This window comes from Pseudomonas sp. FP2335, from assembly GCF_030687535.1.
GTDB lineage: Bacteria > Pseudomonadota > Gammaproteobacteria > Pseudomonadales > Pseudomonadaceae > Aquipseudomonas.
Genome location: NZ_CP117437.1, coordinates 518,413 through 633,755, shown reverse-complemented (window position 1 = coordinate 633,755; position 115,343 = coordinate 518,413). Strand labels below are relative to the sequence as shown.

89 protein-coding genes, 2 tRNA genes, 1 pseudogene and 1 riboswitch (2 of these 93 only partly in view) are annotated in these 115,343 nt (G+C 62.1%); of the genes and pseudogenes, 32 read left to right on the top strand and 60 right to left on the bottom strand.

What is annotated here, in order from left to right; genetic code table 11:
• From rplI to rnr, 6 genes are all read right to left on the bottom strand, one after another.
• Window positions 1-120, bottom strand: partial view of a 50S ribosomal protein L9 gene (rplI, locus tag PSH81_RS02690; RefSeq protein WP_003171376.1) — the 5' portion only. The gene continues 327 nt to the left of window position 1, outside the view; 120 of the gene's 447 nt are visible here — the first part of the coding sequence; the start codon lies at window positions 118-120; the stop codon falls past the left edge of the window.
• Window positions 121-138: 18 nt separating this feature from the next.
• A complete protein-coding gene (locus tag PSH81_RS02685) occupies window positions 139-1,032 on the bottom strand; it encodes a hypothetical protein (protein WP_192300267.1) in 894 nt (297 codons plus the stop codon).
• Between the two features lie 36 nt (window positions 1,033-1,068).
• The gene (gene rpsR / locus PSH81_RS02680; protein ID WP_003171373.1) at window positions 1,069-1,299 is read right to left on the bottom strand and encodes a 30S ribosomal protein S18; all 231 of its coding nucleotides are present in this window, start codon (window positions 1,297-1,299) and stop codon (window positions 1,069-1,071) included.
• Window positions 1,300-1,327: 28 nt separating this feature from the next.
• Window positions 1,328-1,750 carry a 30S ribosomal protein S6 gene (gene rpsF, locus PSH81_RS02675; RefSeq protein WP_003217491.1) on the bottom strand — a complete coding sequence of 141 codons (423 nt, stop codon included), beginning with the start codon at window positions 1,748-1,750 and terminating at the stop codon, window positions 1,328-1,330.
• Window positions 1,751-2,061: 311 nt separating this feature from the next.
• On the bottom strand, window positions 2,062-2,817 hold the full coding sequence (gene rlmB / locus PSH81_RS02670) for a 23S rRNA (guanosine(2251)-2'-O)-methyltransferase RlmB (RefSeq protein WP_226455607.1): 756 nt from the start codon (window positions 2,815-2,817) through the stop codon (window positions 2,062-2,064).
• Complete coding sequence (gene rnr / locus PSH81_RS02665; RefSeq protein WP_305391959.1) at window positions 2,814-5,447, bottom strand: ribonuclease R; 2,634 nt, start codon at window positions 5,445-5,447, stop codon at window positions 2,814-2,816. Before rnr ends, rlmB begins: the two co-directional genes overlap by 4 nt.
• Before the next feature lie 224 nt (window positions 5,448-5,671).
• Between rnr and PSH81_RS02660 the strand changes: the two genes are divergently transcribed.
• From PSH81_RS02660 to PSH81_RS02645, 4 genes are all read left to right on the top strand, one after another.
• Window positions 5,672-5,758: transfer RNA gene (locus PSH81_RS02660), tRNA-Leu, on the top strand.
• Window positions 5,759-5,911: 153 nt separating this feature from the next.
• A tRNA-Leu gene (locus PSH81_RS02655) sits at window positions 5,912-5,998 on the top strand.
• Between the two features lie 158 nt (window positions 5,999-6,156).
• Window positions 6,157-7,182 carry an extracellular solute-binding protein gene (locus PSH81_RS02650; protein ID WP_192300270.1) on the top strand — a complete coding sequence of 342 codons (1,026 nt, stop codon included), beginning with the start codon at window positions 6,157-6,159 and terminating at the stop codon, window positions 7,180-7,182.
• Complete coding sequence (locus tag PSH81_RS02645) at window positions 7,182-8,747, top strand: iron ABC transporter permease (protein ID WP_226455605.1); 1,566 nt, start codon at window positions 7,182-7,184, stop codon at window positions 8,745-8,747. Before PSH81_RS02650 ends, PSH81_RS02645 begins: the two co-directional genes overlap by 1 nt.
• A 99-nt stretch (window positions 8,748-8,846) precedes the next feature.
• Here the strand turns inward: PSH81_RS02645 and PSH81_RS02640 are convergent, their stop codons facing one another.
• The 12 genes from PSH81_RS02640 to PSH81_RS02585 all read right to left on the bottom strand — a co-directional run bounded on the left by PSH81_RS02640 (window position 8,847) and on the right by PSH81_RS02585 (window position 23,193).
• Complete coding sequence (locus PSH81_RS02640) at window positions 8,847-10,781, bottom strand: methyl-accepting chemotaxis protein (RefSeq protein ID WP_305391958.1); 1,935 nt, start codon at window positions 10,779-10,781, stop codon at window positions 8,847-8,849.
• 139 nt (window positions 10,782-10,920) lie between these two features.
• Window positions 10,921-12,210: an adenylosuccinate synthase gene (locus tag PSH81_RS02635; RefSeq protein ID WP_192300273.1), complete on the bottom strand. Its 1,290-nt coding sequence runs from the start codon at window positions 12,208-12,210 to the stop codon at window positions 10,921-10,923.
• Window positions 12,211-12,264: 54 nt separating this feature from the next.
• Entirely contained in the window at window positions 12,265-13,452 is a 1,188-nt protein-coding gene (locus PSH81_RS02630; protein ID WP_226455603.1) for an ATP phosphoribosyltransferase regulatory subunit, read from the bottom strand.
• A gap of 293 nt (window positions 13,453-13,745) precedes the next feature.
• Complete coding sequence (gene hflC, locus PSH81_RS02625) at window positions 13,746-14,612, bottom strand: protease modulator HflC (protein ID WP_192300275.1); 867 nt, start codon at window positions 14,610-14,612, stop codon at window positions 13,746-13,748.
• Entirely contained in the window at window positions 14,612-15,787 is a 1,176-nt protein-coding gene (gene hflK / locus PSH81_RS02620; RefSeq protein ID WP_192300276.1) for an FtsH protease activity modulator HflK, read from the bottom strand. Before hflK ends, hflC begins: the two co-directional genes overlap by 1 nt.
• 96 nt (window positions 15,788-15,883) lie before the next feature.
• Window positions 15,884-17,185: a ribosome rescue GTPase HflX gene (gene hflX / locus PSH81_RS02615; protein ID WP_017734959.1), complete on the bottom strand. Its 1,302-nt coding sequence runs from the start codon at window positions 17,183-17,185 to the stop codon at window positions 15,884-15,886.
• Window positions 17,186-17,197: 12 nt separating this feature from the next.
• Complete coding sequence (gene hfq, locus PSH81_RS02610) at window positions 17,198-17,458, bottom strand: RNA chaperone Hfq (RefSeq protein WP_176997135.1); 261 nt, start codon at window positions 17,456-17,458, stop codon at window positions 17,198-17,200.
• A 95-nt stretch (window positions 17,459-17,553) separates the two neighbouring features.
• Entirely contained in the window at window positions 17,554-18,525 is a 972-nt protein-coding gene (gene miaA / locus PSH81_RS02605; protein ID WP_226455602.1) for a tRNA (adenosine(37)-N6)-dimethylallyltransferase MiaA, read from the bottom strand.
• Window positions 18,525-20,438 carry a DNA mismatch repair endonuclease MutL gene (gene mutL, locus PSH81_RS02600; RefSeq protein WP_370694879.1) on the bottom strand — a complete coding sequence of 638 codons (1,914 nt, stop codon included), beginning with the start codon at window positions 20,436-20,438 and terminating at the stop codon, window positions 18,525-18,527. The genes miaA and mutL overlap by 1 nt, the downstream gene beginning before the upstream one ends.
• Window positions 20,438-21,859 (bottom strand): N-acetylmuramoyl-L-alanine amidase, encoded by a 1,422-nt coding sequence (locus PSH81_RS02595; RefSeq protein ID WP_192300278.1) that lies wholly within the window; start codon window positions 21,857-21,859, stop codon window positions 20,438-20,440. The genes mutL and PSH81_RS02595 overlap by 1 nt, the downstream gene beginning before the upstream one ends.
• A gap of 15 nt (window positions 21,860-21,874) precedes the next feature.
• Window positions 21,875-22,345, bottom strand: a complete 471-nt coding sequence (gene tsaE / locus PSH81_RS02590) for a tRNA (adenosine(37)-N6)-threonylcarbamoyltransferase complex ATPase subunit type 1 TsaE (protein ID WP_305391957.1) — start codon at window positions 22,343-22,345, stop codon at window positions 21,875-21,877.
• Window positions 22,333-23,193 (bottom strand): NAD(P)H-hydrate dehydratase, encoded by an 861-nt coding sequence (locus tag PSH81_RS02585; protein WP_226455600.1) that lies wholly within the window; start codon window positions 23,191-23,193, stop codon window positions 22,333-22,335. The genes tsaE and PSH81_RS02585 overlap by 13 nt, the downstream gene beginning before the upstream one ends.
• 63 nt (window positions 23,194-23,256) lie before the next feature.
• On the opposite strand from PSH81_RS02585, the gene queG reads away from it, so the two are divergent.
• Window positions 23,257-24,324 carry a tRNA epoxyqueuosine(34) reductase QueG gene (gene queG, locus PSH81_RS02580; RefSeq protein ID WP_305391956.1) on the top strand — a complete coding sequence of 356 codons (1,068 nt, stop codon included), beginning with the start codon at window positions 23,257-23,259 and terminating at the stop codon, window positions 24,322-24,324.
• Here queG and PSH81_RS02575 read toward each other — a convergent pair.
• Together PSH81_RS02575 and orn are read right to left on the bottom strand one after the other, a co-directional pair.
• The gene (locus PSH81_RS02575; RefSeq protein ID WP_172681530.1) at window positions 24,321-24,938 is read right to left on the bottom strand and encodes a trimeric intracellular cation channel family protein; all 618 of its coding nucleotides are present in this window, start codon (window positions 24,936-24,938) and stop codon (window positions 24,321-24,323) included. The two genes, queG and PSH81_RS02575, sit on opposite strands and share 4 nt — an antisense overlap.
• Window positions 24,939-25,120: 182 nt before the next feature.
• The gene (gene orn / locus PSH81_RS02570; protein ID WP_003171343.1) at window positions 25,121-25,663 is read right to left on the bottom strand and encodes an oligoribonuclease; all 543 of its coding nucleotides are present in this window, start codon (window positions 25,661-25,663) and stop codon (window positions 25,121-25,123) included.
• Window positions 25,664-25,771: 108 nt separating this feature from the next.
• Here orn and rsgA point away from each other — a divergent pair, with 108 nt between their 5' ends.
• Window positions 25,772-26,803, top strand: a complete 1,032-nt coding sequence (gene rsgA / locus PSH81_RS02565) for a small ribosomal subunit biogenesis GTPase RsgA (protein ID WP_192298253.1) — start codon at window positions 25,772-25,774, stop codon at window positions 26,801-26,803.
• A 125-nt stretch (window positions 26,804-26,928) separates the two neighbouring features.
• Here the strand turns inward: rsgA and motB are convergent, their stop codons facing one another.
• Both motB and motA read right to left on the bottom strand, forming a co-directional pair.
• A complete protein-coding gene (gene motB, locus PSH81_RS02560) occupies window positions 26,929-27,945 on the bottom strand; it encodes a flagellar motor protein MotB (RefSeq protein WP_305391955.1) in 1,017 nt (338 codons plus the stop codon).
• 3 nt (window positions 27,946-27,948) lie between these two features.
• A complete protein-coding gene (motA, locus tag PSH81_RS02555) occupies window positions 27,949-28,800 on the bottom strand; it encodes a flagellar motor stator protein MotA (protein WP_122308461.1) in 852 nt (283 codons plus the stop codon).
• Window positions 28,801-28,967: 167 nt separating this feature from the next.
• Between motA and PSH81_RS02550 the strand changes: the two genes are divergently transcribed.
• The 3 genes from PSH81_RS02550 to asd are packed head-to-tail and all read left to right on the top strand — an operon-like array spanning window position 28,968 to window position 32,253.
• Window positions 28,968-30,503, top strand: coding sequence for an HDOD domain-containing protein (locus tag PSH81_RS02550; RefSeq protein ID WP_192298255.1), 1,536 nt, complete (start codon window positions 28,968-28,970; stop codon window positions 30,501-30,503).
• Window positions 30,504-30,560: 57 nt separating this feature from the next.
• A complete protein-coding gene (locus tag PSH81_RS02545; protein ID WP_305391954.1) occupies window positions 30,561-31,376 on the top strand; it encodes a rhodanese-like domain-containing protein in 816 nt (271 codons plus the stop codon).
• Window positions 31,377-31,392: 16 nt separating this feature from the next.
• Complete coding sequence (gene asd, locus PSH81_RS02540; protein ID WP_226455596.1) at window positions 31,393-32,253, top strand: archaetidylserine decarboxylase; 861 nt, start codon at window positions 31,393-31,395, stop codon at window positions 32,251-32,253.
• 123 nt (window positions 32,254-32,376) lie between these two features.
• On the opposite strand, the gene serB is transcribed toward asd, so the two are convergent.
• Entirely contained in the window at window positions 32,377-33,591 is a 1,215-nt protein-coding gene (serB, locus tag PSH81_RS02535; RefSeq protein WP_038850738.1) for a phosphoserine phosphatase SerB, read from the bottom strand.
• A 133-nt stretch (window positions 33,592-33,724) separates the two neighbouring features.
• Here serB and PSH81_RS02530 point away from each other — a divergent pair, with 133 nt between their 5' ends.
• Window positions 33,725-35,230, top strand: coding sequence for an AhpA/YtjB family protein (locus PSH81_RS02530; RefSeq protein ID WP_192298258.1), 1,506 nt, complete (start codon window positions 33,725-33,727; stop codon window positions 35,228-35,230).
• 207 nt (window positions 35,231-35,437) lie between these two features.
• Here PSH81_RS02530 and PSH81_RS02525 read toward each other — a convergent pair whose 3' ends face one another.
• The 8 genes from PSH81_RS02525 to PSH81_RS02490 form a co-directional block, all read right to left on the bottom strand.
• The gene (locus tag PSH81_RS02525; protein ID WP_305391953.1) at window positions 35,438-36,148 is read right to left on the bottom strand and encodes a membrane integrity-associated transporter subunit PqiC; all 711 of its coding nucleotides are present in this window, start codon (window positions 36,146-36,148) and stop codon (window positions 35,438-35,440) included.
• Between the two features lie 175 nt (window positions 36,149-36,323).
• Window positions 36,324-38,588 (bottom strand): DNA topoisomerase IV subunit A, encoded by a 2,265-nt coding sequence (gene parC, locus PSH81_RS02520; RefSeq protein ID WP_305391952.1) that lies wholly within the window; start codon window positions 38,586-38,588, stop codon window positions 36,324-36,326.
• Between the two features lie 70 nt (window positions 38,589-38,658).
• Complete coding sequence (locus PSH81_RS02515) at window positions 38,659-39,654, bottom strand: esterase-like activity of phytase family protein (protein ID WP_192298261.1); 996 nt, start codon at window positions 39,652-39,654, stop codon at window positions 38,659-38,661.
• Window positions 39,654-41,561 (bottom strand): DNA topoisomerase IV subunit B, encoded by a 1,908-nt coding sequence (parE, locus tag PSH81_RS02510; protein WP_192298262.1) that lies wholly within the window; start codon window positions 41,559-41,561, stop codon window positions 39,654-39,656. The genes PSH81_RS02515 and parE overlap by 1 nt, the downstream gene beginning before the upstream one ends.
• Window positions 41,562-41,606: 45 nt before the next feature.
• Complete coding sequence (locus tag PSH81_RS02505) at window positions 41,607-42,215, bottom strand: YqiA/YcfP family alpha/beta fold hydrolase (RefSeq protein ID WP_305391951.1); 609 nt, start codon at window positions 42,213-42,215, stop codon at window positions 41,607-41,609.
• 192 nt (window positions 42,216-42,407) lie between these two features.
• Window positions 42,408-43,223: a 3',5'-cyclic-AMP phosphodiesterase gene (gene cpdA, locus PSH81_RS02500; RefSeq protein ID WP_192298264.1), complete on the bottom strand. Its 816-nt coding sequence runs from the start codon at window positions 43,221-43,223 to the stop codon at window positions 42,408-42,410.
• 97 nt (window positions 43,224-43,320) lie between these two features.
• Window positions 43,321-43,770: a DUF1249 domain-containing protein gene (locus PSH81_RS02495; protein ID WP_017734937.1), complete on the bottom strand. Its 450-nt coding sequence runs from the start codon at window positions 43,768-43,770 to the stop codon at window positions 43,321-43,323.
• Window positions 43,761-44,378: an NUDIX domain-containing protein gene (locus PSH81_RS02490; RefSeq protein WP_305391950.1), complete on the bottom strand. Its 618-nt coding sequence runs from the start codon at window positions 44,376-44,378 to the stop codon at window positions 43,761-43,763. The genes PSH81_RS02495 and PSH81_RS02490 overlap by 10 nt, the downstream gene beginning before the upstream one ends.
• Before the next feature lie 191 nt (window positions 44,379-44,569).
• Between PSH81_RS02490 and PSH81_RS02485 the strand changes: the two genes are divergently transcribed.
• Window positions 44,570-45,316 carry an RsiV family protein gene (locus PSH81_RS02485; RefSeq protein ID WP_192298266.1) on the top strand — a complete coding sequence of 249 codons (747 nt, stop codon included), beginning with the start codon at window positions 44,570-44,572 and terminating at the stop codon, window positions 45,314-45,316.
• Here PSH81_RS02485 and cytX read toward each other — a convergent pair.
• Together cytX and thiC are read right to left on the bottom strand one after the other, a co-directional pair.
• Complete coding sequence (gene cytX / locus PSH81_RS02480; RefSeq protein ID WP_226455591.1) at window positions 45,285-46,574, bottom strand: putative hydroxymethylpyrimidine transporter CytX; 1,290 nt, start codon at window positions 46,572-46,574, stop codon at window positions 45,285-45,287. The genes PSH81_RS02485 and cytX overlap by 32 nt on opposite strands.
• A 145-nt stretch (window positions 46,575-46,719) precedes the next feature.
• Window positions 46,720-48,609: a phosphomethylpyrimidine synthase ThiC gene (gene thiC / locus PSH81_RS02475; RefSeq protein ID WP_192298267.1), complete on the bottom strand. Its 1,890-nt coding sequence runs from the start codon at window positions 48,607-48,609 to the stop codon at window positions 46,720-46,722.
• A 152-nt stretch (window positions 48,610-48,761) separates the two neighbouring features.
• Window positions 48,762-48,867, bottom strand: a riboswitch (TPP riboswitch).
• Window positions 48,868-49,061: 194 nt separating this feature from the next.
• Between thiC and PSH81_RS02470 the strand changes: the two genes are divergently transcribed.
• Window positions 49,062-50,501: a TolC family outer membrane protein gene (locus tag PSH81_RS02470; RefSeq protein WP_192298268.1), complete on the top strand. Its 1,440-nt coding sequence runs from the start codon at window positions 49,062-49,064 to the stop codon at window positions 50,499-50,501.
• Between the two features lie 137 nt (window positions 50,502-50,638).
• On the opposite strand, the gene waaA is transcribed toward PSH81_RS02470, so the two are convergent.
• Window positions 50,639-51,916 carry a lipid IV(A) 3-deoxy-D-manno-octulosonic acid transferase gene (gene waaA / locus PSH81_RS02465; protein ID WP_305391949.1) on the bottom strand — a complete coding sequence of 426 codons (1,278 nt, stop codon included), beginning with the start codon at window positions 51,914-51,916 and terminating at the stop codon, window positions 50,639-50,641.
• Between the two features lie 23 nt (window positions 51,917-51,939).
• The gene (locus PSH81_RS02460; RefSeq protein ID WP_305391948.1) at window positions 51,940-52,830 is read right to left on the bottom strand and encodes a LysR family transcriptional regulator; all 891 of its coding nucleotides are present in this window, start codon (window positions 52,828-52,830) and stop codon (window positions 51,940-51,942) included.
• A gap of 102 nt (window positions 52,831-52,932) precedes the next feature.
• Here PSH81_RS02460 and PSH81_RS02455 point away from each other — a divergent pair, with 102 nt between their 5' ends.
• Genes PSH81_RS02455 through PSH81_RS02440 form a run of 4 tightly spaced genes read left to right on the top strand, consistent with a single transcriptional unit; the run spans window position 52,933 to window position 56,309 of the window.
• Window positions 52,933-53,268 carry a multidrug efflux SMR transporter gene (locus PSH81_RS02455; RefSeq protein ID WP_192298271.1) on the top strand — a complete coding sequence of 112 codons (336 nt, stop codon included), beginning with the start codon at window positions 52,933-52,935 and terminating at the stop codon, window positions 53,266-53,268.
• A 55-nt stretch (window positions 53,269-53,323) separates the two neighbouring features.
• A complete protein-coding gene (locus tag PSH81_RS02450) occupies window positions 53,324-54,499 on the top strand; it encodes an FAD-binding oxidoreductase (RefSeq protein ID WP_192298272.1) in 1,176 nt (391 codons plus the stop codon).
• Window positions 54,496-55,308, top strand: a complete 813-nt coding sequence (locus tag PSH81_RS02445; RefSeq protein WP_192298273.1) for an aldo/keto reductase — start codon at window positions 54,496-54,498, stop codon at window positions 55,306-55,308. The genes PSH81_RS02450 and PSH81_RS02445 overlap by 4 nt, the downstream gene beginning before the upstream one ends.
• A gap of 41 nt (window positions 55,309-55,349) precedes the next feature.
• Window positions 55,350-56,309 (top strand): metal ABC transporter ATPase, encoded by a 960-nt coding sequence (locus tag PSH81_RS02440; RefSeq protein WP_192298274.1) that lies wholly within the window; start codon window positions 55,350-55,352, stop codon window positions 56,307-56,309.
• Between the two features lie 140 nt (window positions 56,310-56,449).
• Here the strand turns inward: PSH81_RS02440 and PSH81_RS02435 are convergent, their stop codons facing one another.
• The 4 genes from PSH81_RS02435 to PSH81_RS02420 all read right to left on the bottom strand — a co-directional run bounded on the left by PSH81_RS02435 (window position 56,450) and on the right by PSH81_RS02420 (window position 61,936).
• Window positions 56,450-57,376: an NAD-dependent epimerase/dehydratase family protein gene (locus PSH81_RS02435; protein WP_305391947.1), complete on the bottom strand. Its 927-nt coding sequence runs from the start codon at window positions 57,374-57,376 to the stop codon at window positions 56,450-56,452.
• Window positions 57,369-58,793 carry a bifunctional D-glycero-beta-D-manno-heptose-7-phosphate kinase/D-glycero-beta-D-manno-heptose 1-phosphate adenylyltransferase HldE gene (hldE, locus tag PSH81_RS02430; protein WP_192298276.1) on the bottom strand — a complete coding sequence of 475 codons (1,425 nt, stop codon included), beginning with the start codon at window positions 58,791-58,793 and terminating at the stop codon, window positions 57,369-57,371. The genes PSH81_RS02435 and hldE overlap by 8 nt, the downstream gene beginning before the upstream one ends.
• Before the next feature lie 147 nt (window positions 58,794-58,940).
• Window positions 58,941-60,749, bottom strand: coding sequence for a lipid A export permease/ATP-binding protein MsbA (gene msbA, locus PSH81_RS02425; protein WP_192298277.1), 1,809 nt, complete (start codon window positions 60,747-60,749; stop codon window positions 58,941-58,943).
• Between the two features lie 8 nt (window positions 60,750-60,757).
• Window positions 60,758-61,936: an O-antigen ligase gene (locus PSH81_RS02420; protein WP_226455586.1), complete on the bottom strand. Its 1,179-nt coding sequence runs from the start codon at window positions 61,934-61,936 to the stop codon at window positions 60,758-60,760.
• Window positions 61,937-62,086: 150 nt separating this feature from the next.
• Here PSH81_RS02420 and PSH81_RS02415 point away from each other — a divergent pair, with 150 nt between their 5' ends.
• A complete protein-coding gene (locus tag PSH81_RS02415) occupies window positions 62,087-62,653 on the top strand; it encodes a toluene tolerance protein (RefSeq protein WP_192298279.1) in 567 nt (188 codons plus the stop codon).
• On the opposite strand, the gene PSH81_RS02410 is transcribed toward PSH81_RS02415, so the two are convergent.
• Genes PSH81_RS02410 through PSH81_RS02380 form a run of 7 tightly spaced genes read right to left on the bottom strand, consistent with a single transcriptional unit; the run spans window position 62,642 to window position 70,693 of the window.
• Window positions 62,642-63,727, bottom strand: a complete 1,086-nt coding sequence (locus PSH81_RS02410) for a glycosyltransferase (RefSeq protein ID WP_305391946.1) — start codon at window positions 63,725-63,727, stop codon at window positions 62,642-62,644. The two genes, PSH81_RS02415 and PSH81_RS02410, sit on opposite strands and share 12 nt — an antisense overlap.
• Before the next feature lie 46 nt (window positions 63,728-63,773).
• On the bottom strand, window positions 63,774-64,535 hold the full coding sequence (locus PSH81_RS02405) for a glycosyltransferase family 2 protein (RefSeq protein ID WP_226455584.1): 762 nt from the start codon (window positions 64,533-64,535) through the stop codon (window positions 63,774-63,776).
• A 46-nt stretch (window positions 64,536-64,581) separates the two neighbouring features.
• The gene (locus PSH81_RS02400; protein WP_226455583.1) at window positions 64,582-65,538 is read right to left on the bottom strand and encodes a glycosyltransferase; all 957 of its coding nucleotides are present in this window, start codon (window positions 65,536-65,538) and stop codon (window positions 64,582-64,584) included.
• Window positions 65,535-66,929, bottom strand: a complete 1,395-nt coding sequence (locus PSH81_RS02395) for a PIG-L family deacetylase (RefSeq protein WP_305391945.1) — start codon at window positions 66,927-66,929, stop codon at window positions 65,535-65,537. Before PSH81_RS02395 ends, PSH81_RS02400 begins: the two co-directional genes overlap by 4 nt.
• Window positions 66,926-67,822 carry an antimicrobial resistance protein Mig-14 gene (locus tag PSH81_RS02390; protein WP_305391944.1) on the bottom strand — a complete coding sequence of 299 codons (897 nt, stop codon included), beginning with the start codon at window positions 67,820-67,822 and terminating at the stop codon, window positions 66,926-66,928. Before PSH81_RS02390 ends, PSH81_RS02395 begins: the two co-directional genes overlap by 4 nt.
• Window positions 67,822-68,952 carry a glycosyltransferase gene (locus PSH81_RS02385; RefSeq protein WP_305391943.1) on the bottom strand — a complete coding sequence of 377 codons (1,131 nt, stop codon included), beginning with the start codon at window positions 68,950-68,952 and terminating at the stop codon, window positions 67,822-67,824. Before PSH81_RS02385 ends, PSH81_RS02390 begins: the two co-directional genes overlap by 1 nt.
• The gene (locus PSH81_RS02380; RefSeq protein WP_192298286.1) at window positions 68,936-70,693 is read right to left on the bottom strand and encodes a carbamoyltransferase; all 1,758 of its coding nucleotides are present in this window, start codon (window positions 70,691-70,693) and stop codon (window positions 68,936-68,938) included. The genes PSH81_RS02385 and PSH81_RS02380 overlap by 17 nt, the downstream gene beginning before the upstream one ends.
• Window positions 70,694-70,961: 268 nt before the next feature.
• Between PSH81_RS02380 and PSH81_RS02375 the strand changes: the two genes are divergently transcribed.
• Window positions 70,962-73,067, top strand: a complete 2,106-nt coding sequence (locus PSH81_RS02375; RefSeq protein ID WP_370694878.1) for a TonB-dependent receptor family protein — start codon at window positions 70,962-70,964, stop codon at window positions 73,065-73,067.
• Between the two features lie 150 nt (window positions 73,068-73,217).
• Here PSH81_RS02375 and PSH81_RS02370 read toward each other — a convergent pair whose 3' ends face one another.
• The 8 genes from PSH81_RS02370 to glnE are packed head-to-tail and all read right to left on the bottom strand — an operon-like array spanning window position 73,218 to window position 83,158.
• Window positions 73,218-74,657, bottom strand: coding sequence for a lipopolysaccharide kinase InaA family protein (locus PSH81_RS02370; protein WP_305391941.1), 1,440 nt, complete (start codon window positions 74,655-74,657; stop codon window positions 73,218-73,220).
• Window positions 74,657-75,409 carry a lipopolysaccharide kinase InaA family protein gene (locus PSH81_RS02365; protein WP_192298289.1) on the bottom strand — a complete coding sequence of 251 codons (753 nt, stop codon included), beginning with the start codon at window positions 75,407-75,409 and terminating at the stop codon, window positions 74,657-74,659. Before PSH81_RS02365 ends, PSH81_RS02370 begins: the two co-directional genes overlap by 1 nt.
• Window positions 75,406-76,140, bottom strand: coding sequence for a lipopolysaccharide kinase InaA family protein (locus tag PSH81_RS02360; RefSeq protein ID WP_192298290.1), 735 nt, complete (start codon window positions 76,138-76,140; stop codon window positions 75,406-75,408). Before PSH81_RS02360 ends, PSH81_RS02365 begins: the two co-directional genes overlap by 4 nt.
• Entirely contained in the window at window positions 76,140-76,946 is an 807-nt protein-coding gene (gene rfaP, locus PSH81_RS02355; protein WP_192298291.1) for a lipopolysaccharide core heptose(I) kinase RfaP, read from the bottom strand. Before rfaP ends, PSH81_RS02360 begins: the two co-directional genes overlap by 1 nt.
• The gene (locus PSH81_RS02350) at window positions 76,943-78,067 is read right to left on the bottom strand and encodes a glycosyltransferase family 4 protein (RefSeq protein WP_305391940.1); all 1,125 of its coding nucleotides are present in this window, start codon (window positions 78,065-78,067) and stop codon (window positions 76,943-76,945) included. Before PSH81_RS02350 ends, rfaP begins: the two co-directional genes overlap by 4 nt.
• A complete protein-coding gene (waaC, locus tag PSH81_RS02345) occupies window positions 78,067-79,128 on the bottom strand; it encodes a lipopolysaccharide heptosyltransferase I (RefSeq protein ID WP_192298293.1) in 1,062 nt (353 codons plus the stop codon). Before waaC ends, PSH81_RS02350 begins: the two co-directional genes overlap by 1 nt.
• 1 nt (window position 79,129) lies before the next feature.
• Window positions 79,130-80,164 (bottom strand): lipopolysaccharide heptosyltransferase II, encoded by a 1,035-nt coding sequence (waaF, locus tag PSH81_RS02340; RefSeq protein ID WP_305391939.1) that lies wholly within the window; start codon window positions 80,162-80,164, stop codon window positions 79,130-79,132.
• A gap of 54 nt (window positions 80,165-80,218) precedes the next feature.
• Window positions 80,219-83,158 carry a bifunctional [glutamate--ammonia ligase]-adenylyl-L-tyrosine phosphorylase/[glutamate--ammonia-ligase] adenylyltransferase gene (gene glnE / locus PSH81_RS02335; RefSeq protein ID WP_305391938.1) on the bottom strand — a complete coding sequence of 980 codons (2,940 nt, stop codon included), beginning with the start codon at window positions 83,156-83,158 and terminating at the stop codon, window positions 80,219-80,221.
• A 383-nt stretch (window positions 83,159-83,541) separates the two neighbouring features.
• Here glnE and aceE point away from each other — a divergent pair, with 383 nt between their 5' ends.
• The 4 genes from aceE to msrA all read left to right on the top strand — a co-directional run bounded on the left by aceE (window position 83,542) and on the right by msrA (window position 91,577).
• Entirely contained in the window at window positions 83,542-86,187 is a 2,646-nt protein-coding gene (aceE, locus tag PSH81_RS02330) for a pyruvate dehydrogenase (acetyl-transferring), homodimeric type (protein ID WP_226455573.1), read from the top strand.
• A gap of 11 nt (window positions 86,188-86,198) precedes the next feature.
• A complete protein-coding gene (gene aceF / locus PSH81_RS02325; protein ID WP_305391937.1) occupies window positions 86,199-87,845 on the top strand; it encodes a dihydrolipoyllysine-residue acetyltransferase in 1,647 nt (548 codons plus the stop codon).
• Between the two features lie 317 nt (window positions 87,846-88,162).
• Complete coding sequence (locus PSH81_RS02320; RefSeq protein ID WP_305391936.1) at window positions 88,163-90,856, top strand: bifunctional diguanylate cyclase/phosphodiesterase; 2,694 nt, start codon at window positions 88,163-88,165, stop codon at window positions 90,854-90,856.
• Window positions 90,857-90,929: 73 nt separating this feature from the next.
• Window positions 90,930-91,577: a peptide-methionine (S)-S-oxide reductase MsrA gene (gene msrA, locus PSH81_RS02315; RefSeq protein ID WP_305391935.1), complete on the top strand. Its 648-nt coding sequence runs from the start codon at window positions 90,930-90,932 to the stop codon at window positions 91,575-91,577.
• A 152-nt stretch (window positions 91,578-91,729) separates the two neighbouring features.
• On the opposite strand, the gene PSH81_RS02305 is transcribed toward msrA, so the two are convergent.
• Complete coding sequence (locus PSH81_RS02305) at window positions 91,730-92,566, bottom strand: 23S rRNA (adenine(2030)-N(6))-methyltransferase RlmJ (protein WP_192298300.1); 837 nt, start codon at window positions 92,564-92,566, stop codon at window positions 91,730-91,732.
• Window positions 92,567-92,786: 220 nt separating this feature from the next.
• Between PSH81_RS02305 and PSH81_RS02300 the strand changes: the two genes are divergently transcribed.
• On the top strand, window positions 92,787-94,064 hold the full coding sequence (locus PSH81_RS02300; protein ID WP_192298301.1) for an O-acetylhomoserine aminocarboxypropyltransferase/cysteine synthase family protein: 1,278 nt from the start codon (window positions 92,787-92,789) through the stop codon (window positions 94,062-94,064).
• On the opposite strand, the gene PSH81_RS02295 is transcribed toward PSH81_RS02300, so the two are convergent.
• The gene (locus PSH81_RS02295; RefSeq protein ID WP_305392748.1) at window positions 94,050-94,733 is read right to left on the bottom strand and encodes a DUF4123 domain-containing protein; all 684 of its coding nucleotides are present in this window, start codon (window positions 94,731-94,733) and stop codon (window positions 94,050-94,052) included. The genes PSH81_RS02300 and PSH81_RS02295 overlap by 15 nt on opposite strands.
• A 16-nt stretch (window positions 94,734-94,749) precedes the next feature.
• A complete protein-coding gene (locus PSH81_RS02290) occupies window positions 94,750-96,744 on the bottom strand; it encodes a type VI secretion system tip protein VgrG (protein WP_305391934.1) in 1,995 nt (664 codons plus the stop codon).
• Window positions 96,745-97,078: 334 nt separating this feature from the next.
• Between PSH81_RS02290 and PSH81_RS02285 the strand changes: the two genes are divergently transcribed.
• A complete protein-coding gene (locus tag PSH81_RS02285; protein ID WP_305391933.1) occupies window positions 97,079-98,026 on the top strand; it encodes a hypothetical protein in 948 nt (315 codons plus the stop codon).
• Window positions 98,016-98,405, top strand: a complete 390-nt coding sequence (locus tag PSH81_RS02280; protein WP_226455566.1) for a hypothetical protein — start codon at window positions 98,016-98,018, stop codon at window positions 98,403-98,405. Before PSH81_RS02285 ends, PSH81_RS02280 begins: the two co-directional genes overlap by 11 nt.
• 101 nt (window positions 98,406-98,506) lie before the next feature.
• Here the strand turns inward: PSH81_RS02280 and putP are convergent, their stop codons facing one another.
• Window positions 98,507-99,991: a sodium/proline symporter PutP gene (putP, locus tag PSH81_RS02275; RefSeq protein WP_226455565.1), complete on the bottom strand. Its 1,485-nt coding sequence runs from the start codon at window positions 99,989-99,991 to the stop codon at window positions 98,507-98,509.
• Between the two features lie 459 nt (window positions 99,992-100,450).
• Between putP and putA the strand changes: the two genes are divergently transcribed.
• Both putA and PSH81_RS02265 read left to right on the top strand, forming a co-directional pair.
• On the top strand, window positions 100,451-104,404 hold the full coding sequence (putA, locus tag PSH81_RS02270; RefSeq protein WP_305391932.1) for a trifunctional transcriptional regulator/proline dehydrogenase/L-glutamate gamma-semialdehyde dehydrogenase: 3,954 nt from the start codon (window positions 100,451-100,453) through the stop codon (window positions 104,402-104,404).
• Window positions 104,405-104,617: 213 nt separating this feature from the next.
• Window positions 104,618-106,420, top strand: a complete 1,803-nt coding sequence (locus PSH81_RS02265) for an acyl-CoA dehydrogenase (protein WP_305391931.1) — start codon at window positions 104,618-104,620, stop codon at window positions 106,418-106,420.
• Here the strand turns inward: PSH81_RS02265 and PSH81_RS02260 are convergent.
• Both PSH81_RS02260 and PSH81_RS02255 read right to left on the bottom strand, forming a co-directional pair.
• A complete protein-coding gene (locus PSH81_RS02260) occupies window positions 106,417-106,710 on the bottom strand; it encodes a cell division protein ZapA (RefSeq protein ID WP_226455562.1) in 294 nt (97 codons plus the stop codon). The genes PSH81_RS02265 and PSH81_RS02260 overlap by 4 nt on opposite strands.
• On the bottom strand, window positions 106,707-106,937 hold the full coding sequence (locus PSH81_RS02255) for a hypothetical protein (RefSeq protein ID WP_124525484.1): 231 nt from the start codon (window positions 106,935-106,937) through the stop codon (window positions 106,707-106,709). The genes PSH81_RS02260 and PSH81_RS02255 overlap by 4 nt, the downstream gene beginning before the upstream one ends.
• A 267-nt stretch (window positions 106,938-107,204) precedes the next feature.
• Between PSH81_RS02255 and PSH81_RS27430 the strand changes: the two are divergent.
• From PSH81_RS27430 to selO, 5 genes and pseudogenes are all read left to right on the top strand, one after another.
• A pseudogene (locus PSH81_RS27430) lies at window positions 107,205-107,927 on the top strand (MCP four helix bundle domain-containing protein); the annotation flags it as partial.
• Window positions 107,928-107,957: 30 nt separating this feature from the next.
• The gene (locus PSH81_RS27425) at window positions 107,958-108,830 is read left to right on the top strand and encodes a methyl-accepting chemotaxis protein (RefSeq protein WP_370694905.1); all 873 of its coding nucleotides are present in this window, start codon (window positions 107,958-107,960) and stop codon (window positions 108,828-108,830) included.
• Window positions 108,831-109,064: 234 nt separating this feature from the next.
• Window positions 109,065-110,807: a potassium/proton antiporter gene (locus PSH81_RS02245; RefSeq protein WP_192298311.1), complete on the top strand. Its 1,743-nt coding sequence runs from the start codon at window positions 109,065-109,067 to the stop codon at window positions 110,805-110,807.
• A 50-nt stretch (window positions 110,808-110,857) separates the two neighbouring features.
• A complete protein-coding gene (gene mscK, locus PSH81_RS02240) occupies window positions 110,858-114,196 on the top strand; it encodes a mechanosensitive channel MscK (RefSeq protein ID WP_305391930.1) in 3,339 nt (1,112 codons plus the stop codon).
• 48 nt (window positions 114,197-114,244) lie between these two features.
• Window positions 114,245-115,343, top strand: the 5' portion of a protein-coding gene (selO, locus tag PSH81_RS02235) for a protein adenylyltransferase SelO (RefSeq protein WP_226455560.1). The gene runs 365 nt beyond the window's last position; the window shows 1,099 of its 1,464 coding nt (coding positions 1-1,099); the start codon lies at window positions 114,245-114,247; its stop codon lies beyond the right edge, outside the window.

Sequence of the window (115,343 nt, the reverse complement as noted above, 5' to 3'; positions counted from 1 at the left end):
GGTTGCAGCGGTGGCTTTGCCGTATGGCAGCAGGTAGTTACGACCGTAGCCGGCCTTAACGTTCACTTTGTCGCCCAGGTTGCCCAGGTTGGCGACTTTTTCCAGAAGGATCAGTTGCATGTGAAAATCCTCTAACTTTTAACCTTCACCGTTCGCGTTGTCGGCGTCTTTCGGCGCCAGACGACCGCGAAAATCAATCAGGCCGTCGACAATGGCCAAGACCACGAGTAACGGATAGATCAGCTGCATGAACAGCAACAGCGTGACGTACAACCCCACCAGCCAGAATTTGGCCAGGCGCTTTCGCGCAACCAGCCCATGAATCAGGGCCAATCCGGCAAACACCAGCGGTACGCTGCAAATCGGCGCCAACACGGCCATCTGTGGGCCGAAATTCGGCCCGACAACCATGCACGCCAGCAGCAACATCGCCGGCCCCGCTGGGATTCTGATACTGCGAAATTCGCGACCAAAACCACCCGGGTTGTACAACAACGCCTGCCAATAGCGCCCAACAATCAGGCTCAGCACGCTGACGACCTGCAACAATGCCGCAATCAGGCCGGTCAGGACCGGGGCAATCAGTGACGCAAACCGCGCTCGCTCATCTACCGACAATTGCTGGTAGAGATCCCCGAGGGCCATCGGCAGGATCTTGACGATCTCTTGCGACAGCGCTTCGATTTGCGGGCGGAAAGCCGCGCCAAGCATCACTGAGTACACCAACCCCAATGCCACGCTGACCAGCAGCGTGCGGACCCAGGACTCACTTGCGCGCAGAACCAACGCAAGGCTCGATGACCCCAGCAGTACCAGAAGTACCCGTGGATCACCCAATTGCACCCACCAGATCAAGGCAGGCAACAATCCCAGGGCAAGAACGCCAAGGGCGTCCTTCAAACCGCGCCGCAGCAGCACAAGGCAACCAGCGGCAGCACCCAACCAATAAAGCAACGGCAATGCCGCACATCCAGCCACTACCAGAGTGGCCTGCACACGACCGCGCATGATGAACTCAGCTAAGGCGCGCATGCATTCAATCCCTTACTACTTGTCGACTGCCCGGTCTCAGCGGCCGTGGCTGTCGGTGTAGGCCAGCAGGGCCAGGAAGCGGGCGCGCTTGATAGCGGTGGCCAGCTGACGCTGATAACGAGCTTTGGTACCGGTGATACGGCTTGGAACGATTTTGCCGGTCTCGGATACGTAGGCTTTCAGAGTGTTGAGATCTTTGTAATCGATCTCCTTCACTTCTTCAGCGGTGAAGCGGCAGAATTTACGACGACGGAAGAAACGTGCCATTTGATAGGCTCCTTAAAAGGTCCGTGGATTACTCGTCAGCGTTGTCGCTGTTGTCGCTGTCATCACTATCAGCGCTTTCAGCGCCTTCGTGCTCAGGACGGTCGCGACGCTCACGGCGCTCACTGCGGTTTTCTTCAGCCTTGAGCATCTCGGATTGGCCGGTAACGGCTTCTTCGCGACGGATGACCAGGTTACGGATCACTGCATCGTTGTAGCGGAAGTTGTCTTCCAGCTCGGCCAGGGCCTTGCCAGTGCACTCAACGTTCAGCATCACGTAGTGAGCCTTGTGAACATTGTTGATTGCGTAGGCCAGTTGACGACGGCCCCAATCTTCCAGACGGTGGATTTTGCCGCCGTCTTCTTCGATCAGCTTGGTGTAACGCTCAACCATGCCGCCGACTTGCTCGCTTTGATCCGGGTGGACCAAAAAGATGATTTCGTAATGACGCATGAATGCTCCTTACGGGTTGTAGCCTGCCGCTCAAAAACGGTCAGACAAGGAGTGAATGACACTTATGGATCTTGCCGAAGGGGGACACATCGGTGCCCGCCAGGAAGGCAAGGGGCGCAATTGTAGAGAAGGGGGAGGAAGCGTGCAAGGTGATTGGTGATTATTTGAACAATCACCTTCTCAGGCCAAACACAAAACCAATGTGGGAGCGGGCTTGCTCGCGAATACGGTGTATCAGCCCCAATTGCAGTGACTGACATACCGTATTCGCGAGCAAGCCCGCTCCCACATTTGGCCTGCGACAGACCTAGTTACTTCTTCGGCTTGGCCTTCGCGCCACGCTGACGCTGCGCTTCGAACAAGCACACGCCGGTGGCAACCGACACGTTCAAGCTGCTGACGCTACCGGCCATCGGCAGGTGCACCAGATAATCGCAGTGCTCACGGGTCAGGCGACGCATGCCCTTGCCTTCGGCGCCCATGATCAGGATGGTCGGGCCGGTGAGGTCCTGGTCATAAATGCTGACCTCCGCCTCCCCTGCCGTGCCCACGACCCACAAGCCGCGCTGCTGGAGTTTCTCCAGGGTGCGCGCCAGGTTGGTCACGGCCACCAGCGGAATCACTTCCGCTGCACCGCAGGCAACCTTGCGCACAACCGGCGTCAGGGTGGCCGACTTGTCTTTGGGCACGATCACCGCCAGTGCGCCGGCAGCATCTGCCGAACGCAGGCAGGCGCCGAGGTTGTGCGGGTCGGTCACGCCGTCCAGCACCAGCAACAGCGGCGCACCCTCGGTACGGTCGAGCAGCTCGTCGAGCATCGCCTCGCCCCAGACCTGGCTCGGGCTTACGTCCGCAACCACGCCCTGGTGAACGCCTTCGACCCAAACGTCCATTTCACGACGCTCGGCTTGACCGATGGCAACCTTGTTTTGGTTCGCCAGCTCAACCAGCGCCTGAACGCGCGGCTCGCTGCGACCTTCTGCCAACCACACTTGTTTGACGCGCTTCGGGTGGTGACGCAGCAGTGCTTCCACGGCGTGTACGCCGTAGATTTTTTCCAGACTCATGACTTGGCCTTAGGTTTGCGCGACCCGCCGCTTTTGGCAGGGGCCGAGCCCGCTTTCGGCGGGCCTTTACGGTGTTTACTCGGCTTGCTCGACGGTTTTTCCGCCCCGTGGGACTTTCCCCCAGACGCCGCTTTACCACCGCTTTTGGCTTCGTTGAGCAACTGCTGCTTCAACTCACGACTCTTGCGCAGCTCGGCATTTTTCGCCGCGGCGTCGCTCGGGCGGTAGGCCTCGGGGGCTTTTTCCTTGGCCGCAGAGCGACGAGCAACCTTGGCCGGCTCAGGCTCAGGCGCTGCTTTGGCAGGGGCACCCTTGCCTTTGCTTGCCGGAGCAGTGGGTGTACTGCCACGCTTTTTACGGCTACCCGGCGACTCGGCCGGCTTGTCGGACATACCAAAATCGATCTTGCGCTCGTCGAGATCGACGCGCATGACCTGCACTTCCACGGTGTCGCCCAGACGGAAGCTGCGACCGGTGCGCTCGCCCGCCAGGCGGTGATGCACAGGATCGAAGTGGTAGTAGTCACCCGGCAAGGCGGTAACGTGTACCAGGCCTTCGACGTAGATGTCGGTCAGTTCCACAAACAGGCCAAAGCCGGTGACGGCGGTGATCACACCTGGGAACGACTCGCCTACGCGATCCTTCATGAACTCGCACTTGAGCCAGTTCACCACGTCGCGGGTAGCTTCGTCGGCGCGGCGCTCGCTCATGGAGCACTGCTCGCCCAACTGTTCCAGGGCCGCTTCGTCGTACGGATAGATCCGTGCCTTCGGAATGGTCATGGCACCGGCGCGCTTGACGTGCGGGGTGTTCTGCTTGGAATGGATCACGCTGCGGATCGCGCGGTGCGTGAGCAGGTCCGGGTAACGACGGATCGGCGAAGTGAAGTGCGTGTACGCTTCGTAATTCAGGCCGAAGTGGCCCTGGTTATCGGCGCTGTACACCGCCTGGCTCAGGGAGCGCAGCATTACGGTCTGGATCACGTGGTAATCCGGACGATCCTTGATGCTCGCCAGCAGTGCCTGGTAGTCCTTCGGCGTCGGGCCGTCCTTGCCTTTGTGCAGGGACAGGCCGAGCTCGCCGAGGAACGCGCGCAGCTTCTCCAGACGCTCCGGCGGCGGGCCGTCGTGCACGCGATACAGCGCAGGAATTTCGTGCTTCTGCAGGAATTCGGCAGTGGCCACGTTGGCCGCCAGCATGCATTCCTCGATCAGCTTGTGGGCATCGTTACGCGTGGTCGGGGTAATCGCGGCGATCTTGCGCTCGGAACCGAAGACAATCCGGGTTTCCTGGGTTTCAAAATCGATCGCGCCACGGGTATGACGGGCGCCCAGCAACACTTTGTACAGCGAATAAAGCTGCTTGAGGTGCGGCACTACGCCAGCGTATTCAGTACGCAGGGCCTTGGCTTCGCTGGTCTTCGGCGTTTCCAGAATGGTGCTGACCTTGTTGTAGGTCAGGCGCGCCTGGGAGTGGATCACCGCTTCATAGAACTGGTAGTCGGTCATTTCGCCGGTTTTCGAGATGGTCATCTCGCACACCATGGCCAAACGATCGACTTTCGGGTTCAGGGAGCACAGGCCGTTGGACAGCTGCTCAGGCAGCATCGGAATCACGCGCTCGGGGAAATACACCGAGTTGCCGCGCACCTGGGCTTCGTTGTCCAGGGCCGAACCGATCTTCACATAGCTGGACACGTCGGCAATCGCAACGAACAACTTCCAGCCGCCGGAAAACAGACGCAGCTTGCCCGGCTTGGCTTCGCAGTAGACCGCATCGTCGAAGTCGCGGGCATCTTCGCCGTCGATGGTGACGAACGGCAGATGGCGCAGGTCGATGCGTTTTTCTTTGTCTTTTTCTTCCACTTCCGGCTTGAGCTTGGCGGCTTCTTTCAGCACAGCCTCAGGCCAGACGTGAGGAATATCGTAGGTGCGCAGCGCAACGTCGATTTCCATGCCCGGCGCCATGTAGTTGCCGACCACTTCAACAATATCGCCCTGTGGCTGGAACCGTGCGGTTGGCCAGTGGGTGATCTTCACCTCGACGAACTGACCGACCTTGGCGGCGCCATTGCGACCCGGGGTGATCAGCACTTCCTGCTGGACCTTCGGGTTATCCGGCACTACAAAGCCGATGCCGCCTTCTTCGAAGTAACGGCCAACGATGGACTCGTGGGCACGGGACACCACTTCGACGATCACGCCTTCACGGCGACCACGACGGTCGAGGCCAGACACGCGCGCCAGCGCACGGTCGCCATCGAACACCAGACGCATTTGCGCCGGGCTCATGAACAGGTCGTCGCTGCCGTCGTCTGGGATCAGGAAGCCGAAGCCGTCACGGTGGCCGGCGATGCGGCCCAGGATCAGGTCAAGCTTATCCACAGGTGCATAAGTGCCACGGCGGGTGTAGATCAGTTGTGCGTCGCGCTCCATGGCACGCAAGCGGCGGCGCAGGGCTTCGAGCTGGTCTTCGGTGGTCAGACCGAATTCTTCAACCAACTGCTCGCGGCTAGCAGGCGAACCCCGATCGGCGAGATGCGCCAGGATCAGTTCGCGGCTAGGAATAGGGTTTTCATATTTTTCCGCTTCACGAGCGGCCTCGGGATCGAGGGACTGCCAATCGGCCATTAGAGAGTTTTCACCTTGTCTATATGCGGGTTAGTTTGGCATACGCGTATTGAAACGGGAAATTTCAGGCATCAACAAGCGTTTAAAAGCCCTTTGGTGCCCTTTCCAGGCACCTTGCACGACCACTGGAGAAATATTCCAGGTTTTTTTCATGGCAGGGGTTTACAGCTCTAAAGCCCCTCCGTATAGTGCGCGCCATCGACGACGGCAACGTTGTTGATGTTGCCCAGGTGGTGAAATTGGTAGACACGCCAGCTTCAGGTGCTGGTGACCTTACGGTCGTGGAAGTTCGAGTCTTCTCCTGGGCACCAAATTCAGATCAAACCCGCGAAAGCGGGTTTTTTCGTTTCAGGCCTTTGATTTTTAACGCAAATCCCGATTTATTTTTTTGAATCAGGGGTTTACAGATCTAAAAGCCCGCCGTATAGTTCGCCCCATCAACAGCGGCAACGTTGCTTGATAATGCCCAGGTGGTGAAATTGGTAGACACGCCAGCTTCAGGTGCTGGTGATCGCAAGGTCGTGGAAGTTCGAGTCTTCTCCTGGGCACCAAATTCAGATCAAACCCGCGAAAGCGGGTTTTTTCGTTTCCGGGGTTTGAAAACGCCAGCCTCAAAAGTTGCATACCTATTCCCCCCTCGCCCGCACTTGAGAAGGTTTATCGTTTATCCTTGCAATGATTTGTTGCACTCAAGCGAGGAAACCTCCGGATGATGATCCGCGATACCCGTCTCAAGACATCCCTTCTGCGTGGCCTGACCATCACTCTGCTCGGCCTGACCCTGCTCTCGCCCGCCGCTTATTCTGCCGACAAGGTCTCCCTGACCCTGTACAACGGTCAGCACAAGGAAGTCGGCGATGAACTCGCCAAGGCCTTCGAAGCCAAGACCGGCATTCACGTCAACGTGCGCAAAGGCAGCAGCAACCAGCTGGCCAGCCAGGTCGTCGAAGAAGGCGCACGCTCCCCGGCCGATGTGATCTACACCGAAGAGTCGCCGCCGCTGAACAAACTCGGCGAGCAAGGCATGCTAGCCAAGATCGACGCCGCCACCCTCGATGTCTTGCCCAAGGACTATGTCGGCGCCAATGGCGACTGGATGGGCGTGACCGCGCGCACCCGCGTCGTGGCCTTCAACCCGAAACTGATCGCCGAAAAAGACCTGCCCAAGTCGGTGCTGGATTTCGCCGGCCCCGAGTGGCAAGGCAAGGTCGGCTTCGTGCCCACCAGCGGCGCGTTCCAGGAACAGGCCGTGGCGATCATCAAGCTGCACGGACGTGACGCCGCCGAAGAATGGCTGACCGGCCTGCGCGCATTCGGCAAGGTCTACAGCAACAACATGGTCGCCCTCAAAGCCGTGGAGAATGGCGAAGTGGCCACCGTGCTGGTGAACAACTACTACTGGTTTGCCCTGAAAAAGGAAAAAACCAACCTGGATTCGCAACTGCATTACTTCACTGATGGCGACGTTGGCGGGCTGATCACCGTGTCGTCCGCTGCCGCGCTGAAATCCAGCAAGCATCCCAAGGAAGCCCAGCAACTGCTGGCGTTCATGGCCAGTGAAGAAGGCCAGCGCGTGATCACCAACACCTCGGCCGAATACCCGCTGCGCAAGGGCATGGAATCCAGCCGCGGCCTCAAGCCTTTCAGCGAGTTGCAACCGCCGAAAGTCACCCCCGCCGACCTGGGCAACGCCGAAGAAGCCCTGGACCTGGAACGTGACGTTGGCTTGAACTGATGAACCCATCGCTCTGCGCCCCCGCCCTACGCGGGGGGTTCAGCCCGCGGCGCAAGCGGCCGTCGATCTGGCTGCTGTTGCCCGTGCTGTTTCTGGTGGGCTTGAGCCTGCTGCCGCTGGTGTACGTCGGGCTCAAGGCCTGGCAGGCTGGCTGGGCCGAGGCCGTGCACCTGCTGTGGCGCCCGTATGTATTCGGCCTGCTGCGCAACACCCTCGCGCTGATGGTCGGCGTGACGGTGACGTGCGCAGTGGTCGGGCTGTCCCTGGCGTGGCTGCTGGAACGCAGCAACCTGAGCGGTCGGCGTATCTGGGGCGTGATCCTGTGCCTGCCGTTTGCGGTGCCGGCGTTCGTCAGCAGCTTTACCTGGGTGTCGTTGAGTGCCAACTTCGAAGGCCTCGGCGGCGCGATCCTGGTGATGAGCCTGTCGAAATACCCGCTGGTCTTCCTGCCGGTGGCGGCGACCCTGCGAAACCTCGACCCGTCCCTGGAAGAGTCCGCACGCACCCTGGGGCTGAACCGTTGGGGCGTGTTCTGGCGCGTCACCCTGCCCTTGCTGTGGCCGTCGCTGCTGGCCGGGGCGTTGTTGATCGCGCTGCATATGCTGGTGGAATTCGGCGCGCTGTCGATCATCGGCCTGCAAACATTCACCACCGCGATCTACCAGCAATTCGAACTGGAATTCAGTAACGCCAACGCCGCGATGCTCTCGGCGGTATTGCTGGTGATGTGCCTGACATTGCTGTGGCTGGAGCTGCGTGTACGCGGCAAGGGCCGACACGTGCGCATCGGCCAGGGCGCGGCGCGACATGCCGGGCAGGTGCGATTGGGCAAGTGGGCACCGCTGGGGCAACTCTATTGCCTGGCACTGGCGATCATCGGCAGCGGCATTCCGTTGGGCATGCTTGGTTACTGGCTAGCGGTAGGTTCATCGGCAGCGTTTCCGGTGGCCGCGATCAGTGAGGCGCTGCTGTCCTCGCTGGCGCTGTCCCTCGGCGGCGCAGCGTTGTGCCTGGTGCTGGCGGTGCCGGTAGGCTTGCTGGTGGTGCGTTATAAAGGCCAGTTGGCGATCTGGGCCGAGCGCTTGCCCTACCTGCTGCACGCCCTGCCCGGCCTGGTGATTGCGTTGACGCTGGTGTATTTCGCGCTGCATTACGTGCCGGCGCTGTATCAGACGTCGGCGCTGTTGCTGATTGCGTATGCGTTGCTGTTTTTGCCTTTGGCTCAAGCACCGATCCGTACGGCGCTGAACAAGGCTGCTCCGCAATTGGAAGAGGCTGCACGCACCTTGGGCGCGTCGTCGTTCAGCGCGTTTTGCCGGGTGACCTTGCCGATCATCTTTCCTGCATTGGGTGCGGCGTTCGCACTGGTATTTCTGGATGCCATGAAGGAATTGACGGCGACCTTGCTGCTCAGCCCGACCGGGTTGAATACCCTGGCGACGGCAGTGTGGGCGCACACTTCGAATGTGGAATTTGCAGCGGCGGCGCCGTATGCGGCGCTGCTGATTCTGGTGTCGGGGTTGCCGGTTTATCTGCTGACGACTCGGATGTATCTGAGCCGCTGATACCGCTATCGCAGGCAAGCCAGCTCCCACATTTGACGGTATTCACAAATCAAAATGTGGGAGCTGGCTTGCCTGCGATGAGGCCGGAGCTGACGACCTTCAAGCGCGAAACTGCCCCAGGCTGGCCTTCAACTGCGCCGCCAACCCATCCAGCACCTTGCCACTGGCGGTCGTCTCCACCACCGCCTGCGCCGCCCGCTCGGCCTGGGCATGGATCACCTCGACCCGCCCACGCACCGCCTGCGCGCCTTGCGCCTGATGCTCCGCCGCACGCGTCGCCAAACCAATAGCCGCATGCACTTGCTCCACCGAAGCCTGTACGGTCTGCTGCAAGCGCACGCTGTCGCGCAGCACCAGCAAGCCTTCATTGGCCTGACGCCCGGCCTTGCCGATGGTTTCCACCGCTTCACGCGCGCCCTGCTGCAACGCGACGATATGCGCCTGAATGTCGCCGGTAGAGCTCTGGGTCTTGCTGGCCAATGCCCGCACTTCGTCCGCCACCACCGCAAAGCCGCGCCCGGTTTCGCCGGCACGTGCCGCCTCGATGGCGGCGTTGAGCGCCAACAGGTTGGTTTGCTCGGCAATGCCATGGATCACCGTCAACACCACCTCAATCTGCTCACTTTGCTGGGCCAGGCGCTCGATCACCTTGGAACCGGCCTGCACCTGCCCCGCCAGCGCTTCGATCAGGCTGCCGACTTCCGTCGAGGTGCGTGAGTTTTCATCCGTGGCCTGGCGAATATCCACCACCTGCTGCAAGGCGGCCTGCATGGCATGGCTTTCGGCCTGGGCCTCGTCAGCCATTTGTGACAGCGCCCGCAGGCTCTCGGCCACCTCATCGCGCTGCAAACCGGCAGCGGCGTCGGCGCCAGCGTTGCGCAGGGTCATCGCGCCGATTTCCACGCCGGTGCGTTGGGCCACATCGCCGGCTTCACGCACGATGGGTTGCAACTTATCCACAAAGCGATTGACCGCCGAAGCCATGTCGCCGATTTCATCCTTGCTGCTGATTTGCACACGTTTGGTGAGGTCGCCCTCGCCCGCGGCCAGGTCATCCATTGCGGCAATCAACAGCTTCAGGCGATTGACCACACGGCGCCCGAGCACGATGGCGATCAGCAGCAGGACACCCAGACCGACCAGCGCGAGCCCCATGCCGATGCGCCAGCGCAGCGTGCCGGCGGCCTCCTGTACGGCGCTGGTGGTGTTGGCGGTCATCTGGGTGGCGGTGGCTTGTGCCGATTGCAGGCGTGCGCCCATGGCGGCGGCGCTGTCAGCGGCGGCGCCTTTGAGGCTGTCACCAACCAGTTGATCACCGCTGGCGATCAGGGTGGCGAAACGCTTGTCCAGGGCTTGCAGGTCGGCCTCGACCGAAGCCGTCGAAACGCCCATCAGAACCTTGCCGATTTCCACGCCGTTGGGGCTTATGGAGGCCTCGACGTAGTACACCGACGGATCGTTCTTCGCCGCATTCAACACTTTGTCGAGTGCGCGGTCACCCTGGCCTTTTTCCAGCAACGCCTTGTTGATCGGGTTTTCCCGGTTCAAGTAGCGCGTCAGGTGCTCGCCCGCCGCGTCGTCGTAGACCACGAACAGCACGTTGGGATTGCGCTGGGCGCGCCGGGCGAACTCGGACAAGGTCGGCACGTCGCTGTCCCACATGGCGCGTGGCGCCACCGAGGCCAGTAGTTGCGCCATGTCGTTGGCGGAGTCTTTCAGGTCTTTTTCCAGGGTCGCACGCAGTTGCTTCTGTTCTTCCTGCAAGCGCGTCGAAAGTCCGGCGGTCAGACGCTGACGGGTACTGGTCGACAAGCTGTCGAGGCTGGACGTGACTTCCTTGCCGGCTTGCGCCAACTCGCCAGACAGTTTCTGGCTGTCGATACCCAGGCGATTACCCAAATCCGCTTCCAATGCAGTCACCGTGCTCCGCGTCAGAGCGACGGCCACCAGCACTTGCACCAAAAGGGCGATACCTAGGGTAACGAACACGGGCCGCAACAGACGACTTTGTAACAATGAGAGAACGGCAGACATCGGGAATCCCTCCACCACGGGTGCCATTAAATTGATAGCACCGCGAAAGAAGGATTCAAAGCAAGGGTCGTGCCGCTTGATCGCCAGAAACGACAAAGGGCTCCCGAAGGAGCCCTTTGCTTTTTACATCAACAGCTTATTAAGCGAACGGGTGACGCAGAACGATAGTTTCGTTGCGGTCCGGACCCGTCGAAATAATGTCGATCGGTGCGCCGATCAGCGCTTCAACGCGCTTGATGTAGGCACGGGCGTTGGCCGGCAGTTCTTCCAGGGTTTTGGCACCCACGGTCGATTCGGTCCAGCCCGGCACTTCTTCGTACACAGGCAGCAGGCCCACGTAGCTGTCAGCGTCGGTCGGGGCAACATCATTACCGTTTGCGTCTTTGTAGCCGACGCAAATGTTGATGGTTTCCAGGCCGTCGAGTACGTCCAGCTTGGTCAGGCAGATGCCCGAGATGCTGTTCACATCGATAGCGCGACGCAGGATAACGGCGTCGAACCAGCCGCAACGACGGGCACGGCCGGTGGTGGCACCGAACTCGTGGCCTTGCTTGGCCAGGTGAGCGCCGACTTCGTCGAACAGCTCAGTCGGGAACGGACCCGAACCTACACGGGTGGTGTAGGCCTTGGTGATGCCCAGGATGTAGTCCAGGAACATCGGGCCAACACCGGAACCGGTCGCAACGCCACCAGCGGTGGTGTTGGAGCTGGTCACGTACGGGTAGGTGCCGTGGTCGATGTCCAGCAGGGAGCCTTGGGCGCCTTCGAACATGATGTCTTTGCCGGCGCGACGCAGGTCGTGCAGTTCGGCGGTCACGTCCAGCATCAGCGGCTTGAGCAGCTCAGCGTATTCCTTGCACTCAGCCAGGGTCTTGTCGAATTCGATAGCCGGTTCTTTGTAGTAACCGACCAGCATGAAGTTGTGGTAATCCACCAGTTCACGCAGTTTGTCTTCGAAACGCGGCATGTTGAGCAGGTCGCCCACACGCAGGCCACGACGTGCGACCTTGTCTTCGTAGGCCGGGCCGATGCCGCGACCGGTCGTACCGATCTTCAGCTCGCCACGCGCCTTTTCACGGGCCTGGTCCAGCGCGACGTGGAAGGACAGGATCAGCGGGCAGGACGGGCTGATACGCAGGCGCTCGCGCACAGGTACGCCTTTCTCTTCCAGCTTGATGATCTCGCGCAGCAGGGCGTCAGGTGCAACCACCACGCCGTTGCCGATCAGGCACTGCACGCCTTCGCGCAGCACGCCCGACGGGATCAGGTGCAAGACGGTTTTTTCGCCATCGATGACCAGGGTGTGGCCAGCGTTGTGGCCACCTTGGTAGCGCACTACGGCGGCAGCATGTTCGGTCAGCAGATCAACGATCTTGCCTTTGCCCTCATCACCCCATTGGGTGCCCAGGACTACGACATTCTTACCCATAACACTTGTCCTCATTCGCGCAAACTTGGTGCCGGCGATGGCCGGCAGGAAAACTCAAGAAGCCAGTGGCGATACTTGCCAAAGCCCGTTCTGCTGAATCAATTGCCGGTCGCAGTCCGCTTCACGGGCGGCGGCCAATGGCTGCCCAGGCAAAGCCTGAACGACACGCTGACCCTCACTGCGCAACTGGCAAACCTGCTGCCAGAGTGCCGCGTCCGTACTGTCGGGCATCCAGATGCCACCAGACGGCAGCTCGACCTCAGCACGCCCCAGGGTCACCAGGGTTTTCAAATCGGTAGAGAAGCCGGTCGCCGGACGGGCACGACCGAAGTCGGCGCCGATGTCGTCATAACGACCGCCTTGGGCGATGGCCTGGCCAACACCCGGTACAAACACCGCGAACACCACACCAGTGTGGTAGTGGTAACCGCGCAATTCACCCAGGTCAAAGTACAGCGGCAGCTGCGGGAAGCGCGCAGACAGTTGCTCGGCGATAGCCAGCACATCGTCCAGTGCAGCCAGTACCGGCGCCGGCGCCTTGGCCAGACGCTCGCGCGCAGCCACCAGCACTTCACGACCACCGCACAGGTTGACCAGTGCACGCAGCATCTCGGCCAACTCCGCAGGCACACCTTCGGTCAAGGCAATCACTTCATCGATCGCCTTGCGTTGCAGGGCGTCGAACAACTGCTGCTCCACTTCACCGGACAAACCGGCCGCACGGGCCAGGCCGCGGTAGATACCGACGTGGCCCAGGTCCATGTGGACATCAGGTACGTCAGCCAGTTGCAGCATGGCCAGCATCAAGCTGATCACCTCAACGTCGCTGCTCGGGCTGGCATCGCCATACAACTCGGCGCCCAACTGGATCGGGCTACGGGAAGACGACAAGGCACGTGGCTGCGCATGCAGCACACTGCCGGCGTAGCACAGGCGGCTCGGGCCTTCGCGACGCAGGGTGTGCGCGTCAATGCGCGCCACTTGCGGCGTGATGTCGGCACGGAAACCCATTTGCCGGCCCGATTGCGGGTCGATGACCTTGAAGGTGCGCAGATCCAGGTCCTGGCCCGCGCCGGTCAGCAGGGATTCCAGGTACTCGATATGGGGGGTCACGACAAACTCGTAACCCCAGCTCTGGAACAGATCCAACACCTGGCGACGCGCTACTTCAATGCGCGCAGCTTCCGGTGGCAGTACTTCTTCGATGCCATCTGGCAGCAGCCAGCGGTCTACCGTTGCCATTACGCCATTCCCCTTTGATCCGGGCGGCCAGCCCTAGGCCGAGCCTTGAGTGAAGCAGAAAATGCCCGCCGCCTGCATAAACCACGCGCAAGAGCGACGTGACGAATGGCCTGCAATCGGCCTCGTCGGGCACTTTCCTCGAAAAACCTGTCACGCCTGCCGAATCAAACATGCAGACGCAAAAAAGCCGGGAATTTCCCGGCTGCCGCATCATACACCCGTTTTCTGAAAGGATCACCCCGCCAGGCGTTTTAGCCGCCCGACGGAGTGCGTCCTACACAGTGACGAGCTGATTACTTGGCTTTTTCCAGGTAGCGGAAGAAATCGCTACTTGGGTCCAGCACCATGACGTCGGTTTTGTTCGCGAAGCTTTCACGGTAGGCGCGCAGGCTACGGTAGAACGCGTAGAACTCCTGGTCCTGGCCGTAGGCCTTGGCGTAGATCGCTGCGGCTTGAGCATCACCATCACCACGGGCCACTTCGGACTCGCGATAGGCTTCTGCCAGCAGTACACGGCGCTGACGGTCGGCATCCGCACGGATACCTTCAGCCAACTCGTTACCCTTGGCGCGGTGCTCACGAGCCTCACGCTCACGCTCGGTGCTCATACGCTCGAACACGCTGCGGTTCACTTCCTTCGGCAGGTCAATGGCCTTGACCCGGACATCAACCACTTCAATGCCCAGCTCTTTTTCCGCCATCGCGTTCAACGAACGCGTGATGTCAGCCATCAGCGCGTCACGTTCACCGGACACCACCTCGTGCAGGGTGCGTTTACCGAACTGGTCACGCAGGCCCGACTCAAGACGACGCGACAAACGATCGTCGGCGAGTTGCTTGATACCAGAGGTTGCCGTGTAGAAACGCTCGGCATCCTTGACGCGCCACTTGGCGTAGGCGTCAACCATCACGGCTTTCTTTTCCAGGGTCAGGAAGCGCTGCGTCGGTGCATCCAGGGTCATCAGGCGAGCATCGAACTTGCGCACCTGGTTGACGAAGGGGACTTTCACATGCAGGCCTGGCTGGACATCCGCCTGGACCACGCGACCGAATTGCAGCATCACCGCGCGCTCGGTCTGAGACACGATGTAGAAGCAGTTCCAGGCCGCGATGACCACGACGACGCCCACAATCAGGGCGGTCAGCGATTTATTGCTCATCAACGACTCTCCCTGCTACGTGTTTGCTGTTGCAGCAAGTCAGCGGCCGCACGGGCGCTCGCTTCATTGGCAGCGGCTGTCGAACCTGTGGCCGGTGCGCTGGTGCTGCTACGACCACCTTCGATCATCTTGTCCAGCGGCAGGTACAGCAGGTTGTTCTGCCCACCTTTGTTGCCGGTCACGAGAACCTTGCTGGTGTTGCTGAAGACTTCCTGCATGGTGTCCAGGTACAGACGCTCGCGGGTGACTTCCGGCGCCTTGCGGTACTCGGCGACCAGCTTGGTAAAGCGATCCGCCTCACCCTTGGCGCGGGAGACCACTTCGTCACGGTAACCGTTGGCATCCTCAAGGATACGCTGGGCCTGACCACGGGCTTCCGGCACGACGCCGTTGGCATAGGTTTCAGCCTGGTTGCGCGAACGCTGCTCGTCTTCACGGGCGCGGATCACGTCATCGAAGGCTTCCTGAACTTCACGCGGTGCGGCTGCGCTCTGTACGTTCACCTGGGTCACGGTGATACCGGTGCGATAGGTATCGAGGAACCGCTGCAGGCGCTCCTTGATCTCGCTGGCCATCAGTTCACGGCCTTCAGTCAGTACCTGGTCCATGGCGGTGGAACCCACCACGTGGCGCAGGGCACTTTCGGTCGCGTGTTGCAGGCTGATTTCCGGCTGGTCGACGTTCAGCACGAAGTCCTGCAGGTTGCTGATCTTGTACTGCACGGTCAGCGGCACTTCGACGATGTTCTCGTCTTCGGTCAGCATCTGGCCCTGCTTGGTGTAGGCACGCTCACGCGTGACGTTTTCCATGTACTTCTTGTCGATCGGCGGGAAGTAGATGTTCAGGCCCGGGCCGACAGTCTCGTAGTACTTGCCGAAGCGCAGCACCACGGCCTGCTCCTGCTCGTCCACGACGTAGACAGCGCTGTACAGCCAGACGGCCGCCAGCACGACAAGGCCCAGGCCCAGCAGGCCGTAGCCGCCGCCCTTGCTTGTGCGACCACTGTCGTCACCACCACGTTTTTTTCCACCACCGAACAACCCATTCAGGCTTTCCTGCAGCTTTCGGAAGGCCTCGTCGAGATCTGGTGGCCCCTTGCGGTCGCCATTATTGCGGCGTTTACCACCCCAAGGATCCTGATTATTCGAGTTGCCACCCGGCTCATTCCAAGCCATAGCGCTCTCCATCTGATAAAGCAAAGGCGCACCCACGGCGCGCCGACCAATGCTACAGAATGCCTGCTACTGCGGCACAACCGCTTTCGGAGGCTTTTATTGCAAAGTGTGTTGTTCGATGAACTCTGTCGGTACTACGCCTTCACGACTGACCAGCCGATTAAGCTCCGTGCGCGGCAATCGAACAGCCAGCAAGCTGACACCTTCTTCGTCGTATTCTTCTTTCTGTACTGCGCCCAACTCGAAAAACTGTGCACGCAGTCGAGCAAAACGCTGGGGCAAGCGCAAGGTGCCGACGAACAAATCGCTGCCGAGCAATTCGGCAATGGCTTGTTCAAGCAGCTCCAGGCCACTGCCGTCGCGCGCCGACAGCCATACCCGCTGGGGCTTGCCGTTCTCATCGCGCTGGATCTGTGGCTCAACGCCTTCAAGCAAATCGAGTTTGTTATAGACCTCGAGGATCGGCAAGTCCTGGGCGCCAATCTCGCCCAATACCAGCATCACCTGCTCGATCTGCAACATGCGATCCGGTTCGGCCGCATCGATCACGTGCAACAGCAAATCGGAATTGCTCGACTCTTCGAGCGTAGACCGAAATGCCTCGACCAGCTTGTGGGGCAAGTGACGAATGAAGCCCACGGTGTCCGCCAGGACAATCGGCCCCAGGTCGTCGAGATCCAGACGGCGCAAGGTCGGGTCGAGAGTGGCGAACAGTTGGTCGGCCGCGTACACGTCGGATTTGGTCACGTTGTTGAACAGCGTGGACTTGCCGGCGTTTGTGTAGCCCACCAGGGACACGGTAGGTATGTCCGCACGCGAACGCCCACGGCGCGATTGCTCGCGCTGGCTGCGCACTTTTTCCAGCCGGCCCTTGATCTGGCGCAGGCGCACCCGCAGCAGACGCCGGTCGGTTTCCAGTTGGGTTTCCCCCGGGCCACGCATGCCGATACCGCCACCCTGACGTTCAAGGTGAGTCCAGCCGCGAACCAGGCGCGTGCTCATGTGGTCAAGCTGGGCCAGTTCAACCTGGAGCTTGCCTTCATGGGTACGGGCGCGTTGGGCGAAAATATCGAGAATCAGGCCGGTGCGGTCGATCACGCGACACTCGAAGACACGTTCGAGGTTGCGTTCCTGACTGGGCGTGAGGACGTGATTGAAGATCACCAGATCGGCTTCTTCGGCGTGGACCAGGTCGCGCAGTTCCTCGACCTTGCCGCTGCCAATCAGGAATTTGGCGGTTGGCCGATGACGCGGCACGTTAAAAAACGCAACGGTCTCGGCGCCGGCCGAATTTGCCAACTCCTGAAACTCCTGCGGATCTTCGCGCGCCTCAGGGTCCTGTCCATCCAAGTGAACGAGGATTACCCGCTCACCACCACCGTGGCGCTCAAAGAACAAAGGAGACTCCTATCAGGCGTTACCTGGCTCAGCGTCAGCTGCGTCATCACCGGTTGCGCTAGGCAGACGGATTGGACGAACTGGAACCACTGTAGAGATAGCGTGCTTGTAAACCATCTGGCTGACGGTGTTTTTCAGCAGGATGACGAACTGGTCGAACGATTCGATAGTGCCTTGCAGCTTGATACCGTTCACCAGGTAGATGGAAACCCCCACTTTCTCTTTACGTAAAGTATTCAAGTAAGGGTCTTGTAGCGAATGCCCTTTTGACATGTGCCGCACTCCTTTAAGGATCAATAATAAAAAAATCGGAAAATAGATAACTCATGGCCGTCACACCCCCAAGGATAGACGGCAATTGCAAGGACTCAGCTCAATATGGAGACCGTTCCCAAGTATTTCAAGGCGCGTGACAGATTGTCGCTGTCCAGGCTGTCCAGCCAGTGCAAATCGCTCCAGCTGCGCAACCAGGTGAACTGGCGTTTCGCCAATTGGCGCGTGGCGATGATGCCGCGCTCCTGCATTTCGGCTGACGTCAGCTTGCCATCCAGATGATCCCAGACTTGGCGGTAGCCTACAGCACGTATCGAAGGCAACCCTGGATGCAGGTCACCTCTGGAACGCAGTGCTACGACCTCGTCTATAAACCCCTGTTCCAACATAATTGTGAATCTTTGTGCAATTCGTTCATGCAGCACCTGGCGATTTGCCGGAGCGATGGCCAGATTCGCCACAGTATAGGGCAATTGTGACTGTCCAGATGCGCCTGCATCAGCACTTTGCGCAGATTGTCGCTGCCGATGCCAGGTCATGGTCTGGCCGCTGACACGCCAGACTTCCAGGGCGCGACTGAGCCGTTGGGGATCATTGGGGTGAATACGCGCGGCGGACACCGGGTCCACAGCCGCCAACTGGTCGTGCAAGGCTTGCCACCCAAGGCGTGCAGCCTCTTCTTCCAGCTCGGCGCGCACCTGGGGATCGGCCGGTGGCATCTGCGCCAGGCCTTCCTGCAAAGCCTTGTAGTAGAGCATCGTGCCCCCGACCAGCAGCGGAATATTGCCGCGCGCGGTGATCTCGGCCATGGCGGCCAGGGCATCGGTACGGAAATTCGCCGCCGAATAGCTCTCGGACGGGTCAATGATGTCGATCAGCTTGTGCGGATACTGCGCCAGCAGCTCTTTGGAAGGTTTAGCCGTGCCGATGTCCATGTCCCGGTAAACCAGGGCAGAGTCGACGCTGATCAGCTCGCACGGCAGCACCTTGGTCAGCTCGATGGCCAGGTCAGTCTTGCCGGCAGCCGTGGGGCCCATCAGGAAGATCGCGGGGGGCAGGGCACTCATCAGCGACCGCGCAAGAACAGTTTGTCCAGATCGTCCAGGCCCATCTGGGTCCAGGTCGGTCGGCCATGGTTGCACTGCCCGCTGCGCTCGGTGTTTTCCATGTCACGCAGCAGGCCGTTCATTTCCGGCAGCGCCAGGCGGCGGTTGGCGCGGATCGCACCGTGGCAGGCCATGGTGCCGAGCAGTTCGTTGATATGCGCCTGGACGCGGTCGCTGGTGCCGTATTCCATCAGGTCGGCAAGCACGTCGGCGACCAGGCGGTTGGCTTCGGCCTGCTTGAGCAGCGCGGGAATCTGGCGGATGGCCAGGGTTTCCGGGCCCAGGCGCTGCAACTCAAAGCCGAGCTTCTGGAACACCCCGGCATGCTCTTCGGCACAGTCGGCTTCGCGCTGGCTGACCGCCAGGGATTCCGGCACCAGCAGCGGCTGGCCGCTGAGACCCTCGCTGGCCATGGCGATCTTGAGGCGCTCGTACATGATCCGCTCGTGGGCGGCGTGCATGTCCACCAGCACCAGGCCGTGGGCGTTTTCCGCGAGGATATAGATGCCCTTGAGTTGCGCCAACGCGTAACCCAACGGCGGAATATCACCGCCACCTTCCGGCAGAGCCACGGCACCGGGCTCGGCGCCCGGCAGCGGCGCGAAAAACTCGCGATACGCCGCCTGCGCTTCGGCTACCGGCACTGCCGATTGCGGACGCGGAGTGTATTGATACTGATACCCGGCACCTGCGCCGGAACCCGGGGCAGCAAAGGACGGCTGTGGCGGCGTCGATTGCAGCAGGTTGCCCGCCAGGCTCATTTCGCCCTGGGGCCCGAACTCACCGGCCTGCGGACCGCTCGGGCGTACCACCGCGGTCACGATCGGCGCGGACAGCTGATCATCCGGACGTACATCGCCCAAGGTGCGGTGCAAAGTGCCATAAAGGAAGTCGTGCACCATGCGCCCATCACGGAAACGTACTTCGTGCTTGGTCGGGTGCACGTTGACATCCACCACCGACGGGTCGACCTCAAAAAACAGCACAAACGTCGGATGCCGCCCGTTGAACAGCACATCGCGGTAGGCCTGGCGCACCGCGTGGGCCACCAGTTTGTCGCGCACGGCGCGACCGTTCACAAAGAAGTACTGCAAGTCCGCCTGGCTGCGGGAAAAGGTCGGCAAACCGACCCAGCCCCACAGGCGCAAACCGTTGCGTTCGATTTCAATCGGCAGCGCCTGCTCCAAAAAGCCCGCACCACAGATCGCCGAGACACGGCGCGCACGCGCTGCCTCGTCATGGGCCTCGTGCAGGCTGAGGATGGTCTTGCCGTTGTGGCGCAGGTGAAACGCCACGTCGAACCGCGCCAGGGCCAGGCGCTTGATGACTTCTTGCAGGTGATCGAATTCGGTTTTCTCGGCCTTGAGGAATTTGCGCCGCGCCGGGGTATTGAAGAACAGGTCGCGCACTTCCACCGAAGTGCCCACCGGGTGCGCCGCCGGCTGGACCCGGGGCGCCATGTCGCGACCTTCGGTTTCCACTTGCCAGGCCTGTTCGGCGGCGCGGGTGCGCGAGGTCAGGGTCAGGCGCGCCACGGAGCTGATGGACGCCAGCGCCTCACCCCGGAAGCCCAGGCTCATCACCCGCTCAAGGTCTTCCAGGTCGCGGATCTTGCTGGTGGCGTGACGGGCCAGGGCCAGCGGCAGGTCATCGGAGGAGATGCCGCTGCCGTCATCCCGCACCCGCAACAGTTTGACGCCGCCCTGCTCCACGTCCACGTCGATGCGCTTGGCGCCGGAGTCGATGCTGTTTTCCAGCAGCTCCTTGATCACCGATGCCGGGCGCTCAACCACCTCACCGGCGGCAATCTGGTTGGCCAGGCGCGGGCTGAGCAGCTCGATACGCGAGCCATTGTTCAACGCTGATTCACTCATTACTGTGCCGCCAATTCGGTGCCAGGGATGGTCAACACCTGGCCGACTTTCAATTCATCGGTCTTCAGGCTATTGGCGCTGCGCAACGTCGCGGCCGAGACCTGGAAACGCACGGCCAGCATGGCCAGGGTGTCGCCCGGTTGCACGCGATGGTCACGCGGGCCCTGGGCGATTTTGCCGGAGTCGCGCAGCCAGGCGATATAGGTGCCCGGCGGAGGATTCTGCTGGAAAAACTGACGAATACCGGCACTGATCGAACGCGCCAAGGCCTGCTGGTGACTGGCGCTGGCCAGCTTCGAGGCTTCGTTGGCGTTGGAGATAAACCCGGTTTCCACCAGGATCGACGGGATGTCCGGCGACTTCAGCACCATGAACCCGGCCTGCTCCACGCGTTGTTTGTGCAGCGACGTGACCCGGCCGATATTGCTCAGGACTTTCTGGCCGACGTTCAGGCTGGAGGTGAGCGAGGCGGTCATCGACAGGTCGAGCAACACGCCAGCGAGCATTTTGTCCTTGTCATCGAGGGACACGTTGCCGGCCCCACCGATCAAGTCGGAACGGTTTTCGCTGTCGGCCAGCCAACGGGCGGTCTCGGACGTGGCGCCGCGATCCGACAAGGCAAACACCGAAGCACCGAATGCGGCAGTGGACGGCGCGGCGTCGGCGTGGATCGAGACGAACAGGTCGGCGCCTTTCTTGCGCGCGATCTCGGTACGCCCGCGCAACGGGATAAAGTAGTCGCCAGTACGCGTCAGCTCGGCGCGGTAGCCTTTCATGGCATTGACCTGACGCTGCAGTTCGCGGGCAATGGCCAGTACCACGTCTTTTTCATGTTGCCCACGGGAACCCGAGGCACCCGGATCTTCGCCACCGTGACCGGCGTCGATCACCACGATAATGTCGCGCTTGCCCGCCGGGGCCGGTGGCAACGGTGGCAACTTGACCTGCGGTTGCGCCGGGCTGACCGGTACGGCGGGCACGGTCGCCACGCTCGGGGTAGGTGCCGGTGGCGGGTTGGCGTCGGCGGCGTTGTCGAACAGGTCGACCACCAGCCGGTTGCCGTACTGGGCGTTGGGCGCCAGCACAAAGCTCTTCGGGGTCACGGCCTTTTTCAGGTCGATGACCACACGCAGATCGGTCGGCGTGCGCTGGGCCGAACGCATGGACGTAATCGGGGTGTTGGCGGTGGAGACTTTCAGCGGCGCAGCCAGGGTCGCACCGTTGATGTCGATCACCAGGCGATCCGGCGCCGACAAGGTAAAGACGCTGTGCTGGACCGGGCCAGACAGGTCGAACACCAGTCGCGTGTTATCCGGCGCTCGCCACAGGCGCACACTTTTCACCTGTGAAGCAGCCAGAACATTGACAGTCATTGCCGCAAGCAACACCCCTACGACAGCAACCAACGCGCGAAAGCGCATACCTAACCCCACCAATTATTTGAATTCCAATGCCAAAGCGGCGCACCACGACTGGCCGCGCGCGCTCTGGGGCAACAACTTCAACTGACGTCCTGTTTCATGCGGCGTAATGGTAATGGTCAGGTCCGGCTTTGGCAAAAAGCCTGTTCCTTTATCTGGCCACTCGATCAGGCACAACGCATCCTCATCGAAGTAATCCCGGATACCCATGTACTCCAGCTCCTCGGGGTCGACCAAACGGTAGAGGTCGAAGTGAAAGGCGCGCACGGTGCCAATCTCGTAAGGCTCTACCAGGGTGAACGTCGGGCTTTTTACCGCGCCCGCATGCCCCAAGCCGCGAATGATTCCCCGGGACAACGTGGTCTTGCCCGCCCCCAGGTCGCCCTCGAGAAAGATCAGCCCCGCACCGGCCGTGACCTGCGCGATGCGCTGACCGAACGCGACCATGGCGTCTTCATCGGCCAGGAATAGGATTACTTCAGACACGGTGACTGTTCCTCCAGCAATTGACGAATGGCAGGTATCAGGTCACTGGCCGCCAGGCCGCGACCAAAGCTGCCTTGGCGATCCCCCGCCGTGGCGTGCAACCACACAGCCAGGCAGCTGGCGTCATAGGCTGGCATGCCCTGGGCCAGCAATGCTCCGACGAGGCCGGCCAATACATCACCCAAGCCTGCCGTGGCCATTGCCGGATGGCCTTGGTCACAACGCGAAACACGTCCATCCGGGCTGGCAATCAAACTGCCAGCCCCCTTGAGAATAGCCACTGCATTGAATTTCCGGCTCAACGCGCGCGCCACCTTAAGACGATCAGCCTGAACCTCGGCTGTCGACAGGCCCAACAACCGCGCAGCCTCACCCGGATGCGGGGTGATGACACTGTTGGCCGGCAAGTTGACGCTGCCCGTGGCCAGTTGGTTCAAGGCGTCGGCGTCCCAGACCTGTGGCTGTTGCGCATTGGCGGCGACGGACAACAGGCTTTTGCCCCAGGCGGCATCGCCAAGGCCTGGACCAACCACGATGACCGAAACTTTCTCCAGCAAGCCCATCAACTGGTTGGCCGAGCTCACGCCGACCGTCATTACTTCCGGCAAACGGGCCAAGGCGGCAGGCACGTGCTCCGGGCGCGTCGCCAGGGAGACCAGGCCCGCGCCACTGCGCAAGGCACTTTCCGCGCTGAGCAGCGCAGCACCGCCCAAGCCACGGTCACCGCCAATCACCAGCAGGTGGCCGAACCGGCCTTTGTGGGAGTCCGGGGAACGCGCAGCCAGTTGCGGTAAATCGCCAGGCAACAGGGGCTGAACGTCGTTAATTGAGTGTTTTGTCTGCGGCATGCGTCTTCGGGCTCCGATGTCTGGCAGAATTATACGCATCTAACCTGTGGTTTCCCCTGTCTCATGCCCGCGATTACCTCCGATCTGCCCGCCCTCGCCCAATCGATCAAAGACTGGGGTCGCGAACTGGGCTTTCAACAAGTCGGCATCAGCGGCCTGGACCTCGCCGAGCATGAACAGCACCTGCAACGCTGGCTCGACGCCGGCTACCACGGCGAGATGGACTACATGGGCGCCCACGGCAGCAAACGCTCCCATCCCGATGAACTGGTGCCCGGCACGCTGCGCGTGGTCTCGCTGCGCATGGACTACCTGCCTGGCGACACCCAAATGGCGCAACTACTGGCCAAGCCGGAAAAAGCCTACATCTCGCGCTACGCCCTCGGCCGCGACTACCACAAGCTGATCCGCAAGCGCGTGCAACAACTGGCCGACCGCATCCAGGCGCAGATCGGGCCGTTCGGCTTCCGCGCCTTCGTCGACAGCGCGCCGGTGCTGGAAAAAGCCATCGCCGAACAGGCCGGCCTGGGCTGGATCGGCAAGAACACCCTGGTGCTCAATCGCAAGGCCGGCAGTTACTTCTTCCTCAGCGAGCTGTTTGTCGACCTGCCGCTGCCGGTGGACGAGCCCCATGGCACCGAACACTGCGGGCGTTGCACGGCGTGCCTGGACATCTGCCCCACCAATGCCTTCGTCGGCCCCTATGTGCTGGATGCCCGGCGCTGCATTTCCTACCTGACCATCGAACTGAAGAACGCAATCCCGGAAGACTTGCGACCGTTGATCGGCAACCGGGTATTTGGCTGCGATGACTGTCAGATCGTGTGCCCGTGGAATCGTTTCGCCCGCGCCACCGGCGAAAGCGATTTCAAGCCTCGCCACAACCTGGACAATGCCGAGTTGGCCGAACTGTTTATGTGGGACGAGGACAAATTCCTCAGCAGCACCGAAGGTTCGCCCCTGCGCCGCGCCGGGTACGAGCGCTGGTTGCGCAACCTGGCGGTGGGCCTGGGCAATGCGCCATCGAGCATCCCCGTGCTGGAAGCCTTGAAGGCACGGCGGGACGACCCCTCAGAGCTGGTGCGCGAGCATGTGGAATGGGCGCTGAAGCAGCACGCCACGCGCGGCTAGTGGACGTCGTCGTTATAGACGAACTTGGGCATTTCCCAGTGAAAACGGATCGCCAGCAGGCGTAAGAGAAAACCGCTGAACAAAGTCAGCAGAATCGCCTGTTCGCTGGGCAGCTCCAGATACAGACACAGCAGGTAGAACCAGGCGGCGAGGAACGACACGCTGGCGTACAGCTCACGCCGAAAGATCAGCGGGATGTCGTTGCAGAAAATGTCCCGCAGGATGCCGCCGAACACGCCGGTGATCACGCCACTGACCGACGCCACCAGCATGCCATGCCCCATTTCCAGGGCGGTCATGCAACCGATCAAGGTGAACGCCACCAGCCCCACGGCATCCAGCGCCAGGAACAGCGAGCGCAGATGGCGCATCAACGGCGCGATAAAGATCGTCACCAGCGCCGCCACCGAGGTCAGCACCAGGTATTCCGGGTGTTTGACCCAGGTCAGCGGGTAATGCCCCAGCAGCACGTCACGTACCGAACCGCCGCCCAGCGCCGTCACGCAGGCGATCAACACCACACCAAACCAGTCCATACCGCGCCGCCCGGCGGACAGGGCGCCAGTCATGGCTTCGGCGGTGATGGCGATGAGGTAGAGCATCAACAACATGATGGCGATCCTTGCGGTGTTGTAGTGAGCGGGCTTGCCCCGCGCTGGGGCGCGCAGCGGCCCCAAAGCAGGCAATGATACCTGCTTGGACGAGTATGTTGGCTGCATTGGGGGCGCTTCGTGCCCCAGCGCGGGGCAAGCCCGCTCACGACAGAAAGAGATAGGCGCTCATCGCAGGGGTTGGCTCAAGCCTTGATGAAATGCTTGCGGTAATGCTGCAACTCGGCGATCGACTCGCGAATATCATCCAGCGCCAGATGGGTGCTGCCTTTATGGAAGCTGTCTTTGACTTCCGGCGCCCAACGCGCGGCCAGCTCTTTCAAGGTGGACACATCCAGGTTGCGGTAGTGGAAGTAGCTCTCCAGCCCCTTCATGTGGGTATAGAGGAAGCGGCGGTCCTGGCAGATGCTATTGCCGCAGATCGGCGACTTGCCCTTGGGCACCCACTTTTCCAGGAACGCGATGGTCTCGGCTTCGGCTTCGGCCATGCTGATGCGGCTGTCGCGCACGCGCTGGGTCAGGCCGGAGTTGCCGTGGGTGCGGGTGTTCCATTCGTCCATGGTGGCCAGCACGGCGTCGCTGTGATGGATAGCGATCACCGGACCTTCGGCCAGGGTATTGAGGTTGCTGTCGGTGACAATGGTGGCCATCTCGATGATGACGTCGGTGTCGGGGTTCAGACCGGTCATTTCCAGATCGATCCAAATCAGGTTCTGTGGGTTTTGCATGGCTCTATTCTCTTGGCACCTTGGCGTAGCTGCGCAGTTTAGCAGGCGGGGCCGTGCTAGACTCGCGACCGTTTTACCCAACCTTTGCATTATCGACACGGAACACCAATGGCCAAACGCCAGCTCAATCGTCGCCAAAACTGGCGCATCGAAAAGATTCAAGGTGAACGCGCTGCTCGCGCCGCCAAACGTGAATCCTCCGCCGTGGAAGCGCTCGAGGGCGGCGACCTGGGCCCCGAGCAAACGGGCCTGGTGATCGCGCACTTTGGTGTGCAGGTCGAAGTCGAGGCGCTGGAAGGCGAACTCACAGGCCAGGTGTTCCGTTGCCACCTGCGCGCCAACCTGCCTGCGCTGGTCACCGGCGACAAGGTGGTATGGCGTGCCGGCAACCAGGGCATCGGCGTGATCGTCGCCCAGTTGCCGCGCACCACTGAACTGCGCCGCCCGGACAGTCGCGGCCAGCTCAAGCCGGTGGCGGCCAACGTCGACATGATCGTGATCGTGTTTGCGCCGCTGCCCGAGCCCCACGCCAACCTGATCGACCGCTACCTGGTGGCAGCCGAGCACGCCGGCATCCGCCCGCTGCTGCTGCTGAACAAATTCGACCTGATCGACGAGCAGAACGCCCCGGCGCTCAATGCGCTGCTGGCGGTCTACCGCACCCTGGGTTACCCGGTGCTGGAAGTGTCGGCGCACCACGGCAACGGCATGGAGCAACTGCAACAGCAGTTGGATGGACGCATCAGCGTGTTTGTCGGCCAATCGGGCGTGGGTAAATCCTCGCTGGTCAACAGCCTGCTGCCGGAAGTCGAAACCCGTGTAGGCCCGTTGTCGGAACTGTCCGGGCAGGGCACCCACACCACCACCACCGCGCGGTTGTTCCACTTCCCCGGCGGCGGCGAACTGATCGACTCCCCGGGTATCCGCGAATTCGGCCTCGGCCACGTCAGCCGCAGCGATGTGGAAGCGGGCTTCATCGAGTTCAACGACCTCATCGGCACTTGCCGCTTCCGCGATTGCAAACACGACCGCGAGCCGGGCTGTGCGTTGCTCAAGGCGCTGGAAGATGGACGCGTGCAACAGCAGCGGATGAACAGCTATCGGTCGATTATTGCGAGTCTTCCTGAAAGCAGTTACTGACCCTTGCTTGCGCTGGGGTGCGCAGCACCCCTAAAAAGTCGGTGACTGCTGCGCACCACAGAAAGCTGCGCCACAGGGCAGGAACAAAAAGGCCGCGATCATCGCGGCCTTTTTGCGTGTGCAGCTTAAGAACCAGCTTTAGGCACCGTAGGATCTTTCACCCCACCATCGTCAAACAGGTTCAGCTTCTGCCGCAGCTCATGGGCCGGCAACGGCTCCTGCCCTGGCGGGATGGCGTTCGGGTCGGCCGGTACTTCACCGGGCGCACCCGCACCTGAGGTCGGCGCCGGTTTGGGTTGATCACCTTCAATCGCACGCTGGGCCTTTTTGGTCAGCACGACGATGTCGATCCGCCGGTTGATCGGGTTGAACGGGTCTTTGGGATCAAACAGCTGCGAGGAGGCAAAGCCCACCACGCGCGCCACTTGCGGGTCCGGGTAGCTGCCGGCCACCAGCGCGCGGCGGGCGGCGTTGGCGCGGTTGGCGGAGAGTTCCCAGTTGCCGAAGTCGCCTTGGCCCGCGTACGGCTTGGCGTCGGTGTGGCCGCTGATACTGATCTTGTTCGGCACCGCCTTGATGGTGTCGGCCATGGCCAGCAGGATGTCTTCGAAGTAAGGCTTCAGGCGCGCGCTGCCGGAGTCGAACATCGGCCGGTTGGCCGCGTCGGTGATCTGGATGCGCAGGCCGTCCGGGGTGATCTCAAACGAGATCTGATCCTTGAACTTCAGCAGTTGTGGGTTCTCCTCGACCTTGGTCTGCAACTCTTGCAGCAACAGTTCCAGGCGTTCCTGCTCGACCTGCTCGGCCATGGCTTCGACGGTGTCGCGCTCGATCGGGATATGTTCCTGCGGCGCTTCGGTCTTGACCTCCGGGTTGATGGTGCGCTCCGGCGCCAACTGCGGCGAGCCGCCCAGGTCGATCACGAAAGGCGTGCCGCTTTCCGAGAAGCCGATCGGGTCCTTGAAGTAACCGGCGATGGCGATCTTCTGTTCCGGCGTGGCGGTGGACATCAGCCACAGCACCAGGAAGAACGCCATCATCGCCGTGGCAAAGTCGGCGAAGGCGATTTTCCAGGCACCGCCATGGTGCCCCGCAGCGAAGCGCTTGACGCGCTTGATGATTATCGGCTGGTTGTTTTCCATGGCTTAGCGACCGCGAACCGCTTGTTCCAGCTCGGCGAAGCTTGGGCGATGTTTCGGGTACAACACTTTACGACCGAACTCCACCGCCAGCGATGGCGGCATGCCGGAAGCGGACGCTACCAGGCTGGCCTTGATCGATTCGTACAGGTTGATTTCTTCCTTGGCATCGTGGGCCAGGGACGTGGCCAGCGGGCCGAAGAAGCCGTAGGCCGCGAGGATACCGAAGAACGTACCCACCAGCGCCGCACCTACGTGCATGCCGATGGCTGCCTGGTCGCCTTCGCCCAGGGAAGCCATGGTCACCACGATACCGAGTACCGCCGCAACGATACCGAAGCCGGGCATGCCGTCGGCGATGCCGGTCACGGCGTGGGACGGATGCTCCAGTTCTTCCTTGAGGCTGAACAACTCCATGTCGAACAAGCCTTCCAGCTCATGGGGGGCCATGTTGCCGGAGGACATGATGCGCAGGTAATCGCAGATGTAGGCGGTCATGCGCTCGTCTTTGAGCACCGCCGGGTACTTGGCGAAAATCGGGCTGGCGGCAGCGTCTTCGATGTCGGCCTCGATGGCCATCATGCCTTCGCGGCGGCTCTTGTTGAGGATCTCATACACCAGGCCCAGCACTTCAAGATAGAAGGTGTGGGTAAAGCGCGAACCGAACATCGCCAGGGATTTCTTGACCACGTGCATGGTCATGTAGCCGGGGTTCGCCTGCAGGAATGCGCCCAGTGCGGCGCCACCGATAATCATCACCTCGAAGGGTTGGATCAGCGCGGCAATTTTACCGTGGGACAGGACGTACCCACCGAGCACGCTTGCGAAGACGACGATGATGCCGATAATTTTAGCCATAGGGGATGAGTACTTGCGCCGTCGGGTTCATGGACATATTTGGTGGAACTGAAAAACTCTTGTTCTACTTATCGGCAAAACTGCGCCAGACTATAGCCCGTTAAGGCGAAAAGCCAGTTCGGCCCGCTCCGGGCGTGTTGACCGCAAGTGATGATCGCGCCCCAATCATGGCTAATGAAACGACAGTCCCAACTGCAAAACCCAATTCTCTCGCCGCTTGGATCAAGCGCCTGGACGATGTGCTGCTGCCCGTCCCCCAGGCCAGTCACGAGCGCGTGTGCAAAGCCATCCGCGATAACCGCAGTTCGTTGCGCGATATTGCCGAGCTGATGCAAAACAGCCCGGCGCTGGTGCTCAGCGTGATTCGCGAGGCCAACAGCCATACCCATGGCAGCTTCACGGAACCGGCGGAAAACCTCGAAGTGGCGCTCAACCGCCTCGGCCTCAAGCGCGCTGAAGAGCTACTGGCGCGCCTACCGTCGGTGCCGGCCCAGGAAATCCCGGTGGCCTTGCGCCAACTGTTGCTGGTCAGCCAGCACGCCTCGCAGCAGGCCAACGGCTTGTTCGCCAGCCGCCTGGCGCGGTTGTGGCAGGACATCCACTGGGGCAGCCTGTTGTTCCTGTCGCCGCTGTGGCCGATGGCCGTCGCCTACCCCAAGCTCCTTGAAGAATGGGAGCTGCGGGTGATCCACAAAGGCCAGTCCGCGCGCCAGGTCGAACAGGAACTGTTCGGCGTGCGCCTGCTCGACCTGTGCCTGGGCTTGACCGAAACCTGGCACCTGCCGATCTGGGTGTCCCAGGGCTACAACCTGCTGCTCAAAGAGCAGCGCTTGCTGGTCAAGGCCCTGCGCATCGCCCGCGAGGACGACGCGCTGCGCCACCAGCAATTGCTCGACGCCGAACCCAACCTGCGACGCTGGCTGAACCAGCCGGCCAATACCGTGCTGCTGGCCAATGGCCTGGCGATGTCGGCCCAGGAATCCTGGACTTGCCCGCACACCGAGCGCTGGCAATACCTCACCGCCCTGTACCTGCAACAGCCGCTGGGCGATGTGCAGCAACAGGTGCACCAGCAAGCCGTGACCAGCGCCCGCAGCACCTTGATGCCCGATCTCTGGCACCCGGCGCTGTCGCTGATCTGGCCGTGGCATGTGCAAAAAATCCATCGCGGCCTGCTGCCGGCCCCACCGCCCACCGCCGAAGCACTGGCCCTGTGGCGCAGCCGCTGCACCGAGTTGCTGGTGGAACCGAGCCGCTTCGCCAACGCCATGCACCTGACCACCTGCGCCAAAGAGGCACTGGTGGCCAGCGGCATGCAACGGGTCATGCTGCTGATGACCGACCGTGCCCAAAGCACCTTGCGTGTGCACCAGGCCGACGGCCTGCCAAAGGACGCCGCCAACCTGAGCCTTGATGTAACCAACAGCACGTTACTGCAGCGCCTGCTGGAAAAATCCGCCCAGGTGCGCCTCAACCCGGACAACCACGCGCAGTTCTCGGCCTTGTTGCCGCCGATCCTGCGTCGCCTGTTCAACGGCGAGCACCTGCTGCTGCGCTCCCTGAGCTGCAACGGCAAGGTGGTGATGCTGATGGTGGCCGACCAGGGCGGCGGGCCGTTCTCGGAAACCACCGTGCAAGCCTTCGGCAAAACCGCCCAATGCATCGAGAAAGCCCTGCACTGCTTTACCAACCGCAGCGCCTGATGCTTGCGCTACAATCGCGGTCCTTTATCGCCAACATTTGTGCCCAGGAGACCTCACATGCCTGACTTCTCTGGCTTGCCGCTGGTGATCGAATCCAGCGACCTGCAAGGTCGCCTCGATGCCGAACACCTGATACTGGTCGACCTCACCAGTGCCGCCCGCTACGCCCAGGGGCATATCCCCGGCGCGCATTTCGTTGACCCCAAGCGCACCCAACTGGGCCAGGCGCCTGCACCGGGGTTGCTGCCCAACAAGGCAGACCTGGAAAAACTCTTCGGCGAACTGGGTCACACCCCGGACGCGACCTACGTGGTCTACGACGACGAAGGCGGTGGCTGGGCCGGCCGCTTCATCTGGATGCTCGACGTGATCGGCCACCAGAAGTATCACTACCTCGACGGCGGCCTGCTGGCCTGGCTGGAAGGCCAACACCCCGTCTCCACCGAGGTGCCCGCACCCGTGGGCGGCCCGGTCAGCCTGACGCTGCACGACGGCCCCACCGCCACCCGCGAATACCTGCAAAGCCGCCTCGGCGCTGCCGACCTGGGCATCTGGGATGCACGCGGCCCGCTGGAGTATTCCGGCGAGAAAGTCCTCGCCGCCAAAGGTGGGCACATCCCCGGCGCCGTGAACTTCGAATGGACCGCCGGCATGGACCCTGCGCGCAACCTGCGCATCCGCCGCGACATGCCGCAGATCCTCGAAAACCTCGGGCTGACCCGCGACAAAGAAATCATCACCCACTGCCAGACTCACCACCGCTCTAGCTTCACCTATCTGGTGGCCAAGGCGCTCGGTTATCCGCGAGTCAAAGGTTATGCCGGTTCCTGGGGCGAATGGGGCAACCACCCCGACACCCCCGTTGAGATTTAAGGTTTAAGGACAGTAAATGAAAAAGCAGTTGTTTATCCTCAGCCAGTACTTGCTGCCGCACCACTTGCTCTCGCGCTTGGCCGGCTGCATTGCCGAGTGCCGCGTGCGCTGGTTCAAGAACGCGTTCACCAGCTGGTTCGCCAAGCGCTATCAAGTGGACATGTCCCAGGCCCTGGTAGAAGACGTGACCGCCTATGAGCACTTCAACGCCTTCTTCACCCGCGCCCTGAAAGACGGCGCGCGCCCGCTGGATCAAACCCCAGGCGCGGTACTCAGCCCGGCCGATGGCGCCGTCAGCCAGTTGGGCCCGATCGAGCATGGTCGTGTGTTCCAGGCCAAGGGCCACAGCTTCAGCGTGCTGGAGTTGCTGGGGGGTGATTCCGCCGTGGCGGCACCGTTCATGGGCGGCGACTTCGCGACGGTCTATCTGTCGCCGAAGGACTACCACCGCGTGCACATGCCGCTGGCCGGCACCCTGCGCGAGATGATCTACATCCCGGGGCGCATCTTCTCGGTCAACCAGACCACCGCCGAAAACGTACCGGAGCTGTTCGCCCGTAACGAACGCGTTGCCTGCATTTTCGACACCGAACGCGGCCCGATGGCGGTGGTATTGGTGGGCGCGATGATCGTCGCGTCGATTGAAACCGTGTGGGCTGGCTTGGTGACACCGCCCAAGCGCGAGTTGAAAACCTTCCGCTATGACGAAGCCGCACGTGCGCCGATTCATCTGGAGAAAGGTGCCGAGCTGGGCCGCTTCAAACTGGGTTCGACGGCGATCGTGCTGTTCGGGCCGGATCAGGTGAAGTGGGCTGAAGAACTGGCAGCCGGCACCCCGGTGCGGATGGGCCAGGGCATGGCACTGCCGAAAGCCTAACGCAGAACCCAATGTGGGAGCTGGTTTGCCTGCGATGCAGGCACCTCGGTGCATCAGTGATACCGAGGTGATGCTATCGCAGGCAAGCCAGCTCCCACATTTTTTACTGTGTTTCTTCAGTGACTACAGCTGACCGTCGCGGTCGCGGAAACCCAGCAGATACAACACCCCATCCAACCCCAACGTCGAAATCGCCTGCTTCGCCGACTGTTTCACCAACGGCTTCGCCCGGAACGCCACACCCAACCCGGCAATCGCCAGCATCGGCAAGTCATTTGCACCGTCGCCGACCGCAATGGTCTGCTCCAGACGCAAACCTTCCTTATGGGCCAATTCCTTCAGCAAATCCGCCTTGCGCTGTGCGTCGACAATCGGCTCGACCGCCACGCCAGTCACCTTGCCATCCACCACTTCCAGCTCGTTGGCGAATACATAGTCGATGCCCAACTTGGCCTGCAACTGCTTGGCGAAATAGGTGAAGCCGCCGGACAGGATAGCGGTCTTGTAGCCCAGGCGCTTGAGTTCGGCGAACAGGGTTTCGGCACCTTCCGTCAGGCGCAGCGAGGCACCGATGGAGTCCAGCACGCTCACGTCCAGGCCCTTGAGCAGCGCCAGGCGCTCCTTGAAGCTGGCGCGGAAGTCCAGCTCACCGGCCATGGCGCGCTCAGTGATCTCGGAGACCTGCTCACCCACGCCGGCCGCCTTGGCCAGTTCGTCGATGACTTCGGCTTCGATCAGCGTCGAGTCCATGTCGAACACCGCCAGGCGGCGGTTACGGCGGAACAGCGAGTCTTCCTGGAAGGCGATGTCGACATTCAGCTCCTGGGCCACGCTGAGGAACTCGGCGCGCAGGGCTTGCGGGTCGGCCGGCTCACCGCGCACGGAGAATTCGATGCAGCCCTTGCCTTTGTCGGCCGGGGTGTCCAATGGCATGCGCCCCGACAGACGGTCGATATGGTCGATATTCAAGCCATACTGCGCCGTGATCGAGCTGACGCGCTGCAGTTGCTCGGCCGTGACCTTGCGGGTCAGCAGGGTGACGATATGGCGCTTCTTGCCCTGGCCGGCGACCCAGTGCTGGTAGTCCTCTTCCGACACCGGGGTGAAACGCACCTGCTGATCGAGCTTGTACGCGGTAAACAGGATGTCCTTGAGTACCGAAGACGCCTGTTCAGTGCTCGGGATCTCAACCAGGATGCCGAATGACAACGTGTCGTGGATCACCGCCTGGCCGATGTCGAGAATGTTCACACCACCCTGGGCCAGAACACCGGTAATGGCGGCGGTGAGACCCGGGCGATCTTCACCAGTGATGTTAATCAGGACAATTTCGCGCAAGGCGCACCCCCAGGCTGGAAAAAAACCGCATTCTACCCACTTTCAGTGACCATCGGGCACAGCCAGCGCTTTGACGCTCTGGGGCCTGTCGCTATACTGCGCGTCAACTTCACGGACCAAGAGCCGAGCGCAAGTGAACCGGCCCACGCCAGTAAAAACCGACAACTTCTTCCTGCTGATCTTCCGGGCACTGCGCCATCGCCGTGTACCGATCGCATTACGCATCGCCAGCCATAACGTGATCCTGGTCGCCCTGGCCCTGGTGATCTACGCCTGCGTGATGGGTTTGCAGTTCAAGCAGGCCATGCACGAGCAAGCCGACGCCCTGGGCGAGAGCCTGACCACGCAAACCGCCACCTCGGCGACTGAGCTTTTGGTGTCCAACGACATCCTCAGCCTCAACGTGCTGCTCAACAACCTGACCAAGAACCCGCTGGTGGCCCACGCCGCCATCTACAGCGTGGACAACCGGATCATGGCCGAAGCCGGGCAGCGCCCGAAGAATGGCCTGCTGGGTGAGGCCGAAGGCTTGTACCAGAGCAACATCACGTTCCAGGACGTGAAGGCCGGCCAATTGCGCATCAGCCTGGACATGCAGCAATTCCAGCAGCCAATGACCATCAGCCTGCAAAGCATGGGCATCCTCAGCGCGATCCTGCTGGCCTTGGCGTTGGCCCTGAGCCTGCGCCTGGGTCGGCATATCTCCACGCCTCTGATGCAACTGCGCATCTGGCTGCGGGACATCGACGAACACACCCCGGCCACCGACCGCCAGGATGAAATCGGTGACCTTGCCCGCCAACTGCATGCCAGCTTCGCCCCGGAGCCGGTCGTACGCGAACCTGAGCCCGAGCCGGAATACGACGACGAGCCCGAGTTCGACGTGGGCGAGCCAGGCTTTGCCGAAAGCGCACCGGTCGCCGGCCTCAAGCCTGCCACCCGCAAGGCGATCCGGGCCGAAGAAGACGAACTGGACGACGAAGACCCGTTCGCCGACCTGCGCGACACGGCGTCCGACAGCCCGGCCATCGCGCCGAAGCCTGCCCCGGTCAAAAACGCCGAACCCCAGCACAGTGCGGTGCTGGCTGTGCAACTGGGCTCCCAGGATCAACTGCGCCGCCTGCCCCGCACCCGCCTGACGGAACTGCTGGAACGCTACCGCGACTGCCTCGACCAGGCCGCGTCGCTGTACCAGAGCGAACTGCACACCCTGAACGACGGCAGCACGCTGATGCTGTTCCATAGCGAAGACAGCGGCGAAGACTACCTGACCAACGCCATCTGCTGCGGCGAGTTGCTGCGTGCCCTGGGCCATGCCTTGCAGATCGAAGTGGCGGACAGCGGCATCACCTTGCAACTGCAACTGGGCCTGACGGTGGGTGATGATCTGTTCGGCATGAGCCAGATCGACCTGCTGCTCACCGAAATCGCCCAGGACGCCCTGGCCTTGTCGCAGCACAGCCGCAACCTGCTGCTGGTGGAGCGCAAGATCAGCGAAGACACGCTGATCCGCCAGCGCGCACGTATCCGCCCGATTGCCAGCCCTGAAGGCGCGAGCTGTGTAGAGCGGTTGATGGAGCCGTATCCGTCGATGCTGGAGCGCCAGTTGGCCCGGATGCACGAGACCCGCAAGCCCTAGGCAACACTGCAACATCCACTGTGGAGTGGGCTTGTGTGGGAGCGGGCTTGCTCGCGAATGCGGAGTGTCAGTCGATACATCAATGACTGAATCACCGCATTCGCGAGCAAGCCCGCTCCCACAATTGATCTTCAGTGCTCCCCACATCGCGCACAAACAAAAAGGCCCGCTGAATCAGCGGGCCTTTTTTTGTGTCGGTGATTCAGCTCAGAACCTGAACACTTCCATATCCGTACGGATCGGCGTTGCCATCGGCATCTTTGGCTTCTGCGGTTCTGCCGGCTTGGCCGCCTGCACCGGCGCCTGTTTGCGCGGCGCCTCGACAATCGGCGGTTGGTTGGCCAATGGCTTGAGGGCCACCGACAACTGCTCGGCCAAATGCTGCAACAACACGCCCTGGGCCTGGACCTGGGACGCAGTGGTGCCGGCATGTTCTTCCTGCAAGTGCACGATGCGGCTGTCACGCACTTGGCCACGACGGTCGATCAAGCGCCACTGCGCATCGAGGATCGCTGGCTGCGACTTGCCGGAGTCAAGGCGCGTGATGGTCAACAACACCTGTACATCCGGGCTGAAGCCCGTCGGTGCCGGCGACAGCACCACGCGCTGGCTGTCCAGGTGACCCGCCACCTGGCGCAGCATCAGCTGGTTGATGTCGGACGACAAACTGCCCGCCCAACGACCATCGATGGAACCTTGCAGGCTGCCGTCGTTCTGACGTTGCAGCAGGGTTTCGCGTTGCAGGTAGTCAGCCACGACCACAGGGCCGAGCAAAACGGCCATACCGGCAGCCTGGGCGGGCTGCGCCGGACTTCCGCTGTCCAGCTGGTACAGCGACACCGGCTGGTGTGTGCTGCAACCCGCCAGCCCCAAAAGGCCAGCGAGCATCAAAAATAAAGGCACGCGTGGAGCGGTCATCATCCCATCCAGGTGGCTGCCACAAGGCTAACCACAACTAATACTAAAAATACCCTAAACACGCGCGGCCACGCCGGCGCTGGAAAGGCCATATCATCCGTGAATATGCGCTATGACTCCAGCGCCAAAGCGTCGATCTACGCGTTAAATCGTAGATCGAGGGCTCTAATGCGCGTTAAACCGGCGCTTCCACCAGCAAAGCATCCACCCGCTGGAAGCCCCGTGGCAGTTTGTTACCGCGCCGGCCGCGCTCGCCTTTGTAGTGCTCAAGGTCGTCAGGGCGCAGCGACAGCGTGCGCTTGCCGGCTTGCAGCACCAGCGTCGCGCCCTCCGGAATCACCGCGATGTCGGTCACGTACTCTTCGCGACTGGCCACTCGCTCGCCAGGAATCCCGATGATCTTGTTGCCCTTGCCTTTGCCCAGCTGCGGCAGGTCGCTGATCTTGAACACCAACAGGCGGCCTTCGGTGGTCACCGACGCCAGCCAGTTGCTCTCACGATCGTCCACCGATCGCGGCAGGATCACCTTGGCGTTGTTCGGCAGGCTCAACAACGCCTTGCCCGCCTTGTTCTTGGCCTGCAGGTCTTCACCCTTGACCACGAAACCGTAACCCGCGTCGGACGCGATCACGTACAGCGCATCATCCTCCGGCAGCAGCACACACTCGAAATTCGCCCCTGGCGGCGGCGTCAGACGCCCGGTCAGCGGCTCGCCCTGGCCCCGAGCAGACGGCAAGGTGTGGGCCGGCACCGAATAACTGCGCCCGGTCGAGTCGATAAACACCGCAAACTGGTTGGAACGCCCGGCCGCAGCGGTCTTGAAGCCGTCACCGGCTTTGTACGACAGGCCGGTGGCGTCAATATCATGCCCCTTGGCGGAGCGAACCCAACCCTTTTCCGACAGAACGACGGTAATCTTCTCGTTTGGCAGCAGCTCGGTCTCTGTCAGCGCCTTGGCTTCAGCGCGCTGCACGATGGGCGAGCGGCGGTCGTCGCCATAGGTTTCGGCGTCTTTGATCAGCTCGGTGCGCACCAGCTTCTTCAGCTTGGCTTCACTGCCCAGAAGGGCTTGCAGCTTGGCTTGTTCCTTGAGCAGCGCGTCCTGTTCGTCGCGCAGCTTCATTTCTTCCAGGCGTGCCAACTGGCGCAAGCGAGTATCAAGGATGTAATCGGCCTGGATCTCGCTCAGTTGGAACTCGGCGATCAGCTCTGCCTTGGGATGTTCGGCAGTGCGGATGATGTGGATCACCCGATCCAGATTGAGATAGGCAATCAGCAAGCCATCCAACAGGTGCAGGCGGCGCTCGACCTTGTCGAGGCGGAATTGCAGGCGGCGACGCACGGTCTGCACGCGGAACTCCAGCCACTCCACCAGCAGGTTGCGCAGGTTTTTCAGCTGCGGCTTGCCATCCAGGCCGATGATGTTGACGTTGACCCGGTAGCTCGACTCCAGGTCGGTGCTGGCAAACAGATGCTGCATCAGCACTTCATGGTCGACCCGGCTGTTGGTCGGAATGATCACGATACGGCATGGGTTTTCGTGGTCGGACTCGTCACGCAGGTCGGCAACCTGCGGCAGCTTCGACGGTTTGGCCTGCATCAGCGCCGCGATCTGCTCCAGCACCTTGGCGCCGGACACCTGGTGCGGCAACGCGGTGACAATGATGTCGCCATCTTCGACGTGGTACACGGCGCGCATGCGCACCGAGCCCTTGCCGGTTTCGTACATCTTCAGCAGGTCGGCGCGCGGCGTGATGATTTCCGCTTCGGTCGGGTAGTCCGGGCCCTGGATATGCTCGCAGAGCTGCTCGACCGTGGCCTTTGGCTCATCGAGCAGGCGCACGCAGGCCGTGGCGACTTCGCGCAGGTTGTGCGGCGGCACGTCGGTGGCCATGCCCACGGCGATGCCGGTGGTGCCATTGAGGAGGATATTCGGCAAACGTGCCGGCAATACCAGGGGTTCGTCGAGGGTACCGTCAAAGTTCGGGCCCCAGTCGGCGGTGCCCTGCCCCAGTTCGCTGAGCAATACTTCCGAGTAACGCGACAAACGTGCCTCGGTGTATCGCATGGCGGCGAACGACTTCGGATCATCCGGCGCACCCCAGTTACCCTGGCCGTCCACCAGCGTATAGCGGTAGCTGAACGGCTGGGCCATCAGCACCATGGCTTCATAGCAGGCCGAATCGCCGTGGGGGTGGAACTTACCGAGCACGTCACCGACGGTACGCGCCGACTTCTTGTGTTTGGAGTCAGCGTCCAGGCCCAACTCACTCATGGCGTAAATGATGCGCCGCTGTACGGGCTTCAGGCCGTCGCCGATATGCGGCAAGGCACGGTCCATGATCACGTACATGGAGTAGTTGAGGTAGGCATTTTCGGTGAAGTCAGCCAGCGAACGGCGTTCTACGCCATCTAAGCTGTCTGCGAGGATGTCACTCATGCGGGCCTCATCATTGGGTAAGGCACAGCGGAAATGCCGCGGCGCCGGGTCAATTCAAAATAATCAAAAATCATGGCTGGGCACTCCAGCCACCGGCCGGGGCGGCGAAACGATAAACCACCGGGCGTTTTTCACCATCGGCACGCGGGCCGAAGTTGTTGTCGATGCCCAACCAGGCACCGTCGGCATCCACCACCAGGGCTTCGGCCAGGCCATAGGCCTGAGGGTAGCGCCGCGCTGGGGTCAGGGTCTCGTCGGCAAACGACCAGCACAGCTCGACTTTGGCCGTGACCGCATCGCGCCGGCAGATCTGGAACGCATTGCGCTCAAGGGTAAACAGCTTGCCATTGAACAGCGCCAGGTCGGAAAAGTCCTTGGACACCGCCTTGGCATTGGAGAACTGGGCGGGCTGCACTTCCTGGCCGGCCTCGCTCAGCAACACACACGGGCCGTCGCAATCCCACAGGCTTTGCGGACGCTTGATCGAGATTAGGCCGCGCCGCTCGCGCTCGGCCGCGAGCCAAATCTGATTGCCTTCAGGATTTATCGCCAAGCCTTCAAACAACGCATTGAAGTGCAGCAATAGGCCACTGGCCCGCGCCTCGCGCACCATGCCCGGGGCGATCCGCAACCACTCGGGCGCCCCACTGGCCGGCACTTGCAGCACCGCAGCATGGGCTTCGCTGACAATGTAGCGGTTGCCCGCGGCGTCGCAACTGATGCCTTCAAAATCCAGGTCGCCACCGCGAATGAACGACGCGGCCTTGGTGCGCGAACGCAGCCCCCAAGGCAAACCGGACTCCGGCACCGGCGGCACGTCGATCTTCACCGTCTCGGCCTTCCAGGTCGGCGCGCTGATGTCCAGGCGATAGATCTGGTCGTCGTCGCGATCAGAAACGGTCCACAGCTCCTTGCCACACAACGCCAGGCCCGACAGGTTGCCGCCGCGCATGCCGTCTACCGGGTGTTCGGATACCAACTTGAGTTCAGCCACGGGCGCAGCAGCCACCGAGGCAGCCGCCAACCCGCTCAACACCAGGATCGCCAGGGCGAAACCTGTGCGCATCAGCCCAGGACCTCGGCGAGGTTGCCCTTGGATTCCAGCCAGGACTTGCGGTCTGGCGCGCGTTTCTTCGCCAGCAGCATGTCCATCATTTCCGACGTCGCGGCGAAGTCATCGCCCAGGGTCAGCTGCACCAGGCGCCGGGTGTTCGGGTCCATAGTGGTTTCGCGCAGCTGCGGTGGGTTCATCTCACCCAGGCCTTTGAATCGCGTGACCTGCGGCTTGCCGCGCTTCTTCTCGGCCACCAGGCGGTCGAGGATGCCATCGCGCTCGGCTTCGTCGAGGGCGTAGAAAATCTCTTTGCCCAGGTCGATCCGGTACAGCGGCGGCATGGCGACATAGACGTGACCGGCATCCACCAACGGACGGAAGTGCTGCACGAACAGCGCGCACAGCAAGGTGGCGATGTGCAGGCCGTCGGAGTCGGCGTCGGCGAGGATACAGATCTTGCCGTAGCGCAGTTGGCTCATGTCCGCCGCGCCGGGATCGACGCCGATGGCCACGGCGATGTTGTGCACTTCCTGGCTGGCGAGGACTTCGCTGCCATCGACTTCCCAGGTGTTGAGGATCTTGCCGCGCAACGGCAGGATCGCCTGGAACTCTTTATCCCGCGCTTGCTTGGCGGAACCGCCTGCGGAATCACCTTCCACCAGGAACAGTTCGGAGCGCATCGGGTCTTGCCCGGCGCAATCGGCCAGTTTGCCCGGCAGTGCCGGGCCGGCGGTGATGCGCTTGCGCTCGACCTTCTTGCTGGCCTTCAAGCGACGGCCGGCGTTGTTGATCGCCAGTTCGGCCAAGGCCAGGCCGAGTTCCGGGTGTTCGTTGAGCCACAGGCTGAAGGCATCCTTGACCACGCCGGAGACAAACGCGGCCGCCTCGCGGGACGACAGGCGCTCCTTGGTCTGGCCGGAGAACTGTGGCTCCTGCATCTTCATCGACAGCACGAACGCGATGCGCTCCCACACGTCTTCCGGCGCCAGCTTCACGCCGCGCGGCAGCAGGCTGCGGTACTCGCAGAATTCGCGCATGGCATCCAGCAAACCCTGGCGCAAACCGTTGACGTGGGTGCCGCCCTGCGCCGTGGGGATCAGGTTGACATAGCTTTCCTGCACGCTGTCGCCGCCTTCGGGCAGCCACAACAGCGCCCAGTCGACGGCTTCTTTATTACCGGCCAGGCTGCCGCAGAACGGCTCGTTGGGCAGGCGTTCGAAATCGCTGACGGAGTCTTCCAGGTAGGAGCGCAGGCCGTCTTCATAGTGCCACTCGACCTTCTCGCCGGTGCCTTTGTCTTCAAAGGTGACGAGCAGGCCCGGGCACAGTACGGCCTTGGCCTTGAGCACGTGCTTGAGGCGGCTGATGGAGAATTTCGGCGAATCGAAGTATTTCGGGTCCGGCGCGAAGTACACGCTGGTGCCGGTGTTGCGCTTGCCGACGGTGCCGATGACTGCCAGGTCGGTGGCCTTGTAGCCATCGGCGAAGGTCATCTCGTATTCGTTGCCATCGCGCTTGACCCTGACCCGCACCAGCGTGGACAGGGCGTTGACCACCGAAATGCCCACGCCGTGCAGGCCGCCGGAGAACTGGTAGTTCTTGTTGGAGAACTTGCCGCCCGCATGGAGCTTGGTGAGGATCAGCTCGACGCCTGGCACACCCTCTTCCGGGTGAATGTCCACCGGCATGCCGCGGCCGTCGTCGGACACTTCCAGGGAGTGGTCAGCGTGGAGAATGACATGCACCGACTTGGCGTGACCGGCCAGGGCTTCGTCGACGCTGTTGTCGATGACTTCCTGGGCAAGGTGGTTCGGCCGGCTGGTGTCGGTGTACATGCCGGGGCGTTTGCGCACCGGGTCGAGGCCCGAGAGGACTTCGATGGCGTCGGCGTTATAAGAGCTAGCGCTGGGAGTGGCCATGGTGTCTCGTCGTGAGTCGTTCGATTAAAAAATGACCTGCGATTTTTACAATGACGAAAAATCGAAGGATTGATACTGATCTGCGCCAATCCCGGCAAAGCTCAACAACGCCGGCAATTGCCTGGCGAACCCCTGGTAACCATGGTCGCCACCGGCCTGGATGCGCAAGGCGCAGGCACGGTAATACTGTTGGGCGAGGCGGTAGTCCAGCGTTTCATCGCCGGTCTGCAACCACACCTGGTAACGCGCGGCGTCCTGGGGCGCCGCCACTTCCAGCTCGGCCAGGGCCGCGACGTGGTCGTGGGTCAATTCCCAGGTTTCATCGGTGTAGAGGTTCTTCTGGGTGCCCAGGTAACCGTCGAACATCCGATGGGGGCTGATCGCCGGGTTGACCAGCAGCGCCTTGAGGCCATGGCGTTCGGCAAGATGGGTTGCATAGTAGCCGCCGAGTGAGCTGCCGACCAGCAGTGGCCGCCCCAGTTCAGCGATCGCCGCTTCCAGTTGGGGAATTGCCTGACGCGGGTGGTGATGCAGGGCCGGCACACGCAACTGGTCGGCCAGGCCGAGGGCGTCCATCACGGTGATCAACTGGCTGGCCTTGTTGGACGCCGGCGCGCTGTTGAAACCGTGGATATACAGGATCGAAGCGGACATGCCGGGCTCTCCGTGACTTGGGCCAAAGAGGCGCAGTTTACAGGGATCGGGGTGGTATCTACAGGACATAAGAAGAACCAATGTGGGAGCTGGCTTGCCTGCGACAGCGGTGTATCAGCCACACATTGATTGCTGGCAGACCGCTGTCGCAGGCAAGCCAGCTCCCACATTTATGATCAGTGTTTGCAGCTTTTAATAGCCGTTGCTGCCGTAATCCACCGTAAATTCGAAGTCCTGGACCCGCTCCACGCCAGTTTCCAACCGCCCGTCGGCATGCAATCGCAACCAGCGATACCCCGGCGCCTGCTCGCTGACCTGGAAATCCTCGCTGCCCGGCGCGAACTGGATGCAGGTCGACGGCGAGGCCAACAACCGCACGCCGTTGCGCTCGCGGTCGATTTCCTGGTGCACATGCCCCCAGAGCACTGCCTTGACCTGCGGGAAGCGATCCAGCACGGCAAACAGCGCGTCGGGATTGCGCAGGCCGATGGGCTCCATCCAGGCACAGCCAATGGACACCGGGTGATGGTGGAAACACACCAAATGATGGCGATTCGGCGCTTCACTCAACGCCTGGACGAGCAGTTGCAGTTGCTGATCCTGCAAGTAACCGGGCACCGAGCCCGGCACGGCGGAGTCCAGCAGGATGATGCGCCAGTGGCCGACATCGACCACCGGTTCCAACAGATCACTGTGCACGGCAGCGTGGGCCATGATCTGGGGTTCGTCATGGTTGCCGGGAATCCAGCGTGCCGGCGCATCGATCTGCCGGGTCATGTCGCGAAATTGCTGGTACGACGCCAGCGTGCCGTCCTGGGACAGATCGCCAGTGGCCAGCATCAGGTCGATCTGCGGTTGTTGCGTGCGCACCAACGCGATCACCTGTTGCAGGCTTTCACGGGTGTTCATGCCCAGCAGCGTGCCGTCGGCCTCGGCAAACAGGTGGCTGTCGGACAGTTGCACCAGCAGCGCCGGCGCATCGGGGTTCACGGTGGATACGCTCGGCAAGGCGCTCTCCCAAGGCAATCACAGAAATGGACAGTTGGCGTGATTATGCTGGGCAGGACACAAAGAGGAAACCAGGGGAAGCAGACGCAGTTCACATCTACCGCACCGCTTCGAACTCATGGCCCAGGGCCAGGCAGTGACTCAACCATTCACCGAGGAACACATTGAGCTGTGCTTTCTCATCGGGCTGGTGCATGAACACGTTCGGGTAAGGGTAGATGCTGCGAAAGCGCCGCGCATGTTCGGCGCTGATCACTTCGGCCATGCGTGCGTCGTGGTACACCTGCACTTCCAGTTGCGGCACCGGCAGCCACGGCAGGCTGTGCTCCTGGCGCACGCGCAGGGTAGTGGTGTACGGGCAATTGACGATGACTTCCAGGGTCAGCACGCCAAGCATCTGGTCCCCATGGGTCACGCCGATGCGCCTGGCCGCCGGGGCGTGGCGCATGTCGGGGAGCAGACGCATCAACCGCGCATAGTTGGCCTCGCAGGCTGCTTGCAGCCCGATCAGGTCGACGCGATAACGTTCCCGTGCCTTTACTGCCATAACCCCCTCACTTCCGCGCGATTAAGCGCAAGCCATTGCAGGGTGATGATGCTGGCTGCGTTGGAAATCCTGCCGTCGCGCACCGCTTGCAGGGCGTCTTCAAAAGCCCAGACGGTGACGCGGATGTCTTCTGCCTCTTCTTCCAGTCCATGGACGCCACCGGCGCCCGAGCTGTCGCAACGGCCCAGGAACAAGTGGACAAATTCGGTACTGCCGCCAGGCGATGGGAAATATTTGGTGATCGGCCACAGCGCGGAGAATGTCAGCCCAGCTTCCTCCTCGGCTTCGCGGTGTGCAACCTCCTCCGGCTCCTCATCCTTGTCGATCAGGCCAGCGACCATCTCGATCAGCCAGGGGTTGTCGGTACGGCCCAGGGCGCCGACGCGGAACTGTTCGATCAACACCACTTCGTCGCGCTGGGGGTCGTAGGGCAATACACACACGGCGTCATGACGAACGAAAACTTCGCGGTTGATCACACGGCTCATGCCACCGTCGAATTTTTCATGGCGCAATTGCACCCGATCAAGCTTGTAGAAGCCCTGATAGGCATTGTCGCGCTGAACAATCTCGACCGCGCTCGGCGTCGATTTCGCTGTATCCGTCATATCCTGCCTCGTTAAGCCTGTGCAATTCGCGCCATCCTAACGCGCTCGCGCCCGTTGGTGCAGCCCCTTTCCAGTTGCCGGGATAGACGGCGAACGTCAAACTCACTCTATTCAGCTTAGTGGCGAACTGACGGCCATGCCGGTAGTCGAACCTGCACAATTTCGCTCTTATCGATAGACGAAGGACATCCATGTCGCTTTTAAAAATCGCCTCCGTGGCCTGCATCGCACTGACCCTCGGCGCCTGTCAAAGCCTGTTCCAACCCAGCTGGCGCACGCCGCTGGAAGCCACCCGCGACACCACCGAGCAAAGCCAGGCCGGTTGTGCCAGCGCCGATTGCCCACTGGTGAACATCGACACCGTGCACTTCGCCAAGGAGCCCAAGCTGGACGCCCTGATCGAACAGCGCCTGCTGGAAATGACCCGCACCAACGCGAACGACCCGCTGCCGACCAGCCTTGAGACCTATCGCGAGCAATTCCTGCGCACCGCCGCGCCGCGCAACAGCATGTACTTGCAGGCCAAGGTACGTGAGCAGCATGACGGCTTGGTGATCATCGAGCTGTCCAGCTACCTGGACCAGGGCGTTACCCACGGCGAGCCGGGCCGCGGGTTCATCAACTATTCGCGCCAGCAACAAAAGGCCCTGACGTTGACCGACATGCTGCTGCCCGGCAAAGAGGACGCGTTCTGGAAAGCCGCCCAGGTAGCCCACAACAGCTGGCTGATCAGCACCCGCCTGAGCCTGGAACCGGAGTTCGTGAAGACCTACCCCTTCCAGAAAACCCCGAACGTGGCACTGACCTACGGTGGGGTGATCCTCAAGTACCCCACCTCCACCATCGCGCCTTACGCCCTGGGCCACGTCGAGTTGCAAATCCCCTACTCGCGCCTGGACGGTATCCTCAAGCCTGAATGGGTGCCTGCGCGCCGCTGAACACGCGCCCGAGGATGAACTGCAACAGCCCTGCCAGCAGCAGCGCCGGCAGGGTTGCGCCGAGATCCGGATACAGGTTGGCCAGCAGGTGGTAAGTGCCGATGCCCCCCAACCACGCCAGCAGCGCCGGCCAACGCAGAGCGGCGACCAGACCCGGGCCACGACGGCGCAGAATGAAGTGATCCACCAGCACCACGCCGAACAGCGGCGCAAACACCGAACCGATCAGCAGCAGGAAATTCTGGTACTGGGCCAAAGGCGCGAAGCAGGCGATCAGCGTACAGATCACGCCAATCGCCAGGGCCAGGTGCTCGACTTTCAGGCGCAATAGGATGCCGCTGGACACCGCCGCCGAGTGAATATCGGCAAAGGCGTTTTCCGACTCATCCAGCAGGATCAGCAACAGCGGAATCCCCAGGCCCGCACCGGCCAAGGCCAACAGCAGCGCATTCACTTCAGCGCTTGGCGCAAACGCCAGGGTGTAGGCCACGCCCAGGCTCATCAGCCAGAAATTACCGATGAAAAAGCCCAGCGCGGTGCCGCCGAATACGCTTTTGGCGCGCTTGCCGAAGCGTGAGTAATCGGCAATCAGCGGCAGCCACGACAGCGGCATGGCGATGGCAATGTCGAAACCCACCGCAAACGGCATCGAGCCATCGCCGGCCTGGGCCCACAGTGCGCCAAGATCGGCCTTGGCGAACAGGTTCCAGGTCAGCCACAGACATGCGGCGAGCAGCAGCCAGATGCCCCATTTGCGCAGGATCTGGCGCACAAAGGTCAGCGGCCCACTGACGGCCAGCAAGGTCGCCAGGCCACCGAAAAACAGCGTCCACAACAACGGACTGGCCAGCAGGCTGCCTTCGCTGAACGCCCGCGTGCCCAACAGGCTGGCGGCGTCGCGCATCACGATGATTTCGAACGAGCCCCAGCCGATCAGTTGCAGCAGGTTGAGCAACGCCGGCAGGCTCGCGCCCTTGGCGCCGAGGCTGAGTTTCAGCGCGGCCATGGCAGACAGGCCGGTGTCGCTACCGATCACGCCGACGGCGGCCAGCAGCAACACGCCAACCAGGGTGCCGAGGAAGATCGCCAGCAGCGAGCCGGACAGGCCCAGGCCCGGTGCGAGCAAGGCGCCGGTTTGCAGGACCATCAGGCCGATGCCGAGGGAGAACCACAGGGAGAACAGGTCGCGGGCGCCGAAGACTCGTTTGTCGCTCGGCACGGCTATATCAGGGGAGTAGGTACTCGGTTGAATGCTCAAGGGTGTTATCTCTGAGGGGCATTTTTTGTTTGGGAGATTGCTTTCGCGAGCAAGCCCGCTCCCACATTTTGAACTGTGAATACATTCAAAATGTGGGAGCGGGCTTGCTCGCGAAGAGGCCGGTACAGGCACCTCCAATCCCGGATCAGACCTTCTTGTACAACTGGCTACCTTCCTGCTTGAACCGCTCGGCCTGCTCCGCCAAGCCCTTGGCCACCTCCACATCCACCGCGTCAATGCGCTGGTTGGCCGCGTACTCACGCACTTCCTGGGTAATCTTCATCGAGCAGAACTTCGGCCCGCACATCGAGCAGAAATGCGCGACCTTGGCCGAATCCTTCGGCAGCGTTTCATCGTGGTACGAACGCGCGGTGTCCGGGTCCAGGCCGAGGTTGAACTGGTCCTCCCAACGGAATTCGAAGCGCGCCTTGCTCAGGGCGTTATCACGGATCTGCGCGCCCGGATGGCCTTTCGCGAGGTCAGCCGCATGCGCGGCGATCTTGTAGGTGATGATCCCGGTCTTCACGTCATCCTTGTTCGGCAGGCCCAAGTGCTCCTTCGGCGTGACGTAGCAAAGCATCGCGCAGCCGAACCAGCCGATCATCGCCGCACCGATGCCCGAGGTGATGTGGTCGTAACCCGGCGCAATGTCGGTGGTCAGCGGGCCGAGGGTGTAGAACGGCGCTTCGTCGCAGCATTCGAGCTGCTTGTCCATGTTCTCCTTGATCAACTGCATCGGCACGTGGCCAGGGCCTTCGATCATGGTTTGCACGTCGTGCTTCCAGGCGGTCTTGGTCAGCTCGCCAAGGGTTTCCAGCTCGCCGAATTGCGCGGCATCGTTGGCATCGGCAATCGAGCCTGGGCGCAGGCCGTCGCCGAGGGAGAAGCTGACGTCATAGGCCTTCATGATTTCGCAGATTTCGTCGAAATGCGTGTAGGTGAAGTTCTCTTTGTGGTGCGCCAGGCACCACTTGGCCATGATCGAGCCGCCACGGGAGACGATGCCGGTGACACGCTTGGCGGTCAGCGGCACGTAGCGCAGCAACACGCCGGCGTGGATGGTGAAGTAATCGACGCCTTGCTCGGCCTGCTCCACCAGGGTGTCGCGGAACAGCTCCCAGGTCAGGTCCTCGGCGGCACCGCCAACTTTTTCCAGGGCCTGGTAGATCGGCACGGTGCCGATTGGAACTGGCGAGTTGCGGATGATCCACTCGCGGGTTTCGTGGATGTGCTTGCCGGTGGACAAGTCCATCACGGTGTCCGAACCCCAGCGAATGCCCCAGGTCAGTTTCGCCACTTCTTCTTCGATGGACGAACCCAGGGCGCTGTTGCCGATGTTGCCGTTGATCTTCACCAGGAAGTTACGGCCGATGATCATCGGTTCCAGTTCGGTGTGGTTGATGTTGGCCGGGATGATCGCGCGGCCACGGGCGATTTCTTCGCGCACGAACTCAGGCGTGATGATCTTCGGCACGCTGGCGCCGAAACTGTGGCCGGCGTGTTGCTGGTCGAGCAGGCCAGTGGCGCGGGCTTCTTCGAGCTTCATGTTTTCGCGGATGGCAACGTACTCCATCTCGGCGGTGATGATGCCTTTGCGCGCGTAGTGCATCTGCGTGACGTTGGCGCCGGCCTTGGCGCGGCGTGGGTTCTTCACGTGGGCGAAGCGCAGTGCGGTCAGCTCGGCATCGCTGAGGCGCTGTTGGCCGAAGTGCGAGCTGAGGCCCGGCAGGCGTTCGGTGTCGCCACGCACTTCGATCCACGGCGAGCGCACGTCGCCCAGGCCTTTGCGCACATCGATGATCACGTTGGGGTCGGTGTAGGGGCCGGAGGTGTCGTAGACGGTGACCGGCGCGTTGATCTCACCGCCGAAATCGGTGGGGGTCACGTCCAGGCTGATCTCGCGCATCGGCACGCGGATGTCCGGGCGGGAGCCCTGTACGTAGATTTTCTGCGAGCGGGTAAAGGGTTGCACGGAGCCGGAATCAACCTTGGCCGATTCACTCAGGTGCACGGTGTTTTTTGGTTTTGTACTCATCACGGGCTCTCCAACTCTTTATCCAGGCGGTGGATTTTTGTCGGAGCGAACCTGTGACGGATGGACGCACTGGAACCAGTGCTGTGCTTGGCGCACAAGGGCTGTTCGATTGTCGAACAGCATCCCGGACGAAGCACAAGAGGACTCGCCGGGTGACGAGAAATCTTGTTCCCTACGCAGGCGCTAACCTGATCAGGTTCAACGGGATCCGGTATTTACCGATCTCAGCCTTCCAACAAGGCACCCCGACAAGAACGCGGCCAGTCTAGACCATGGCGTAGGCAAATTGCCAATGGCGGTGCATTCAGCATGATGAATGGCGCAATTGCAGGATTGTTGTGCCGTGATCGCGCCACTACACTCGGTACGGCTCCAAGGCTTGACGCTCTGAAGCTGCGGCCGTAGCCTTGGCCGACAAATTATCGCCGTAATATTTGATCAGGGAACGCCTCATGCTGCGCAAACTCTCACTGGCTCTTGCCGTGTCTTGTGCGACCAATGGAATGGTTTGGGCAGCAGAAGCGCCCTTGTCCGCCAACACTGACTTGGTCAGCGTCTACCAGGAAGCGGTAAACAACAACGCTGACCTGGCGGCCGCCCGCGCCCAATACGGCGCGCAAAAAGAAGTGGTGCCACAGGCCCGCGCCGGTTTGCTGCCGAACCTGTCGGCCGGTGCCGACAGCAACAACGTGCGCACCCAGCTCTCGCAGCCATCAGGCACTGCCAATCGCGATGCGCATTCGTGGCGCGCAACCTTGAGCCAGCCGCTGTTCCGCGCCGACCGCTGGTTCCAGCTGCAAGCCGCCGAAGCCGTCAACGAACAGGCCGCGCTGCAACTCTCGGCCACCGAACAGAACCTGATCCTGCAAAGCGCCGAAAACTACTTCGCCGTGCTGCGCGCCCAGGACAACCTGGCCTCCACCAAGGCCGAAGAAAATGCCTTCAAGCGCCAGCTGGACCAGTCCAACGAACGCTTCGACGTCGGCCTGTCGGACAAGACCGACGTGCTGCAATCCCAGGCCAGCTACGACACTGCCCGCGCCAACCGCATCCTCGCCCAGCGCCAGGTAGAAGACGCGTTCGAAGCCCTGATCACCCTGACCAATCGCCAGTACAACTCGATTCAGGGCATCGTCCACACCCTGCCGGTACTGCCGCCGCTGCCGAACGACGCCAAATCCTGGGTCGAAACCGCCGGGCGCCAAAACCTGAACCTGCTGGCCAGCAACTACGCTGTCACCGCCGCCGAAGAAACCCTCAAGCAGCGCAAGGCCGGCCACGCGCCGACCCTCGACGCCGTGGCGCAGTACGAAAAAGGCGATAACGATGCGCTCGGCTTCAGCAACCCCAACCAGTTGCCGGTGCCGTACGGCGGCGATGTGTCCCAACGCACCATCGGCCTGCGCCTGAGCATCCCGCTCTACAGCGGCGGGCTGACCAGCTCGCAAGTGCGCGAATCCTATTCGCGCCTGGACCAGACCGAGCAGCAACGCGAAGGCCTGCGTCGCCAGGTGGTGGAAAACACACGCAACCTGCACCGCGCGGTGAACACCGATGTGGAACAGGTGCAGGCGCGTCGCCAGTCGATCATCTCCAACCAGAGCGCGGTGGAAGCCACGGAGATCGGCTATCAGGTGGGTACGCGCAATATCGTCGATGTGCTGGATTCGCAGCGCCAGCTGTACTCGTCGGTGCGCAACTACAACAACAGCCGCTATGACTACATCCTCGACAACCTGCGCTTGAAGCAGGCGGCGGGGACGTTGAACCCGGGGGATTTGCAGGATCTGGCGCGTTATCTGAAGGCGGACTACAACCCGGACCGCGACTTCCTGCCGCCGGATTTGGCCAAGGCAGCCGCCGAGCAGCTAAAAGCCCGACCGGGATATTGATAACACTGCAAAACCAATGTGGGAGCTGGCTTGTGTGGGAGCGGGCTTGCTCGCGAAGGCGGTGTATCAGTCGCCACATGTGCAGGCTGACCCACCGCTTTCGCGAGCAAGCCCGCTCCCACATTTGACCTCTATTGTCAGTGGGTGATGAGTCTGCTCAAACCATCCAGCAAACGCTTCAAAGCACCTTGGTTCGCCTGCATCACCTTGAGCCCCGCCTGCCCCATCCTGCGCGCATCCTGCGGCAACTCGAACAACTGCCGCACCGCCTCAGCCAACCCTTCGGCATCATCCACCTGCCGCAACGCCCCGCCTTCACGCATCATCGCGGTGATTTCGAGGAAGTTGAATACGTGCGGCCCCATGATCACCGGCTTGGCCAACGCCGCCGGCTCCAGCGGGTTATGCCCACCGGTTGCCACCAGGCTGCCGCCGACAAAGGCACTGTCGGCCAAGGCATACAGAAACAGCAATTCGCCCATGGTATCGCCGAGCAACACCGAGGTTTGCGAGGTGACGGGTTCGCCCGTGGAACGGCGCACCGTGGCGAATCCCTGTTGCCCGCACAACTCGAACATTGACCCGAAACGCTCCTGATGGCGCGGCACCAGGATCAATAACGCATTGGGATAGCTGTCGAGCAACTGGCGATGGGCGGCGAGCACCACTTCATCTTCGCCTTCGTGGGTACTGGCGGCGATCCACACCGGACGCTCACTGGCGCCCCATTGTTCGCGCAAAGCGGCGGCGCGCTGCGGCAGTTCGGGGTCGATGGTCAGGTCGAACTTGATCGAGCCGGTCACTTCAACGGCTTGCGGACGCGCACCGAGGCTTAAAAAGCGCTGGGCTTCGGTTTGCGTCTGAACGGCCAACAGACTCATCTCTGCCAGCATCGGCGCGGTGAGCTTGGCGAAACGCCCGTAACCCTTGGCCGAGCGTGCCGACAGCCGCCCATTGGCCAACGCCACGGGAATACCGCGCAGGGCACAGGCGTGGATGTGGTTGGGCCACAACTCGGTTTCCATGATCACCGCCAGCTTCGGCTGCACGCGATCAAGAAAGCGCTTGGCGGCGCAAGGCAAATCATAGGGCAGGTAGCAGTGTTGGATGCGCGGCTCGTTGGCGAACAGCGCCTGGATGCGCTCGGAACCCGTGGGCGTCATGCAGGTCACGGTGATCGCAAGCGTCGGATAACGCTCCAGCAACCCGCGCACCATGGGCGCGGCGGCGATGCTCTCGCCCACCGACACCGCATGCACCCAGATCCCGCCCGGCTGCAACACCGGCAAGCCATAGGAGAAACGTTCGCTCACCCGCTTGGCATAGGCCGGGGCCTTGCGCGCGCGCAGCCACAGACGTAAAGCCACCAACGGCAGCGCCAGGTAAAACAGACAGCTGTAGAGAGTTCTATTCATGGCGGCGGAGTTTATCGGCTTTTTCAGTCAATCGCCCGTAGACACTCGGCAAAACGTTCCGCCAGAAAACGTGCGGCCGGGCCGAGGGGCTCGTCACGGCGCCAGACCAACTCCACCACCAACGCTGGCGGGGTCCATTCGCTGTCGAGTTCGACCATCTGGTTCTGGTAGGTCGGGTATTGCACCACATGCCGCGGCAGCCAGGCCCAGCCGAGGCCACGGGTCAGCCATTCGGCCAGCACGTAAAAGCTGTCGGCACGCCACACCTGTGGGCTGGCAGCTTCGCTGCCGGGGTAGACGCTGGTCTGGGTCGACATCAGCAGTTGGCGGTATTGCGCGAGGCCCTGGCAGTCCACGGTTTTCTGCCGAGCCAACGGGTGATTGCGCCCGCAGACGGTGACCATTTCCACACTGCCGACCACCCGCCGCTCCAGCGCCTCGGGGATCTGATCGTGATAGAACAACATGCCCAGGTCGGCTTTGCGCTCCACCAGCTTGCGTGCGACATCGCCTTGGGCGGCGCTGGAAATCTGCACTTCCAGGTTGGGAAACTGCCCGGCCAATGCATCCAGGCTGTCCAGCACCGGCTGATACAGCATCGCCTCATCCTGGGCCAGGCGCAGGCAGGCTTCTTCGCCGCGCATCAACGACAGCGCCCGGCCGTTGAGGCGCTCGCATTGGCGCAGCACTTCCCGGGCTTCTTCAAGCAACACCGTGCCGGCCTCGGTCAGGCGCGGTTGGCGGCCGCTACTACGCTCGAACAGGCTGACGCCCAGGTCGGCCTCCAGCAGCGCAACCCCATTACTCACCGCCGACTGCGCCTTGCGCTGCCCGCGCGCCACCGCCGAAAACGAACGCTGCTCGGCGACGCTGACAAACAGGCGCATCTGTTCCAGGTTCCATTGCACGCTCATGCTTCAACCCATCTCCAATTCAGATAGGTAATGACTTTACCCCATCTGGCCAAGCCCTAAAATGGCGACATTATCAAACGCGCTTCACACCGAGGATTACCCATGAACCCTGCCTACTACTACCTGGCCATCGCCATCTGCTCGGAAGTGATCGCCACTGTTTCGATGAAAGCCATCAAGGGCTGGAGCACACCTATCCCACTGCTACTGGTGATCGTCGGCTACGGCGTGGCGTTTTGGATGCTGACCCTGGTGGTGCGCACCGTGCCGGTGGGCGTGGCCTACGCGGTGTGGGCCGGGATGGGCATCGTGATGGTGAGCGTCGCAGCGCTGTTCATCTACGGGCAGAAACTCGACCTGCCGGCGATGCTCGGCATGGGCCTGATTGTGCTGGGTGTGGTGGTGATCCAGTTGTTTTCGAAAACCGCCGGGCACTGACCACCACGCAACAGCCTGTATACTGCGCCTCTTGTCTTGAACACTGAGGTCGCCCATGCCATCCGTTATTTCCACCGACGTCCTGATTGTCGGCGCCGGGGTTGCCGGCCTCTGGCTGAATGCGCGCCTGCGCCGCCAGGGGTTTTCCACGGTATTGGTGGAAAACGCTACCCTGGGTGGCGGGCAAAGCGTGAAGTCCCAAGGGATCATCCACGGCGGCGCGAAATACGCCCTGCACGGCGCCCTCACCGGCGCCTCCGAAGCCATCGCCGACATGCCGCGCCGCTGGCGTGAAGCCTTGGCGGGCAATGGCGAGCTGGACCTGACCGGCGTGCGCGTGCTCTCCCAGGCCCATTACCTGTGGTCCCCCGGCACGCTCGCCGGCAACCTCACCAGCTTCTTCGCCAGCAAGGCCGTGCGCGGCCGTGTCGACCAGGTCAAGGGCGACGACCTGCCCCCAGCCCTGCAAGATCGCCGCTTCAAGGGCAAGGTCTATCGCCTGGCCGAACTCGTGGTGGACGTCCCCAGTGTGATCGAACGCCTGGCCCAATTGGCCGGCGACGGCTTGCTCGCCGGGCAGCACATCGAGCCGCTGCTGGACGGCAACAAGCTGGTGGGCCTGAAGGTGGATGGCCGCGAGATCCGCGCCCAGCGCATCGTGCTGAGCGCCGGTGGCGGCACCGCCGACCTGCTGACCAGCCTGGGCTTGAGCAAGCCGGCGATGCAAAAACGCCCGCTGCACATGATCATCGCCAAAGGCCCCGGCCTGAAGCCGCTGTACGCCCACTGCCTGGGCGGCGGCACCAAGCCGCGCCTCACCGTGACCACCCACCCGGCCGCCGATGGCAACTGGGTCTGGTACATGGGCGGCGACATTGCCGAGGCCGATGGCGTGGCACGTACGCCTGAAGAACAGATCGCAACGGCGCAAAAAGAACTGGCGCAATTGCTGCCGTGGATCGACATGAGCCAGACCCAATGGGCCACCCTGCGCGTCGACCGCGCCGAGCCGCTGCAAACGGGTCTGAGCCGCCCCGACAACGCCTTCGTGTTTGAGGACGGCCGCCTGCTGGTAGGCTGGCCGACCAAACTGGCACTGGCGCCGGACTTCGCCGACCGGGTGATCAACAGCTTCGAACGTGATGGCATCCGTCCAGCCGCCAGCGAGCCGCTGCCCGAGCTGCCAAAGCCCGCTATCGGCGTACCGGCCTGGGAGCAACTGCTGCCATGAGCCTGCCGACCTTGCACGACCTGCATCGCCCCCTGGGCAGCACCGGCCTGCTGGTGTCGCCGCTGGGCCTGGGCACCGTCAAGCTGGGCCGTGACCAGGGGGTGAAATACCCCAACGGCTTCCAGATTCCAGATGACGACGCAGCCCGGATGCTGCTGCGTCAGGCCCAGCAATTGGGCATCAACCTGATCGACACCGCCCCCGCCTACGGCCGCAGCGAAGAGCGCCTGGGCCCGCTGCTGCGCGGCCAGCGCAAGGACTGGGTGATTGTCAGCAAGGTCGGCGAGGAATTCGACAATGGCGTGTCCCGCCACGATTTCAGCGCGGCCCACACTCGACTGTCGATTGAACGCAGCTTGAAACGACTGGAAACGGATTTTATCGACCTGGTGCTGGTGCACTCCGACGGCAACGACCTGCATATCCTCAACGACTGCGAGGTCTACCAGACCCTCGCCGAGCTGAAACAGGAAGGCAAGATCCGCGGTTTCGGTTTTTCCGGGAAAACCGTCGAAGGCGGCGTGAAGGCTCTGGAGCAGGGCGATTGCGCGATGGTCACCTACAATTTGAACGAACAGGCCGAGAAAGCCGTCATTGACTATGCGGCCGCCCACGGCAAAGGCATCCTGGTGAAAAAAGCCCTGGCCAGTGGCCACGTTTGCCTGGAGCCTGGAATGGATCCAATACGTGCCAGTTTCATGCTGTTGTTTGCGCAAACGGGCGTTGCCAGTGCTATTGTCGGGACCATCAATCCGCTGCACCTGGCCCATAACGTGGCGACCGCTGCCCAGGTTATTCGTCAACTCTGATGCCGCCGACGCGGCCGACCCAGTCGCAAGCAGGAGCCGACATGGCGCGCACGCTCATACGAAAAAACCCCAGCAACTTCAAGACACTGCCGCTGCACGTCGAAGCCACCCCCGAAGGACTGAACTACCAGAGCGTCGGCATGCCGCTCAACTTCGCCCAGACCCTGCAACGGCGCAAGCCGGTGGAGGTGGCCGACCCCGAGCGTTTCGTGCTGGAACTGGCGAACCTCGGCGTGTCGGTACGACTGACCCTGCACTGGCAAAACAAGGACTACTGGGTGCTGGTACGCCAGCGACGCCAGGACCGTGGCGACGTGGTACTCAAGCTGATCTCCGGCTACGTCCCCGCCCACGAACTGAACCTGCCGCTGCACACCGCCATCCAGGAAATCGCCGAAGAGTGCCTGCTGGAAACGCCCGAAGGCTGGCTCGGCGGGCGCTTCAACGACACCTGGCTGCCGGCGCCCTACTCCGCCGCGCTGCATTACCGCGAAGCACTGCCGTTTCGCCTCAGCCCGCTGTCCGGCGCAGCTCGCCCGGTGCGTTGCGCGACCACTCAGCTGATCGAACGCCCACGGGCCTATGTGCACCTGCCCACGGCGTCACTGCAATTGATCTACGACTTGCGCCTGGAAGTGCCGAAGGAAGCCAAGTCCCTGAGCCTGTTCCATGTGGACGAGCGCCTGGAAGGCGACCAGTTGGTGGCGCGCCTCGACCGCCAGCGCCCGGACCTGTACCTGATGCCACTCAAGGATGGCCAGCCCGTCGCTGAGCTCTACACCGTGAAGAAAGACCAGTTGTACCCGGCCAGCACCCGGGGTTTATTCCTCGCGGAGAGCTTCGCCCAGCAGGAAGGCTGGCTGGTGCGTGAGGAGCGGATTCGCTGGAAGGATTGGCTGCGCCAGCAAGGCTTGGCGGAGCCGGAGAAAGAATCGAAATTGAAGCGTTTGGCCCAGCGGGTGCTGCGCAAGATTACGCCGAAGAAGAAGGCCAGCAGCTAGCGGCTCCACTCCAATGCCAAGCCCGGCGCAAATCCAAATGTGGGAGCGGGCTTGCTCGCGAAAGCGGTGGATCAGCCCGCACAGGCAGAGACTGGTACACCGCCTTCGCGAGCAAGCCCGCTCCCACATTTATAATCGCGTCAGCCGTTGAGCAAGCGCTCCAGGCCGACTTTCAGAGGCGTAGGCTCGGGCAACTTGAAGCTCGCCAACAAGCGCTGATTATTCGCCCGCGAGTGACGAATATCCCCCGAACGTGCCGGCCCGTAAGTCACCGCTGGCAACTTGCCGACAATCTCTTCCAGCGCCTGCAACACCTGCTTGAGCGTCGTCGTTCGATTCCAGCCCACATTGATCGCGCCCAACGGCGCGTCCGGCGCCTCAATGGCTTGCACCAACACGTCAACCAGATCTTCCACATACATGAAGTCACGGGTCTGCTCGCCATCGCCAAACACGGCAATCGGCACGCCCTGCTGCACGCGCTCGCTGAAGATGCTGATCACTCCGGAGTACGGAGAGGACGGGTCCTGGCGCGGCCCGAAGATATTGAAGAAGCGGAAAATCACCGGCTCCAGACTGTGCTGGCGACGGTAAAAGTCGAAGTAATGCTCGCCGGCCAATTTGTCGGACGCATAGGGCGTCAACGGCGCCTTGGTGGTCTCTTCGTCAATCGAAGCACCCTCGCCATTGTTGCCGTACACCGCCGCGCTGGAGGCGAAGACCACGCGCTTCACCGCCGCTTTGCGCATGGCTTCGCACACGTTCAGCGTACCGACGAAATTGCTCTGGTGCGTGCTGACCGGGTCATCCACCGATGCCTGCACCGAGGCCACCGCCGCCAGGTGCACCACCGCCGCCGTGCCGACCGCGGCACGCGCGACCAGCTCGGCGTCGGCGACATCACCCTCCAGCAACTCGACCCGCGGATTATCCAACGGCAGGTTGCTGCGCTTGCCGGTGGACAGGTTGTCCAACACGCGCACGCCGTAGCCCTTGGCCAACAACGCATCGACCAGGTGCGAGCCGATAAAGCCCGCACCGCCGGTTATCAGGACACACTTACTCATTGTTGCGAATCTTCTCGACGATGGCCGTGGTCGAGCTGTTTTCAACCAGCCCCAGCACTTTGACCGTGCCGCCATAGGCGCTGACGATGTCGGCACCGACCACCTGGTCGACGGAGTAATCGCCGCCCTTGACCAGCACGTCCGGCTTGACCTGGGCCAGCAGGTTTTCCGGGGTACCTTCAGCAAAGCTGATCACCCAGTCCACCGCGCCCAGGCCAGCCAGGACCGCCATACGACGGTCGACACTGTTGATCGGACGGCCCGGGCCTTTGAGGCGGCTGACCGACGCGTCGTCGTTGACCGCGACGATCAGGCGATCGCCTTGGGCGCGCGCCTGTTCCAGATAGGTCACGTGGCCAGCATGCAGGATGTCGAAGCAGCCGTTGGTGAACACAATGCTTTCGTTGTGGGCACGGGCATCGTCGATCGCCAGCAGCAATTGCTCGATCCCCAGCACGCCACGCTCCGAACCTTCGGAACGCTGGATGGCGCGCCGCAGTTCCGGTGCACTGATGGCCGCCGTACCCAACTTGCCGACCACAATGCCCGCCGCCAGGTTGGCCAGGGCCACGGCGTGAGGCAGTTCTTCGCCGGCCGCAATCGAGGCGGCCAGGGTGGAGATCACGGTGTCGCCGGCGCCGGTGACGTCGAACACTTCACGGGCCCGCGCCGGCAGGTGCATCGCCGGATGATCCGGACGCAGCAGGGTCATGCCGTGCTCGCCACGGGTCACCAGCAAGGCGCCAAGGTCGAGGTCGGCCATCAATGCCGCGCCTTTGCTCACCAGCTCGTGCTCATCGGCGCAGCCGCCGACGATGGCTTCGAACTCGCTGAGGTTCGGCGTGATCAGGCTGGCACCGCGATAAATCGAGAAATCCTTGCCCTTGGGGTCGGCCAGCACCGGAATGCCCTTGGCCTTGGCGGCCTGGATCAGTGCCTGGTGGTTCTTCAAGGCGCCTTTGCCGTAATCGGACAACACCAGCACCTTGATGCCTTCGAGCAACGCATCGACCTGACCGCTGAGGGCCAGGGCGTCGGTGGCGAAGGGTTCTTCAAAATCGATCCGCAGCAATTGCTGGTGACGACTCATGACCCGCAGCTTGACGATGGTCGGCTGATGGGCAATGCGCTGGAACAGCGCACGCACGCCGGCACCGCGCAGGCTGTTGGCCAGGCTGTCGGCGGCTTCGTCATCGCCGGTCACGCCGACCAGGGAGGCCGGGGCGCCGAGGGCGGCAATATTGAGGGCAACGTTGGCAGCGCCGCCTGGACGGTCTTCGATTTGCTCGACCTTGACTACCGGTACCGGCGCCTCAGGGGAAATCCGTGAGGTACCACCATGCCAGTAACGGTCGAGCATGACATCGCCGACCACCAAGACAGGGGCTTGATCGAATCGCGGCATGGACAACTTCATGGAGCAACCCACATACAAAATGAACAGGGGCGCGATATTAGCACAGGGTGGGCGCTGCCTAGTTCGAGAGCTTTATCTGTAAGACATCCGACCGCGCAACTGCTCACTTTTTGAACAAAAACGGGGCGCATTGCGCGCCCCGGTCGGTCAGACGATGTTGGCCGTTGCCGGCTCGTCCAGCCCCATGGCGTGCAAACGCGAGTAGTAGCCACCCAGGGCCAACAAATCGGCATGGGTGCCACGCTCGACGATTTCACCGTGATCCATCACCAGGATCAGGTCAGCCTTCTCGATGGTGGACAAGCGGTGCGCAATCACCAGGGTCGTACGGCCCTTCATGACCTTGTCCAGGGCGGCCTGGATATGCCGCTCGGACTCGGTGTCCAGCGCCGAGGTCGCCTCATCGAGGATCAGCAGCGGTGCGTTTTTCAGCAAGGCACGGGCAATCGCCAGACGCTGACGCTGACCGCCGGAGAGCAGCACGCCGTTTTCGCCGACTTCGGTGTCCAAGCCCTTGGGCAGCTCGGCGATGAAGTCCATGGCGTAGGCATCACGGGCAGCTTTTTCGACGTCTTCACGCGGCGCGCCGGCCAGGTCGCCGTAGGCGATGTTGTTGGCCACGGTGTCGTTGAACAGCGTCACGTGCTGGGTCACCTGGGCCACGTGGCGGCGCAGGTTGCGCAGGCGGTAGTCCTCGATTTCCACTTCATCGAGCAGGATCTCGCCGACTTCATGATGATAGAAACGCGGAATCAGCGCGGCCAGGGTGGACTTGCCACTGCCCGAACGCCCGACCAGCGCGACCATCTGGCCTGGCGCTGCGATGAAGCTGATGTTCTTGAGCACTTCGCGCTCGGTGCCGGGGTAGGTGAAGCTCAGGTTGCGCACCTCAAGGTGGCCGCTGACCCGCTCTTTTTCCACAGTGCCGGTGTCGACTTCAGGCACCACGTCCAGCTGTTCGAAGATGCTCTCGGCACCGGCGACGCCCTTCTGGATCGTCGAGCTGACTTCCGACAACTGGCGGATCGGCTTGGGCAGCAGGCCCGCAGCCGTGATATAGGCCACCAGGTCGCCGGCGGTCGCGTCACCCCGCAGGAACAGCACCAGGAACATCAGCGCCGCCATCGCGGTGTAGATCACCAATTGCAGCATGGGCGTGTAGACCGCACCGGTCTTGGTCATGCGCATCTGCTTTTCGGTGTTGCTCATGCTCGCCTTGGCGAAACGCTGCTCTTCGTAGGTCTCCCCACCGAAGCTGCGCACCACGCGATAACCCTGGATGGTTTCCGAGGCCACGTGGGTCACGTCGCCCATCGCCACCTGGATTTTCTTGCTCTGCTTGCGGAATTTCTTGCTGGTGCTGCCGACCATCATGGCAATGATCGGCAGGATCGCCAGCATCACCAGGGTCAGCTTCCAGTTCATCCACAACAGGTAACCGAACAGGAACACCACCGTCAGGCCTTCGCGAATCACGACCTTGATCGCATCCGTGGCGGCGCCGGTGACCATGGTCACGTTGAAGGTGATGCGGGAAATCAGGTGCCCGGAGCTGTGGGTATCGAAATAGCGGTTGGGCAGGACCAGCAGTTTGTTGAACAACTGCACCCGCAAATCGTGGACCAGCCCCAGGGAGACCTTGGCCAGGTAGTAGTTGCCCAGGAAAGAGCCCAGCCCCTGCCACGCGGCGATCAGCACGATCAGCAGCGGCACGGCCATCAGCAGTTTCAGGTCCTTGAGGTACGGAACACTGGGGAAAAACACCACGTCCGGGTTGCTCAGGCCATCCACGAAGTATTTGAGAATCCCGGCCAGCATGGGCTGGGTGGATGCGAAAATCACAAACCCGATAATGCTCACGAGGAACATGCCGATGTACGGCTTCACGTATCCCAGCAGCCTGAAATAAATTTTCAGGCTGGATTCCTGTTCCGCTTTAGGCGGTGCGTCACTCATTGTTGAGCTCACTGATTAGGTAGGGCGGCAACTTTATCACAAGCGCCGGGTTTGGCCCGAGCCCAGACCGACACGCTGACCAGCGCGATCGGCAGCCAGGTGATAAACCACTCGGCACGCGGGGTGCCGGTGAGGTTGGCCGCATCGAACTGCATCGCCAGGGTGGAGAACACCCACATGCCGATGAGGCCTTTGCCGTAATGGGTGTCACGCACTTTCCAGGCTTGCCACAGCACGCCGAACCACACCGCGCACCACAGCAACAGGCCCGGCAGGCCCAGTTCGATGGCGACGTGGGTGAACAGGTTGTGGGAATGGTCGAAGCGGAATTCATTCCAGACCACGTTGTAATTACCACCCAGGCCCAGACCGGTCCAAGGGTGCTCGCCAATCATCTGCAGCGCCGCCATGAAAATCTGCGGCCGGAACGACACGCCACGGGACAGCATCAACGATTGCATCGACACGAATACCACCACCGCCGCCACCGCTGCGGCGATCGCGATCACCGTACTGCGTCGGTCGCGGCTCCACAGCGGCATCGCCACCACGCTCAACAGCAAGGCCAGCGCGGCACCACGGCTCTGGCTCGCCACGACAAACAGGCCGAGCAGCCCGATCGCCGCCAGGAAGGCCACTTGCATCCAGCGCCCACGGGGCATCCAGTGCAGCATCCACACAGCCGCGAGACCAATGACGTACGCGCCCAGGATCGGATGGGACAACTGCCCCAACCCTTCAAGACGAGCGTCCCAGGCATTGCCTTGAAGGCCATAGAACTTGACCATCGCCAGCAGCGACGACAACGCCAGGCCAAAGCCGCCCCACTGCATCAGGCGAACCACCTGCTCGGTGCGCCCTTGGGCAAGCACCGGCAAGAACAGCAGGAATACGCCGATATACAGCAGGCGCTTGGCTTCGCGGGAAGGGTCCTCGGCATTGGTCCACAGCAGGCTGATCAAGCCCCAGGCCGCCATTACGCCCAGCGCCAGGTAGACCCAACGCTGAGCCTGCCAGACCTGCTTGAGCTGCTCACGGGCAGACCAGGCAAACACCATGGCCGGCAGCCACAAGAACAGCGTCAGCCCCTGTTGATAGATCTTATTGGTCGGCGCAAAGGCGATTGCCAGTAAAAACCACAGCAACCCGAACCCCATCCATACTTGCGCCCAACGACTTGCCTGCATCATCCGCTCCTAATACTACGGCCAACCTGCCACCCCGGCATGGTTAAAACCCAAAACTTTCGGCATCATTGCCGACTCATGTGCCCGCGACTCCCACAAGGCTTCCTGACGATGCAATGTTCAAGGCTTCCCCAAGCCGCTCTAAACACGATGATTGAAGGCGCCAGAATCCTGGAGAAGGACAGCTATGGGCCCAAAGTCTACCTGCTGACGGACGGGAACATCCTTAAACTGTTTCGTCGCAAGCGGTTTTTTTCTTCCGCCTTGTTTCGCCCGTACTCCAAGCGTTTCATCGATAACGCGCTCGGGTTGCAACAACGCGGCATTCCCACCCTCACCGTACTCGACAGCTTCCAGTTGGACGCGCCCGGCATGACCGCCGTGCTGTATCGCCCGCTACCGGGCGAGACGCTGCGCCAGATCGCCAACAAGGAAGGTTTTGACTGGGAGCAGAACCTGGAACCGCTGGTGACGCTGATTCGCCGCCTGCATGGCGCCGGGATCTACTTCCGCTCCCTGCACCTGGGCAACATTGTCGTGACACCGGACAACCAGATGGGCCTGATCGACGTGGCCGACCTGCGCTTCCTGCGCGCGCCGCTGAGTCCGGCGCTGGTCAAGCGCAACCTGCAGCACTTCGCCCGTTATATTGCGCGCGAGAAGCTGAACGAACGCTTTCCGATGCAAGCGCTCGAACAAGCCGTACTACCGGGGTGAGAGCAGCCGGCGGGCGGTGGCGGTGAAGTCCTGCCAGGCCTGTTCCGGCGCCAGCGCCGCCAACTGAGCCGCCACGGCGACGTGCGGGCTGGTTGAAAAAGCGCGCTCCAGCAGTTGCGTCCAGGCGTCGACAGCGTCAGCCGGTGCATACCAACCAGCGTCCGCCAATTGCTCGCGGAACACCGCCAGCTCGCTGGTCAGCACCGGCACACCGGCCATCACGGCCTCCTGCACGATCAACCCAAGCCCCTCCTCCGAAGACGGTATCGCCACCCAATCAAATGCGCGATACAGGGTCGCCGCGTCCGCCAGGTGCCCCGGCATGAAGACTTTGCCGCGCAAGCCAAGGTGCTCGATCTGCGCTTCAAGCTCCGCACGCGCAGTGCCTTCGCCAATGATCACCAAGCGCGCCCCGGGCCGACGCGAGGTCACGGCGGCAAACGCATCCAGCAAACAGGCAAAGCCCTTGCTACCCACCAGGCGCCCCACGGCGCCCAGCACCGGCGCGTTGTCTGCGGCCAGGCCCAACTGCGCGCGGGCCTGCTCGCGGGACAGCATCGCGGCGCAAAACGCGCTGGGGTCAAAGGCGCTGCGCAGCACTGCCACCGGGCGATGCAAATCGCGTTGCAACGAGTCGGCCAGGGTCTGCGACACAGCTGCCACGGTCAGTCGGGCCTCGGAGAATTGCTCGAACAGCTTGCGATCCGTGCGACGCAGGCGTGTCATGCCGTGAAACAGCACCACAGCACGTACCTCGGGTACGGTCTTGAGCACCGGCAACAACACCCGCGCAACGCCGACGCCATCGAGCAGCACGACCTTCACGTCCTGCGGCAGCGCCCGTCGAAAACGCGCGCGCATACGCGGCAGCAGCAACGCCCACAGGTGACGGCCCTTGAGCTGAGCCGATGAGAGATTCCATTCCAGCGCCCCATCTCCAGCTTGTGCACCGCCCTGAAGCAGCCAGGTATGCACGGCTGCACCGCAGTCGACGCTGCCAAGCACTTGCTGATGAACCTTCTGCACGGAAGCGAATGCAGTACCACCGGCCCACATGACGTTGAGGATGCTCATTGAATAATACGAACCTTCTGCGGTGTTCTGGAGGCGTGCATGCAACTCAATTGACCAGCCAGCCGATGGCGAGGCCCAACAACAGCATGGCGACCAGCTTGATCCGCTCGCGCCGCTTGCGCTTGGCCTTGTTCAAGCGCTCGGCCGAGGTCGACACATGCAAGCCGAAGCCGGTGTGCAATACCGCATCGCCCTCAAGGGTCACGGCCATCAAGTTCAACTGCGCATAGCGCCGCGACAAGCCCTTCTCGCCCTCGAACCCGGCATAAGGCGCGCACAACGCGTACTCCTTGAGGCGGCGCAAACCGGGGTTCAGGGAAAACGCCTGCCACTCCGGCTTGTCGGAGATCAGCGGGTAGCACGGCACCCCACCGATCAGCTCACGCGGCCCCAGATGGATATAGGGGCTGTGCACCTGCAAGTCATAGACAAAGTTGCGCAACCACACCTGGAGCACATCCGGGCGCAGCTCCAACACCGTCTTGGAGTCCTCGACAAACCCCGGGCGGTAAAACTCCCAGTCATCTTCACAATGGAAAATATAGGGTGTCTTCACCGACGCGTAGGCCAGGTCGATGGATGCCAACTGCCCCAGCTTCGGGCGGTTGACGAAGAAAGTGCAATGTTCCTGCCAATGGGCCGGAATCGCCTGGCGTACCGCGTCGTCACCGGAGTCCTCGGTGATGAACACCTCGCGGATGTCAGCCGTGTTGAACACGTCGAAGCTTTCAAGCGTGCGCTTTAACAGATCAAAGCGACCGCAGCTGGTCACTACAAGGGTGATGTCGCTCTGTTCGGAAAATCGCACGTGGGCACCAACAATAAAATGACCGCAATCGACGGCCTGACAGAGGTTACACGCCCAGTTTCAGGCGCAGCGTTTCCAGCAAACTCAACGGCGCACGTGGCCGCAGAGGCGGCTGCAGCACTTCGACAATACGCTGGCCGATACGTGCAAAGCTAAACTGGCTGACAGCCAGCTCCTGGCCTTTACGCGCAATATCCGCCGCCAACTGAGGGTTGGCGCGCAACTCGGCGAGTTTTTCCTGCAATTGCGGGATGTCTTTATAGAACACTACGTTGACCTTGTCCTTGAAACCCAGGGCCTGGTTTTCCGCCTCGCCCTGGTCAAACGCCAGCAGCACGCAACCACAGGCCATGGCTTCGAAGTTCTTGATCATGTATTCGCCCATGCCCACGTCGGCACTGACAAAAAAGCGGATCCGGTTGAGCGTCGCACAGTATTCCTCACCCGACTTGGTACGCGTCACCACCAGCGGCTCGACCCGTGCCAGCTCATCAAGCAACGCCTTGCGCCCGCTGTAGGCCACGCTATTGGTGCTACCGACAAACGCCAGCTCGATGTCACGCTCACGCGCCTGCGGCTGCAACAGCGCCTGGTCGTAGCCCTTGGGCACGAACACCGCGTCGAAGCCTTCCGCACGCAGGCGCTCGGTCACCATGAAGCCCGAGCTGATCACCCGCGCCCAGGGTAAACGGCGGTAATGGGCGCTGAATTTTCCGGTGTATTTGCAGGGAATGTAGTTCTGGTAGGCATCGTGTTCGAGGATCACCAGATTGGGGATCGTACGGATAAAACCGGCCTGACGGATTTCCTGCTTGAAACGCAGGAAGAACACGATACGGTCGTAGCGGGTCACATCGACCTCACGGCGAAAGTAGCCGCGCAGGTTGCGCTGCTCGGCGCTGCTCAGCCAGCGGGTATCGCATTCGCAATGCTCGGCGATGCCTTCGTAAAGACGATCGAGGATGGCGCGCTGTTCTTTCTGCACCAGAAATAAAACTTTCATGCTCTTCCTTTCACAGGTGACAAACGCCAGAACAACTCATGTCGCCGCACCGCCTTGCGGAAGAACTCGTTCTCCCCGTAAGGCGAACGCGCGCGCCCGGCCAGTACACGCTGCAACAACCGCCGGAGACGCCGCTTGAAGGGTGGCGCGGGTTGCAGGTCGTGCATCATGCCCAGTGCCATGGCCTTGTCGCGCTGTTGCGCCAACGTCAGCGGCAGGCTGCACGGATGCAGCTCCTGGGTTGCATCGAACAGCGGCGGCAAGGCTATGCCACTGCCAGCGTCGCCCATGGGCCAGCGGTCATTGTCATGCAGATGATTGGCGTAGCCCAGCAGCGTGGTTGGCTGCCACTCCAGGCCTTGCAAGGCCTGCATGACGGCGTTCTGCGCGCAGATATGATCGGGGTGCGGGTCCAGCGCCGAGTACGGCAGCACGATTACTTCAGGGCGCGCCATCAACAGCACCGCGCGCAGGTCGGCCAGCAGGTTATTCCAGGTCGGCAAGCCGTCGCTATCCGACGGCAGCGGGAACGGATTGAACTGGCGAAACGGCCGCACATCGCTCAGCTCGGCTTCACGGGAGGCGAAGGGCTGGGCTGGCGCGGCCTGCATGGCTTGCAATTGCAGGCAGAAATAACCCAGTTGCACGCAGTGCGCCTGGGGTACGCCCGCCCATAGCGGCACGGCGATGCTGTCCCAGGCGCGCAGGCGACCCTTGATGCGCGCGGCTTCGACCGTGTCCAGGCCCATCTGCTGATAGTGTTCGGCTTCGATTTCACCCGCCGTGAGGGTGACGATCCACGGCTTTTGCGCCTGGCTGTAGAGCCCGAAAGCTGCCAGTTCGGCATCGTCGGCGTGGGGCGCGATGACCATCACACGCTGGGTGCTGTAATCCGGCTGGGTCCAGGCCCACAGGCGCGGTGTGCCGAGCAGGCGACAATGGCGACCGCGCAGCTGCAACTGATCCAGCGCCAATCCGCTGAGGTTGAGATAACGCACGCCGTTGACCCCACGCTCAAAGGTTTGGCGGTCGTCACCCAGGGCAATGTTCGGGTCGAGAAAGCGTCCCAGCCAGGTGCTTTTGACTGTGATCGCCAGCACCAGCGTGGCGTCTGCGGCGACCGGTTGATCAAGCAACAAGCGCCCGTTCTCCAGGCGCACGCCGGGTAACTCGGCATCGGCCGAGAAGCGGTATTGATAGTCTTCGTTGGGGGCATAAAACAGGTGGTCGGCAAACCACGCTTCGTGAGCGACCCAGGCCAGCGCGGCCAACAGCAACGGCAACCACCAGGCCACCAAGATGCCGATCAACACCAGCAGCAACACACCAATCAACAGCGCCATGCGCTTGTTGCGCCGATGGCGCTTGAGCAATTGCTGCTTGCGAGTCATGAGCTGAACACCTGCACAGGGTTGCACCAGCGGTCCTTGTACTCGCGGTCGGCACGCCCAAACGAAAAGCGCAGCGGCTTGCCGACTTCGCGGGCCTGTTCCCAGGCGCTCTGGGTGTTGAGAAAGCTCAACACGCTGCCGGGGCTGAAGGCACGGGTTTCAGGGTCGACCCCGCCGTTGACGTACTCCACGCTGATCCACTCTGGCGACTCGACCCGGTACACCAACTGGATCGCGATAGGCGCATCGTTGAGGAAGATCACCGAGCCGATCAACCACTCGCGCAGCAATTCGATCACCTCGGCCAAACGCTCGGCCCCCGTTGCGACAAAGCCCCAGCGGCGCAGGAACAGGTCGCAGTAGATCGACGCCAGCTCAGTGCTGGAAAACTCGCTGACCGGCCGCACCACCCCGCCCGCCTCCTCCAACAGGCGCAGTTCGCGGCGCTGGTTGTAGCGGAATTTCTTCGACAAGTCTTCGGGCGTGCGCGCCATGGCCAACTGCTCGGCCTGGGGCTTGAGCCCCGTGAAACGGCCTTCATTGAGCCCCGACAGGTAACGCCCACGCTGGCGCAGTGGCGCCTGCGCATCGGCAGCGGCCGGCAGGATGATCTCGGCATTGCCCAGGTCGAACAGGCCTTTCTTGCCGCGGCGCTTGAGCACGTCCTTGGACAAGGCCAAGTCGCGGCCCCAGGTGGCAATGCACGCCTTGAGTTCACCGGCCTGTTCCCAGGCCAGGTAGCGCACCGGAATAGCCGCCAGCCCGGCCAGGCGTTCGATCACTTGCGGATGCGTCGCGACGCTGCCGCCAAAACGCTGCCAGGCCTGGCTGTAGGCAGGTGCATCGACGACGGTCCAGCCGCGCTCGCGCCAGCCTTGGAATCGATTGAGCATCAAGCCCTCGCGGTCAGTTCAATAACGTGTGGCAGTTGCCAGAAAGCAGTGCGTACCGCCTGATCCGAGAAGCGCGCGTGCAGACGCTCCAGCATCAACTCGGCGCACTGGCGTCGCTGGTGTTGATCCATCGCGGCCAGGTGCTCCAGGCCTTGGGCCAGGTGCTCGGCGTCGCCGAAGGGGAACAGGATGCCCACGCCTTCGACCACTTCCTTGGCGCCGCCACAAGCGGTGGCCAGCAACGGTACACCGGCGGCCATGGCTTCAAGCAGCACCATGCCGAACGGCTCGTGGTCGGAGCTCAGGGCAAACACGTCAAACCCGCGGAAATAGCGACGCGCATCCGGCACCTGGCCGAGGAACAGGACCTTGTCGGCAATCCCCAGTTCACGCGCCAGTTCCTTGAGGTCCTGCTCCAGGCGGCCGGTGCCGAGGATCGCCAGGCGGCTTTCGGCGGGCAACCGAGGCAAGGCCAGGGCGAAGCCCTTGAGCAGCGTGGCCTGGTCCTTGTCCGGGTGCAGGCGGCCGACGTTGCCGACCACCCACTCATCCGGCGAGAGCCCGAGGGCGTCCCGCGCCTCGTCCTTCGAGACTTGCAGGGCCTGCATGGCCTCGACATCGATGCGGTTGTACAAGGTCTGGATGCGCGCCGCCGGCCAGTTCGGCAGGCAACGGCGGATGTCGTCGCGCACGGCGTCGGAGACACCCAGCAAGCTCAGGCGCTTGCGGAAAATCGAAGCGAACAGGCGGCGGCCACGGCGTTGGTAGTCACCAAAGGCGTGATGCACGCCGATCACCTGCAAACGCGTGGCGAGCAAGGCGACGTAGATCGGCTTGGCGCGGTGCGCAATACAGAAACTGAAGTTGCGCGATGCGGCAATCTTGCGCATCTCGGCGATAGCGCCCAGCTTCAAGCCACGAATGGCCTTGGAGCTGAACTCCATGAACAACACTTCATCAGAGGCGCAACCGGCCGCGACCTCAGGGTCGGCGACCCCGGTGAGAAACACCGTGGTCACCTTGTAGCCGGAGCCTGCGAACAAACTGGCGTACTGCCGCGCGCAGTCCAGGAACGGCCCGTCATAGCCGTGGCAGAACTGCAGGACGTGGCGATCAGCCGAGCGAGTCATAAGGGTCCACGCCGTCCTTGACCACCAGGATGTCTTCCATGATCAGGTACTGCAGGTCGGACCCGAAGAACATGTCCAGCGCGTCTTTCGGCGAGCAGATCATCGCTTCGCCACGACGGTTGAGCGAGGTGTTCAGCGACACGCCGTTGCCGGTCAGCACTTCCAGCTCCTTCATCATGTCGTAGTAGCGCGGGTTGTATTCGCGCTTGAGCACCTGGGCGCGGGAAGTGCCATCTTCATGGACCACTTCCGGCACGCGGGTCTTCCACTCTTCCGACACTTCAAAGGTGAAGGTCATGAACGGTGCCGGGTGATCGACCTTGATCATCTGCGGGGCCACGGTGTCGAGCATCGACGGGCAGAAAGGCCTCCAGCGCTCGCGGAACTTGATCTGGTGGTTGATACGGTCAGCCACGCCGGTTGCGCTTGGGCAACCGATGATCGAACGACCGCCGAGGGCACGCGGGCCAAACTCCATGCGGCCCTGGAACCAGGCCACCGGGTTGCCGTCGACCATGATCTTGGCGATGCGTTTAGGCATGTTCTCGATCTTGCGCCATACCGGCTTGCTCGCGTGCTTGGCGCACGCCGCGATCACGTCTTCGTTGCTGTAGGACGGGCCGAGGTAGACGTGTTCCATCTTCTCCACGGGCACACCCCGGGCGTGGGACACGTAGGCCGCCGCGCCCACCGCAGTACCGGCATCGCCGGACGCCGGCTGCACGAACAGCTCTTTCACGTCGTCGCGGGCAATGATTTTCTGGTTCAGCTTGACGTTCAGCGCGCAACCGCCGGCGAAGGCCAGCTTGCCGGTGTCCTTGAGGATGTCGCCCAGGTAGTGGTCGATCATCTGCAAGGCCAGCTTTTCGAACAGTGCTTGCATGCTGGCGGCGTAGTGAATGTAAGGCTCGTCGGCGATGTCGCCTTCGCGTTTCGGGCCCAGCCACTCGATCAGTTTCGGCGAGAAGTAGAAACCCTTGCCCTTCTCTTTGTAGCGACGCAGGCCGATGACGTTGGCGTAGTCGGTGTTGATCACCAGCTCGCCGTTTTCAAACGAGGCCAGGCGCGAGAAATCGTATTTGCTGGCGTCGCCGTACGGCGCCATGCCCATGACCTTGAACTCGCCGTCGAGCATCTCGAAACCGAGGAACTCGGTGATCGCGCCATACAGGCCGCCGAGGGAGTCCGGATCGTAGAATTCCTTGATCTTGTGGATCTTGCCGTTCTCGCCATAACCGAAGAACGTGGTGGCGTACTCACCTTTACCGTCGATGCCGAGGATCGCGGTTTTCTCCTGGAAGCCGGAGCAGTGGTAGGCGCTGGAAGCGTGGGCCAGGTGGTGTTCAACCGGCTCGATCTTGATTTTCTTCGGATCGAAGCCCAGTTGCTCCAGGCACCAGACGATCTTGTTGCGATAGCGCTTGTAGCGACGGTTGCCCATCAGGATCGCGTCGAGGGCGCGGTCCGGGGCGTACCAGTAACGCTTGGCGTAGTGCCAGCGCGCCTCGCCGAACAGGCTGATCGGGGCGAACGGGATCGCCACTACGTCAACGTCGGAGGGCTTGATACCGGCTTGTTCCAGGCAGAACTTCGCCGATTCGTAGGGCATGCGGTTCTTTGCATGTTTGTCGCGTACGAAGCGCTCTTCTTCGGCGGCCGCGATCAGCTTGCCGTCGATATACAGGGCTGCGGAAGGATCATGGCTAAGGGCGCCGGACAGGCCAAGAATCGTCAATGCCACAGGGGTCTAGCCTCTTTTAGTCTGCATGCAGGCGGGTCGCGCCTGAAAAAAGTGTGCTTCCCGCCTGGGCAGGAAACAGCTAAAGGGCGGGATTATAGCTTAAAACCAGTGGGGAGCTGTTAGCGGCAAGCGCCAAGCTGATGGGGGCAGTCTGTAGGATTGCGTCTAGAGTCAGGTCAGACGGAGCCAAAGGCGCAGCCAGAGGATTCGTTAAACAGTGAAAGAATCGCTAGAATCCCGCGTTTGCCGCACTTTGCCTGGTTATCTGATGAAAATTGCTGGTCCTGCTCACCTCCCTCTTATTGCCGGCTTGCTCGGTTTTTGCGGCCTCGCGATGGGCGACGATTTGCCACTGGTCCTCGACCCCAGCGTCGTCACCGGCTCACGCAGCGCCAGCCCGACGTTTGACCTGCCGTATTCGGTGGACGCCATCAGCCGCGAGCAGATCAGTAACGGCCAGCTCGGCATCAACGCTTCCGAAGCCCTCTCCCGCGTACCCGGCCTGGTGGTGCAGAACCGCCAGAACTATGCCCAGGACCTGCAGATTTCCTCCCGTGGCTTCGGCGCCCGCTCGGCGTTCGGAGTCCGCGGCCTCAAGCTGATCGCCGACGGCATTCCCGCCAGCACCCCGGACGGCCAGGGCCAGGCCGCTACGTTCAACCTCGACACCGCCGAGCGCATCGAAGTGCTGCGCGGCCCCGCGGCCACCCTGTACGGCAGCAACGCCGGTGGCGTGATCCAGATGTTCTCCCGCAACGGCGAAGGCCCGCCGCGCATCGGCGCCGAAACCCTGGTGGGCAGCGACGGCCTGAGCAAAAACCACCTGAGCGCCGAAGGTGCGACCAACGGCGCCGGTTTTGTCCTCGACGCCTCGCGCATGGACACCGACGGCTACCGCGACCACAGCAGCGCACGGCGTGACCAGACGTTCGCCAAGCTCAATTTCCAGCCGGATGACGACAGCAAGTTGGCGCTCATCTACAGCAGTTTGGAGCAGAACGGCACGCAGGACCCGCTGGGACAGACGTGGGAAGCGTACAAGGCTGATCCGCGCTCGGTAGCCACCGGGGCGTTGACGTACAACACACGCAAAAGCATCGATCATCAGCAGTTGGGGATGAATTACGAGCGGTATTTCGGCGAGGCGACGCTGCAAGTGAATGCGTATACGGGGCGGCGGAGTGTGATTCAGTACTTGTCGATTCCAGATAAGATCAAAAACTTACCCAACCCCGCCAACGCACGCGGCGGCGTGGTGGCCTTCGACCGGAAGTTCTACGGCGGCTCGATCCACTGGCTGCAACCGATCACCAGCGCTCCCGGCGACCTTACCCTGATCGCAGGTCTCGACTACGACCGCAGCGAGGATGATCGCCAAGGCTATTCCAACACCGTCAACGGCGTACACGGCGTGAAAGGCGCCCTGGGCCGCGATGAAATCGACACCGCCACCAGCCTCGACCCGTTTGTGCAGGCCAACTGGCTGCTCGGCGACTGGACCCTGCAAGCCGGGCTGCGCCACAGCACCATGAAGATGGACGTGGACGATCACTTCATCACCGACAAAGACGGCGACGACAGCGGCAGCAAGACCTACCAGAAGAACACCCCGTCGGTCAGCGTGATGTATGCGTTCACGCCGGACTTGCATGGCTACGTCAGCGCAGGGAAAGGTTTCGAAACCCCGACCCAGGCTGAATCGGCGTACTCCAACAGCTCAAACGGTTTCAACTTCGCGCTCAAGCCATCGGTCAGCACGCAATATGAAGTGGGTTTGAAAGCCCGCGTCGGCCAGGATACTCGCGTCAATGCGGCAGTCTTCCAGATCACTACCGAAGACGAATTGGTGGTCAGCGAATCCAACGGCGGTCGTAGCACTTATCAGAACGCCGGCCGCACCCTGCGCCGCGGCTTCGAACTGGGCATCGAAAGCCAGCTCAGTGAACAGTGGAGCACCAACCTCGCCTACACCCGCCTGCAAGCCACCTACGACAGTGACTTCACCAACAACGCAAAGGCTATTGAAAAGGGCAACTACCTCCCCGGCGTGCCCCAAACCACCCTGTTCGCCGAACTCAACTGGAAGCCCCGCGACTGGGTCAGCACCGCCATCGAAGGCCTGTACCGCAGCAAGGTCTACGTCGAAGACACCAACAGCCAACGCGCCGCGCCGGCCTACAGCGTGTTCAACTGGCGTGCGCGCTTCGAGCAGAAGGTCGAACACTGGACCTTCCACCAGACCCTGCGCCTGGACAACCTGCTGGACCGCCAATACGTCGGCTCGGTGATCGTCGGCGACAGCAACAACCGCTACTACGAAGCCGCCCCCGGCCGCTCGTGGTACGCCGGTGCCGGCGCCGAATACCAATTCTAAAACCGCCAAAAATCAACTGTTGAAGCTGGCTTGTGTGGGAGCTGGCTTGCCTGCGATAGCGGTGCATCAGGCGCTGATGTGCAAACTGACACGCCGCCTTCGCGGGCAAGCCCGCGCCCACATTGATCTGCTTCCACCTTTTGAGCGCGGTCAGACCTGCACTGGCAAGCGCTGGTCGATGAGTTTGTACAACGCACTGTCCGGCGCCCAGTTGCGCATAAACCGCGCGCGGTCCTTGGCGTAGGCCGGGGCGAAGCTGGCATTGCTGCTGTGTTGGCGCATTGCATCGAGGTCGATCAGCGACCAGCGCCCCTTATCCCAGAACAGGTTGTGCCCCTTGAAATCACCATGACTGATGCGCTCGCGGATCAGTTCGGCGAATAAATGATCCAGGGCCAGCAACTCACTTTCCGGGGCGTCACCGCGTTCAACATAGGGCGCAAAACGCTCGATGATGTCCGGGCCCGACAGGTGCTCGGTGATCAGGTAAGCGCGGCTGCGCAGCCAGAAAAAGCGCTTCTCCAGCACCGCCAGCGGTTTGGGTGTGGCAATGCCGAGGAACGCCAGGCGATTGCCTTCGCGCCAGGAGTGCCACGCGCGACTCGGGCGCCAGAAGCGCTTGAGCCAATGGACGAAACCCTTGATGTTGTAGCGCTTGATCACCAGCGGGCGGCCCGCCACGTCGACCTTGGCCACGGTGGCCGCGCCTCCGGTCTTGAAGAGGTGACCCCTGTCGAGCAACGCGTCGGCCTGGTCCAGCACCGGCAGCATCGCGGCCTCTTCTTCGCGACGGATCGCGCGCAAGGCAAACGGCCCACGCAGCACGCTGAACAGGGTGCACTCGCGGCCGACCTTGTTGAGGAAATCCTTCAGGCGCCAGGCACTGACCTTGCGCACCTGTTTTTCCAGGGCTTGCAGCGGCAAGGCGTGCTCACCGTTGCTCAGCAGGTAATACACCAACAACTCTTCGGTGAACGGCTCGAGGTTTTTCGGCAACTGGGCGAAAAATACCCCGAGGTTTTCCAGCACGCGGTCACGCGACAGCGGCTTGCCCGCCTCTTGCACGCGAATCCCGGCGCCATCGATCAAATACAGTTTGCCGTCCTGGCGCAGCAGGTTGTCCAGGTGCAGATCTTCCTGCCACAGGCCCTTGGCGTGCATTTGCGCAATCACGCCCAGGGCTTCGGCGAGGACGGCGGTTTGTTCGTCGGCCAACGGTGGCAGGTCTTCGACGGCCTGCCAGGCATCGGCCAGGCTTTCGGCGCCGTCGATGAACTCAAAGAGCAGCCAGCCGCCCTCACCTTCCTGCAAACCGTCGGCGAGCAACGCCGGCGTGGTCAGGCCTTGTGCGGCGAGCAGGCGCACGCCGTTGAGTTCGCGCTGAAAATGCCGCGCCGCCTTGCTGCCCACCAGCAACTTGGCCAGTACCGGACGCCCGCGCCAAACCGCCGCGCCCACATAGCGCTCGCCCGGCAACACGCGCAACAGGCTCAGCAGTTGCAGTTGGCCGGGGCCCGCCGCGTCGGCCAGCTCAAGGGTCAGCGGCAAGTCGGGGGTACGGCCGGCGGTTTTCAGCTCGGACAAACGCATCAACGGTTTTCCTTGTGGCTACGACGGGCATTCAGGCGCTGATACCAAGTGGCGACCAACGCGCTGTCCTCAGGCTGATCGAGGTACGCCGCCAACAGTTGGCGCACGTGGGCATCCGACCATTGCGGCGCGCGACGCAGCAACGGCTCCAGATCCTTGACCCGATCACGCCAGCCGAACAGCAGCGGGCGGGTCTTCTCCAGGTCGATCAGCTGCGCAGCGTAGCCGTCGCCGGTGGCCTGCAAAAAAATATGCTTGGGGTAAAAACAGCCGTGCACCTGGCCGACGCTGTGCAGATGCCGCGCCAATTGACCGCAGGCCCGCAGGATGGCGCCGTGCTGGGCGTCGCTCAGTTGCGGCCACTCGTCGAGCAGTGAATCCAGGTCATTCCAGCCGTCGAGGGCGCGGGTCAGCAGCATTGCACGATGCTCACCGGCGACCTTGCGCTCGCCGTAGAACGCCGCCTGCAATGCCGGGATACCGAGCTTGCGGTAACGGCTGATATTGCGGAATTCGCGGGAGAAACTCGGCTCGCCAAACGGCCGGTGCAGGCTGCGCGTCAGGTAGTTGCTCTGGCGCTTGAGGTAGTAGCCGTGGCCGTCGAGTTCCAGGCGAAACACGCTGCTCCAGCCACCACGGCTGGTGTTCGGCTCGTCCACCGCATCGAGTTGCTTGGCCCACAACGCATCAAACGTGGCGAGACCATGGCGCTCCAGCAGCGCACGGTCTTCAGCTGCCAGGAAGTCAGTCATTCGCGCCCCTCAAAAAACTTCACCACGTGGCGAATCCGCTGCTTGTCCGATGCACTCAGGTGCCGGCGCTGGCGGTACTGCATGTAGAAACGCAGGCGCTGGGTGGCCGACAAGTGATACTTGGCGACCTTGTCCAGGCACGCCAAGTCCTTGGTGATGCGGTACTTGAGCCAGAACCCGCGCCAGAAGTCGCCGTTGGGGCAATCAATCAGGTACAGGGTCGACTGGTCGTCGATCAGCAGGTTGCGCCACTTCAAGTCGTTATGGGTGAAGCGGTGATCGTGCATGGTGCGCGTGTATTCGGCGAGCTGACGGCTCACCGCATCGACCCACTTCGGATCGTGCAGGCGTGCATCGTCGCGCTCGGCCAGCACCGACAAATCTTCGGTGCGCGGCAATTCGCGGGTGATCATCGCGCCACGGTCATAGGCCAGGCCGTTGCGTTCCAGGCCCCAGGCGACCACATCGGCGGTGGGAATGCCCCATTTGGCGAAACGCTTGAGGTTCTGCCATTCGGACTTGACCCGCGGCTTGCCGAGGTAGCGGCGCAGGCCCTTGCCGGCGCCGGTGTAGCGCTTGACATAGTAATTGACCCCACCACGCTCCACGCGGATCACTTCCGACAGCGGGTCGTGGGTCAGTTGCTCGCCTTGCAGGGCGAAGACCGCTTCAAGGCTGCCAAAATCATGCGCCAGGCTGGCGTAGGCCGGCTCCAGGTTCCAACCCGCCATCAGATCGCATCTCCGTAGCGTTGTTTGCGTGCGTAGAGCTTGTCGGCCTTGCGTTGCATCAGGTTCAGCGACGCCGATTGCTCGGCGAGGACCTGGCGCAGCGGCTGGCGGAAATAGCCCTTGAGGAAGCGCAACTTGTCGCGTCGGGTCAGGCCGATGTCCAGCGCCGAGTAGTACAACGCGGACAGGTCCTTGTCGCGCCAGCGCAGCGGCAAATGCGCGCGCAATTGGGCGCGGTGCAGGTCGATCACCGACAGCTTGATGTTGTTGGCGTCGATCGGTTGCGAGGTGTCGAGCAGGAAGTGGCACAGGTAGCAGTCGCGATGGTTCACGCCGCCACGGTGCATATCGCCGACCATGCGCGCCAGCTCAAAGGTGAGCGCATGGCGCAACGCCGGTGCCGGCGGTTGCGCGACCCAGTCGAGGGTCAGGTCTTCGAGGCTGAGGGTCGGCGCCAGTTCTTCGGTGATGATGAACGAGTGCTGATCCGCTGGATTGTTGCCCTTCTCGCCGAACGCCACGCCGGTCATGGTCGGCACGCCGAGATCCTGCAGGCGGTGAATGGCCGCCCACTCAAGGCCCGCGCCGAGCACCGGCAGCTTGGCGGTGATCAGGTTCTTGAAGATCTCGCCCCAGCCGATGCCACGGTGGATCTTCACGAAATAAGGACGGCCCTCAACCACGGTGCGCAATGTGCGCCGCGCCGCCAGTTCGCGGAATACTTCGCCTTGCAGTTTCTCGACTTCGGCAAAGGCGTCACGCCCGGCCCACAACGTCTTGAACGGTTCGGCAAGAATCAACTTCATCGTTTCGGCTCCGCCAGAATCACATCCGCAGCGTGCTGCGGCATGCTGTAGAGGTCGGCCGTCTCGGCGAAGGCCAACCCATTGCGGCCCCAGGCCGCGCGCTGTGCAGTGTCGCTGAGCATTTGCGTCAGGTAGCGGTTGAGCTGGGCTTGTTCGAATGGCTCATCCAGCACAAGGCCGCAATCGGCTTCGGCGATGTAATGGGCATAACCACATACCGCCGAGACCAGCACCGGCAGCCCGGCGACCAGGGCTTCGAGCAATACGGTGCCGGTGTTTTCGTTGTACGCCGGGTGGATCAACAGGTCGGCGCCCAGCAGGAAACGCGGGATGTCGCTGCGGCCCTTGAGGAACTGCACGTTATCCCCCAGGCCCAGCGTCGCGCTTTGCAGCTGGAATACCTTGGGGTCGTCCTGGCCGATTACAAACAGGCGCGTGCGTTTTTTCAGCTCCGCTGGCAGCGCGGCCACGGCCTTGAGGCTGCGGTCGACGCCCTTGGTCTTGAAGCCCGAGCCGATCTGCACCAGCAGCAGGTCGTCATCAGCGAGGTTGAATTCCTTGCGGAAACCTTCGCGGATTTCGGCGGCATTCGGCGGTGCGCGTCGGTCCTGGGCAATGCCTGGCGGCAGCAGGTGGAAGCGTTCCAGCGGGGTGTCGTAGTACTTGATGAACAGCGGCTGCTGCACTTCGGAGATCATCAGAACCTGGGTATTGGCGTCCTTGGCAAACACCGCGCGCTCGTACTCGGCGAAGTGCTTGTAGCGGCCAAAGTAGCGGTACAGCGAGTGCCGCAGGTTCTGCGCCTTATCTTCAAAGCAGCCGTCGGCGGCGTAGTACACGTCAAGGCCGGGCATTTTGTTGAACCCGATCAGGCGGTCCACCGGGCGCTTGGCCAAGTCGGCAGCCATCCAGGCACTGAGTTTCTCGTTGCGTCGATGGTTGAAGAACGCCTTGACCGGCGCCACCAGCACTTCGAAGCCGGGCGGGATGTCGCCTTCCCAGATCAGTGTGTAGACACGGATCTGGTGGCCGCGCTGCTGGCACTCCAGGGCGATGCGCATGAAGTCGCGCTGCAAGCCGCCGAAGGGGAAGTATTTGTACAAAACGAAAGCCAGTTGCATCAGTGCAGCTCCTCAGCCAATAACAACGTGCTCAGTCGGCTGGCCACACGCTCAGGGTTCAGGCGCGTGAAACACAGGGGCGACTCGCGCTTGAGGTCGAACCGACGCTGGTCGTCGGCCGTCGGTTGATAGGTACATTGTTTTTGCAGGCACGGCGCGCACGGGAAGTCGCTGCCCAGGTGAATCTGGCCCTTGCCGTAGGCGCCGGTGAGGCCGGGGTTGGTCGGGCCGAACAGGGAGATGGTCGGCACATCCAGCGCGGCGGCCAGGTGGCCGAGGCCGGTGTCCACCGCCACACAGGCGCGGGCGCCGGCCAATACGCGGGCGATGCCGGCCAGGTTCAGCCTGGGCAGCACTTCGGCGTTTGGCAGGCCTTGGGCCAGGCGCTCGGCGCGGGCTTTTTCGGCGGCGTTGCCCCACGGCAACTTCACGTCCACACCCAGGCGGCCCATGCGCTCGGCGAGTTCGCGCCAGTAGGCTTCGGGCCAGTGCTTGGTGTCCCAGGTGGTGCCGTGCAGCAGCAGGACGAAAGGCTTTTTCGGCGGCAAACCGAGCAGCTTGTCGACGCTCAGACCATAGTCGCCCAAGCCTTTGGGCAGGTCATAACCGAGGGCCACGGCAAACAGCTGGCGCAAGCGCTCCACCGCGTGCTGCCCACGGGCGACGGCCAGGCGGCGCGAGTAGAAGCGTGCGGCGATGGGCTCACGGGCGGAGTTTTTGTCGAAACCGGCAATCGGCGCACGCACGTAGCGGGTCAGCCAGGCACTTTTGAACAGGCCTTGGGCGTCGATCACCAAGTCGTATCTGGTCGACTGGACTTGCTGCTTGAAGCGCCGCCACTCGCCGCTCTTGATGGTCTGCCAGAGGTTCTTGCGCCAGCGGCGGATCGCCACCGGGATCACCTTGTCGACGGCCGGGTGCCAGGTCGGAATCTCGGCGAAGCCTTCTTCCACGACCCAGTCGAACCGGATGCCGGGAATCGCCCGCGCGGCGTCGGTGAGTGCCGGCAGCGCATGGATCACGTCGCCCAGGGATGAGGTCTTGATTACCAGTACGCGCAAACTATCGGACCTCGACCGCAGAGTCCTGCAACCGCTGCAAGGCTTCGTTCACCGGCTGCGGCAGCAACTGGCGCATGCAGTTGTAGTGGCCGAAGCGGCAAGTGCGATCAAAACACGGGCTGCACTCCAGGCCCAGGCGCACCACTTCGACCTTGTCGGCCAGCGGCGGGGTGAAGCCAGGGGACGTGGAGCCGTACACCGCCACCAGAGGGCGGTTCAGCGCGGCGGCGACGTGCATCAGGCCGGAGTCGTTGGACACCACCGAATCGGCGCAGGACAGCAGGTCGATAGCCTCGGCGAGGGACGTGTCGCCACTCAGGTTGACCGCTTCTTCACGCAGGCCAGGGATCAGGCGCTGGCGAATATCCTCGCCGACCGGATGGTCCTTCTTCGAACCAAACAGCCACACCTGCCAGCCTTCGCGGATTTTCATCTCGGCAACCTTGGCGTAATGCTCCGACGGCCAGCGCTTGGACTCGCCAAACTCAGCCCCCGGGCACAGCGCCAACACCGGACGATCCAGGCTCAGGCCGAACTTGGCCAGGGCCGCATCGCGGCTCACCGGGTCGATCTGCAAGCTGGGGCGCGGATACGGCTTGGGCAGCTCGGCACCCGGTTCGTAGGCCAGGGCCATGAAGCGTTCGATCATCAGCGGGTAGCGTGCCTTGTCGAGCGTGCGCACGTCGTTGAGCAACACATAGCGGAACTCGCCGCGCCAGCCGGTGCGCTTGGGAATACCGGCAAAAAACGGCACCAACGCGGACTTCAGCGAGTTGGGCAGCAGGATCGCCTGGTCGTACGCGCCGGCCAGGGATTTGCCGATGCGACGACGGGTCGCAAGCTCCAGGGCCCCGTGACCGAGCGGGAAGCTCAAGGCCTGGCGGACTTCGGGCATGCGTTCAAGGATCGGTCGGCTCCACTCGGGGGCGAGCACGTCGATATGGCAGTCGGGATGACGTTGTTTCAGGCACTGGAACAGTGTCTGCGCCATCACCATGTCACCGACCCAACTGGGCCCAACGATCAAAATATTCATGTAGTTTCCACAAACGATGCGGGGAGGCTTATGCCTCCCCGCCCTAATAGTGTTTCAGCTCAAGCCCAGCTCCTGCCAGATTCGCATCACCTGGCGCCGTTCGTCGGCAAACTGCTCGCCGGTCACCGTCCCCGCCTCGTTTTGCAACGCCTGGCGGTGCGCGGCGGAACGGTAGGCCTTATACACCTCGCGCAGCAGATGGGCATCGGCGGCGGGCATCAACCCCACCTGCTCCAGACCTTCCAGAATGCGGATATTGTCGGTGTAGCGCAGCAACGATGGATGTTGCGCAGACCACGCTAAAGCCGCGTATTGCACCATAAATTCAATATCGACGATACCTCCGGCGTCCTGCTTGAGGTCGAACGCCACCGTGGCGTCGAAGGCATTGGCGCCGGTACCGGCCGCCGTGCCCTTGGTGCCCAGGTTGTCACGCATCTTGGCGCGCATCTCGCTGACCTCCTGGCGCAGCGTCGTCAGGTCGCGCTCACGCCCCAGCACCTTGGCCCGTACCTGCTCGAACGCATGGCCGACATCCTGGCTACCCACCAGCACCCGCGCGCGAATCAGAGCCTGATGTTCCCAGGTCCAGGCTTCGTTTTCCTGATAGCGCTCGAACGCGCCCAACGAACTGACCAGCAGCCCGGAGGCGCCGGACGGACGCAGGCGCATATCGACTTCGTACAACTGGCCGGAGTTGGTCTGGGTGGTCAGCAAGTGAATGATGCGCTGGCCCAGGCGCGTGAAGAACTGCGCACCATCAATCGGCTTGGCGCCATCGGTTTCGGCCTGGGGGTCACCGTCGTGGATGAACACCAGGTCCAGATCCGAACCATGCCCCAGTTCGATGCCGCCGACTTTCCCATAACCGACAATGATGAACCCAGGATCGCACAGGGTGCCGTCCACCCGCTGCGGCGAGCCGTGGCGCGCCACGGTCTGGCGCCAGGCCAGGGCCAGTACTTGTTCGAGGATGGCCTCGGCGAGCCAGGTCAGGTAGTCGCTGACCTTCATCAACGGCAGGCTGCCGGCGATTTCCGAGGCCGCAACGCGCAGGCGGTGGGCCAGTTTGAAGTGGCGCAGGGCTTCCATTTGTTGCTCGAGGTCGTCCTCGGGGATGCGCGTGAGGCGTTCGCGCAGTTCGGCCGCCAACTCAGGGGCCAACGGCGGCTTGAACAGACGGCCTTCGTTGAGCAATTCGTCGAGCAGCAACGGGAAGCGCGTGATCTGCTCGGCGATCCACGGGCTGGCGGCGCACAGGGTCAGCAGGCGGCGCAGGGCGTCGGGGTTTTCCGTGAGCAGCACCAGGTAGGCGGAACGACGGGCCACGGCTTCCACCAGCGGCAATACGCGTTCCAGCACCAGGTCCGGGTTGGCATGCTCGACGGCCTGAGCCAGCAGGCGCGGGATAAACGCATCCAGACGCTCGCGACCGAGGCGCTGCATCGCCCGCAATTGCGGGCTGCTGCGCAGGCCGGCCAAGGCCTTGAGGGCCTTGGGCGCGTCACTGAAACCGCCTTCGGCCAACTGACGGCAAGCGGCCTCGTCATCCTGGGACTCTTCCCACAGCGGCAACCACTCGCCGCCCACGACCAACTCGCTTTCTTCGCCCTCTTCTTCATCCGGGTCGGCGATCACCTGACGGAAGTGCCAGTCCACTCGACCGCGCCAATACATCAAGCGCTCATGGAAGGCCGCCCAATCATCAAAGCCCAGAATGAAGGCAATACGCGCCTGATCTTCCCCGGTGTCCGGGAGCATTTGCGTCTGGCGGTCGGCAATCGCCTGGATCGCGTGTTCGGTGTAACGCAGGAATTCGTAGCCATCGCGCAACTCGGCGATCACCGCCGGCGGCAGGTAGCCCTGGCCTTCAAGGGTGCCAAGGACCTTGAGCAGCGGCCGTTGTTGCAGGCTGAGGTCGCGGCCGCCGTGGATCAGCTGAAAGGCCTGGGCGATGAACTCCACCTCGCGGATGCCACCCGCGCCCAGCTTGATATTGTCGGCCATGCCCTTGCGCCGCACTTCCTGCTGGATCAACTGCTTCATGGTGCGCAGCGCTTCGATGGCGGAGAAGTCCAGGTAACGCCGATAGACGAACGGTCGCAGCATGTCGAGCAACTGCGCACCGGCCACCTGGTCGCCCGCGACTACCCGCGCCTTGATCATGGCGTAGCGCTCCCAGTCGCGCCCCTGGTCCTGGTAATACTGCTCCAGCGCGTTGAAGCTGAGCACCAGCGAGCCCGACGAGCCATAAGGACGCAGGCGCATGTCGACGCGGAACACAAAACCGTCGACGGTCATCGGATCGAGGGCCTTGATCAGTTTTTGACCAAGGCGAATAAAGAACTCCTGATTATCCAGCGCCCGCTTCACACCCACCGTTTCGCCGCCTTCGGGGTACGCGAAGATCAGGTCGATGTCCGATGACAGGTTCAGCTCCACCGCACCGAGCTTGCCCATGCCGAGGATGACCATGTGCTGCGGCTCACCGCTGCGCCGGCCGGTGGGGGTACCGAATTGTGCGCTGTGGCGCTGGTACAGCCATTGGTACGCCTGGTCGATGCTGGCGTCGGCCATGTCGGAGAGGTCGCGACAGGTTTGTACCAGGTCCGCCTGGCGGGTCAGGTCGCGCCAGATAATGCGCACTTGATGACGGGTACGCTGGCGGCGCAGGACGCGGCCCAGCTCATCTTCTGTTTCAGCCTGTTGCACAGCGCCAGCAATCTGCCCACACAGCTCGCCGGGGGCGAAACCGCGGTCCAGCTCGCCCCAGGCCACCAGCTCCAGCAACATCAAAGGGTCACGAACGCTCTGTTCAATCACGAAATCACTGGCGGCGCACACACGGGCAAAGTCGGCCCAGCGTTGCGGCGACCACGCAGAAAGGCCATTATCGTCGCCCAGCGCGGCCACTGCGTCACGAAATGACTGCTCGGCCCGGCTGGCGTAAGGCAGGAGGATGGCCGGCAGGTTGGCCAGCGTTGGAAGGCTCATGGTCTATCCTTGATCGGCGCGTAATTGACTGATTGCGGTGCCGACAAGAACCCCACGCGGCGACGAACTGTCGAACAAAGGTTATAAATAGCTGAAAATTCATATTTTTTGGCAGGCAACATTAAACTTCTACCTTTTCTTGTCTGCAAAAGATCAACATTAACGATTATGCTCACCAGCCAGACCGAGCAATCCGCTCTGTCTTGTGTAGTTTTACTACTCGTATATACATTCGAAAGGCTGAAATGGCCGACGATTTGTAGTAAAACTACAGGACGCCGAAGCAACCTTCGGCCATCCAAGAATTTATGTCGTCTGCCCACAAGGCCAGTCGCAAACTTCAGGCAACCGATTCTGGTAGCCTTTCCGCCCTGGAGCAAGCCATGCAAGACCTCGATCCCGTCGAAACCCAGGAATGGCTGGACGCCCTGGAATCGGTTCTCGACAAAGAAGGCGAAGACCGTGCTCACTACCTGATGACCCGTATGGGCGAACTCGCAACCCGCAGCGGTTCGCAATTGCCTTACGCCATCACCACGCCATACCGCAATACCATCCCCGTTACCCACGAAGCACGCATGCCTGGCGACCTGTTCATGGAACGCCGCATTCGCTCGCTGGTACGTTGGAACGCCATGGCGATGGTAATGCGCACGAATCTGAAAGATTCGGACCTGGGCGGTCACATTTCCAGCTTCGCTTCCAGCGCAACCCTGTATGACATCGGCTTCAACTACTTCTTCCAGGCCCCGACCGACGAACACGGCGGCGACCTGATCTACTTCCAGGGCCACACCTCGCCAGGCGTCTATGCCCGCGCGTTCATGGAAGGTCGCATCAGCGAAGAACAAATGAACAACTTCCGCCAGGAAGTGGACGGTCAGGGCCTGTCGTCCTACCCGCACCCTTGGCTGATGCCTGATTTCTGGCAGTTCCCGACCGTTTCCATGGGTCTGGGTCCGATCCAGGCGATCTACCAGGCACGTTTCATGAAGTACCTGGAAGCCCGTGGCTTCATCCCTGAAGGCAAGCAGAAAGTCTGGTGCTTCCTGGGCGACGGCGAGTGTGACGAGCCGGAATCCCTGGGCGCCATCTCCCTGGCTGGCCGCGAGAAGCTCGACAACCTGATCTTCGTCATCAACTGCAACCTGCAGCGCCTCGACGGCCCGGTTCGCGGCAACGGCAAGATCATCCAGGAACTCGAAGGCGTGTTCCGCGGTGCTCAGTGGAACGTGACCAAAGTCATCTGGGGCCGTTTCTGGGACCCACTGCTGGCCAAAGACGTCGACGGCATCCTGCAACGTCGCATGGACGAAGTCATCGACGGCGAGTACCAGAACTACAAAGCCAAAGACGGCGCGTTCGTACGTGAACACTTCTTCAACACGCCTGAACTGAAGGCGATGGTTGCAGACCTGTCCGACGACGAGATCTGGAAACTCAACCGTGGCGGCCACGACCCGTACAAGGTCTACGCGGCGTACCACGAAGCGGTGAACCACAAGGAACAACCGACCGTCATCCTGGCCAAGACCATCAAGGGTTATGGCACCGGTGCCGGCGAAGCGAAGAACACCGCGCACAACACCAAGAAAGTCGACGTCGACAGCCTGAAGTTGTTCCGTGACCGCTTCGACATCCCGGTCAAGGACGAAGAGCTGGAAAACCTGCCGTTCTTCAAGCCAGAGCCAAACAGCGCCGAAGCCCGCTACCTCAGCGAGCGTCGTACTGCACTGGGCGGTTTCGTGCCACAGCGCCGTGCCCAGAGTTTCAGCGTACCGACACCGGACCTCAGCACCCTCAAGGCAATCCTTGACGGTTCGGGCGACCGTGAAATCTCCACCACCATGGCCTTCGTGCGTATCCTGGCGCAGCTGGTCAAGGACAAGGAAATCGGCCCGCGCATCGTCCCGATCATCCCGGACGAAGCCCGTACCTTCGGTATGGAAGGCATGTTCCGTCAGTTGGGCATCTACTCCTCCGTCGGCCAGCTCTACGAGCCAGTCGATAAAGACCAGGTGATGTTCTACAAGGAAGACAAGAAGGGCCAGATCCTCGAAGAAGGCATCAACGAAGCGGGCGCCATGAGCTCCTTCATCGCTGCCGGTACTTCGTACTCCAGCCACAACCAGCCAATGCTGCCGTTCTACATCTTCTACTCGATGTTCGGTTTCCAGCGTATTGGCGACCTGGCTTGGGCAGCCGGCGACAGCCGTACCCGTGGCTTCCTGATCGGCGGTACTGCCGGCCGGACCACGCTGAACGGCGAAGGCCTGCAACACGAAGACGGTCACAGCCACATCCTGGCTGCCACCATCCCGAACTGCCGCACCTTTGATCCAACCTACGGCTACGAGCTGGCGGTGATCATCCAGGACGGCATGAAGAAGATGACCGAAGAGCAGCAGGACGTTTTCTACTACATCACCGTGATGAACGAATCCTACCAGCAGCCAGCCATGCCGGCCGGTGTCGAGGAAGGCATCATCAAGGGCATGTACCTGCTCGAAGAAGACACCAAGGAAGCAGCGCACCACGTACAGCTGATGGGCTCCGGCACCATCCTGCGCGAAGTGCGTGAGGCGGCGAAGATCCTGCGTGAAGAGTTCAATGTCGGCGCTGACGTGTGGAGCGTTACCAGCTTCAACGAACTGCGTCGCGACGGCCTGGCCGTAGAGCGCAGCAACCGCCTCAAACCTGGTCAGAAACCTGCGAAGAGCTACGTCGAAGAGTGCCTGGCCGGCCGCAAGGGTCCAGTCATTGCCTCTACCGACTACATGAAGCTGTTCGCTGAACAAATTCGCCAGTGGGTCCCGTCCAAGGAATTCAAAGTCCTGGGCACCGACGGTTTCGGCCGCAGTGACAGCCGCAAGAAGCTGCGTCACTTCTTCGAAGTCGACCGTCACTTCGTGGTGTTGGCAGCCCTGGAAGCCTTGGCTGACCGCGGTGAGATCGAACCCAAGGTGGTAGCAGACGCTATCGTCAAGTTCGGTATCAACCCGGACAAACGCAACCCACTGGACTGCTGAGGAGACTTTTTGTGAGCGAACTCATTCGCGTACCTGACATCGGCAGCGGTGAAGGTGAAGTAATCGAGCTGTTTGTGAAGGTCGGCGACACCGTCGAAGCCGACCAGAGCATCCTGACCCTGGAATCGGACAAGGCGAGCATGGAAATCCCTGCTCCCAAGGCCGGCGTGGTCAAGAGCCTGAAAGTGAAGCTGGGCGACCGCCTGAAAGAAGGCGACGAACTGCTGGAACTGGAAATCGAAGGTGCCGCTGATGCGGCCCCTGCTCCAGCGGCTGCTCCGGCCGCCGCTGCTGCACCGGCGCCTGCCGAAAAGCCAGCCGAGGCCCCTGCGGCCCCGGCTGCTGCTCCGGCCGCCGCTTCGGTCCAGGACATCCACGTGCCGGACATCGGTTCGTCGGGCAAGGCCAAGATCATCGAGCTGCTGGTCAAGGTCGGCGATACCGTCGAAGCCGACCAGTCGCTGATCACCCTGGAGTCCGACAAGGCCTCCATGGAAATCCCCTCGCCGGCTGCCGGTGTGGTGGAAAGCATCGCAGTCAAGCTGGAAGACGAAGTCGGCACTGGCGACTTCATCCTCAAGCTCAAAGTACAAGGCGCTGCGCCTGCTGCTGCCCCAGCCCCGGCTGCTCCAGCGGCCAAGGCTGAAGCGGCTCCGGCTCCGGCTGCTGCCGCGCCTGCACCTGCTGCAAAAGCCGAGGCCGCTCCGGCCCCTGTGGCTGCCGCACCTGCGCCAAGCGGTGCCAAGGTTCACGCCGGCCCTGCCGTTCGTCAGCTGGCCCGTGAGTTCGGCGTCGAGCTGAGCGCCGTCGCGGCTACCGGCCCTCACGGCCGTGTGCTGAAGGAAGACGTGCAGGCTTACGTCAAGGCCATGATGCAGAAAGCCAAGGAAGCTCCGGCTTCCGGCGGCGCTACTGGCGGTTCGGGCATTCCGCCGATCCGCACCGTGGACTTCAGCCGCTTCGGCGAAATCGAAGAAGTGCCGATGACCCGCCTGATGCAAATCGGCGCGGCCGGCCTGCACGCCAGCTACCTGAACATCCCGCACGTGACCCAGTTCGACCAGGCCGACATCACCGACCTGGAAGCTTTCCGCGTTGCGCAGAAAGCCGTGGCCGAGAAGGCTGGCGTGAAACTGACCGTGCTGCCACTGCTGCTCAAGGCCTGCGCGCACCTGCTCAAGGAGCTGCCGGACTTCAACGCCTCGCTGGCACCAAGCGGCAAGGCGATCATCCGCAAGAAGTACGTGCACATCGGCTTTGCCGTCGACACTCCGGATGGCCTGCTGGTACCGGTCATCAAGAACGTCGACCAGAAGAGCCTGCTGCAACTCGCTGCCGAAGCGGCTGCGCTGGCCGCCAAGGCCCGCGACAAGAAGCTCACTCCGGACGACATGCAGGGCGCGTGCTTCACCATCTCCAGCCTCGGTCACATTGGCGGCACTGGCTTCACGCCAATCGTCAACGCGCCGGAAGTGGCGATCCTGGGTGTGTCCAAGGCCACTATCCAGCCTGTGTGGGACGGCAAAGCGTTCCAGCCGAAGCTGATGCTGCCGCTGTCGTTGTCCTACGATCACCGTGTGATCAACGGCGCCGCTGCTGCACGCTTCACGCAGCGCCTGGGGCAACTGCTCGGCGACATCCGCACCATCCTGCTGTAAATCTCCACAGGCCTCCCTTTCACCGGGGAGGCCTGGATGCATCGATTTCCGAGCGCCACGCTCGTACCTCAACCCCGCCACTTGGCGGGGCTTTTTTTGCCCGCTTTTCAGGTGAAAATTGGACAGACAAAACAGGTTTGTACACCTTCCGTCAGTACCATTTCAGAAATCCCCCGCGCGGCCGATAACACCCATATAGCACTTAGCCTTCATCCTCTCTTGTCAGTGCGTGCTGCATGATGCAACCTTGCTTGCAGGCGACAGAAAAGAGGGCGTGAGCCCGGCGCCGTGCGCATTTTCCCAAGCGAGTTTCCCCCATGAAAAGCCAACCCGATGTCGCCCGTATGGCGGCCGAGGTAGTGACGCAGTTACCGGTGCCTTCGCGCCTCGGTATGCTGCGTTTCGAGCGGCTGAATGAGGCAAGCTGGGCCCTGCTGTACCTCGACCCCAATTGCGAACGCCAGTTCGGCCTGCCGGCCGTTGAGCTGTGCGCCCTGCTCGGCACCCCCTACGCCAGCCTGATGGAGCCGCAAGCGCGCTATCAGCTGCATGACGCGATCCAGCAACAACTCAGCCACAGCCCCCACTACCTGGTGCGCTACACCCTGCACACCAGCGACGGTCCACTGAGCCTGCTGGAGATGGGTGAAGCCTACAAACAACACAATCGCCACCTGCTGCGCGGCTACCTGATGGTGGTCGACGGCCTGTTCAACGAAATCCCGACGACAGCCCCGACGGCCGACCTGGAAAGCCAGAACAGCCGCCTGCAAATCGCCCTGGAGCTCAACCAGCGCGCGCAACAGGAACAGTTGCAACATCTGGAGCGCGTACGCGCCCAGCAGGAGCTGATCCTGCTGCTGGCCCGCCAGCGCTACACCGCCAACAATTCGTTGCAGGAAGCCGCCGAGCTGATCACCCGCAGCGCCTGCGAGATCTATCAAGTCGACAGTGCGCGCATCTGGCACCTCGAAGACCAGCGCCTGGTGCCGATTGCCGCCTACCTGCGTGCCGAGCAGCAGCACTATCTGCCCGAGCCCATCGATGCCAGCGGTTTTCCGGATTATCTGGAAGCCCTGCACAGCAGCCGCGCCATCGACGCCACCAACGCCCTGCGCGACCCGCGCACCCGCGAGCTGGCCGAAGAACTGCGCGCCAAGGACATCCAGGCCCTGCTCGACGCCAGCATTCGTGTGGATGGCCAGGTGGTCGGCGTGCTCTGCCTGGAGCAAGGTCGCAACACGCGTATCTGGCAGGCCGACGAAATCGCCTTTGCCGGTGAGCTGGCGGACCAGTTCGCCCAGGTCATCAACAACCACAACCGGCGCACCGCCACCAGCGCCCTGCACCTGTTCCAGCGTGCGGTCGAGCAAAGCGCCAACGCCTTTCTGCTGGTCAATTGCGACGGCGTGGTCGAATACGTCAACCCGAGCTTTACCGCGATTACCCAGTACAGCGCCGAAGAAGTCCATGGTCACCGCCTGGCACAACTGCCGGCGCTGGAGAACCTCAGCGAGTTGCTGTTCGACGCCCCCTCCAGCCTGGCCAAGAGCAACAGCTGGCAGGGCGAATTCAAGAGCCGGCGTAAAAACCTCGAACCCTACTGGGGCCAGTTGTCGATTTCCAAGGTGTACGGCGACAACCGCGAGCTGACGCACTACATCGGCATCTACGAAGACATCACCCAGAGCAAGCTGGCCCAGCAGCGCATCGAGCGCCTGGCCTACACCGACAATCTGACAAACCTGGGCAACCGCCCGGCGTTTATTCGCAATCTCGACGAACGGTTTGCCCGCGACAGCGACAGCCCGATCAGCCTGCTGCTGGTGGACATCGACAACTTCAAGCGGATCAACGACAGCCTCGGCCACCAGACCGGCGACAAACTGCTGATCAGCCTGGCCCGGCGCCTGCGCAACAGCCTCAGCGCCAGCGGCAGCCTGGCGCGGTTTGCCAGTAACGAATTCGCGGTACTGCTCGACGACACCGACCTGGAAACCGGCCAACAAGTCGCCGGCCAGCTGTTGGCGACCCTCGACAAACCGATGTTCGTCGACAACCAACTGATCAGCGTCACCGGCTCCGTGGGCCTGGCCTGCGCACCACTGCATGGTCGCGACCCGCAGACCCTGATGCGCAACGCCGGCCTGGCTCTGCACAAGGCCAAGGCCAATGGCAAACATCAGGTGCAGGTATTCACCGAAGCGCTGAACGCCGAAGCCAGCTACAAGCTGTTTGTGGAAAACAACCTGCGCCGCGCCCTGACCCAGAACGAGCTGGACGTGTTCTACCAGCCCAAGCTGTGCCTGCGCAGCGGGCGTTTGCTGGGCATGGAAGCGCTGCTGCGCTGGAACCACCCGGAAAAGGGCATGATCCGCCCCGACCAGTTCATCAGCGTGGCCGAAGAGACCGGCTTGATCATCCCCATCGGCAAATGGATCGCGCGCCAGGCCTGCCGCATGAGCAAGCAACTGAGCGCCGCTGGCATGGGCAACTTGCAGGTCGCCATCAACCTGTCGCCCAAACAGTTCTCCGACCCGGACCTGGTAGCCTCGATTGCCACCATCCTCAAAGAAGAACAGTTGCCGGCCAACCTGCTGGAGCTGGAGCTGACCGAAGGCCTGCTGCTGGAAGCCACCGAGGACACGCGCCTGCAACTGGACCAGCTGAAAAGCTTCGGCCTGACCCTGGCCATGGACGATTTCGGCACCGGTTACTCGTCGCTGAGCTACTTGAAAAAATTCCCGATCGACATCATCAAGATCGATCGCAGCTTCATCCACGAAATCCCGGACAACCAGGACGACATGGAAATCACCTCGGCGGTGATCGCCATGGCCCACAACCTCAAGCTCAAGGTCGTGGCCGAAGGCATCGAGACCGCCGAACAGCTGGCGTTCCTGCGCCGGCATCGCTGTGACGTCGGCCAGGGCTACCTGTTCGACCGGCCAATCCCCGGCGCAGAGCTGTTTGCTATGCTCAAGCGCTACCCACGCGGACCTGTCGCCTGACAGCGTGGTAACACTCGGGCACACTGGCTGTCTGACTCTTTACCGCTAACCCAACCTGACGAGAGGACTGATCATGGTCTTGCGCTCGGAAATTCTGGTGAATAAAAACGTGCTTCCTACTGCAGAACAAGCTTTGCCTGGCCGCGAAACCCCGATGGCGCTGCCCGAAACCCACTTCGTCAACGGCAACCCGTTGCTCGGCCCTTTCCTGGATGACGTCGGTTTCGCGATCTTCGGCCTGGGATGCTTCTGGGGCGCCGAGCGTAAATTCTGGCAGCGCGACGGCGTAGTCAGCACGGTGGTCGGCTACGCCGGCGGCTTCACGCCGAACCCGACCTACGAAGAAGTCTGCTCGGGCCTGACCGGCCACAGCGAAGTAGTGCTGGTGGTGTACGACCAAACCAAGGTGAAATACGAAGACTTGCTGAAGATGTTCTGGGAACTGCACAACCCGACTCAGGGCATGCGCCAGGGCAATGACATTGGCAGCCAATACCGCTCGGTGATCTATGCGACCACGCCGGAGCAATTGGACGCGGCGCAAGCCAGTGCGCAGGCGTATCAGCAAGAACTGACCAAGGCCGGGCTGGGGGAGATCACCACCGAGATCGACGAAGCGCCGACGGTGTACTTCGCCGAGGCGTATCACCAGCAGTACCTGGCAAAGAATCCGCAGGGCTATTGCGGGATTGGCGGCACAGGCGTGACCTGCCCGATCTAAGGCTTACACAGTTCAAATGTGGGAGCGGGCTTGCTCGCGAAAGCGGTGGATCAGTCAACTGACTCTGTGACTGACACTCCGTATTCGCGAGCAAGCCCGCTCCCACACAAGCCCGCTCCCACATTTGGTTCTGTGTCTGGCCTTAGAGCTGATTACTCAGCAATCAGCCAATCCATCTGCCACCCACCCTGGGTCTGCCCAAGCTGCTTGGACAACCACGGCAGCAGCTCACGCAATTCCTCCTCCAAACCCCACGGCGGGTTGGCAATCGCCAGGCCCGAGCCGGTCAGGGTGTTCGGCGTATCCAGCGGATGCACCAACAACTCCACGCGCAGCAACTTCGGCGCACCAGTGCCGGCCAGGTCCTGGTAGAAGCGGCGCAACATGCGCTGGTCTTTCACCGGATACCAAATCGCAGCGACGGTCTGGCGCATGCGGCTCACGGCTTCCTTGAGGGAAGCGGCGCAGCGCTGCATCTCGTCGAGTTTCTCGAACGGCGGATCGATCAGCATCAGTGCGCGTTTTTCCGGCACCGGCAACAGGGCACGCGGCACGTGCCAGCCTTCGCCCAAATGCACTTTGACGCGGCGATCACCCTTCATATTGTCTTTGAGCAGCAGGCCGTCTTCCGGGTGCTTCTCGTTGAGCAACACCCGATCCTGCGGCCGCGTGAGGCGGCGCGCCAGCTCCGGCGAGCCCGGGTAGTAGCGCAACTGGCCATCCGGGTTCATCTCGTGCAGCACGCGCATGTAGTCGGCGGTCAGTGGCGGCAGGTCGCTTTGGCCCCACAGGCGCGCGATGCCTTCCAGGTATTCACCCGTGCGGTTGGCCTGGTCGCCCTGCAGGTCGTACAGACCGATACCGGCATGGGTGTCGAGGTAGGCGAACGGCTGCTCCTTGCGCGACATCAGGGCGATGAGGCGGGTCAAGGTCAGGTGTTTGAAGACATCGGCGTGGTTGCCGGCGTGAAAGGCGTGACGATAATTCATGGTTGCTCCTGCGCAGGGGGCGAAGTTTACCTTTTACGCGGGCTCAGGTGCAGTGCGGTGCTTATGCTTAAAGCGCAGGAACCTCGCTGAAAATGATCTAGCCCGTTATGTGGAAGCGGGCTTGCCCGCGATGCAGGCGACGCGGTATTACCTGCACACCGCGGTGATGCTATCGCAGGCAAGCCAGCTCCCACACTGTCCAAGGAGGTCAATAACAATCATGAAAGACGCCACTATCGCACTGCACCACGGCTTCAAGTCGGACCCCACCACCAAGGCCGTCGCGGTGCCGATCTACCAGAACGTCGCCTTCGAATTCGATAACGCCCAGCACGGCGCCGACCTGTTCAACCTGGACGTGCCCGGCAATATCTACACGCGCATCATGAACCCGACCAACGACGTGCTGGAGCAACGTATCGCAGCCTTGGAAGGCGGTATTGCGGCCCTGGCCGTGTCGGCTGGCAGCGCGGCGATCCACTATGCGATCCAGACCCTGACCCGCGCCGGCGACAACATCGTCACCACGCCGCAGCTCTACGGCGGCACCTACACCCTGTTTGCGCACCTGCTGCCGAGCTTTGGCGTGGACGTACGCTTCGCCCGTGACGACTCCGCGCAAGCCATCGCCGAGCTGATCGACGACAACACCAAGCTGGTGTACTGCGAAAGCATCGGCAACCCGGCGGGAAATATCGTCGACCTGCAAGCCCTGGCGGACGTCGCCCACGCCCGAGGCGTGCCGCTGATGGTGGACAACACCGTGGCCACGCCGATCCTGTGCAAGCCCATCAGCTTCGGCGCCGACATCGTGGTGCACTCGGTGACCAAGTACATCGGCGGCCATGGCAACTCCCTGGGCGGCGTGATAGTCGACAGCGGCACCTTCCCCTGGAGCGATTACCCGGAGAAATTCCCCGGCCTCAACAACCCCGAGCCCGCCTATCACGGCGTGGTCTACACCGAGAAATTCGGCCCCGCCGCCTTTATCGCGCGCGCCCGCACCGTGCCGCTGCGCAATACCGGCGCGGCGTTGGCCCCGATGAACGCGTTCCTGCTGCTGCAAGGCCTGGAAACCCTGGCCCTGCGCATGGAGCGCCACACCGAGAACGCGTTGAAAGTTGCGCAGTTCCTGCAAGGCCATGCCGAGGTGGAGTGGGTCAGCTACGCGGGCCTGCCGGATCACCCGCACCACGCGCTGGCGCAGAAATACCTGCAAGGCAAACCGTCGGCGATCCTGTCGTTTGGCTTGAAGGGCGGCTACGCAGCCGGGGTGCGCTTCTACGACGCGCTGCAAATCTTCAAGCGCCTGGTGAATATCGGCGATGCCAAATCCCTGGCCTGCCACCCGGCCTCCACCACCCACAGGCAGATGAACGAGCAAGAACAGGCCAAGGCCGGGGTCAAGCCGGAGATGATTCGCCTGTCGGTGGGCATCGAGGCGATTGAAGACCTGATCGAGGATTTGCAGCAGGCGTTGGGCTCAACCCAGCTCTGAGGCGAGGTAACCGGCCAACCCCGCATGGCTGATCTGCCGCCCGCGCGCGAAGTAGGCGACCTTGTGCCGCAAGGTCGCCGGCGGGAAGGCGGTATGGAGGTCCGGGCATTGCTCTTCGAGCCCTTGCAACAGGTTATCGATAAGGGTTCGGCGCGATCGCCCGGCCAGCTGTTCGAGCAGCGACGCCGGCACGTGCCACCACGGGCCGGGGTTGGCAACCGCCACCGGGCCGGTCGCCACGCTCAGCGGCTGACCGTTGATCAGGTAGCGTTGGAACACGGGCAATAGCTCCGCGCCGCACTGCTGAACGATCGGCCACCACTGCACCCCGTCCCAGAACCGCAAGAACACCTCCTGACCATCCGGCAGGAAGACCTTGGTCAGGCTTTGCAGGTACGCGACCACACTTTCCAGCGGGCTGGACGAAACCGCCAGCCAACCCCAGTCGGTGGACTCGGTGGCGGCTACCCAGTCGAGGAACGGACTGCCCGGTTCGACAATGGCGACGTAGGGCATCACCTCGCTCCATGTCCCATAGGGCGTGCCGGCCCAAACGGGTTGCAGAGGCGTTCCGGCGGCCAGCGCTCGCCAGGCGTCCACTGGCTTTGCGTCGCTGGCGGCGCCCAGTATGGCGAAGAGCTGTTCACCCGCACGCAAGGATTGATGCATCGATGTAGGCTCCTTTTCAGGCAACGGCGCACTGGCCATTCTTGCAACGCTCACATTCTTCGCAGAACGGCGCACTGCGCTTGAGGCTGGCGACTTGTACGCGGCTCAACGGTGCAGGAACCACCGTCTGCAACGCCTCCTTCAGCCCAGGCCGCAACGGCGCCGACACCACAGTGGGTGCACCACCGGGCTGGATCGGCACGCTGCTGAAAATCCCGCCGGCTGACAAGGTGATCGATTGCCCCCCGGCCTGGATCGTCACGCTCGCGCCCGCATCGATCACCACGCTTTGCCCGGCGCCAATCTGAATGGTGCCTGCGGCCCGCATCTGCTGCGAACCGCCGACCAGCAGATGATCATCCCTCTTGAGTTCGATCAGGCGATTGCCGTGGGTGATGCGCTGCTCCTCGCCTTGCAGTTCGTGGTGCGACTCGCCGCCCACCGTGATCCGCCGCCGGTTGTCGACCTGCACCTGCTGGTCATGCAGCACATGCTGGGTCCAATCGCGCTGGGCACGCAGGTAGATTTCCTCGGCGCCCTTGCGGTCCTCGATGCGCAACTCGTTGTAGCCACCACCCCCGGGGCTGCTGTGGCTGCGCAAGATGCTGCGGGTCTTGTCCGCCGGCAGGTCGAGGGGCAGCGGCGTCGCCGCGTTGGGCAGGCAACCCATCACCAACGGCATGTCCATGTCGCCATTGACGAAGCCCACCAACACCTCCATGCCCACTCGCGGGATCAGCACCGCGCCATAGCGGTCATGGGCCCAACCGCTGGCCACCCGCAGCCAGCAACTGGAATGGTCGTTGTGTTCGCCGTTGCGATCCCAGGCCAGTTGCACCTTGACCCGTCCGTATTCGTCGCAATGGATTTCGCTGTCGGCGGGGCCGGTGACGACCGCGTTCTGATACCCCGAAATACTCGGGCGCCCAGGCAACGGTGGACGAAAGATCACATCCCACGGTGCCGCCACAAATTCATTGCGATACCCCTGGCGAAAGTCCCCGCCCGGCACCTCGGTGACCGCCTCTTCCAGCACCTGGGGTTGCTTGCCTTCGTGGACGATATGGGTCACCAGCCACAAATCATTCCACTCCTCGCGCGGGTGCCCGGCCAGCTTGAGAAACCCGCCGGTGACCAACGCCGGTTCATCGCCACTGCCCCGGGCGATTCGATAGTCGCTGCGATAGCGCTCCAGGCCACGCTGCGCCAGGTACTTGCCATGGGCGCGGTCGCTGAAGTGCGCGGGGTAGTCCTGCGCCTCAAGGTGGGGAAGCTGCTCGCCGGCCACCGTGCTTTCCAGCGTCAGACGCGGCTTGCGCCAGTCGTAATCACGCAGATTCAGCGCTGTAGTACGCGTCTCCAATTGCACCGCAAAACGCTTGATCGCCGGGGCGTGCGCAACCATCCCGGAACCGGGGGAGTAAGGGCTGGGCCGGTCAGGCTGGGCAAACACCGTCTGGTCATCGCCAAACACCAGCAGGTGCCGCTCGACGCAATGTTGGAAGTGATAGTGGATGCCAGCCTCGGCACACAGCCGCTGAACGAACGCCAGGTCGGTCTCGCCAAACTGCACGCAATACTCACGCTCGGGATACGTACCACTGAGGCGGAACTCAAAACGATCGCCCTGAATGCCCTGCGCCGTCAGCACCTGCGCAACCATCTGCGGCACCGTCTTGTGTTGGAAGATGCGCTGGTGGCTGCTGTGGGCCAGGTAGGCCAACTGTGGAACCAGACTGAGTTGATAACGCGTCAGCCGGCGCCCCGAGTCACCTTGAGCCACGCGATAGACCACGCCGTGAATGCCATGACCCTGCGCGTCGAAACCCAGGTACATCTGACGATGCAGCAGGCCTTCGAGATCCAGATCAGGCTGTTCGCTGACCAATTCAAGATCAAAACAATAGGGTTGGCTGAGGGCTTCGGTGCCCGTGAAGCTCAAGACCTTTAAGTCACTGGCAAGCCCATCCAGGGTCAGGGTGAAGGCACTTTGATTGGCAGGAGCGAACATCCGGTGTTTCTCTGCGAAGGGGTGGGCCGGGGATAGTGCCTCAGCCACTTGCCGTACTGATCACAGCGCCAACAAATCAGTAATTCCTTACGTCACGGGTTTGCTTTTCGCCCGTTCACGTTTGCCTGGGTTTTCAGCGCAAAAAAGCAGGCATCTGACGGAAGCTTTTCGTCACCGCGTAGCCCGTTTCCCAAACTGAAAAAACCACCCCCAATTCCCCCCTGCATAACCACGACGTTTTCCAGGCAACTGATTAAATTTCGCTGCCATGTTCACTCCAAAGGAATGCATTCATGGCGGGACATCTCGACACCCAATCGCTGAGGGACTTGTAATGCCTCAGCCCTATGCCTTTATCAATGAGCGGCCACTGACGTCTGTGGAACTCAAGGCGAGCTTGTGCATGAGCCGACACGCCGAAGCCAAGTTCGACGCGCTGAATACGCATATCCGCAATGTGGTGGTGCTGCCGGGACACCTGGTGATCATCGGTGACCACACCACCTCAGCCTGCACCGCAGAGGAGTCATGCCTGGTGCGCGCCGCCTGGGATGTCCGCCATAGCGTGACGGCCCATGGCGGGGCTGCCTTTGCGCTGCAGAATTATGATTTGCTGCAAAAACTACTCGGATACGCTTCGCTGGGGATAGGTACCGCAGGGGATGCCTGGAGCCGGCATTTGCAGGAAATCGTGAAAACTCTCGATGAAATCGAGGCCCTGCATAAACAGTCGCTGCGCCGAGGCGGTGGCGCTGCGCGAGATGATTTTTTGGCTCGGCGCAAAGTGCTGTTTGCCAAACTGGAAGCGCAAATGCGCAGCTTTGCGCGTTACGGCACGGGCCTGCGCAATGAAGGATCGATCAAGAAAATGCTGGGGATATCGACCAGGAGCTATTTGCATACAGGGGAGATCAATCGATACGCAGAAACGATTGCCAAAATTTCCAAGACGGCGAAGCTGCTTAAACACGGCACGCCGTTGGGGATCGCGCTGAGTACGACAGCGACGGCGCTGGAGATCAAGGAGGCGTGTTCTACCGGCAGAGGGGAACAATGCCGAAAAGCGAAGTATGTGGAAGCGGGTAAATTAACCTTTGGTGTAGCGGGAGGAATCATTGGAGGCCAGATGGGAATGGGCTTGTGTATAGCGGTAATGGCTCCGACAACCGGGCCGGGCGCCCTGAGCTGTCTTTTGATCGCTGGCGGCGCCATGGGCGCGGCGTTCGGCAGTTGGGGCAGCGAAATTGGCGCGGTCACTGGAGAGGTACTGTATGAGTATTGAGTACATACTCAACCTCCCTGCCAAAGACCAAATAGCATTGGGCTCGGCAGCCTCAATGCTTCTGGCGGTCGCGCTCGACATCTTCCTGGCCTATCGCAAATTGGAGTCGATGGAGCAACGCCTGGACCAATGCAGTCTGCTGGATAATTACAAGCACCTGTGGGGCAACAGCCTACGAGGAAGATTGACCAGACTGTGCGCGGTCTATGTAGCAATTGCACTGCCGAAGTGGAACACAAGACGAGGCGTCATCAACGCAAAACAAGTCGCAGAGTTTCCCCGCTGCCTGAAATTCGCCCTTCACGGAACAGCTCTTATCGGTCTGGTCGGCGCAGTGGGTGCGATGTTTTTTCATTTCAGCGATCAACCAAGCCTGTAATCCAGCACGTTTTCACCTCCAGACCGACAAAAAAACGGCCCGTCATCCAAAGGACGCGGGCCGCTCTTTTCAACTCGACAGGCGCTTAACGCCCAGCGCAATTACTTGTTGAGGTTGTAGTCCTTCTCCGCCGCATCAAAGCGCTCGACCATACCTGCAGTCGGTGCGCCCAGCTTGCTCACGAAGTAGATCGCCAGGCTGGCGAAGATGAAGCCCGGGATGATTTCGTACAGGCCCAGCAGTTCGAAGTGTTTCCACACGATCACGGTGATCGCGCCGACCAGGATGCCGGCCAGCGCGCCGTTGCGGGTCATGCCTTTCCAGATTACCGAGATCAGCACCACAGGGCCGAACGCCGCGCCGAAACCGGCCCAGGCGTAGCTCACCAGGCCCAGCACGCGGTTGTTCGGGTTGGCGGCCATGGCGATGGCGATCAGGGCAACCAGCAGCACCATCAGGCGGCCAACCCATACCAGCTCACGCTGGGAAGCGTTTTTGCGCAGGAAAGTCTTGTAGAAGTCTTCGGTCAGGGCGCTGGAGCACACCAGCAACTGGCAGCTCAGGGTGCTCATCACGGCAGCCAGGATGGCCGACAGCAGCACGCCCGCAATCCACGGGTTGAACAGCAGCTTGGCCAGTTCGATGAACACACGCTCGTGGTTCTCGGTCACAGGGCCGGCCACTTCCGGGTGCGCCGAGAAGTAAGCGATGCCGAAGAAGCCTACGGCCACGGTGCCGCCCAGGCACAGGATCATCCAGGTCATGGAGATGCGGCGCGCGTTGGCAATCGACTTCACCGAATCCGCCGCCATGAAACGCGCGAGGATGTGCGGCTGGCCGAAGTAACCCAGGCCCCAGCCCATCAGCGAGATGATGCCGATGAAGGTAGTGTTCTTCAGCATGTTGAAGTTGTCAGGGTTCTTGGCTTCGATGGCCAGGAAGGTGGTGTCGACGCCGCCGGTGGCCAGCAGCACGATGATCGGCGTGAGGATCAGCGCGAAGATCATCAGGGTGGCTTGTACGGTATCTGTCCAGCTCACTGCCAGGAAACCACCGACGAAGGTGTAGGCAATAGTCGCGGCAGCGCCGGCCCACAGCGCAGTCTCGTAGGACATGCCGAAGGTGCTTTCGAACAGACGGGCGCCAGCCACGATGCCCGAAGCGCAGTAGATGGTGAAGAACACCAGGATCACCACGGCGGAGATGATCCGCAGCAGGCCGCTCTTATCTTCGAAACGGCTGGAGAAGTAGTCCGGCAGGGTCAGGGCGTCGCCGTTGTGTTCGGTCTGTACCCGCAGGCGACCGGCCACGAACAGCCAGTTGAGGTAGGCACCAACGATCAGGCCGATGGCGATCCAGCTTTCCGACAGGCCGGACATGTAAATCGCGCCGGGCAGGCCCATCAACAACCAGCCACTCATGTCGGACGCACCGGCCGACAAGGCCGTGACCACGCTACCGAGGCTGCGACCGCCGAGGATGTAATCGGAAAGGTTATTGGTGGAGCGATAGGCCATGAAGCCGATCAGCACCATTGCTGCGATGTAGATCACGAACGTGATCAGGGTTGGATTGCTAACGCTCATATGAGTGACGCCCTGGCTTTGTTTTTATGTAGCGACGGTCTGTCAGACGGCCACCCACTGAAAGTAGGTAGACGTAACTGCGTGCCGCGCATTTATGACTGACGTTTCCCCAGGAAAGCCGTCAGCCGATGAACCAAACCTTGCGGTGGTTGCACCTAGGGCGCGAATCCTATTCAACAAACTAAATAAGGTGCAACCAGTTTCTCGAGAATAAGTTGCACCTTGATGTTAATTCCAGAAAACACCCCGTTTTTGCTCCTTTTCGGAGCAAGCACAGCCGATCTAAGAAGCAAATGCACCACCGTGAAGCGGATTCTGTTGAGGGCCGATTTTTTTCATGCCCTCCTTCAAAAATTTCATGCATAAAAAGGGTTGCACCCGGTTGCACCTCTTCATGGGCGAAGCTAATCTTGCCGCCAGCTGATGCCACTCGGTAGTGGCACCCATGAGGATAAGAAAATGGCTACGACCACCCTTGGGGTCAAACTCGACGACCCGACCCGCGAACGCCTGAAGGCGGCCGCGACCTCCATTGATCGCACGCCACACTGGCTGATCAAGCAGGCGATTTTCAATTACCTGGAGAAACTGGAGGGTGGTGCAACCCTGACCGAACTCAATGGCTTGAGCAGCAAGGACGGCGACGACGCTGGCGAGGTCCAGACCGACCACGCGCACCAGTGCTTCCTCGAATTTGCCGAGAGCATCCTGCCGCAATCCGTACTGCGCGCCTCGATCACCGCCGCCTACCGCCGCCCTGAGCCGGAAGTGGTGCCGATGCTGATCGAACAGGCTCGTCTGCCAGCACCAATGGCCGAAGCCACCAACAAGCTGGCTGCGTCGATCGCTGAAAAACTGCGTAACCAGAAGAGTGCCGGCGGCCGTGCCGGTATTGTTCAGGGCCTGCTGCAAGAGTTCTCCCTGTCGTCCCAGGAAGGCGTGGCACTGATGTGCCTGGCCGAAGCACTGCTGCGCATCCCGGACAAGGGCACTCGCGACGCGCTGATCCGCGACAAAATCAGCACCGGCAACTGGCAGCCGCACCTGGGCAACAGCCCGTCGCTGTTCGTCAACGCCGCCACCTGGGGCCTGCTGCTGACCGGCAAACTGGTCGCCACCCACAACGAAGCGGGCTTGACCTCATCCCTGAGCCGCATCATCGGCAAGAGCGGCGAGCCGATGATCCGCAAGGGCGTCGACATGGCCATGCGCCTGATGGGCGAGCAGTTCGTCACGGGTGAAACCATCGCCGAAGCCCTGGCCAACGCGAGCAAGTTCGAAGCCAAGGGCTTCCGCTATTCCTACGACATGCTCGGTGAAGCCGCACTCACCGAACACGATGCGCAGAAGTACCTGGCCTCGTACGAACAAGCCATTCACTCCATCGGCAAAGCCTCCCACGGCCGCGGGATCTATGAAGGCCCGGGCATCTCCATCAAGCTATCGGCACTGCACCCGCGTTACAGCCGTGCGCAGTACGAGCGTGTGATGGACGAGCTGTACCCACGCCTGCTGTCCCTGACCTTGCTGGCCAAGCAATACGACATCGGCTTGAACATCGACGCCGAAGAAGCCGACCGCCTGGAGCTGTCGCTGGACCTGCTGGAACGCCTGTGCTTCGAGCCGCAACTGACCGGCTGGAACGGCATCGGCTTCGTGATCCAGGCTTACCAGAAGCGTTGCCCGTATGTGATCGACTACGTGATCGACCTGGCGCGCCGTAGCCGTCACCGCCTGATGATCCGCCTGGTAAAAGGCGCGTACTGGGACAGCGAGATCAAGCGCGCCCAGGTCGAAGGCCTGGAAGGCTACCCGGTGTACACCCGCAAGGTTTACACCGACGTGTCCTACATCGCCTGCGCACGCAAACTGCTGTCGGTGCCGGAAGTCATCTACCCGCAGTTCGCCACGCACAACGCCCACACCCTGTCGGCCATCTACCATATTGCCGGCCAGAACTATTACCCGGGCCAGTACGAGTTCCAATGCCTGCACGGCATGGGTGAACCTCTGTACGAGCAGGTTGTAGGCAAGGTTTCCGATGGCAAGCTGAACCGTCCGTGCCGCGTGTACGCTCCGGTCGGCACCCACGAAACACTGTTGGCTTACCTGGTACGTCGCCTGCTGGAAAACGGCGCCAACACCTCGTTCGTCAACCGCATCGCTGACCAGTCCATCTCGATTCAGGAGCTGGTGGCCGACCCAGTGGCCAGCATCGAGCAAATGGCCACGCTGGAAGGCGGCTTCGGCCTGCCACACCCGCGCATTCCATTGCCCCGTGACCTGTACGGCAGCGACCGCGCCAACTCGGCCGGTATCGACCTGGCCAACGAACATCGCCTGGCATCGCTGTCCTGCGCCCTGCTGGCCACTGCCCACAACAACTGGAAGGCCGCGCCGATGCTCGGCTGCGCCGCCAGTGAACAGCCGGCGGCACCGGTGCTGAACCCGTCCGACCTGCGCGACGTGGTCGGCCACGTACAAGAAGCTACGGTCGAAGACGTCGACAACGCCATCCAGTGCGCCATCGGCGCCGGTCCCATCTGGCAGGCCACCCCGCCCGCCGAGCGTGCCGCGATCCTGGAGCGCGCCGCCGACCTGATGGAAAGCGAGATCCAACCGCTGATGGGCCTGCTGGCCCGCGAAGCCGGCAAGACCTTCGCCAACGCCATCGCCGAAGTGCGCGAAGCCGTGGACTTCCTGCGTTACTACGCGGTGCAGGCACGTAACGACTTCACCAATGACGCCCACCGCCCACTGGGGCCGGTGGTGTGCATCAGCCCGTGGAACTTCCCGCTGGCGATCTTCAGCGGCCAGGTCGCCGCTGCACTGGCCGCCGGCAACCCCGTACTGGCCAAGCCTGCCGAGCAAACCCCGCTGGTCGCCGCGCAAGCCGTGCGCATCCTGCTGGAAGCCGGTATTCCGCAAGGCGTGCTGCAACTGCTGCCGGGCCAGGGCGAAACCGTGGGTGCCCGCCTGGTGGGTGATGATCGCGTCAAAGGCGTGATGTTCACTGGTTCCACCGAGGTTGCGCGCCTGCTGCAGCGCAATGTCGCCGGTCGCCTGGATGCCCAGGGCCGTCCGATCCCGCTGATCGCCGAAACCGGCGGCCAGAACGCAATGATCGTCGACTCCTCGGCACTCACCGAACAAGTGGTCATCGACGTCGTGTCCTCGGCCTTTGACAGTGCCGGTCAACGCTGCTCGGCCCTGCGTGTACTGTGCTTGCAGGAAGATTCGGCAGACCGCGTCATCGAAATGCTCAAGGGCGCCATGGCCGAATGCCGTCTGGGCAACCCGGAGCGCCTGTCGGTAGACATCGGCCCGGTGATCGACGCCGAAGCCAAGGCGGGTATCGAGAAACACATCCAGGCCATGCGTGACAAAGGCCGCAATGTGTACCAGGTGGCAATCGCCGACGGTGAAGAGATCAAGCGCGGCACCTTCGTGATGCCAACCCTGATCGAACTGGAAAGCTTCGACGAACTGCAACGCGAAATCTTCGGCCCGGTACTGCACGTGGTGCGCTACAAGCGCAAAGAGATCGATCAGCTCATCGGCCAGATCAACGCGTCGGGCTACGGCCTGACACTGGGCGTGCACACCCGTATCGACGAGACCATCGCCAAGGTGATCGACAACGTCCACGCCGGTAACGTCTACGTAAACCGCAACATCGTGGGTGCCGTGGTTGGCGTACAACCGTTCGGTGGCGAAGGCTTGTCGGGGACTGGCCCGAAAGCCGGTGGTCCGCTGTACCTGTATCGCCTGCTGTCGACTCGTCCTACGGATGCCATCGAGCAGTCCTTCGTACGTGGCGATGCCCTGGCCGCTCCAGATGTACGTCTGCGGGATGCCATGAGCCAGCCGCTGACCGCCCTGAAAACCTGGGCCGACGGCAACAAGCTCAGCGAGCTGAGCGCCCTGTGCAGCCAGTTCGCCGCGCAATCGCAAAGCGGTATCACCCGCCAACTGGCCGGCCCGACCGGCGAGCGCAACAGCTACGCCATCCTGCCCCGCGAGCACGTATTGTGCCTGGCGGAAGTAGAAGGCGACCTGCTGACGCAACTGGCGGCAGTGCTGGCGGTAGGCGGTTCGGCGGTATGGCCGGAAACTGACTTGACCAAGGCGTTGCTCCCACGCCTGCCGAAAGAAATTCAGGCGAAGATCAAGCGCGTGACTGACTGGACCAAGGACGAAGTGGTATTCGACGCCGTTGTGCACCACGGCGACTCCGACCAACTGCGTGCGGTGTGCCAGCAAGTGGCGCAGCGCAGTGGTGCGATTGTCGGGGTGCATGGTTTGTCCCAAGGCGAGACGGCGATTGCGCTGGAACGCCTGGTGATCGAGCGGGCACTGAGCGTTAACACCGCAGCCGCGGGCGGTAACGCGAGCCTGATGACCATCGGCTAAACCTGTGGGAGCGGGCTTGCTCGCGAAAGCGGTGGGTCAGTCAACTAATTCAGTGACTGGCACTCCGTCTTCGCGGGCAAGCCCGCTCCCGCATTTGGACTGCGTATCTCTCACCCGTCCGTGTTCTGCCCCTCCATCACCCAAATCAATCTTGCTATCCAGCCTCTATTTGCGCACTTAGACTCGGCCCTATTCCCACATAGGTGATCCGCCATGTCCGAGACGCTGCTCAGTTCCCGCAATCTGGCTTTCGAGCTGTACGAAGTCCTTGATGCCGAGAGCCTGACCAGGCGCGAGCGGTTTGCCGAGCACAATCGGGAAACGTTCGATGCGGCGATCAGCACCGCTCGAAACATCGCCGAAAAGTACTTCGCCCCCCATAACCGCAAGAACGACGAAAACGAGCCGCGCTACGAAAATGGCGCAGCCATCCTGATTCCCGAGGTCAAACCGGCCGTCGATGCATTTCTGGAAGCCGGCTTCCTCAACGCCGCGCGCAGCTTCGAAGCCGGTGGCATGCAGTTGCCCACCCTGCTCTCCCAGGCATGCTTTGCGCATTTCCAATCGGCCAACGCCGCATCCACGTCCTACCCGTTCCTGACCATGGGCGCCGCCAACCTCATTGAGAGCTTCGGCACCGAGGAGCAGAAACAACGCTTCCTGCAACCGATGATCGATGGCCGCTTCTTCGGCACCATGGCCCTGACCGAACCCCACGCGGGCTCGTCACTGTCGGATATTCGTACCCGCGCAGAACCGGCGGCCGACGGCACTTATCGTCTGAAGGGCAACAAGATCTTTATCTCCGGCGGCGATCACCCGCTGTCGGAAAACATTGTGCACATGGTGCTGGCCAAGCTGCCGGACGCGCCCGCCGGGGTGAAGGGCATTTCGCTGTTCATCGTGCCCAAGTTCCTGGTCAACCACGATGGCAGCCTTGGCGAACGCAACGACGTGCTACTGGCCGGGCTGTTTCACAAGATGGGCTGGCGCGGCACCACGTCCACGGCGCTTAACTTCGGCGATAATGGTAACTGTGTCGGCTATCTGGTGGGCAAACCGCACCAGGGCTTGAGCTGCATGTTCCAGATGATGAACGAAGCGCGAATCGGCGTGGGCATGGGCGCGGTGATGCTCGGTTACGCCGGCTACCTGTATTCCCTGGAATACGCCCGTGAACGCCCGCAAGGTCGCCTGCCGGACAGCAAGGACCCGACAACGGCGCCGGTCTCGATCATTCAGCACGCGGATATAAAACGCATGCTGCTGACGCAAAAAGCCTACGTCGAAGGCGCCTTCGACCTTGGCTTGTACGCCGCACGCCTGTTCGACGACACCACCACCCTGGAGACTGAAACCGAGCGTAAACAGGCCCACGAACTGTTGGACCTGCTCACCCCCATCGTCAAATCCTGGCCCTCGGAGTTCTGCCTCAAGGCCAACGAACTGGCGATCCAGATCCTCGGCGGCCACGGCTACACCCGCGAATACCCGGTGGAGCAGTACTACCGCGACAACCGCCTGAACCCGATCCATGAAGGCACCCACGGCATCCAGTCCCTCGACTTGCTGGGACGCAAGCTGGCGCAGAACGGCGGCGCGGGCTTGAAACAACTGATCCGGCTGATCGCCGAAACCGGCGCCCGGGCGCAGGAATATCCATCACTCAATGCCCTGAGAGAACCCCTGGAGCAACTGGTCAACCGCTTGCAAAGCGTCACCATTGGCCTGCTCACGGATCTGGCCCACGGCAAGGTCAACAGCAGCCTGGCGAATTCGGCGCTGTACCTGAAGGTATTTGGGCATACGGTGATTGGCTGGCGCTGGCTGGAACAGGCGATTCGCGCCGAAGAGGGGTTGGCCAAGGGCAATGCGGCGGATGTCGCCTTCTATAAAGGCAAGTTCCAGGCCGCCCGGTATTTCCTGACCTGGGAAGTACCGGGCTGCCATCATGAACTGGCGATTCTGGAGGCGCGGGATGATACGTGCCTCGCGATGCAGGACGCGTGGTTCTAAGGCTGTCCGATTACCTTGGAAATCACCTCGACCGTGGCGCTGACTTGCTCTTGGTAACGGTCGAGTTCCTCCTGGTGCGCCTGCTGCATTTCGATCTGTTCGGCGCACAGGTTCAACGCCGCCAGCACCAGTAACTTGTCCCCGATCAGGGTCGGGTACTTTTTCTTGGTGGTGGCCAGGGAGGCCTTGAGCATGGTCACGGCGTGCATCAGGGTTTTGTCTTCCCCGGCTGGCGCCTTGATCGAGTAATCCTCGCCGAGAATCGAAACGACCTTTATCCCTTCATTCATGCGCCGACCGGACCTGCGCTCACACGCTCAACCAACGCTTGGATACGGGCGGCGGTGGCGCCTTGTTTTTCTTCCTGTTCCATCAGGCTCAGTTGCAGGCTGTCGTTCTCATCCTTGGCGCGAGCCAGTTCGGCCTTGAGGGATTCGTTGCTGCCCAACAGATCCTGGTTCTGCTGTACCAGGTCGCTGACCAGTTGTTCCAATTGGCTGAGGGATGCTTCTAACATTTTGATTTCTCGGGCTTTTTCAAAGGGCGGTGACGATAAAGAAAATTCACCTCGGATGCCAGGGTTATCCCCGGCGCGCAGCCCGATTATTCAGGGCCGGGCCGCGCTTTCGAGCCTTAGTGACTGCAATTCCCCCATCTGGTTCCTGAACCTCGTCGGATGCGACAAAAACGCACAGCCCCCTTTAGACTTTAGTCGTACGACCGATAGAGAGGCACACCCCGTATCACGCCCGCACGGATCGCGCTTCTCCCCCAGGATTCCAGCATGTCCCTTCGTAATATGAATATCGCGCCGCGCGCCTTTCTTGGCTTCGCGTTTATCGGCGCACTCATGTTGTTTCTCGGCGTGTTCGCCCTGAACCAGATGAGCAAGATCCGTGGCGCCGCCGAAGACATCACCCTGTCCAGCGTGCCGAGCATTCGCGCACTGGATGAGTTCACCCAGCTGACCCTGCGCCTGCGCGTCCTGTCCTACCGTTTGCTGACCAACCGCGAGCCGGACGTGCAGCAGAAGACCCTGGAAACCTTCGAACTGCGCGACCAGCAGATCCGCGCCGCCCAGGGCATTTACGAAAAACTCATCGACAGTCGCGAAGAGCGCGCCGCCTATGACGAGTACGTCACCTTGCTGGGCCAGTACCGTCAGATCGAAACGCGCATGAAGAGCCTGTCCCAGGCCAATCAGGTGGAAGCCCTGCGCACCCTGATCAACACCGAGCTGCTGAGCAACTCCGAGCAGGTCAACGCCGTGCTGGCGCGCCTGCTGGACATCAACAACAAGATGGCCCTGGTCACCAATCAGCAAGCCAAGGATCAATACGACCTGGCTTTCGACCTGGTGGTAGGCCTGCTGGTACTGGCCACCGCGCTGACTGTGCTGTTCGCCTGGCTGCTGACCCGCAGCATCACCGTGCCTATCGCCCAGGCTCTGGAAGCCGCCGAAGAAGTCGCCGAAGGCAACCTGACGCGCCCGATCAAGGTCGACGGCAATGACGAAGCCGGCCGCCTGCTGGCCGCCATGGCCAAGATGCAGGACAAACTGCGCGACACCCTGCAACGCATCGCCGGGTCCGCCACCCAACTCGCCTCGGCCGCCGAAGAGCTGAACGCCGTCACCGACGAAAGCGCCCGTGGCCTGACCCAGCAAAACAACGAGATCGAACAAGCCGCCACCGCCGTCAATGAAATGACCAGCGCCGTCGAAGAAGTCGCGCGCAATGCCGTGAGCACCTCCGAAGCCTCGCGCAACGCCACCACCTCGGCTGGTGACGGGCGTGATCTGGTGCAGGAAACCGTCAGCGCCATCGAACGCATGAGCGGTGATGTGCAAGCCACCGCCACATTGATTGGCGACCTGGCCAATGAGTCGCGGGACATCGGCAAGGTACTGGACGTGATTCGCGGCCTCGCCGACCAGACCAACCTGCTGGCCCTCAACGCCGCCATCGAAGCCGCCCGCGCCGGTGAAGCCGGACGTGGTTTTGCGGTGGTCGCCGATGAAGTGCGCGCACTGGCCCATCGTACCCAGCAATCCACCAGCGAGATCGAGCGGATGATCGGCAGCATCCAGGCCGGCACCGAACACGCAGTGGATTCGATGCGCAACAGCACCGAGCGTGCGGAATCGACGCTGAACATCGCCAAAGGTGCGGGGATGTCGCTGGATACCATCAACACTGCGATTGTCGAGATCAACGAGCGCAACCTGGTGATCGCCAGCGCCGCGGAAGAACAGGCGCAGGTGGCGCGGGAAGTGGACCGCAACCTGGTGAACATCCGCGATCTATCGGTGCAATCGGCGACGGGCGCCAACCAGACCAGTGCGGCGAGCAGTGAGTTGTCGCGATTGGCGGTGGATTTGAATGGGATGGTCGGCCGTTTCCGCCTCTAACTGACACACCTCGGCCAAAAATGTGGGAGCGGGCTTGCTCGCGAAAGCGGTGTATCAGTCGCCAGATGTATCGACTGGCACACCGCTTTCGCGAGCGAGCCCGCTCCCCCATTGGATCTTCGCCAACCTGCAAAAGCTTTTTGACAGCGCAGCAATTCAACAGGTTAGAATCGCTGGCACGCAGACTGCATGGTCAGTTTGCGCCCCGTCTTGTTTGCCCATGGAGTACTGCCTTTGAATGCGACGACCATCAACAGCCTGTTCTTGATCGGCGCGTTGCTGGTGAGTGCGAGCATTCTGGTGAGTTCTCTTTCGTCCCGCCTGGGGATTCCGATCCTGGTGATCATCCTGGCCGTGGGCATGGTTGCCGGTGTCGATGGCGGCGGCATCATCTTTGACAATTACCCGACCGCCTACCTGGTGGGCAACCTCGCACTGGCCGTGATCCTGCTCGACGGCGGCTTGCGCACCCGGGTGGCGAGTTTCCGCGTGGCACTCTGGCCGGCATTGTCGCTGGCCACGGTGGGGGTGTTGATTACCACCGGCCTCACCGGCATGGCCGCGGCCTGGCTGTTCGACCTCAATATCATCCAGGGCTTGTTGATTGGCGCGATTGTCGGCTCGACCGACGCCGCCGCCGTGTTCTCGCTGCTGGGCGGCAAGGGCCTCAACGAACGGGTGACCGCCAGCCTGGAGATCGAGTCCGGCAGCAACGACCCGATGGCGGTGTTTCTCACCGTCACCCTGATCGACATGCTCGCCAGCGGCCAGACCGGCCTGCACTGGAGCCTGCTGACCCACCTGGTACGCGAATTCGGCATCGGCGGCGTCGTCGGCCTCGGGGGCGGCTGGCTGATGCTGCAAATGGTCAACCGCATCAACCTGGCCACCGGCCTGTACCCGATCCTGGTAATCGCCGGCGGCCTGTTCGTCTTCGCCGTGACCAACGCCCTGCACGGCAGCGGCTTTCTCGCCGTGTACCTGTGCGGCCTGGTGATCGGCAACCGGCCGGTGCGCAGCCGTCATGGCATTTTGCATATGCTCGACGGCATGGCCTGGCTCGCACAGATCGGCATGTTCCTGGTGCTGGGCCTGCTGGTCACACCCCATGACCTGCTGCCGATTGCCCTGCCGGCTCTGGGCCTGGCGCTGTGGATGATCCTGTTTGCGCGGCCGCTGTCGGTGATCGTCGGCCTGCTGCCGTTCAAGGCGTTCCACGGCCGCGAAAAAGCCTTTATCGCCTGGGTAGGCCTGCGCGGCGCGGTGCCGATCATTCTCGCAGTGTTCCCGCTGATGGCCGGCCTGCCTCACGCGCAGCTGTACTTCAACCTGGCATTCTTTATCGTGCTGGTCTCGCTGCTGGTGCAGGGCACGAGCCTGCCGTGGGTGGCCAAGCTGCTCAAGGTCACCGTACCACCGGACCCGGCGCCGATTTCCCGCGCGGCTCTGGAAGTGCACGTCACCAGCGAGTGGGAGCTGTTCGTCTACCGCCTGGGTGCCGAGAAATGGTGCATCGGCGCCGCCCTGCGCGAGCTGAAAATGCCCGAGGGCACGCGGATCGCCGCGCTGTTCCGTGGCCAGCAACTGCTCCACCCGTCGGGTAGTACGGTGCTGGAAGTCGGCGACTTGCTCTGCGTGATCGGCCACGAACACAACCTGCCGGCTCTGGGCAAACTGTTCAGCCAGGCGCCGCAACGCGGCCTCGACCTGCGCTTCTTCGGCGACTTCGTCCTCGAAGGCGACGCCCAGCTGGGCGCGGTTTCCGCCCTGTACGGCCTGAAACTGGAAGGCATCGACCCGGACATGCCGCTGAGCAGCTTCATCACCCAGAAAGTCGGCGGCGCGCCCATCGTCGGCGACCAAGTGGAATGGAACAACACCATCTGGACCGTCGCGGTCATGGACGGGAACAAGATCGGCAAAGTGGGCGTCAGATTCCCCGAAGGAAGTCGCCCGGGCCCCGGACTCTTCCTCTAAACTGCGGGGCGACAACACCCCCGATTCTTCACCTTGCTCGACCGGTCTCTATGCCAATCCTGCGCTCGTTTCTCGCCACTGCCCTGCTGGGCCTGACCCTTTGTGTCGGCACCGTTCACGCGGCCGACCCGCCCAGCGCCGACGCCATCCAGCAAACCCTGGACAAGCTGCCCGACCGCAAGCTGCCCGACGCCGACATGAAGGCCTTGCAGACCATCCTGCAACAGACCCTGACGTACCTGGGCAACAAGCAGGATTACGAGCAGCGCCTGGTGGACCTCAAGCGCCAGCTGGGCGATGCGCCGCGCCAGACCGCCGAAAACCAGCGTGAACTGACCCGGCTCAAGGCCACCAAGGTCATCCCGGTGGCCCAGCGCTACGCCAGCCTGCCGGTGCCGCAGCTCGAACAATTGCTGGTGCAGCGCACCACCCAGCAAGGCGACCTGCAAAAAGAGCTGGCCGACGCCAACAGCCTGAGCATCGCCGCCCAGACCCGCCCCGAGCGCGCCCAGACCGAAATCAGCAACAGCCAGACGCGCATCCTGCAGATCAACTCGACCCTCAAGGCTGGCAAAGACAACGGCAAGACCCTCAGCGCCGACCAGCGCAACCAGCTCAACGCCGAACTTGCCGCGCTCAACGCGCTGATCCCGCTGCGCCGCCAGGAACTGGCCGGCAACAGCCAACTGCAAGACCTGGGCAACAGCCAGCATGACCTGGTGATGGAAAAGACCGCGCGCCTGGAACAAGAGATCCAGGACCTGCAAACCCTGATCAACCAGAAACGCCTGGCACAGTCGCAACAGACCGTCACCCAGCAATCCATCGAAGCGCAGAAAGCCGGGGGCAGCAGCCTGCTGGCCACCGAAAGCGCGGCCAACCTGAAGCTGTCCGACTACCTGCTCAAAAGCACCGACCGCCTCAACGACCTGACCCAGAAGAACCTGCAGACCAAGCAGCAACTGGACACCGTGACCCAGAGCGATGCCGCCCTGGACGAGCAGATCAACGTGCTCAAGGGCAGCCTGCTGCTGTCCAAGATCCTCTACAAACAGAAGCAGGCCCTGCCGCGCCTCACCGTGGACCGCGACTTGGCGGACGACATCGCCAACATTCGCCTGTACCAGTTCGAGGTCAATCAACAGCGTGAGCTGATCAGTTCCCCGAGCGCGTATGTGGATAACCTGCTGGCGAACCAGTCGCCGGAAGACGTCACCCCGCAACTGCGCCGCACCCTGCTGGAACTGGCGATCACCCGCAGCGACCTGCTGGAGCGCCTGAGCCGTGAGCTGAGTGCGCTGCTGAATGAATCGATCACCCTGCAACTCAACCAGAAACAACTGCTGAGCACCGCCACCACCTTGCGCGCGACGCTGGATGAGCAGATGTTCTGGATCCCCAGCAACAAGCCGCTGGACACCGAGTGGCTGGAAACCGTACCGGCGAACCTGAGCAAGCAAATCACCACCCTGCCCTGGGCTTCCAGCGTCAGCGAGTTGTATGACGGCCTGACCCAGCGGCCGCTGCTGTTCCTGCCGTTGCTGCTGTTGATCGGCGCGCTGCTGTGGCGGCGTAAAAACCTGTATCAGCGCCTGAACAAAGTCCATCAGGACATCGGCCACTTCAAGCGCGACAGCCAGTGGCATACGCCCCAGGCGATCCTGATCAATATCCTGCTGGCGATGCCGGTATCCCTGGGCCTGGCGCTGTGCGGCTATGCCTTGCAGATCGACGCCCGTGGGCAAAACGCCAACCTGGGCGCTGCGCTGTTGCAGATCGCCCAGGCGTGGATGGTGTTCTACACCGCCTATCGCATCCTGGCGCCCGGCGGCGTGGCGGAGCTGCACTTCCGCTGGGAGAAACCCCAGGTCGAGTTCCTGCAAGGCTGGGTGCGCAAACTCGGCCTGGTGGTACTGGCCCTGGTGGCCGTGGTGGCCATCGCCGAGCACCAACCGGCGGCGCTGGCCGACGATGTACTGGGCATCGGCGTGGTGTTGCTGTGCTACGCCTTGATGGCCTGGCTGCTGGGCCGCCTGTTGCTGCATAGCCCCGCGCACGAAAAGGCCTCGCTGTTCCGCAAAGCCGTGGGCGTGCTGTTTACCGCGCTGCCCATCGCACTGTTTATCGCCGTGTGCTTCGGCTACTACTACACCGCGCTCAAGCTCAGCGACCGCTTGATCAACACCCTGTACCTGCTGATGTTCTGGCTGGTGATCGAAGCCACTTTCGTCCGTGGCCTGGGCGTTGCCGCACGGCGCCTGGCCTATGCCCGCGCCCTGGCCAAACGCCAGGCGGCCAAGGAAGCCGGCGACGGCGAAGCGGTGATCGAAGAACCGACCCTGGACATCGAGCAGGTCAACGAACAGTCGATGCGCCTGATCCGCCTGGCCCTGCTCGGCGGCTTCATCGCGGCGCTGTACTGGGTGTGGAAGGACCTGATCACGGTGTTCTCCTACCTGGACAACGTGACCCTCTACGAATACACCAGCGGCACAGGTGCCAATATCAGCATGGTGCCCATCAGTATCGGCGACTTGCTGGGGGCGTCGATCATTGTCGGCATTACCTTTGCCCTGGCACGCAACCTGCCGGGCTTGCTGGAAGTGTTGGTGCTGTCCAAGCTGGACCTGGCCCAGGGCAGCGCGTACGCAACCACCACATTGCTCTCCTACGTGATTGCCGGCGTCGGCTTTGTGTCTACGCTGTCCACCCTCGGCGTGAGCTGGGACAAGTTGCAATGGCTGGTGGCGGCGCTGTCGGTGGGGCTGGGCTTCGGCATGCAGGAGATCTTCGCCAACTTTATCTCCGGCATCATGATCCTGTTCGAACGCCCGGTACGGATCGGCGACACCATCACCATCGGCAACCTGTCGGGCACGGTGAGCAAGATCCGCATTCGCGCCACCACGATCACCGACTTTGACCGCAAGGACATCATCGTCCCGAACAAGACCTTCATCACCGGGCAGTTGATCAACTGGTCGCTGACCGACACCATCACCCGTGTGACCCTGAAACTGGGCGTGGACTACGGCTCGGATCTGGATCTGGTGAAGGAATTGCTGCTCAAGGCCGCCCGGGAAAACCCACGGGTGCTGAAGGAACCGGAACCTCATGTCTACTTCCTCAACTTCGGCGAAAGCACCCTCGACCACGAACTGCGCATGCACGTGCGCGACCTCGGTGACCGTAACCCGGTGATCGACGAGGTGAACCGCTTTATCAACCGCGAGTTCAAGAACCACCACATCAACATCTCGTTCCGCCAGATGGAGGTCTACCTCAAGAACCTCCACGGCCAGGAATACAAACTGGTGGAAGTCGACAGCCCGGCCAAGCCCGCCAATGACGGCGGCGTCATCGAACCGCCGCCGAGCAAACTCGACTAACCGCGTTATCCCCAGCAGAATGCTCGGACATTCTGCTGGAGATGGCCGGTGAAAGCCCTCGACGAACTGACCTTCGACAATCGCTTCGCACGCTTGGGCGACGCGTTCTCAACCCACGTTTTGCCCGAACCCCTCGATGCCCCCCGACTGGTGGTCGCAAGCCCTGCCGCCATGGCGCTACTCGACCTCGACCCGGCCGTGGCCGAAACACCGGTGTTCGCCGAACTGTTCGGCGGGCACAAGCTGTGGGCAGAAGCGGAGCCGCGGGCGATGGTCTATTCCGGGCATCAGTTCGGCGGCTATACCCCGCAACTCGGTGATGGGCGGGGCTTGCTGCTGGGCGAGGTGTACAACGCCGCCGGCGAGCACTGGGACTTGCACCTCAAGGGCGCCGGGCAAACGCCCTACTCGCGCATGGGCGATGGGCGTGCGGTACTGCGCTCTTCGATTCGTGAATTCCTCGCCTCTGAAGCGCTGCATGCGCTGGGCATCCCGAGCAGTCGTGCACTGTGCGTGATCGGCTCCGACACCCCGGTGTGGCGCGAGAAACAGGAACGTGGCGCGATGGTCTTGCGCATGGCGCCCAGCCACATCCGCTTTGGGCATTTCGAATACTTTTACTACACCAAAAAGCCCGAGCAGCAGGCGCTTTTGGCCGAGCACGTACTGAATCTTCACTACCCTGAATGCCGCGAACAGCCTGAGCCGTATCTGGCGATGTTCCGTGAAATCGTCGAGCGCAACGCCGAGCTGATTGCCAAATGGCAGGCCTATGGCTTCTGCCACGGGGTGATGAACACCGACAACATGTCGATCCTGGGCATCACCTTCGACTTTGGGCCGTTTGCCTTCCTGGATGATTTTGACGCGCACTTCATCTGCAACCATTCGGATCATGAAGGGCGTTACTCCTTCAGCAACCAGGTGCCGATCGGCCAGTGGAACCTGAGCGCATTGGCGCAGGCGTTGACGCCGTTTATCAGTGTGGATGCGTTGAAAGAAGCGCTTGGCCTGTACCTGCCGCTGTATCAGGCAAACTACCTGGACTTGATGCGCCGCCGGCTGGGCCTCACTACCGCTGAAGATGACGACCAGAAACTGGTGGAGCGCCTGCTGAAGCTGATGCAGAACAGCGGCGTGGATTACA

Excerpts from the sequence above, each read along its gene's own strand:
- PSH81_RS02685 (WP_192300267.1), bottom strand. The coding sequence starts at position 1,032 with ATGCGCGCCTTAGCTGAGTTCATCATGCGCGGTCGTGTGCAGGCCACT.
- rpsR (WP_003171373.1), bottom strand. The coding sequence starts at position 1,299 with ATGGCACGTTTCTTCCGTCGTCGTAAATTCTGCCGCTTCACCGCTGAA.
- rpsF (WP_003217491.1), bottom strand. The coding sequence starts at position 1,750 with ATGCGTCATTACGAAATCATCTTTTTGGTCCACCCGGATCAAAGCGAG.
- rlmB (WP_226455607.1), bottom strand. The coding sequence starts at position 2,817 with ATGAGTCTGGAAAAAATCTACGGCGTACACGCCGTGGAAGCACTGCTG.
- rnr (WP_305391959.1), bottom strand. The coding sequence starts at position 5,447 with ATGGCCGATTGGCAGTCCCTCGATCCCGAGGCCGCTCGTGAAGCGGAA.
- PSH81_RS02650 (WP_192300270.1), top strand. The coding sequence starts at position 6,157 with ATGATGATCCGCGATACCCGTCTCAAGACATCCCTTCTGCGTGGCCTG.
- PSH81_RS02645 (WP_226455605.1), top strand. The coding sequence starts at position 7,182 with ATGAACCCATCGCTCTGCGCCCCCGCCCTACGCGGGGGGTTCAGCCCG.
- PSH81_RS02640 (WP_305391958.1), bottom strand. The coding sequence starts at position 10,781 with ATGTCTGCCGTTCTCTCATTGTTACAAAGTCGTCTGTTGCGGCCCGTG.
- PSH81_RS02635 (WP_192300273.1), bottom strand. The coding sequence starts at position 12,210 with ATGGGTAAGAATGTCGTAGTCCTGGGCACCCAATGGGGTGATGAGGGC.
- PSH81_RS02630 (WP_226455603.1), bottom strand. The coding sequence starts at position 13,452 with ATGGCAACGGTAGACCGCTGGCTGCTGCCAGATGGCATCGAAGAAGTA.
- hflC (WP_192300275.1), bottom strand. The coding sequence starts at position 14,612 with ATGAGCAATAAATCGCTGACCGCCCTGATTGTGGGCGTCGTCGTGGTC.
- hflK (WP_192300276.1), bottom strand. The coding sequence starts at position 15,787 with ATGGCTTGGAATGAGCCGGGTGGCAACTCGAATAATCAGGATCCTTGG.
- hfq (WP_176997135.1), bottom strand. The coding sequence starts at position 17,458 with ATGTCAAAAGGGCATTCGCTACAAGACCCTTACTTGAATACTTTACGT.
- miaA (WP_226455602.1), bottom strand. The coding sequence starts at position 18,525 with ATGAGTGCCCTGCCCCCCGCGATCTTCCTGATGGGCCCCACGGCTGCC.
- mutL (WP_370694879.1), bottom strand. The coding sequence starts at position 20,438 with ATGAGTGAATCAGCGTTGAACAATGGCTCGCGTATCGAGCTGCTCAGC.
- PSH81_RS02595 (WP_192300278.1), bottom strand. The coding sequence starts at position 21,859 with ATGCGCTTTCGCGCGTTGGTTGCTGTCGTAGGGGTGTTGCTTGCGGCA.
- PSH81_RS02585 (WP_226455600.1), bottom strand. The coding sequence starts at position 23,193 with ATGCCGCAGACAAAACACTCAATTAACGACGTTCAGCCCCTGTTGCCT.
- queG (WP_305391956.1), top strand. The coding sequence starts at position 23,257 with ATGCCCGCGATTACCTCCGATCTGCCCGCCCTCGCCCAATCGATCAAA.
- orn (WP_003171343.1), bottom strand. The coding sequence starts at position 25,663 with ATGCAAAACCCACAGAACCTGATTTGGATCGATCTGGAAATGACCGGT.
- rsgA (WP_192298253.1), top strand. The coding sequence starts at position 25,772 with ATGGCCAAACGCCAGCTCAATCGTCGCCAAAACTGGCGCATCGAAAAG.
- motB (WP_305391955.1), bottom strand. The coding sequence starts at position 27,945 with ATGGAAAACAACCAGCCGATAATCATCAAGCGCGTCAAGCGCTTCGCT.
- motA (WP_122308461.1), bottom strand. The coding sequence starts at position 28,800 with ATGGCTAAAATTATCGGCATCATCGTCGTCTTCGCAAGCGTGCTCGGT.
- PSH81_RS02550 (WP_192298255.1), top strand. The coding sequence starts at position 28,968 with ATGGCTAATGAAACGACAGTCCCAACTGCAAAACCCAATTCTCTCGCC.
- PSH81_RS02545 (WP_305391954.1), top strand. The coding sequence starts at position 30,561 with ATGCCTGACTTCTCTGGCTTGCCGCTGGTGATCGAATCCAGCGACCTG.
- asd (WP_226455596.1), top strand. The coding sequence starts at position 31,393 with ATGAAAAAGCAGTTGTTTATCCTCAGCCAGTACTTGCTGCCGCACCAC.
- PSH81_RS02525 (WP_305391953.1), bottom strand. The coding sequence starts at position 36,148 with ATGACCGCTCCACGCGTGCCTTTATTTTTGATGCTCGCTGGCCTTTTG.
- parC (WP_305391952.1), bottom strand. The coding sequence starts at position 38,588 with ATGAGTGACATCCTCGCAGACAGCTTAGATGGCGTAGAACGCCGTTCG.
- PSH81_RS02515 (WP_192298261.1), bottom strand. The coding sequence starts at position 39,654 with ATGCGCACAGGTTTCGCCCTGGCGATCCTGGTGTTGAGCGGGTTGGCG.
- parE (WP_192298262.1), bottom strand. The coding sequence starts at position 41,561 with ATGGCCACTCCCAGCGCTAGCTCTTATAACGCCGACGCCATCGAAGTC.
- PSH81_RS02505 (WP_305391951.1), bottom strand. The coding sequence starts at position 42,215 with ATGTCCGCTTCGATCCTGTATATCCACGGTTTCAACAGCGCGCCGGCG.
- PSH81_RS02495 (WP_017734937.1), bottom strand. The coding sequence starts at position 43,770 with ATGGCAGTAAAGGCACGGGAACGTTATCGCGTCGACCTGATCGGGCTG.
- PSH81_RS02490 (WP_305391950.1), bottom strand. The coding sequence starts at position 44,378 with ATGACGGATACAGCGAAATCGACGCCGAGCGCGGTCGAGATTGTTCAG.
- PSH81_RS02485 (WP_192298266.1), top strand. The coding sequence starts at position 44,570 with ATGTCGCTTTTAAAAATCGCCTCCGTGGCCTGCATCGCACTGACCCTC.
- thiC (WP_192298267.1), bottom strand. The coding sequence starts at position 48,609 with ATGAGTACAAAACCAAAAAACACCGTGCACCTGAGTGAATCGGCCAAG.
- PSH81_RS02470 (WP_192298268.1), top strand. The coding sequence starts at position 49,062 with ATGCTGCGCAAACTCTCACTGGCTCTTGCCGTGTCTTGTGCGACCAAT.
- waaA (WP_305391949.1), bottom strand. The coding sequence starts at position 51,916 with ATGAATAGAACTCTCTACAGCTGTCTGTTTTACCTGGCGCTGCCGTTG.
- PSH81_RS02460 (WP_305391948.1), bottom strand. The coding sequence starts at position 52,830 with ATGAGCGTGCAATGGAACCTGGAACAGATGCGCCTGTTTGTCAGCGTC.
- PSH81_RS02455 (WP_192298271.1), top strand. The coding sequence starts at position 52,933 with ATGAACCCTGCCTACTACTACCTGGCCATCGCCATCTGCTCGGAAGTG.
- PSH81_RS02450 (WP_192298272.1), top strand. The coding sequence starts at position 53,324 with ATGCCATCCGTTATTTCCACCGACGTCCTGATTGTCGGCGCCGGGGTT.
- PSH81_RS02445 (WP_192298273.1), top strand. The coding sequence starts at position 54,496 with ATGAGCCTGCCGACCTTGCACGACCTGCATCGCCCCCTGGGCAGCACC.
- PSH81_RS02440 (WP_192298274.1), top strand. The coding sequence starts at position 55,350 with ATGGCGCGCACGCTCATACGAAAAAACCCCAGCAACTTCAAGACACTG.
- PSH81_RS02435 (WP_305391947.1), bottom strand. The coding sequence starts at position 57,376 with ATGAGTAAGTGTGTCCTGATAACCGGCGGTGCGGGCTTTATCGGCTCG.
- hldE (WP_192298276.1), bottom strand. The coding sequence starts at position 58,793 with ATGAAGTTGTCCATGCCGCGATTCGATCAAGCCCCTGTCTTGGTGGTC.
- msbA (WP_192298277.1), bottom strand. The coding sequence starts at position 60,749 with ATGAGTGACGCACCGCCTAAAGCGGAACAGGAATCCAGCCTGAAAATT.
- PSH81_RS02420 (WP_226455586.1), bottom strand. The coding sequence starts at position 61,936 with ATGCAGGCAAGTCGTTGGGCGCAAGTATGGATGGGGTTCGGGTTGCTG.
- PSH81_RS02415 (WP_192298279.1), top strand. The coding sequence starts at position 62,087 with ATGATTGAAGGCGCCAGAATCCTGGAGAAGGACAGCTATGGGCCCAAA.
- PSH81_RS02410 (WP_305391946.1), bottom strand. The coding sequence starts at position 63,727 with ATGAGCATCCTCAACGTCATGTGGGCCGGTGGTACTGCATTCGCTTCC.
- PSH81_RS02400 (WP_226455583.1), bottom strand. The coding sequence starts at position 65,538 with ATGAAAGTTTTATTTCTGGTGCAGAAAGAACAGCGCGCCATCCTCGAT.
- PSH81_RS02395 (WP_305391945.1), bottom strand. The coding sequence starts at position 66,929 with ATGACTCGCAAGCAGCAATTGCTCAAGCGCCATCGGCGCAACAAGCGC.
- PSH81_RS02390 (WP_305391944.1), bottom strand. The coding sequence starts at position 67,822 with ATGCTCAATCGATTCCAAGGCTGGCGCGAGCGCGGCTGGACCGTCGTC.
- PSH81_RS02385 (WP_305391943.1), bottom strand. The coding sequence starts at position 68,952 with ATGACTCGCTCGGCTGATCGCCACGTCCTGCAGTTCTGCCACGGCTAT.
- PSH81_RS02375 (WP_370694878.1), top strand. The coding sequence starts at position 70,962 with ATGAAAATTGCTGGTCCTGCTCACCTCCCTCTTATTGCCGGCTTGCTC.
- PSH81_RS02370 (WP_305391941.1), bottom strand. The coding sequence starts at position 74,657 with ATGCGTTTGTCCGAGCTGAAAACCGCCGGCCGTACCCCCGACTTGCCG.
- PSH81_RS02365 (WP_192298289.1), bottom strand. The coding sequence starts at position 75,409 with ATGACTGACTTCCTGGCAGCTGAAGACCGTGCGCTGCTGGAGCGCCAT.
- PSH81_RS02360 (WP_192298290.1), bottom strand. The coding sequence starts at position 76,140 with ATGGCGGGTTGGAACCTGGAGCCGGCCTACGCCAGCCTGGCGCATGAT.
- rfaP (WP_192298291.1), bottom strand. The coding sequence starts at position 76,946 with ATGAAGTTGATTCTTGCCGAACCGTTCAAGACGTTGTGGGCCGGGCGT.
- PSH81_RS02350 (WP_305391940.1), bottom strand. The coding sequence starts at position 78,067 with ATGCAACTGGCTTTCGTTTTGTACAAATACTTCCCCTTCGGCGGCTTG.
- waaF (WP_305391939.1), bottom strand. The coding sequence starts at position 80,164 with ATGAATATTTTGATCGTTGGGCCCAGTTGGGTCGGTGACATGGTGATG.
- glnE (WP_305391938.1), bottom strand. The coding sequence starts at position 83,158 with ATGAGCCTTCCAACGCTGGCCAACCTGCCGGCCATCCTCCTGCCTTAC.
- aceE (WP_226455573.1), top strand. The coding sequence starts at position 83,542 with ATGCAAGACCTCGATCCCGTCGAAACCCAGGAATGGCTGGACGCCCTG.
- PSH81_RS02320 (WP_305391936.1), top strand. The coding sequence starts at position 88,163 with ATGAAAAGCCAACCCGATGTCGCCCGTATGGCGGCCGAGGTAGTGACG.
- msrA (WP_305391935.1), top strand. The coding sequence starts at position 90,930 with ATGGTCTTGCGCTCGGAAATTCTGGTGAATAAAAACGTGCTTCCTACT.
- PSH81_RS02305 (WP_192298300.1), bottom strand. The coding sequence starts at position 92,566 with ATGAATTATCGTCACGCCTTTCACGCCGGCAACCACGCCGATGTCTTC.
- PSH81_RS02300 (WP_192298301.1), top strand. The coding sequence starts at position 92,787 with ATGAAAGACGCCACTATCGCACTGCACCACGGCTTCAAGTCGGACCCC.
- PSH81_RS02295 (WP_305392748.1), bottom strand. The coding sequence starts at position 94,733 with ATGCATCAATCCTTGCGTGCGGGTGAACAGCTCTTCGCCATACTGGGC.
- PSH81_RS02290 (WP_305391934.1), bottom strand. The coding sequence starts at position 96,744 with ATGTTCGCTCCTGCCAATCAAAGTGCCTTCACCCTGACCCTGGATGGG.
- PSH81_RS02285 (WP_305391933.1), top strand. The coding sequence starts at position 97,079 with ATGCCTCAGCCCTATGCCTTTATCAATGAGCGGCCACTGACGTCTGTG.
- PSH81_RS02280 (WP_226455566.1), top strand. The coding sequence starts at position 98,016 with ATGAGTATTGAGTACATACTCAACCTCCCTGCCAAAGACCAAATAGCA.
- putP (WP_226455565.1), bottom strand. The coding sequence starts at position 99,991 with ATGAGCGTTAGCAATCCAACCCTGATCACGTTCGTGATCTACATCGCA.
- putA (WP_305391932.1), top strand. The coding sequence starts at position 100,451 with ATGGCTACGACCACCCTTGGGGTCAAACTCGACGACCCGACCCGCGAA.
- PSH81_RS02265 (WP_305391931.1), top strand. The coding sequence starts at position 104,618 with ATGTCCGAGACGCTGCTCAGTTCCCGCAATCTGGCTTTCGAGCTGTAC.
- PSH81_RS02260 (WP_226455562.1), bottom strand. The coding sequence starts at position 106,710 with ATGAATGAAGGGATAAAGGTCGTTTCGATTCTCGGCGAGGATTACTCG.
- PSH81_RS02255 (WP_124525484.1), bottom strand. The coding sequence starts at position 106,937 with ATGTTAGAAGCATCCCTCAGCCAATTGGAACAACTGGTCAGCGACCTG.
- PSH81_RS27425 (WP_370694905.1), top strand. The coding sequence starts at position 107,958 with ATGGCCAAGATGCAGGACAAACTGCGCGACACCCTGCAACGCATCGCC.
- mscK (WP_305391930.1), top strand. The coding sequence starts at position 110,858 with ATGCCAATCCTGCGCTCGTTTCTCGCCACTGCCCTGCTGGGCCTGACC.